At 69.5% G+C, this 115,343-nt stretch carries 94 protein-coding genes and 1 pseudogene (2 of these 95 only partly in view); 44 read left to right on the plus strand and 51 right to left on the minus strand.

The annotated features are described in order from the left end of the window. From IPK71_03725 to IPK71_03750, 6 genes are all read right to left on the minus strand, one after another. On the minus strand, positions 1-941 hold the 5' portion of the coding sequence (locus IPK71_03725) for a hypothetical protein (protein ID MBK8212835.1). It extends 31 nt beyond the left edge of the window; 941 of the gene's 972 nt are visible here — the first part of the coding sequence; it begins with the start codon at positions 939-941; its stop codon lies off the left edge, out of view. Further along, the gene (locus IPK71_03730; protein MBK8212836.1) at positions 934-1,572 is read right to left on the minus strand and encodes a sigma-70 family RNA polymerase sigma factor; all 639 of its coding nucleotides are present in this window, start codon (positions 1,570-1,572) and stop codon (positions 934-936) included. Before IPK71_03730 ends, IPK71_03725 begins: the two co-directional genes overlap by 8 nt. Beyond that, positions 1,569-2,567: a hypothetical protein gene (locus IPK71_03735; GenBank protein MBK8212837.1), complete on the minus strand. Its 999-nt coding sequence runs from the start codon at positions 2,565-2,567 to the stop codon at positions 1,569-1,571. Before IPK71_03735 ends, IPK71_03730 begins: the two co-directional genes overlap by 4 nt. A 29-nt stretch (positions 2,568-2,596) precedes the next feature. Then, positions 2,597-3,316, minus strand: a complete 720-nt coding sequence (locus IPK71_03740) for a BPTI/Kunitz domain-containing protein (GenBank protein MBK8212838.1) — start codon at positions 3,314-3,316, stop codon at positions 2,597-2,599. Positions 3,317-3,427: 111 nt separating this feature from the next. Further along, complete coding sequence (locus IPK71_03745) at positions 3,428-4,453, minus strand: DUF2071 domain-containing protein (GenBank protein ID MBK8212839.1); 1,026 nt, start codon at positions 4,451-4,453, stop codon at positions 3,428-3,430. Further along, positions 4,450-5,058, minus strand: a complete 609-nt coding sequence (locus tag IPK71_03750) for a hypothetical protein (GenBank protein ID MBK8212840.1) — start codon at positions 5,056-5,058, stop codon at positions 4,450-4,452. Before IPK71_03750 ends, IPK71_03745 begins: the two co-directional genes overlap by 4 nt. A gap of 126 nt (positions 5,059-5,184) precedes the next feature. Here IPK71_03750 and IPK71_03755 point away from each other — a divergent pair, with 126 nt between their 5' ends. The 3 genes from IPK71_03755 to ygiD all read left to right on the plus strand — a co-directional run bounded on the left by IPK71_03755 (position 5,185) and on the right by ygiD (position 7,836). After that, positions 5,185-6,234: a hypothetical protein gene (locus IPK71_03755; GenBank protein ID MBK8212841.1), complete on the plus strand. Its 1,050-nt coding sequence runs from the start codon at positions 5,185-5,187 to the stop codon at positions 6,232-6,234. 35 nt (positions 6,235-6,269) lie between these two features. Further along, on the plus strand, positions 6,270-6,785 hold the full coding sequence (locus tag IPK71_03760) for an HIT family protein (protein MBK8212842.1): 516 nt from the start codon (positions 6,270-6,272) through the stop codon (positions 6,783-6,785). 259 nt (positions 6,786-7,044) lie between these two features. Continuing rightward, complete coding sequence (ygiD, locus tag IPK71_03765) at positions 7,045-7,836, plus strand: 4,5-DOPA dioxygenase extradiol (GenBank protein ID MBK8212843.1); 792 nt, start codon at positions 7,045-7,047, stop codon at positions 7,834-7,836. Positions 7,837-8,637: 801 nt separating this feature from the next. On the opposite strand, the pseudogene IPK71_03770 reads toward ygiD, so the two are convergent. Then, a pseudogene (locus IPK71_03770) lies at positions 8,638-9,498 on the minus strand (serine/threonine protein kinase). Positions 9,499-9,604: 106 nt separating this feature from the next. Next, the gene (locus IPK71_03775; GenBank protein MBK8212844.1) at positions 9,605-10,351 is read right to left on the minus strand and encodes a helix-turn-helix domain-containing protein; all 747 of its coding nucleotides are present in this window, start codon (positions 10,349-10,351) and stop codon (positions 9,605-9,607) included. A 334-nt stretch (positions 10,352-10,685) separates the two neighbouring features. Between IPK71_03775 and IPK71_03780 the strand changes: the two genes are divergently transcribed. Continuing rightward, the gene (locus IPK71_03780; protein ID MBK8212845.1) at positions 10,686-11,717 is read left to right on the plus strand and encodes an endonuclease/exonuclease/phosphatase family protein; all 1,032 of its coding nucleotides are present in this window, start codon (positions 10,686-10,688) and stop codon (positions 11,715-11,717) included. Here the strand turns inward: IPK71_03780 and IPK71_03785 are convergent. Next, positions 11,667-13,592 (minus strand): serine/threonine protein kinase, encoded by a 1,926-nt coding sequence (locus tag IPK71_03785; protein MBK8212846.1) that lies wholly within the window; start codon positions 13,590-13,592, stop codon positions 11,667-11,669. The two genes, IPK71_03780 and IPK71_03785, sit on opposite strands and share 51 nt — an antisense overlap. A 128-nt stretch (positions 13,593-13,720) precedes the next feature. On the opposite strand from IPK71_03785, the gene IPK71_03790 reads away from it, so the two are divergent. The 3 genes from IPK71_03790 (at position 13,721) to IPK71_03800 (ending at position 18,454) form a co-directional block, all read left to right on the plus strand. Continuing rightward, complete coding sequence (locus IPK71_03790; protein ID MBK8212847.1) at positions 13,721-14,644, plus strand: serine/threonine protein kinase; 924 nt, start codon at positions 13,721-13,723, stop codon at positions 14,642-14,644. Positions 14,645-14,694: 50 nt separating this feature from the next. Continuing rightward, positions 14,695-16,689 (plus strand): serine/threonine protein kinase, encoded by a 1,995-nt coding sequence (locus tag IPK71_03795; GenBank protein ID MBK8212848.1) that lies wholly within the window; start codon positions 14,695-14,697, stop codon positions 16,687-16,689. Positions 16,690-16,801: 112 nt separating this feature from the next. After that, positions 16,802-18,454, plus strand: coding sequence for a YdiU family protein (locus IPK71_03800; protein MBK8212849.1), 1,653 nt, complete (start codon positions 16,802-16,804; stop codon positions 18,452-18,454). 160 nt (positions 18,455-18,614) lie between these two features. Here IPK71_03800 and IPK71_03805 read toward each other — a convergent pair whose 3' ends face one another. Further along, on the minus strand, positions 18,615-19,289 hold the full coding sequence (locus tag IPK71_03805; GenBank protein MBK8212850.1) for a hypothetical protein: 675 nt from the start codon (positions 19,287-19,289) through the stop codon (positions 18,615-18,617). Positions 19,290-19,702: 413 nt separating this feature from the next. Here IPK71_03805 and IPK71_03810 point away from each other — a divergent pair, with 413 nt between their 5' ends. Further along, a complete protein-coding gene (locus IPK71_03810) occupies positions 19,703-20,863 on the plus strand; it encodes a hypothetical protein (GenBank protein ID MBK8212851.1) in 1,161 nt (386 codons plus the stop codon). Between the two features lie 16 nt (positions 20,864-20,879). Here IPK71_03810 and IPK71_03815 read toward each other — a convergent pair whose 3' ends face one another. Continuing rightward, positions 20,880-21,236 (minus strand): hypothetical protein, encoded by a 357-nt coding sequence (locus IPK71_03815; protein MBK8212852.1) that lies wholly within the window; start codon positions 21,234-21,236, stop codon positions 20,880-20,882. After that, positions 21,233-22,267 carry a hypothetical protein gene (locus IPK71_03820; protein MBK8212853.1) on the minus strand — a complete coding sequence of 345 codons (1,035 nt, stop codon included), beginning with the start codon at positions 22,265-22,267 and terminating at the stop codon, positions 21,233-21,235. Before IPK71_03820 ends, IPK71_03815 begins: the two co-directional genes overlap by 4 nt. Before the next feature lie 100 nt (positions 22,268-22,367). Between IPK71_03820 and IPK71_03825 the strand changes: the two genes are divergently transcribed. Next, complete coding sequence (locus tag IPK71_03825) at positions 22,368-23,414, plus strand: hypothetical protein (GenBank protein MBK8212854.1); 1,047 nt, start codon at positions 22,368-22,370, stop codon at positions 23,412-23,414. 7 nt (positions 23,415-23,421) lie between these two features. Here IPK71_03825 and IPK71_03830 read toward each other — a convergent pair whose 3' ends face one another. Beyond that, complete coding sequence (locus tag IPK71_03830; protein MBK8212855.1) at positions 23,422-24,537, minus strand: hypothetical protein; 1,116 nt, start codon at positions 24,535-24,537, stop codon at positions 23,422-23,424. A gap of 194 nt (positions 24,538-24,731) precedes the next feature. Between IPK71_03830 and IPK71_03835 the strand changes: the two genes are divergently transcribed. Further along, a complete protein-coding gene (locus tag IPK71_03835; GenBank protein MBK8212856.1) occupies positions 24,732-25,367 on the plus strand; it encodes an NAAT family transporter in 636 nt (211 codons plus the stop codon). A gap of 68 nt (positions 25,368-25,435) precedes the next feature. Here the strand turns inward: IPK71_03835 and IPK71_03840 are convergent, their stop codons facing one another. The 5 genes from IPK71_03840 to IPK71_03860 all read right to left on the minus strand — a co-directional run bounded on the left by IPK71_03840 (position 25,436) and on the right by IPK71_03860 (position 33,186). After that, positions 25,436-25,693 (minus strand): hypothetical protein, encoded by a 258-nt coding sequence (locus IPK71_03840; GenBank protein MBK8212857.1) that lies wholly within the window; start codon positions 25,691-25,693, stop codon positions 25,436-25,438. A 5-nt stretch (positions 25,694-25,698) separates the two neighbouring features. Beyond that, positions 25,699-29,193 (minus strand): sigma 54-interacting transcriptional regulator, encoded by a 3,495-nt coding sequence (locus IPK71_03845; GenBank protein ID MBK8212858.1) that lies wholly within the window; start codon positions 29,191-29,193, stop codon positions 25,699-25,701. 155 nt (positions 29,194-29,348) lie between these two features. After that, a complete protein-coding gene (locus IPK71_03850) occupies positions 29,349-30,560 on the minus strand; it encodes a hypothetical protein (GenBank protein ID MBK8212859.1) in 1,212 nt (403 codons plus the stop codon). Next, on the minus strand, positions 30,560-31,582 hold the full coding sequence (locus IPK71_03855) for a hypothetical protein (GenBank protein ID MBK8212860.1): 1,023 nt from the start codon (positions 31,580-31,582) through the stop codon (positions 30,560-30,562). The genes IPK71_03850 and IPK71_03855 overlap by 1 nt, the downstream gene beginning before the upstream one ends. Further along, entirely contained in the window at positions 31,579-33,186 is a 1,608-nt protein-coding gene (locus tag IPK71_03860; GenBank protein ID MBK8212861.1) for a protein kinase, read from the minus strand. The genes IPK71_03855 and IPK71_03860 overlap by 4 nt, the downstream gene beginning before the upstream one ends. Positions 33,187-33,478: 292 nt before the next feature. On the opposite strand from IPK71_03860, the gene IPK71_03865 reads away from it, so the two are divergent. The 5 genes from IPK71_03865 to IPK71_03885 all read left to right on the plus strand — a co-directional run bounded on the left by IPK71_03865 (position 33,479) and on the right by IPK71_03885 (position 38,374). Continuing rightward, positions 33,479-33,907: a hypothetical protein gene (locus IPK71_03865; GenBank protein ID MBK8212862.1), complete on the plus strand. Its 429-nt coding sequence runs from the start codon at positions 33,479-33,481 to the stop codon at positions 33,905-33,907. A gap of 1,015 nt (positions 33,908-34,922) precedes the next feature. Then, positions 34,923-35,435, plus strand: coding sequence for a hypothetical protein (locus IPK71_03870; protein ID MBK8212863.1), 513 nt, complete (start codon positions 34,923-34,925; stop codon positions 35,433-35,435). Positions 35,436-35,884: 449 nt separating this feature from the next. Beyond that, positions 35,885-36,151 (plus strand): hypothetical protein, encoded by a 267-nt coding sequence (locus IPK71_03875; GenBank protein ID MBK8212864.1) that lies wholly within the window; start codon positions 35,885-35,887, stop codon positions 36,149-36,151. Beyond that, the gene (locus IPK71_03880; protein MBK8212865.1) at positions 36,148-36,957 is read left to right on the plus strand and encodes an ATP-binding protein; all 810 of its coding nucleotides are present in this window, start codon (positions 36,148-36,150) and stop codon (positions 36,955-36,957) included. The genes IPK71_03875 and IPK71_03880 overlap by 4 nt, the downstream gene beginning before the upstream one ends. A gap of 874 nt (positions 36,958-37,831) precedes the next feature. Then, complete coding sequence (locus tag IPK71_03885; protein ID MBK8212866.1) at positions 37,832-38,374, plus strand: L,D-transpeptidase family protein; 543 nt, start codon at positions 37,832-37,834, stop codon at positions 38,372-38,374. 125 nt (positions 38,375-38,499) lie between these two features. Here IPK71_03885 and IPK71_03890 read toward each other — a convergent pair whose 3' ends face one another. Next, the gene (locus IPK71_03890) at positions 38,500-39,594 is read right to left on the minus strand and encodes a hypothetical protein (protein MBK8212867.1); all 1,095 of its coding nucleotides are present in this window, start codon (positions 39,592-39,594) and stop codon (positions 38,500-38,502) included. A 914-nt stretch (positions 39,595-40,508) separates the two neighbouring features. On the opposite strand from IPK71_03890, the gene IPK71_03895 reads away from it, so the two are divergent. Continuing rightward, on the plus strand, positions 40,509-41,540 hold the full coding sequence (locus IPK71_03895) for a hypothetical protein (GenBank protein MBK8212868.1): 1,032 nt from the start codon (positions 40,509-40,511) through the stop codon (positions 41,538-41,540). Positions 41,541-42,566: 1,026 nt separating this feature from the next. On the opposite strand, the gene IPK71_03900 is transcribed toward IPK71_03895, so the two are convergent. The 3 genes from IPK71_03900 to IPK71_03910 form a co-directional block, all read right to left on the minus strand. Then, positions 42,567-44,813 carry a hypothetical protein gene (locus tag IPK71_03900; GenBank protein ID MBK8212869.1) on the minus strand — a complete coding sequence of 749 codons (2,247 nt, stop codon included), beginning with the start codon at positions 44,811-44,813 and terminating at the stop codon, positions 42,567-42,569. Between the two features lie 301 nt (positions 44,814-45,114). Next, positions 45,115-45,996: an FkbM family methyltransferase gene (locus IPK71_03905; protein MBK8212870.1), complete on the minus strand. Its 882-nt coding sequence runs from the start codon at positions 45,994-45,996 to the stop codon at positions 45,115-45,117. A gap of 5 nt (positions 45,997-46,001) precedes the next feature. Beyond that, positions 46,002-46,925: a polysaccharide biosynthesis protein gene (locus tag IPK71_03910; GenBank protein ID MBK8212871.1), complete on the minus strand. Its 924-nt coding sequence runs from the start codon at positions 46,923-46,925 to the stop codon at positions 46,002-46,004. Positions 46,926-47,143: 218 nt separating this feature from the next. Between IPK71_03910 and IPK71_03915 the strand changes: the two genes are divergently transcribed. The 4 genes from IPK71_03915 to IPK71_03930 all read left to right on the plus strand — a co-directional run bounded on the left by IPK71_03915 (position 47,144) and on the right by IPK71_03930 (position 51,136). Beyond that, complete coding sequence (locus IPK71_03915) at positions 47,144-48,100, plus strand: polysaccharide biosynthesis protein (GenBank protein MBK8212872.1); 957 nt, start codon at positions 47,144-47,146, stop codon at positions 48,098-48,100. A 14-nt stretch (positions 48,101-48,114) separates the two neighbouring features. Beyond that, positions 48,115-49,347, plus strand: coding sequence for a class I SAM-dependent methyltransferase (locus IPK71_03920; GenBank protein MBK8212873.1), 1,233 nt, complete (start codon positions 48,115-48,117; stop codon positions 49,345-49,347). Between the two features lie 74 nt (positions 49,348-49,421). Beyond that, positions 49,422-50,411: a glycosyltransferase family 2 protein gene (locus IPK71_03925; GenBank protein ID MBK8212874.1), complete on the plus strand. Its 990-nt coding sequence runs from the start codon at positions 49,422-49,424 to the stop codon at positions 50,409-50,411. Between the two features lie 32 nt (positions 50,412-50,443). Further along, on the plus strand, positions 50,444-51,136 hold the full coding sequence (locus IPK71_03930) for an NTP transferase domain-containing protein (GenBank protein ID MBK8212875.1): 693 nt from the start codon (positions 50,444-50,446) through the stop codon (positions 51,134-51,136). Positions 51,137-51,148: 12 nt separating this feature from the next. Here IPK71_03930 and IPK71_03935 read toward each other — a convergent pair whose 3' ends face one another. Next, positions 51,149-51,790, minus strand: a complete 642-nt coding sequence (locus IPK71_03935; GenBank protein MBK8212876.1) for a TetR/AcrR family transcriptional regulator — start codon at positions 51,788-51,790, stop codon at positions 51,149-51,151. Between the two features lie 99 nt (positions 51,791-51,889). On the opposite strand from IPK71_03935, the gene IPK71_03940 reads away from it, so the two are divergent. Both IPK71_03940 and IPK71_03945 read left to right on the plus strand, forming a co-directional pair. Beyond that, entirely contained in the window at positions 51,890-53,392 is a 1,503-nt protein-coding gene (locus IPK71_03940; GenBank protein MBK8212877.1) for an NAD(P)/FAD-dependent oxidoreductase, read from the plus strand. Continuing rightward, positions 53,392-54,255: an SDR family oxidoreductase gene (locus tag IPK71_03945; GenBank protein ID MBK8212878.1), complete on the plus strand. Its 864-nt coding sequence runs from the start codon at positions 53,392-53,394 to the stop codon at positions 54,253-54,255. The genes IPK71_03940 and IPK71_03945 overlap by 1 nt, the downstream gene beginning before the upstream one ends. Position 54,256: 1 nt before the next feature. Here the strand turns inward: IPK71_03945 and IPK71_03950 are convergent, their stop codons facing one another. Then, the gene (locus tag IPK71_03950; GenBank protein ID MBK8212879.1) at positions 54,257-54,850 is read right to left on the minus strand and encodes a hypothetical protein; all 594 of its coding nucleotides are present in this window, start codon (positions 54,848-54,850) and stop codon (positions 54,257-54,259) included. Between the two features lie 136 nt (positions 54,851-54,986). Between IPK71_03950 and IPK71_03955 the strand changes: the two genes are divergently transcribed. Next, positions 54,987-57,086 (plus strand): DUF362 domain-containing protein, encoded by a 2,100-nt coding sequence (locus IPK71_03955; GenBank protein ID MBK8212880.1) that lies wholly within the window; start codon positions 54,987-54,989, stop codon positions 57,084-57,086. 102 nt (positions 57,087-57,188) lie between these two features. Here the strand turns inward: IPK71_03955 and IPK71_03960 are convergent, their stop codons facing one another. The 10 genes from IPK71_03960 to IPK71_04005 form a co-directional block, all read right to left on the minus strand. Then, entirely contained in the window at positions 57,189-59,183 is a 1,995-nt protein-coding gene (locus IPK71_03960; protein MBK8212881.1) for a hypothetical protein, read from the minus strand. A 137-nt stretch (positions 59,184-59,320) separates the two neighbouring features. Next, positions 59,321-60,169 carry a hypothetical protein gene (locus tag IPK71_03965; protein ID MBK8212882.1) on the minus strand — a complete coding sequence of 283 codons (849 nt, stop codon included), beginning with the start codon at positions 60,167-60,169 and terminating at the stop codon, positions 59,321-59,323. Positions 60,170-60,318: 149 nt separating this feature from the next. Then, positions 60,319-61,857, minus strand: a complete 1,539-nt coding sequence (locus IPK71_03970) for a hypothetical protein (protein ID MBK8212883.1) — start codon at positions 61,855-61,857, stop codon at positions 60,319-60,321. A gap of 175 nt (positions 61,858-62,032) precedes the next feature. Then, a complete protein-coding gene (locus tag IPK71_03975) occupies positions 62,033-67,243 on the minus strand; it encodes a CHAT domain-containing protein (GenBank protein MBK8212884.1) in 5,211 nt (1,736 codons plus the stop codon). Positions 67,244-67,311: 68 nt separating this feature from the next. Continuing rightward, positions 67,312-68,586, minus strand: a complete 1,275-nt coding sequence (locus tag IPK71_03980) for a HipA domain-containing protein (GenBank protein MBK8212885.1) — start codon at positions 68,584-68,586, stop codon at positions 67,312-67,314. Further along, a complete protein-coding gene (locus IPK71_03985) occupies positions 68,583-70,265 on the minus strand; it encodes a DUF262 domain-containing protein (GenBank protein MBK8212886.1) in 1,683 nt (560 codons plus the stop codon). Before IPK71_03985 ends, IPK71_03980 begins: the two co-directional genes overlap by 4 nt. A gap of 86 nt (positions 70,266-70,351) precedes the next feature. Further along, positions 70,352-71,053, minus strand: a complete 702-nt coding sequence (locus IPK71_03990) for a hypothetical protein (protein MBK8212887.1) — start codon at positions 71,051-71,053, stop codon at positions 70,352-70,354. Continuing rightward, the gene (locus IPK71_03995; GenBank protein ID MBK8212888.1) at positions 71,050-73,080 is read right to left on the minus strand and encodes an AAA family ATPase; all 2,031 of its coding nucleotides are present in this window, start codon (positions 73,078-73,080) and stop codon (positions 71,050-71,052) included. Before IPK71_03995 ends, IPK71_03990 begins: the two co-directional genes overlap by 4 nt. Before the next feature lie 62 nt (positions 73,081-73,142). Beyond that, positions 73,143-74,012 (minus strand): AAA-like domain-containing protein, encoded by an 870-nt coding sequence (locus tag IPK71_04000; GenBank protein MBK8212889.1) that lies wholly within the window; start codon positions 74,010-74,012, stop codon positions 73,143-73,145. After that, complete coding sequence (locus IPK71_04005) at positions 74,009-75,016, minus strand: AAA-like domain-containing protein (GenBank protein ID MBK8212890.1); 1,008 nt, start codon at positions 75,014-75,016, stop codon at positions 74,009-74,011. The genes IPK71_04000 and IPK71_04005 overlap by 4 nt, the downstream gene beginning before the upstream one ends. Positions 75,017-75,089: 73 nt before the next feature. Here IPK71_04005 and IPK71_04010 point away from each other — a divergent pair, with 73 nt between their 5' ends. From IPK71_04010 to IPK71_04030, 5 genes are all read left to right on the plus strand, one after another. After that, positions 75,090-78,923: a hypothetical protein gene (locus IPK71_04010; protein ID MBK8212891.1), complete on the plus strand. Its 3,834-nt coding sequence runs from the start codon at positions 75,090-75,092 to the stop codon at positions 78,921-78,923. 3 nt (positions 78,924-78,926) lie between these two features. Beyond that, on the plus strand, positions 78,927-81,737 hold the full coding sequence (locus IPK71_04015) for a hypothetical protein (protein MBK8212892.1): 2,811 nt from the start codon (positions 78,927-78,929) through the stop codon (positions 81,735-81,737). Between the two features lie 320 nt (positions 81,738-82,057). Beyond that, complete coding sequence (locus tag IPK71_04020) at positions 82,058-83,809, plus strand: hypothetical protein (GenBank protein MBK8212893.1); 1,752 nt, start codon at positions 82,058-82,060, stop codon at positions 83,807-83,809. Positions 83,810-83,957: 148 nt separating this feature from the next. Next, positions 83,958-84,458, plus strand: a complete 501-nt coding sequence (locus IPK71_04025; protein MBK8212894.1) for an LEA type 2 family protein — start codon at positions 83,958-83,960, stop codon at positions 84,456-84,458. 2 nt (positions 84,459-84,460) lie between these two features. After that, positions 84,461-85,102 (plus strand): ATP-dependent Clp protease adaptor ClpS, encoded by a 642-nt coding sequence (locus IPK71_04030; GenBank protein MBK8212895.1) that lies wholly within the window; start codon positions 84,461-84,463, stop codon positions 85,100-85,102. 10 nt (positions 85,103-85,112) lie between these two features. Here IPK71_04030 and IPK71_04035 read toward each other — a convergent pair whose 3' ends face one another. Both IPK71_04035 and IPK71_04040 read right to left on the minus strand, forming a co-directional pair. Then, positions 85,113-86,834 carry a serine/threonine protein kinase gene (locus tag IPK71_04035; GenBank protein MBK8212896.1) on the minus strand — a complete coding sequence of 574 codons (1,722 nt, stop codon included), beginning with the start codon at positions 86,832-86,834 and terminating at the stop codon, positions 85,113-85,115. Positions 86,835-86,906: 72 nt separating this feature from the next. Further along, positions 86,907-87,740 (minus strand): helix-turn-helix transcriptional regulator, encoded by an 834-nt coding sequence (locus IPK71_04040; GenBank protein ID MBK8212897.1) that lies wholly within the window; start codon positions 87,738-87,740, stop codon positions 86,907-86,909. 87 nt (positions 87,741-87,827) lie between these two features. Here IPK71_04040 and IPK71_04045 point away from each other — a divergent pair, with 87 nt between their 5' ends. Then, positions 87,828-88,136 carry a hypothetical protein gene (locus tag IPK71_04045; GenBank protein ID MBK8212898.1) on the plus strand — a complete coding sequence of 103 codons (309 nt, stop codon included), beginning with the start codon at positions 87,828-87,830 and terminating at the stop codon, positions 88,134-88,136. Beyond that, the gene (locus IPK71_04050; GenBank protein MBK8212899.1) at positions 88,136-88,501 is read left to right on the plus strand and encodes a phosphopantetheine adenylyltransferase; all 366 of its coding nucleotides are present in this window, start codon (positions 88,136-88,138) and stop codon (positions 88,499-88,501) included. The genes IPK71_04045 and IPK71_04050 overlap by 1 nt, the downstream gene beginning before the upstream one ends. A 1-nt stretch (position 88,502) precedes the next feature. Here the strand turns inward: IPK71_04050 and IPK71_04055 are convergent, their stop codons facing one another. Continuing rightward, on the minus strand, positions 88,503-89,627 hold the full coding sequence (locus tag IPK71_04055) for a hypothetical protein (GenBank protein ID MBK8212900.1): 1,125 nt from the start codon (positions 89,625-89,627) through the stop codon (positions 88,503-88,505). A gap of 199 nt (positions 89,628-89,826) precedes the next feature. On the opposite strand from IPK71_04055, the gene IPK71_04060 reads away from it, so the two are divergent. Next, positions 89,827-90,858, plus strand: a complete 1,032-nt coding sequence (locus IPK71_04060) for a DUF2071 domain-containing protein (protein MBK8212901.1) — start codon at positions 89,827-89,829, stop codon at positions 90,856-90,858. An 86-nt stretch (positions 90,859-90,944) separates the two neighbouring features. Here the strand turns inward: IPK71_04060 and IPK71_04065 are convergent, their stop codons facing one another. After that, positions 90,945-91,505: a hypothetical protein gene (locus tag IPK71_04065; GenBank protein ID MBK8212902.1), complete on the minus strand. Its 561-nt coding sequence runs from the start codon at positions 91,503-91,505 to the stop codon at positions 90,945-90,947. A gap of 159 nt (positions 91,506-91,664) precedes the next feature. Next, positions 91,665-92,534, minus strand: coding sequence for a LysR family transcriptional regulator (locus IPK71_04070; protein MBK8212903.1), 870 nt, complete (start codon positions 92,532-92,534; stop codon positions 91,665-91,667). Between the two features lie 92 nt (positions 92,535-92,626). On the opposite strand from IPK71_04070, the gene IPK71_04075 reads away from it, so the two are divergent. From IPK71_04075 to IPK71_04085, 3 genes are all read left to right on the plus strand, one after another. Further along, complete coding sequence (locus IPK71_04075; GenBank protein ID MBK8212904.1) at positions 92,627-93,253, plus strand: hypothetical protein; 627 nt, start codon at positions 92,627-92,629, stop codon at positions 93,251-93,253. Between the two features lie 116 nt (positions 93,254-93,369). After that, the gene (locus tag IPK71_04080; GenBank protein MBK8212905.1) at positions 93,370-93,687 is read left to right on the plus strand and encodes a phosphotyrosine protein phosphatase; all 318 of its coding nucleotides are present in this window, start codon (positions 93,370-93,372) and stop codon (positions 93,685-93,687) included. A gap of 119 nt (positions 93,688-93,806) precedes the next feature. Beyond that, positions 93,807-94,487, plus strand: coding sequence for a hypothetical protein (locus tag IPK71_04085; GenBank protein ID MBK8212906.1), 681 nt, complete (start codon positions 93,807-93,809; stop codon positions 94,485-94,487). Positions 94,488-94,493: 6 nt separating this feature from the next. Here IPK71_04085 and IPK71_04090 read toward each other — a convergent pair whose 3' ends face one another. After that, positions 94,494-95,630 carry a hypothetical protein gene (locus IPK71_04090; protein ID MBK8212907.1) on the minus strand — a complete coding sequence of 379 codons (1,137 nt, stop codon included), beginning with the start codon at positions 95,628-95,630 and terminating at the stop codon, positions 94,494-94,496. 242 nt (positions 95,631-95,872) lie between these two features. Here IPK71_04090 and IPK71_04095 point away from each other — a divergent pair, with 242 nt between their 5' ends. Then, entirely contained in the window at positions 95,873-96,868 is a 996-nt protein-coding gene (locus tag IPK71_04095) for a CDP-alcohol phosphatidyltransferase family protein (protein ID MBK8212908.1), read from the plus strand. Between the two features lie 9 nt (positions 96,869-96,877). On the opposite strand, the gene IPK71_04100 is transcribed toward IPK71_04095, so the two are convergent. Then, the gene (locus IPK71_04100) at positions 96,878-97,213 is read right to left on the minus strand and encodes a nuclear transport factor 2 family protein (protein MBK8212909.1); all 336 of its coding nucleotides are present in this window, start codon (positions 97,211-97,213) and stop codon (positions 96,878-96,880) included. A gap of 46 nt (positions 97,214-97,259) precedes the next feature. Next, positions 97,260-98,099: a methyltransferase domain-containing protein gene (locus IPK71_04105; GenBank protein MBK8212910.1), complete on the minus strand. Its 840-nt coding sequence runs from the start codon at positions 98,097-98,099 to the stop codon at positions 97,260-97,262. A gap of 197 nt (positions 98,100-98,296) precedes the next feature. Here IPK71_04105 and IPK71_04110 point away from each other — a divergent pair, with 197 nt between their 5' ends. Genes IPK71_04110 through IPK71_04125 form a run of 4 tightly spaced genes read left to right on the plus strand, consistent with a single transcriptional unit; the run spans position 98,297 to position 103,325 of the window. Further along, positions 98,297-99,466 (plus strand): hypothetical protein, encoded by a 1,170-nt coding sequence (locus IPK71_04110; protein MBK8212911.1) that lies wholly within the window; start codon positions 98,297-98,299, stop codon positions 99,464-99,466. Between the two features lie 13 nt (positions 99,467-99,479). Further along, complete coding sequence (locus IPK71_04115; GenBank protein MBK8212912.1) at positions 99,480-101,126, plus strand: DUF1592 domain-containing protein; 1,647 nt, start codon at positions 99,480-99,482, stop codon at positions 101,124-101,126. Between the two features lie 7 nt (positions 101,127-101,133). Beyond that, entirely contained in the window at positions 101,134-102,450 is a 1,317-nt protein-coding gene (locus IPK71_04120) for a DUF1552 domain-containing protein (GenBank protein MBK8212913.1), read from the plus strand. A gap of 2 nt (positions 102,451-102,452) precedes the next feature. Then, positions 102,453-103,325, plus strand: coding sequence for a hypothetical protein (locus IPK71_04125; protein ID MBK8212914.1), 873 nt, complete (start codon positions 102,453-102,455; stop codon positions 103,323-103,325). 57 nt (positions 103,326-103,382) lie between these two features. On the opposite strand, the gene IPK71_04130 is transcribed toward IPK71_04125, so the two are convergent. Both IPK71_04130 and IPK71_04135 read right to left on the minus strand, forming a co-directional pair. Next, a complete protein-coding gene (locus IPK71_04130; protein MBK8212915.1) occupies positions 103,383-104,528 on the minus strand; it encodes a hypothetical protein in 1,146 nt (381 codons plus the stop codon). After that, entirely contained in the window at positions 104,525-105,967 is a 1,443-nt protein-coding gene (locus IPK71_04135) for a hypothetical protein (GenBank protein MBK8212916.1), read from the minus strand. The genes IPK71_04130 and IPK71_04135 overlap by 4 nt, the downstream gene beginning before the upstream one ends. Positions 105,968-106,300: 333 nt before the next feature. Here IPK71_04135 and IPK71_04140 point away from each other — a divergent pair, with 333 nt between their 5' ends. The 3 genes from IPK71_04140 to IPK71_04150 are packed head-to-tail and all read left to right on the plus strand — an operon-like array spanning position 106,301 to position 109,559. Further along, on the plus strand, positions 106,301-108,187 hold the full coding sequence (locus tag IPK71_04140) for an alkaline phosphatase D family protein (protein ID MBK8212917.1): 1,887 nt from the start codon (positions 106,301-106,303) through the stop codon (positions 108,185-108,187). A 59-nt stretch (positions 108,188-108,246) separates the two neighbouring features. Further along, the gene (locus tag IPK71_04145) at positions 108,247-108,681 is read left to right on the plus strand and encodes a hypothetical protein (GenBank protein ID MBK8212918.1); all 435 of its coding nucleotides are present in this window, start codon (positions 108,247-108,249) and stop codon (positions 108,679-108,681) included. A gap of 47 nt (positions 108,682-108,728) precedes the next feature. Further along, positions 108,729-109,559, plus strand: coding sequence for an SDR family oxidoreductase (locus IPK71_04150; protein ID MBK8212919.1), 831 nt, complete (start codon positions 108,729-108,731; stop codon positions 109,557-109,559). Positions 109,560-109,568: 9 nt separating this feature from the next. Here IPK71_04150 and IPK71_04155 read toward each other — a convergent pair whose 3' ends face one another. From IPK71_04155 to IPK71_04175, 5 genes are all read right to left on the minus strand, one after another. Further along, positions 109,569-110,708 (minus strand): hypothetical protein, encoded by a 1,140-nt coding sequence (locus IPK71_04155; protein MBK8212920.1) that lies wholly within the window; start codon positions 110,706-110,708, stop codon positions 109,569-109,571. 78 nt (positions 110,709-110,786) lie between these two features. Beyond that, positions 110,787-111,029, minus strand: a complete 243-nt coding sequence (locus tag IPK71_04160; GenBank protein MBK8212921.1) for a hypothetical protein — start codon at positions 111,027-111,029, stop codon at positions 110,787-110,789. Between the two features lie 2 nt (positions 111,030-111,031). Further along, positions 111,032-111,487 carry a nitrous oxide reductase accessory protein NosL gene (locus IPK71_04165; protein MBK8212922.1) on the minus strand — a complete coding sequence of 152 codons (456 nt, stop codon included), beginning with the start codon at positions 111,485-111,487 and terminating at the stop codon, positions 111,032-111,034. Positions 111,488-111,517: 30 nt separating this feature from the next. Further along, a complete protein-coding gene (locus tag IPK71_04170) occupies positions 111,518-112,540 on the minus strand; it encodes a hypothetical protein (GenBank protein MBK8212923.1) in 1,023 nt (340 codons plus the stop codon). Continuing rightward, positions 112,537-113,280 (minus strand): ABC transporter ATP-binding protein, encoded by a 744-nt coding sequence (locus tag IPK71_04175; GenBank protein ID MBK8212924.1) that lies wholly within the window; start codon positions 113,278-113,280, stop codon positions 112,537-112,539. The genes IPK71_04170 and IPK71_04175 overlap by 4 nt, the downstream gene beginning before the upstream one ends. A 181-nt stretch (positions 113,281-113,461) precedes the next feature. Here IPK71_04175 and IPK71_04180 point away from each other — a divergent pair, with 181 nt between their 5' ends. Further along, positions 113,462-113,782 (plus strand): hypothetical protein, encoded by a 321-nt coding sequence (locus IPK71_04180; protein ID MBK8212925.1) that lies wholly within the window; start codon positions 113,462-113,464, stop codon positions 113,780-113,782. 224 nt (positions 113,783-114,006) lie between these two features. Here the strand turns inward: IPK71_04180 and IPK71_04185 are convergent, their stop codons facing one another. Continuing rightward, positions 114,007-114,573, minus strand: a complete 567-nt coding sequence (locus IPK71_04185) for a cyclic nucleotide-binding domain-containing protein (GenBank protein ID MBK8212926.1) — start codon at positions 114,571-114,573, stop codon at positions 114,007-114,009. A 26-nt stretch (positions 114,574-114,599) separates the two neighbouring features. Then, positions 114,600-115,049 carry a GNAT family N-acetyltransferase gene (locus IPK71_04190; GenBank protein MBK8212927.1) on the minus strand — a complete coding sequence of 150 codons (450 nt, stop codon included), beginning with the start codon at positions 115,047-115,049 and terminating at the stop codon, positions 114,600-114,602. 107 nt (positions 115,050-115,156) lie between these two features. Between IPK71_04190 and IPK71_04195 the strand changes: the two genes are divergently transcribed. Next, on the plus strand, positions 115,157-115,343 hold the beginning of the coding sequence (locus IPK71_04195; GenBank protein MBK8212928.1) for a ribulose-phosphate 3-epimerase. It continues 470 nt past the right edge of the window; 187 of the gene's 657 nt are visible here — the first part of the coding sequence; it begins with the start codon at positions 115,157-115,159; the stop codon falls past the right edge of the window.

A 115,343-nucleotide genomic window follows, 5' to 3' on the forward strand; every position in this document is an offset into this window, starting at 1 on the left:
GCGGCGTGCGGCCCCTTGGGGCTTTCGGAGAGCGTGCGCTGCGCGAGAGATCGGGCTTCGTCGATACGCCCGGACGTGACGAGCGCGTCGACCCGCAGCACACGCGCCTCGAGCCCGAGCCCTCCCTTCGGGTGAGCGGCGGCGTACCTGTCGAGGCTGGCGAGGCAGGCGGCGGCGTTCCCTGCGCGCAGGTGCCCACGTGCTTCGTCGAGCAGGTGAAGCTCGTCGCTCAAGGACGACGCCGCGGGCACCGACGGGGCGGGCAGCGCGGAGACAGTAGGCGGTGCGCCGAGCGCCGACGCGGGGCGGTCGCCCGAATGGCCGCTCCCGTGGCCCACGGGCACGTCGCGAGGGAGGTCGCTCGGAGTCCTCGCGCTCGCGGAGAGAGGCGTGGCGGCGAGCGACGACGGAACCAGGGAAGCCGCCGGAGCCGAGGAGGGTACGGCCGGCGCCTGCACGATACCCTCGGGGAGCTCGGCGAGCGCAGGGGCGGACGACGCCGGCTGCACGAGCGCGGCGGACGCTCTCGGCGCGACGGGCGCCGACGAGAGCGCGGCGGGTGGCGCGGGCGGCGCGACCGCGACAGGCTCGCGCGAGGCTGCAACGACCGCCGCGCCGATCGACACGGCCCCGACGACGGCAGCCACGAACACGGCCTTCGCGCCGAAGAGCCCCGCCGTCACCTTCACTCCGGCCGTGCCCGCGAGCGCCTGCGCCCCGCCCGCTGCGCCCGAGGCCGCACCCGACGCCGACGCCGCACCCGCGCCGACGGACGTGCTGGCCGCACCCGACACGACCGCGGCCGCCGCCGCGATGCCGAGCGCACGCGCCGCGCGAGAGCGCCCCTCGCCCCCTGGTCTCTCGGCCGCGCCAGCCACGAGCATGCGCGTCGCGGCGTTTCCCTCGCCGAGCTCGTCGACGAGCCGTTTCGGATCACTCATGGGGAGCCTCGCGGGACTTCGGAAAGGTTTCCTCGACACGGACGTGGAACGACTCGCGCGCGCGCCGAAGACGCGACGCGACCGTACCGGGGGGGATCCCGAGCGTCGCGGCGATCTCGGCCATGGTCATGCCCTCGAGCTCGAAGAGCACGAACACCTCTTGGAGCTCTTCGCCGAGGCTCGCCAAGATCGCGTCGAGGGCCTCGCGGGCCTTGCGCTGATCGAGGAGCTCCTCGAAGCTCGGTTGGTCGGTCGCGGCCAGGGTGGCGCCGAGGTCGTCTTCCGTCGATACGTTCTCGCGCCGCACCTCGGCGCTGCGTCGCACCGTCGACGCGACCTTCAGCGCCGCGCCGCAGAGGAACGCGCGCTCGTTTCCGAACGGGATCTGCGCGAGCTTTCGTGAGGCCACGATGAAGACCTCTTGGGTCGCGTCGTCGGCACGAGGCGCGGAGAGCCCTCGGCGACGGAGCACACGCCAGACGAGATCGTAGTGACGATGGAACATGTCGGCGAGGCGCTCGGGCGCGACGAGCTCGGGCGACGGAGCCGGTCCGTCGCTCGTGGCGCGCGCTCTCACGAAAGGATCGGCCAAGGTTCTCCCCGAGGGCTCCGACATGGCGGGCGCGGTCATGGCACCTTCACCCGCACGCCCACACCTACCTTCGCATAAAGCGCGGGGGCTTCGTACACGGAGGTGTCGGGCTCGGCGTAGAAGCGATCGAACGCGAGCGTACGCCCGACCATGGGGCGCACCTCCAAATCCAAGAATCGCCCGAGCCCGACCGCGAGCGGGGCCGACAGCCCGACGGCCGACCACATGACCACGTCGGACCTCGGCACGGCCACCCGACCGAGAGACTCGACGGCCCCGACGAGCCCGAAGGCGCACACCCGCGCGCCGAGCGCGCCGAAACCGAACGAGAGACCACACCCTTCGAGCTCTCCGTCGGTGAACGTCAAGAGCGCGCGGCGACCTTCTCCCTCGACCGAGGCCGGCAGCGTACGCCCGATCGACGCGCGAAAGGCCGGCGCGTACCACGCTCCACTCCACTCGACCGAGAGCCCGAGACGCGCGCCGACCGAGAGCCCCCCGAGCGAGCCCACCTCCACGAGCGCCGACGGCACGAAGCGCGGCCCCGAGAGGCGTGTCGCGGGAGACGTCGACACCCGAGCCGCCTCGGTCCGCGCCGGCGCGGGGGCCTCGGGCGGAGGGATGGGCCTCACCGGCGCGGCGGGCCTCGGAGGGTCGGGGGGAGTCGCGTCGGGATCGTAGGCGAGCGCGATCACGAACGCGATGGCGCTCACGGCCTCGGCGCAGCTCGACGCCGCGACCTCACGAGGGAGGCCACCCGCGAGCACGAGCCTCGCGGTGTAGGACTCGCGGTCCCGGGAGATCGCCACGTCGACCTCGGGTCGCCCCTCGCCGAACGCGAGGGCCACCTTGCCGCTGCGCTGAGCGACCTGGCGCGCGAGCTCGGGGGCCTCCGGGCAGCCCTCGGGGGCCGAGTACCGGGTGGCGATCGCCGGCTCCGCCCCGCGAGCCGTGGCCGGCACGAAGGCGACGAGCGCGCACGCCGCGACGGCCCACGAGAGCCGCACGCGCGCGCGCGTCGATCGATTCGGCACGGAGCCCATCGTAGCCGTTCGAGCCTCCGTCAGAGGGGCGAGCCCACGCAGCTGCCCGCGCCCGGAATGGTGCTCGGCACGGTGAAGGTGACTTCGAGGGTGCCGAGCTTGGCCTTGTAGGTGCCGGCAGCGATGCTCGCCACGCTGCACGACCCGAAGCCTCCGCCACTGCAGTCCGGAGTACATGCCGGGCCGCCGGTCGACGCGAGGCAGAACTTGCCGTCGAGCGTGATCTCGTTGTTCTCGTTCTTCTGCACGGCGCACGAGGCCTCGACCACCTGGGTGCACGAGGACGAGTGGCACCCAGCAGGGAACACCTGGAACCCCACGTAGCCCCCCTCCACGAGCGAGGCCGTCCCAGGCCCACTCGGAGTTCCGCGCACGCACAGCCGAGCCACCGCCGTGTCCTTGCAGGCCGCGCCGCCGTCCCCCGCGTCGCCGACGTTTGGCGGCGCGCACGCCCGGGCGCACTCCGCGGCGCTCTCGAAGTTGTTCGCGTTCCCTCCGCAGCCGCCGTACGTGAAGGCCTCGCACTGGCCCGTGGCCGCGTTGAACCAGAAGCGCGGCATCGCCGCCTCGCAGGGGCCCACCACCTTGGGGAGCGAGCACGTGCCCGCGTCTCCGACGGCGCCATCGGTGGCTCCGCTATCGGCGGCGCCGGCGTCGCCATCGCCCCCGACCGAGACGTTGCTCACGCTGCACGCGGCCACGACCGAACCGACGACGAAGAAAGAAAGTAAGGATTTCATGGTTCGAAGACCTCCGAGCCCCCCTATGGGAGCACGGGCGAAGATTGATCACGCCCGGCTCACTTTTTTTCACGAAGGCCCGAATTCGGCCGAAAATGTGCCGTTCGCGCGTCACCCGAGCCGCTCTCGGCGGAGCGGCCGCCACCTGTACCGGCACGGGAGGGGGATGTGCAGCGCCGAGTCGAGCCGGGCGCCCGCGAGGGGGCCCCGCTCCATCCACGGCACCGACACCGAGAGCGGGCGCGCGAAGACCTCGCGCCAAGGGTCCCGGTCGATCGTGAGAACGTACACGTACCCACCCGGGTCGACGCCGAACGCGTCGTAACACTCGACGAGCGCGGCCCGCAGGTCGGGCGGAGAGACCCAGGGGCTCGTGGGCGGCGCGACCTGACCGGGAGACACGTCGAGCACGACCCGCGTCTCGGCGAGAGGCCCCTCGGGGGACGACACGAACGTGAGCCGCGAGCCCTCCTTCGAGAGCGACACACGAGCCGCCTCGAAGTCGTGGAATTTGAACTCGACGAGCGCGTTCCCCACCGCGCGCATCACGGCGTGGTCGGTCTCGCTCCGCACGAAGTACCCGCCGCGGCGAACACCATGCTTCCCCGTGTACCGGACGGCCGCGCGGTAGCTCACCTGATGAAAGTCGACCCCGAAGAGCGCCGGCACGCCTTGAGGGCGCATCTCGCGGAGCCGAGAGCACAAGACCTGCACCCAGGCGGAGCCGTGGAAAATCTCGGGCTCGAGCGGCGCCGGCAGGAGCGCGGCGAGGGCCTCGGGCCGAACGGCGTAGTTGAGCGAGAGCGCGTCGTGCCACTCGGTGCGAACGGTGGTGAGCCACGGCACCGAGGGGCACTCCTCCATTCCCGGGGTGCTCGGCGACGGGTCCAGGGCGCGCTCGATCGCTGCGTGCACGCCGAGGAGCTCGGCGCCACCCCGAGGGAGGAGCTCGAGGCCCGAGCCACGGATCGAGAGGCAGCCCCGCGCGACCAGCGCCTCGCACGCCGACAGCGCGTCCTCGGCGCCTACGCCCACGTCCGCCAGGACCGAGACGAGCTCGTTCGCGTCGAGCCCGGACGGCGCGGCGGCGAGCGCACCGAGCACCGCGATCTCCGCGAGCGGCGGCGCCGAGCTCACGACACGCTCCCCTTCTGGAGACGGAGCTTCTGCCGATGCAAGAGCGCCCCGCCCGTTCCCTGCGTGAGGGCCCAGAGCACGGAGAAGATGGCGAACTGCGCCTTCGGGAGGAGCGCGAGCACGATGGCCATCGCCGCCCAGATCGCCGCGGGCACGTACCAGACGCGGCCCATGATCGAGCCCATCGTCGAGAAGGTCATGGCCGCGACGATGCACGCGACCGCCGGCATGAAGAGCATCACCCGAACGCCGAGCAGGTAGTTCACCACCGCCGTGAGCACCATCGCGCCGACGAAGGTGTTCCACACGGCGAAGGTCTGCCGATCGATGAAGGACCTCCCCTTCGCCTCGCTCTTGCCCTTGAGGAGCACGATGAAGGCGCCGTTGAACACGAAGACCACGGCCCAGAGGGCGACGAACGGCCACGGCTCGAGCGCCCCGCCGGGCCGAGAGAGCAAGACGTGGGTGCCCATGAACCCGGCGCCGTTCGTGAAGGCCGAGCAGAGCCAGATGAGGCCCCAGTTCTGGAGCGCCGTGTCGTCCCGGGTCTTCGACGCGAGCTTTCGAAGCACCTCGAGGGCCCCTACGGCCTCTTCACGATCCATCGCGCGAAGGTACAGCGAAACCGGCGTCCGCTCACGCGCCGCGCGGGGGAGGTCCCGACCGTGCTTTCGTGCGCCTCATCGTGTAAGCCAGTTGCGTCCCGAACCTCGGACGGTCACCATGACGGCATGCGAAAGCTCGGGCGGCGCCCCTTCCTCTTGTCCACGCTCGCGCTCGCCGCGTGCGGAGGGAACCTCGCCAAGAGCTCCGACTTCGGAGACAGCGGGCCGCCTCCGCCGCCCGAGCCGATTCGCTGGCCCGACTCCGGCCCCGGCGACTTCGGCCCCCCCGGGAGGTCCGAGCTCGTCGATTGCGCCGACCTGACTCCGACAGGGCCGCTCTCCGCGTTGGTGGGCCTGGCGCACGGCGCCCCTACGCTCCCCCGCCTCTACTCGTACACCACCAAAACCCAGGCCGACGGGCTCCGCGCGGGGGCCCCGATCTTCTCGAAGACCACGACCGACTCCGGCCACCGCGGCTACCTCTTCGACGTGCTCACGAAGCGCGAGAGGATCGGCGATCCCATCGCCAAAGAGCTCGCCTCGGAGAGGTTCGCCGCAGGGCGCTTCGCGTGGCCGTTCCTGGCCGGCACGCGCATCTCCCCCGAGCGCTACGGCGACGAGATCCTCTCCTTCACGTTCAAGCCCGAGACGCTCTTCGTCGCGTTCCAAGCCAAGATGGCGGGGTACCGCTTCTACGACGCCAAGGGCACCGAGGTCCCGAACGCCGTCGCGATGGCGACGCCCGAGCGCATCGCCGCGTTTTTGTTCCTGAACGACGAAGAGACCCGCATGGTGGGTACCACGGGCATCGCCTGCGCGGGCACGATCGACGTGGGCCTCGTGTACCGCGAGTTCTATCTCGGCAACGTAGGCATGCTCGCGGAGTGGAGCCTCGGCACCCAAGCGATCGTCGACCGCATCACCGCCGAGGTGGCCGACCTCCGCGCCCTGGCGAAGGAGCTCGACTGCTCCATGGGCCGCATCGGCCCCTCGTGCGACGCCGTGATCGCCCGGTGGTGGAGGGTCGGCGGCTCACGCATCGAGAGGCTGACGGGCTCGATGGCGTTCGCCACGCCGTTCGGGCGCTCGGGGCTCGGGCCCCAAGACCTGGTCCGACTCGCCGACGATCTCGAGTCTCTGCGCTTCGCGCCGAACCCGCTCGTGGTCACACCGTAGAGGCTCGCGTACACGAACGCACCTCGTCCCCACGCATGCGAACGTTGTCGAAAGACGAGGCCCTCGCGGCCCTCGAAGAGAGCCGGAACAACGTTCCTGCCCGCTACGCCGGCTGTGTGATGTGCGCGCTCGCGGAAGGGGCGCTCTCGCCACGCCTCGTCGTGCACGAGACGCCCCACACCGTGTGCGTCCTCGACGCGTTCGCCGCCCGCCCGGGTCACCTGCTCGTCGTCGCGCGGCGCCACCTCCGCACGCTCCGCGATGTCCCTTGGGAGGTGCACGCGGACATGTCCCGCGTCGCATGGCGTGCGGCGCGCGCGCTCGAAGGCCGAGGGGCGAAGCGCGTCTACGTGGCCCAGCTCGGCTCGCCCGTCGATCTCCCCACGAGCTACGCGCACGCCCACACCCACGTCGTGCCGGTCGACGAGGTCGACGAACGCGCGCGCCCCGCCGCGGTGTTCTCGTGGTCGAGCGGCGTGGTCGTCTACGATCCCGGCGAAGGCGAGGAGCTCGCCCACACGCTCGCGCTCGCGCTCGCCACCGAAGCGTGAAGCAGGCCTCGCGTTCGCCCGATTGTTCCGTGGACGAGACGGTGCATGCAGGCGGCTCCCCCTAATCGACGAGGGCGTTCGGCGGCATGGTGTCGCCATGCCCCGCGACGAGGCCCCCTCACGAACCCCGAGCGGCGAGCACGGTCGGCGCACGTTCCTCCGAGCGGTCGCGGCCCTAGGGGGCGCGGCGGCCCTCGCGTCGGCGGGATGCAGCCGCGCCTCGAAAGAACCCGCCCCCGTCGACACCCAAGGATCCTCCATGGGTACGGCAAGCCACTCGCCTCGGATGCCCGTCGTCTTCGTCGGGCACGGCTCGCCTATGAACGTGCTCGAGAGGAACCGCTTCAGCGAGGGGTTCACCGCGCTCCGTGGGCTCGTCCCCAAGCCTCGCGCGATCCTGGCCATCTCGGCCCACTGGTACGTACGCGGGACGTACCTCACGTCGGCCCCACACCCGAAGACCATCCACGACTTTTCGGGCTTCCCCAAGGCCCTCTACGAGATCGAGTACCACTCACCGGGCAGCGTCGACCTCGCCACCCGCACGCAGGCCTTGCTCGCGCAGTCCGAGCTACGTGCCGACTGGGGCCTCGACCACGGGACGTGGAGCGTTCTCCGCTGGATGTTCCCCGAGGCCGACGTGCCCGTGGTGCAGCTCTCCCTGGATCGAAGGCTCGACGCACGAGGCCACCTCGCGCTCGCGAAGAGCCTCTCCACCCTCCGCGACGACGGCGTGCTCATCCTCGGGAGCGGCAACGTGACCCACAACCTCGGCGACGCGATCGACCGCATGCAGTCGGGCGATACGTCGACCCCCGAGTGGGCGACTCGGTTCGACGAAGCGGCCAAACGCGCCCTCCTCGACCACGACGAGGCGGCGATCGCGGCCCTCCGCGACACGAGAGACGGCCCCCTCGCCCACCCCTCGCCCGACCACCTCCTCCCACTCCTCTACACCTTCGCGGCGACCACGAAGGACGAGCGCGTTCGCTTCACGAGCGAAGCGTTCGACCTCGGCTCGATCTCCATGCGCAACGTGGTGTGGGGATAGCGCGGAGCCGCGGGGTGGCTCTCGGCGCATGGGCGCGCGCGGCTACTTTTTGTGGGGCGCGGGCTTCTTGGGCTTCACGGTGACGTGCGGCGCCGGCGCGGGGTGAGCCACGGGCACGGCCGCCTTCGACGCCGCGTGGTGCGGGGTCGGCTTGGGCTTGTCCTCCGCCGGACCTGCGATCTCGAACGCGACCGAAGCCGACGCCTCTCCGCCTGCCGCGGGCGACGAAGGCACCGAAGGCCGAGGCCCGGAGCTCGCCACCGCGGGCTCGTCGCGAGGTTCCTCCGGCGGCGCACCTCGAGAACCGCCGAACGCCACGATCCCGAGCACCACCACGAGGGCCGCACCCACCGCCGCGAACGCGCGCCACGGCAGGGGCGTCGTGGGCACGACGGGGGGATCCGCTTCGTCGTCGGCGAGCGCGCGGGCGCTCGCGTGCGAGGTCGAGAGGGGCACGGTCTCGCGGTCCTCGGGCTCGGCCGCGCTCACTCTCGTCGGGCCGAGCTCGACGGTCTCCCGCTCGGACTGCGAGGGAGCCGCGGGGCGCACGGTCTTGGGGCTAAGGCTCTCCGGAGCGCGGCTCGCGGGGGGCGAGGCGAACGGGGAAGCCACGGCGACCAGCGTCTCGGCGAAGGCCACGGCGCGAGCGTCCTTCGGCGGCGACACGGTCGGCGGAGACACGGTCGGCGGAGACACGGTCTCTACGTCCGCGCTGGCGAGGCTCTCGGGCTCCGCGGACGGCTCCGGTGCGCTCACGGCCGGAGCCACGAGGAGCTTCGACGAGCCGCGGTACCCGAGCACCTCCCGGGCGGCGCGAACGTCGGCGAGCATGGCGGCGGCCGTGGGATAGCGGTCGGCCTTGGCGAACGCGAGGGCCCGATCCACGATCGCCGCGACCTCGGGCGACACACGCGGGAACACGTCGGCGAGCTTCGGCGCCGGATCACGCTGCATCTTCACGAGCACCTGGATCGCGTTGTCGCCTTCGTGCACACGTCGGCCCGAGAGCACGCGGAAGATCGTGGCCCCGAGCGCGAAGAGATCCGTGCGCCCGTCGATCTCGTCGCCCTTGCCGAGGGCCTGCTCGGGCGACATGTACGCCGGCGTGCCGAGCGCCTTTCCGGCGTTCGTCGCGTGGCCGAGGTCGGAGATGCGCGCCAGCCCGAAATCGAGGATTTTTACGCGTACTTTCCCCTCGTCGCGCGAGAGGAACAGGTTCTCCGGCTTCAAGTCCCGATGAACGACGCCGTTCGTGTGGGCGACCGCGAGCACGTCGAGCACTTGCTCGGCGATCTCGAGCAGCTCGTGCTCCCCGAGAGGTGGGCTCTTTCGCTGACGTTCGTCGAGCGACTCGCCCTCGAGCAGCTCCATCACGAGGTACGCGGTGCCCTCGTCCGGGCCGGACTCGACCACGTCGTCGTCGAGCACGCGCACGGCCCCCTTGTGCTCCACCTTGTTGGCCGCGTACCCCTCGCGCAAGAAGCGCTCACGCACCTCGGGCTCCCGCGCGAGCATCCGATGCAAGAGCTTCACGGCCGCGCGCGCGCCGTTCCGATGACGCGCCTCGTAGACGGCCCCCATCGCCCCCGAGCCGAGGAGCCGTTCGAGTGTCCACTTCTGGTCGAGCACGGAGCCGACCCGCGACTCGTCCGTGCGGCTCATGCGCAAAGGCTAGCGAGGTCTCGGCGTCCAGGCGAACGGATTCGCGACCTCCCACGAGGGGCGAGGACGTCGTACATCGTCTTCTCCTCGCGGCGCGAGGGCACGCTCACCCGGGCACGACGATGCCGCTCGAGAACCGCGCTCGTAGCGTACGCGGAGGGGGCATGCCGTGGATCGCGAGGGCCCGAACGAGGGCCGTCGCCGATGCATAGCCGACCTCGGACGCGACGTCGGCGACGGTGCCGTGCCCATTTCCGACGAGGACCGCGGCGATCTGGACACGCCAGCGGTTTCTGAGGTCCCGCCACGAGCGCGCGTTTTGGTGGTGCTTGCGCATGTACTCGCGGATCCGCCTCTGGAGCTGCCGCTCCGAGAGCCCGACGGCCTCCGCGAGCGTGCGGGCGTCGGCCGCGGTCGCGAGGCTCGCGAGCTGGGCGTCGAGACCGGCTGCGATGCGCACCTCGAGCTCGGTCGGTCCTCCCACGAGCGCTTCGGACGAGAGCCCGTGGTCGACACCCGCCGCAGAAAAGGCTTCGAATGCGTCGTGGAACGTAGCGCGCTGTTCGGAGTGGGGGTCCTCGAGGCGCACGCGGAGCGCGTCCGTGCGCGTCGACGTACCCATCCGCACCGGGCCGGAGAGCGACGACCCGCGATCGATAGGCCACTCGAGCTCGACGAAGCCTGCGTCCTCGAAGCGCCCGCGCGCCATGAGCTCCGGCCGCAGGAGCACGACGTCCCCCGGTAGCGCGACGAGCTCGTCCCACACGATCCGCCCCTCGTTCACGGCGAGCGCTAGGGCGTGGCTCGGCGTCGCGACCCACGGGAACGCGCGCGTGAGGACGCGTTCGTCCACGACGATCCCGGCGTATCGGGTCGCCCGCAGGACGACGTCGGGACGACGCAAGGAGACGACGCGTAGGCGGCAAGACGAGCGACGTGCCTCGAAGCGAAGGTCGGACCGGACGGCGAGGGGCTCCCGTTCCACGCGTCGAGAGTACCGAAAAATCCCGTCGCCTGGCGCGCACCACGTCGAGCGCGTCGTCCCGGCTCGCGAGGGAGACCCACACGCCACCCACCGCACGGTCACGCGTCGCGTCGTTCGAAAGACGCGGCGACACGCTCGCGCGAGGAGTAGGGTTGGGCGAGCGTCGCCCGCGGGGGGCCCGAAACGACACTCGAGGACCGTCTTGCGATCACTTTGCCCCTCGCTCCCACGCACGACGCTCCTCGCTCTCGCGTGGGCCGCCATGGTGAGCCTCGCCTTCGCCGCTTGCGGGGGCACCCCATCCGTCCCGAAGGACGCCGAGGCTCCACGAGAGGACGCGTCCGCGGACGCGCAAGCCCCCGTCCCGGACGAGGACGCCTCCCTCTCCGATGCGGGCGGCGACACGACGGACGACCGCACCCTCCCCGACGCGACGGCCGACTGCGGCACAGAACGGCTCCGTGTCGTCGCCGGAAATCTCTCGGGCACGGGCGCCACGTACGACGATGGCCGAGGCGCGCGCATCTTCAAAGGGCTCTCGCCCGATGTCGCGCTCGTGCAGGAGCTCCGGTACGGCGACGACTCCGCGGCGGCCGAGCGAGCCTTCGTGGACGAGGCCTTCGGACCGACGTTCGCCTTCGTGCGTGGTCGGCTCTCCAATGGCTCGGACATCCCGAACGCCGTCGTCTCCCGCTTCCCCATCCTCGCTTCGGGCGAGTGGACCGACCCCGAGGTCGGGAACCGGACGTTCGTCTGGGCGCAGATCGACGTCCCCGGCCCGCGCGATCTCTACGCGGTGAGCGTGCATCTCCTCACGACGAACGCCACCGCGCGCAACCTCGAAGCGAAGGCGCTCGTCGCGGAGATCGCGAAGCTCCCGCCGGGCAGCCTCGTCGTGCTCGGCGGCGACCTCAACACGACGATCCGCAACGAGACCGCCCTCGGTACCTTCGCGGGGACGCTCGCGACCGACGGCCCGTTTCCGGTCGACCAGGCCGGCAACACGAACACGAACGAGCCCCGCTCCCGCCCCTACGACTGGGTGCTCGCGGCGCCCACGCTCGACGCCTGCCGCACGCCGGTCACGATCGGCGCGCAGACCTTCCCCTCGGGCCTCGTGTTCGACTCACGCGTGTACACGCCGCTCGAGGACGTCACGCCGGTGCGCATGTCGGACAGCGCCTCACCTCTCCAACATATGGCCATCGTTCGGGATTTCGTCCTTCCGAGGTGACTTCTCCGAGGTCGCGCCGCGCAGCGCGTACGCGGCGGAGACCACGGCGAGCACCGCCGACACGTTGAAGACGGCCGTCGGATACTGCGGGAGGAAGCGCACCGCGACGGCGCCGGCCACGAGGAAGGCGACGGCGACGAGCGCTCGCCTCGTCACGAACACCGCGACGCCGAACGCGAACGCGGCCCCGACGAGCAGGTCTCCGGCGACGACGTGAGCGCCCCTGTGCCCCATCGACAGGACCAACGCGCGGTGGGCGACGAGGCCGACCGCTGCGCCCGCACCGACCGCGAGGAGACGCCGGCCGATCGCGTTCCCGAAGAGCGAGCGCCCCACGGTCACGACGGCGAGCGCCGCGAGCACGGTGAGGCCGACGGGAATGGCGAGCGCGTCTCCCATGGCCAGGGTCTCGAACGCGTCCTCCGGGAGGGGCTCGAGACCTCCACCGAAGATCGTCGTCGCGACGGCCAGCGCCGCGACGACCGCGAGCCCCCACGTCCTCGCGCGCGCGCCGACCCCGAGATCCGCGTCCCGACGCGCACGCCGGAGCTCTCTGTCGCTCGCGGCCCGCCCCGAGAGGAGCGCTTCGAGGGCGACGAGGCGCTCTGCAAGGGGAGCGGGCACCTCGTCCATGGCCTCCGCGCACTCCCGGGCGCCGACGAGGTTCTCGCGCGACAGCTCGAGGTCCATCGTGGCGCGCAGCGCGGACGCGAGCCCCTCGCGCGCGACGGGATTTTCGGACCACCTCGCGAGCGCGCTCCGGAAGGCGAACGTCGCCTCCGCGAGCCTCTTCACCCGCTCGCGCGCCGACGCCTCCGAGGTCTCCGCGCTCGAGGACGAGACGAGGCACGCTTCCCCCTCGCGCGCGAGCGCCATCGAGTCCACGTGCTCGAGGAAGTCCGCGAGGGCCGCGCGGAAGGCGAGCGCGCTCGCTGGCCTCTTCGCGGGGTCGAGGGCCGTCGCTTGGTTCGCGAGCCTTCCGAGCTCGTCGGGCACGTCCGCGCCGTAGACGACGGGTTCGGAGCGCGCCGCCCGTTCGAGGGCCTGGCGCACGGTGTCTCCGACGTGACGAGGCCCGCGGGCGAGGATCGTGTGGAGGAGGCCGCCCAAGAGATAGACGTCGGTCCACACCCCGAGCGCCTCGGCGCGCACCACCTCGGGCGCGACGTACGCCGGCGTCCCCGCGAAGGACCGCCCCGACCTCGCCTTCGTGACGTCCTCCGCGATCCCCCAGTCGACGACGTAGACCTCGCCGAGGGAGCCGACGAGCACGTTGTCGGGCTTGAGGTCGAGGTGCAGGACCCCCCGCAGGTGCGCGCCGTGGACGGTCCGCGCCACCTCCATGAGGACGGCGAGATGGGCGCGCAGGCGATCGTGCGGCAGCGTAGGCACGACGGTCCACGGGGCCTCATGCGCGAGGAGATCCGTCCAGCGCTCGCCGACGATGCGCTTCATGACGAGGACCGGCGTCCCGCTCGCCGTCCGTCCGAGGAGGTGAATCGGCGGGACCCCCGGATGATCGAGGTGCCCCGTGATGGCCCCTTCGCGAACGAGCGCGTCCACCTGCTCGACGGCGCGCGGATCCCGAGGGACCTTCACCGCGACCTCGCGGAAGAGAGACCGCTGCTCGGCGAGGAGCACGCGCCCCATCCCCCCTTCGGCGATCACGCCGCGCACGACGAGGTCCTCGCCTCGCGCGGCGGACGGCTCCTCACCGAGCCCGGGAGGGAACGCGACGTCCGCCCTCCCCAGCTCGGCGACCCGCGCCGAAAAGGGAGAGCCAGCGAAAGTCCGAGCGGCCGGCGAGATGGTTTCTCCAGGGGCAGCGGCCGTGGCGGCGAACGCGAGCGCGTCGTCCGGGGCGTCGTTCGACATCCCGAGAGTCTACCCGGACCGCCGCCAGTCGGATGGCCGGCGCGCGACGCGAAGAACGTGGTGGCTCTATCGGTCGACGAGCGCGAGGGCCGGCTCGTGGTAGCCTCGGAGGCATCCGTGGAGGTTTCGTGAGCACTGGAAAAGAGAGCTCTCGCGTGGGCACCAAGGTCGGCGCGTATTCGCTCGAGAGGGCCATCGGGCACGGCGGCATGGCGACCGTCTACGCCGCGCGAGGGCCTGGCGGAGCCACGTTCGCCATGAAGGTGCTGCACCACCCCCTCACGACGGACGAGATCGTCGTGGCCCGCTTCTTCGAGGAGGCCTACCTCGTCAACTCGGTGAAGCACCCGGGCGTGTGCCGCGTCGTGGACGACGGGGTGTCCGAAGATCGCTGCCCGTACCTCGTCATGGAGCTGCTCGACGGCGAGAGCCTCGAGGCGTGCCTCGCCGCCCGCGGGAAGCTCACCGTGGGGGACGCGCTCGACATCGGCATCGACGCGGCCGACACGCTGAAGGCCGTGCACGCGGCGGGCATCGTGCACCGCGATCTCTCGCCGGGGAACGTGTTCCTCACGACGCAAGGCACGGTAAAGATTCTCGATTTCGGCGTAGGTAAGGGCAAAGCCCTCATCGCGAAGACGCTCGAAGGCTCGCTCCTCGGCACCCCCGCGTTCATGTCGCCCGAACAGGCGACAGGCTCCGGGAAAGACGTGGTCGACGGCCGCAGCGACGTGTTCTCGCTCGGGGCCGTGCTCTTTCGCGCGCTCTCGGGCCGCAACGTCCACGACGCCGAGACCACCGTGGCCCAGTGGTTCTCTGCGGCACGAAAAGCGGCCCCGTCCCTCCGCGAGGTCGCACCCGACATGCCCGAAGAGATCGTGCGCACGATCGACGCGGCGCTCGCGTTCGAGCGCGACTCACGGCCCGACGCCGCGGCGTTCCATGCCTCGCTCGTTTCGGCGCGCGCCTTCTTGCGGGGCGACGTGGGCGCCCCCGCGGAGACCTCGTTCGTCGCCATGATCACGGAGCTCCGCGACCTTCAAAAACGCTGAAGCCCTCGCCGGGCAACAGTAACCCGCGAAGTTCGTGCTACCGTGCCACGGTGCCCGGTTCACGTGCCCAAGACTCCATCGACCAGGTAGGCAGCTTCCAGGTCATTCGCACGCTCGCCACGGGGGGCACGAGCGACATCCTCCTCGCGCGGTCCTGCGGGCCGCACGGGTTCGAGCGCACCGTCGTGCTGAAATGCCTCGACGGGCAGCACCGGCCCGAGAGCGACTTCGCCAAGATGTTCATGACGGAGGCCACGGCGTACTCGCGCCTGTCGGACGCCTCGATCGTGAAGCTCTTCGACTTCTTCTCGCACGACGAGCGGCTCGTGATGGTGCTCGAGCACGTCGACGGGCTCACCTTGAGGCGCCTCCGCGCGAGCGCCGAAGAGCTCGGTATCGAGCTCTCCGATCGGGCGGTGCTCTACGTGGCTGGGAGGATCTTCGCCGCGCTCGCGTGCGCCCACGGCTCGACGGACGAGGCCGGCAAGGCGCTCCCGATCGTGCACCGCGACGTGAACCCGTCGAACGTGCTCGTCTCGTGGGACGGCGAGGTCAAGCTCGCCGACTTCGGCGTCGCCCGGGTCACGGGCCTCCACGCGGCCACGGTCGGCGGCGCGATCAAGGGCAGCCTCGGCTACATGGCCCCCGAGCAGGTCCAAGGCGGGACCATCACGCCCGCGACGGATGTGTATGGTGCAGGGATCGTCCTCTGGGAGATGCTCACGAAGCGCCGCGCGTTCGCGCGTGAAGGCGGCAGCGACGTCGACGTGCTCCGCGCCATGTCGGAGCCGAAGATCCCCTCGATCGACGAGCTGCGCCTCGACCTCGACAAGAACGTCCGCGAGCTCGTGACCGCGACCCTCGAGCCGTACGTCGCCACGCGGACCCTCACCGCCGCGCGGATCGCGCAGACGCTCTCCGACCTCGACCCCGAAGGCGCGGGGCGGGTCGAGCTCGTCGAGGTGCTCCGGCGCGTCCGCGAGAAGAAGCCCACCAAGCCCGACAGCGCCCCAAAGGCGACCAAGGTCGCGCCGCCCGCGATCCCGTCGAACGTGCACGTGGCCGAGCCCTCGCCCCCCGTGCCTGCGGCGAAAGCGGCAGAACCGACACCGCCGAAAGCGGCTGGAGCGCCCGCGCCGAATGCAGCAGAAGCGCCCGCGCCACCGAAATCACCGCCCGCTCCGCCCGCCGGGGAGAGCGCCCGCAAGCCTCCCATGAAGCGTCGACCGTCGGGGCTCGGCCCGGGCCTCACGTCGCCCGTGACCGAGCCTGCCGCGGCGAGCGCGTCCCCCACGGTCGATACGGCCACTCCGTCGGCCTCCGCGCGCGCCGCGAGCCCCGCTCCGGCAGCCAAAGCCGAAACGCCCACCCCCGCGGCGAAGGTCGCGAGCCCAAAAGAGGCCGACACGTCGAAGGGCGCGCCGAAAGCCCCCGACGTTGGGGCACCTCCTGCTCCGTTCATGCCCAAGGTACGAGAGCCCGCGCCGCCGCGCCCACCGAGCATCGCGCCTCCTCCCGAGCTCGAGCTCGCCGACAACGGCCTCTACGTGCCCGCGAGCATCGCCGCGCCTGCCTCTGCGTCCGTCGCCGAGGTCGAGTCGATGGAGCTCTTGCAGCGCCGACGGGCCGAACGCGCGAGGGCGGTCGAGCGCGCGAAGGCCGACGGGAGCCACAAACGCGCGATCGCGGCGATGGTGGCGGTGGCCATCGTGGCCGCGGGCACCATCCTGTTCCGCATCTTCTCGACCGAAGCCGAGGCCACCACGCCCTCGCACGGGCAGACGAAGACCACGAGCGCCTCGAGCGAGCCCCCGCAGGTGTTGCCCGAGCGAACGAGCAGCGTCACGACGACTCCGCTGGTCACGCTCTTCGAGGCCACGTCGACCACGCGCCAGCCCATCTTGGTCGAGGGCGTGCTCATCGGCGAGACCCCGCTGCGCGTCGAGGTCCCGTGTGGGACGCGCGCCATTCAGATCGGCAACGACAACCCCGTGCGCACGCTCGATTTGCCCTGCGGCAAGGTGTTCTCGGTCCACGAGAAATGAGCGGCACGCGCGTACGCGGCGCGTGAAGGCCCGGGGCTCGGCACGGTCGAGCTCGATCGATTCGTGTGCCTCTGCGCTCCTCGCGGGCGCCCACTTTTGGTACCTCACGTTCATGCCCGCACCTCGCCACGACGAATTCGAAGCGCGCCTCGGCCTCTCGTTCCGCGACAGGTTCGTGAGGGAGCTCCCCGGAGATCCGTCGATCGAGAACGTCCCCCGGCAGGTGAAGGGCGCGGCGTGGTCGCCCGTGTTGCCCACCAAGGTGGCGGCGCCCAAGGTGCTCCTCCATTCGCGCGAGGTGGCCGAAGAGCTCGGCCTCTCCGAGGGCGTGATGCGCTCACCCGAGATGGCCGAGGTGCTCTCGGGCAACCGCATGCTGCGCGGCATGCGCCCGTACGCCGCCTGTTACGGCGGGCACCAGTTCGGGAGCTGGGCCGGCCAGCTCGGCGACGGGCGCGCGATCACGCTCGGAGAAGTCGCCACGCCGAGCGGTAAAATCCAGGAGATCCAGCTCAAGGGGGCGGGGCCCACGCCCTACTCCCGCAGGGCCGACGGGCGCGCCGTGCTCCGGAGCTCCGTTCGCGAGATGCTCTGCTCCGAGGCCATGCACCACCTCGGCGTGCCCACGACGCGCGCCCTCGCGCTCACGGCCACGGGGGAGAGCGTGGTGCGTGACATGCTCTACGACGGAAACCCCAAGGCCGAGCCGGGGGCGGTCGTCGCGCGCGTCGCGCCGTCGTTCGTGCGCTTCGGCAACTTCGAGCTCCCCACCGCCCGCAAAGACGAAGAGCTCCTCCGCGCGCTCACGGCGCACGTGATGAAGCACCACTACCCCGAGCTCGTGAAGGCCGGGGATCCCACCTCACCCGACAGCGTCGCTGCCTTCTTGATCGAGGTCGCCGAGCGCACGGCGCGCATGATCGCCGAGTGGATGCGCGTGGGCTTCGTCCACGGGGTCATGAACACCGACAACATGTCGATCCTCGGGCTCACGATCGACTACGGCCCCTACGGCTGGCTCGAGGGCTACGACCCGGGCTGGACCCCGAACACGACCGACGCCCAGGGCCGCCGCTACCGCTATGGCGCACAGCCAAGCATCGGCGCGTGGAACGTGGCGCGCCTCGCCGACGCGCTCGCTCCCCTCTTGCCCGAGGGCGCGGGCGATCAAGCCATGAAGGCTTACGGCACCACGTGGGAGGAGCGCGAGCTCCGCATGTACGCCAAAAAGCTCGGGCTCCGCGCCGTGCACCTCCCCGAAGAGGGGGAAAGCGGGCCTTCCGACATGCCGCTCCTCGAGGGGCTCTTTGGCCTCTTCGGCAAAGCCGAGATCGATATGCCGCTCTTCTACCGCGCGCTCGCCGACGTCCCCACGCACGAGCCGCTCGCGCCCGAGGCGTGGGCGAACGTCGCGGGAGAGGTGCTCGGGCACACCTTCTACGACGCCGAGGTCGAGCGCGAGCTCCGCCCCACGGTGGGCGCGTGGCTCTCCACGTACGCGGCGCGCGTCCGCGACGATGGCCGCGATCCCGAGGAGCGCCGGGCCTCCATGCGCCGCGCGAATCCCAAGTACGTGCTCCGCAATTGGCTCGCGCAGAAGGCCATCGACCTCGCCGAGGCCGGCGACACGAGCGAGCTCGAGGCGCTGCTCGACGTGCTCCGAAGGCCCTACGACGACCAACCGGGCCGCGAGGCCTACGCGCAAAAACGCCCCGAGTGGGCCCGCCACAAAGCGGGCTGTTCCATGTTGAGCTGCAGCAGCTGACGTGGCGTGGCGCACGCACGCCGTGCGATCAAGGAAGTACGGCGGGATCAATCCGCGCAGCAGCGGAACCCGATGGTAGCTGGGCACACCATCGGAGCCACACGCCGCGAGGATGGCGCACGCGAGCGAGGCGGCAATCAGAGACCTCACGCGGCGGGTATCATTCGCCAAGGCGAAAATCGACGCGCCCGAGCGTGATTCCGAGCGCGAGAAAAAGCGACGAGTACGCGTACGGCTCCGTCGACTGCAGATAGGTAACCTCGGGGAATACGCCAAATCCCCTTTTGGAGTGAACATCGAGGCCGAACCCCAGGCGGCCGTGCCAGCCGTCGGGCCGCCCCCCACCCGAAACGGGGATGGGAGAGATGCCGATGACGGTCTCTCCGCCTCCAGACGCGTAGGCCTTATGCGACAAGGAAACACCTGCCGTCGCCACCAGGCGAAGCCACGAAGTCGCGTCGTACGAGACGACCGCGGGCGCGTGGAACCAATACCCTTGTCCCGCGCGCCCTCCCGGAATCACCGCAACCGCCCAACGTTCCGACAGGTACGGGGCGATCTTGAAATCCCACCCGAACGTCATGGCATTGAACCGAATGCCAAGATCCGTATGTTTGCTCGTACCGACACGAAGGAGGCCCGTCGCGCTCGGGCCGATGTCCGAGAACTCCTTGCTGCTCAAGAACACGACCGGCTCGAGCGCGACCCCGGCCATGATGCTCCCCGTCTCGACCGGCCGCGCGGAGGTGTAGAGGCCGGGCGAATGGCAGCCCGCCACCACGAGCGCGGCAAGTGCCACGACGGTCGGGTCGAGAAGTCGCCGTTCGGGGTGCAACATTCCACGTCGTGTACGAAGGTTCATCGGTCGTCGCACAACGCCACCGTACCTGAGGCCACGGAATCCGCCACGCCCACGAGGACAGCTGCCCATCTGCCTCGGCCCGCCCCGCGACTGGAGACGCCCGCCGAACGACGGAAAGCGGAAACCTCCGTGGGCTCCCTCTGCGGTTGCGAGCCTCGATCGCGTGGTTCGAGGTCTCCAGGATGTCCTGGTTCGCTCGGGGGAGGCGGCAGCTCGGTGAGGCTTGGGAGGGGGAGAGATGTCGAAGGCTTCGCGTCCGTGTCCGGGAGGGCGCGCGCGCATGGCACGAGCGACCCCCGCGCCCTTTCACCCCGCGTTCACACGCCCCGCTCCGCCTTTTCACCCGCGTGCGGGCCGAGGTTCGCACCCCCGTGCCACCGTGAGGCATGCCCATCCCGACGCCTCCGTGCCTCCACGCGGTGCAGCGCAGCCTCACGGTCCTCTTCATGGTCGGCCTCGGCCTCTCGGCCTGCAAACGCGAGCCCCCTCCCCCGCCTTGGACGGGCATCTCCGAAGATCCCGAGCCGCCATCGTCCGGCCGCATCCGCACCTTGGTCGCGGCGAGCGAGCATGTCTGTGCACTCTACAACGACGGGAGCGTGGCCTGCTGGGGGCAAGGCGCCGAGACCGCCCTCGGGCGCCCTATCCCCGCGAACACGGCCGCGCGCGTCGAAGGGGTCACGGGAGCTCGCCGGCTCGCTGTGGGAGCGTGCAACGCGTGCGCTCTCGACGGCGAAGGCCACGTGACCTGCTGGGGCTTCAGCGGCTACTACTGCGAGGAGTCACGTCAGGGCCACGCGGCGGCGCTCCTCTTCCCCAGGCCGAAGCGAATCGAGGGAATACCAAGAATGCGATTGATCGCCGCCGAGACGCTCGGCGACTCGGTCACCGCCATCGGAGAGGACGGCGCCGTGTGGACGTTCGGGAGCGACTGCTCGTCCTTCACCGATAGCTCCGGCGGGGGTTGCCGGAGCGCGCGCTTCCACACGTTCCGCCACTCGCACGACGCGAGCCCCTACGACGCGTGGGAGCGCGCCGTCGCCACCGATGCGGTCGACCTCGCCCCGAGCCAAATGCCGTGCTCTCGCGACATGAGCGGCCACACACGCTGCTACTCGGGGAACATCACCGGCGGGGACGGGCGGCCCTTCGCCGCGCTGAGCGCGCCCGACGGGACCGTGACCCGCATGAGCGCGTCGTACCGCGAGACGTGCTTCGTCCTCGCGACGGGCGGCGTCGAGTGCCGCTCCACCGAAGGCATCGTCGTCCCCACGTTGCCAGGGCCTGCCCGCACCGCCGCCACCAGCGGGATCCACGGATGCGCGACGGGGCACGATGGCTCCCTCTCGTGCTGGAACGGCCCTTCACTCGCCACCGGCCCGACATCACCGGCCCCCGTGATCACCCCCGAGCCCTTCAGCTACGACCACGCGGCGCACGCGCGTGTCGTCGTCGCCACGGGCTTCGACCTCTGCACCCTCGCGAACGACGACACGGTCACCTGCGGCGTCACGACGGGTCCCAAGCGACGCATCGCGCTGCCGTGAGCCGCGGCGCCGCGTTTCAGACGCTCACGCCGCGCTCCAGCAGCACCTCGTGCGCGAGCTCGATGCACGGGCGGCACAAGCGCACCTCGCCGTAGGTCCGCGTGCTCCGGCGCTCGAGACCGCAGAAGCTGCAGGCCGTAGGCGATCCGTCGCGGTAGGCCACGCCACCACGCCGAGGCAGCGCCGGCTCCTCGGGCACCACGAAGAAGAGCGCGCGCACGCGCTCGAACCAGGGTTTTTCCGCCACGAGCCGCACGACGCAGCGGTCGCAGATGCTCGCACGGGCGGCAACCACGAGGTAGGCCACGCCGGCGCGGGCCGCCCCACACACCGAGCAGCGCCCTTCGTGCGGAGCGTGACCTCCGGCGCTCACCGCCGCGTAGCCTTCATCCCGAGCGCCACGACGAGCGCCACTCCCACCACCACGAAGGGCGCGAGGGTCATCGGCTCGCCCGCGATCGTCGTGCGGAGGAGCGAGACGACCGCCCAAAGCACCGCGACGAGCACCACGAGCGCCACGTACCCCCGGCGGAACGCCCGTTTGCGCGTCTCGGGAGCGAGCCCGTAGAGCGCCGCGTACGAGCCGAGCATGAGGCTGCCGGCCTTGGCCCCGGACGTCCACGTGGCGAGCGCCTCCTGGTGCTCCCCGAGCTTCTCGTGGGCGTCCGTGCGGAGGGCCACGGCCAAGAGCCGAAGGGGACCCGAGAACGCCGAAGCCGCGTCCCCGTGCCCGATCACGTCGAGCACGCCGCGCGGGCCCTCTTCTTCGCGCGCCACGAACGCCTCGGCCACACGCACGTCGGTCACGACCTCGGGCGCGCGCATCTTCGGCGGTACACGCGCGAGCCAGGCCTGCGCGAGCGGCACGGCCTTCGACTGCGCCGCCAGGCGCGCGAGGCGCGCGAGGAGCATCGCGCGGTACTGCGGGATCTCGACCTTTTCGAGCGCGGCTTCGAGCACCGATCGCGCACGCACGAGCTCTTTTTCGCGGAGGGCAGCGCTGCTCAGGCTGCCTGCGAGCCACACGAGACGGTACTCGTGCGTGGCGCGCGCCTCGTCGTCGTCGGGCACCGGCGAGGTCTTCGCCTCCACCCACGCCTTGCGGAGCGCGTCTCGCTTCTCGCGCCCCGTCATGCCAGGCGGAGGCTTCGAGAGATCGAGGGTGAGCGGGAGCTTGCGCCCCGAGGCCCCGCGGTCCTTCCCTCGGTACGCGCTCTCGCCCGAGCCCTCGCCCGAAGGCCGAACGAGCGCGGCCACGGCGTCCTCGCGCCCGCAGTACCCGCACGTGACGTTCACCGTGCCGTCCGGAGAAATGCGCCCCGCGACGGGCTCGTGGCATTGCGCGCACTCCCGGACCGAAACGTCGGGATCGGTGAGATCGAACAGGTCTTCGGCGGCGCCCATCGGCGCAAGAATACGCGGAATCGTAGCCCTGCCTTCCCACGAAGAGCAGATCGGCACGTCGTAGGGATCGAATGGCGCGCTCGTGCGTTCATGGGGGTCCGTGACCCACATCTCGCTTCGCAGCCGGGCTCTTCCGCTCACCTTCACCTTTGCCGTGGCGCTCGTCACCGCGGCGTGCAGCCGATCCCGAGGCCCCTCGCTCGACGTCTCCGCGAGCCCATCGGCCCAGGCGCGATCGACCGCTGCCACTCTACCCTCCGCACCGGCACCCGACGGCTCGTCTCCCGACACCAAACCGAGCTCGCCTCTCGTGCTGACCGAGGTCGGGCCGGGCAGCTTCGAGATCGCGACCACGCGAGAGATCTCGCTCGGCGCGTCCCTCGAGCTCGAGCGGGCCGAGGGCGACGGCTTCGTTCGGCTCGCCGATCTCGACGGCGGCAAGGGCCTCACGCTCACCACGAGCTGCGCTGCACCACTCTCCGGCTGCGTCTCGCTCACACCGGAGAGGCCGCTCGTCCCCGTCGCGTGGAGCGGCCTCCACTGCGCTGCCCAGTGCAACGGCTCGTGCCGCGCCGAGGCGAGCTACACCCCCGGAAAATACCGCGTCTCCGTCGCCACGTGCGAAGGGCGGCGGGCCTCGGAGCTCGCGTTCGTGATGCCCGAGGGCCCCATTGAAGGCCTCGAGCGCGCGTGGGCCGGCGCCAAGCTCGTCTCGGGCGTGGTCGCGAGGCTCGCGCTGCCGAGCGGCAAACCCGGGTGGGACATGACCGAGCCGCGCGCCAAAGGCGAGATGGCCGGCATGCCCGAGCGGACACCCGAGCGCCCCATCGATCCCCGCGCGCTCACAGCGCTCGGCGAAATCCTGCGAAAGAAGGACGGCTACGACGACCGGATCATGAAGCGGTGCCTCATGAGCCGCATCGTCGGCTTCCGGGTCACACGCGAGCTTACGACCACGGGACCCGCGAGGAGCGCCGAGCTCGAGATCGTCATGGACCTCCAGTGCGCCAAGATCTTCGTCGTCCGCGAGGGCGCGGCGGGGAAGAAGCGCGTCGTGCACGCGTCCCACTTCGACCCGCAGCGCGAGGCGGTCGCGGCGCTCGCCCGAGATCTCTTCCCCGAAGCGAAAGACCTCCGAGCGCCGTGAAGTACCTTTATTTGCAGCCCGCGAGCAGCGTGTCGCGGATGGCCTTCACGCCGCCGTCGTACTTGTCCATCTCGTGCCCCACACCCGCGAGCACCTCGTAGCTCACGTTCACGCCGGCGGCGCCGAGCTCGCGGTGGAGCGCGGCGGAGAAGATCGGGTACGCCGCTTCGTCGAGCGCGCCGACCTTGAGGTGCACCGGGAGGCGCCCCATGCGCGGCACGTCGGGCCCCTTCACGGGGCTCTTCGCGAGCAGCGTCGCGAGCCCCGCCGCCCCCGGGCTCGAGCACATCGGGCTCCCACCGAACGACGCGTCGAGCAGCGAGATCACACCGCCGCCCGCCTGCGTCCCCTTGCCGACACAGCCCGGGCACGCCGACCAGAGCGCGCTCGTCTCGGTGACCCACGCCGAGTCCGTCTGGCCCTGGCAGAAGAGATCGAGGCGATGAAACGGCCCCGAGGTGGGCATCGCGAACGCGAGCGACGACGCGAGCCCGTTCCACGCGAGCGCGTACACGAGCTCGGCGCTCCCGCCCGAGTTGCCCGTCGCGCAGAGCGGCACGGAAGGCGCGTGCGTGCGCTTCACGTACCGCGCGAGAGCGGCGTAGCGGCACGCGGCCTCCTGAGGCCCCGCCTTGGCGCCGTCGAACCAGCCGCGGTCCGCCGTCCATCGGCGATCGACGAGGGTGTAGCCCGCGCTCGTGAGGGCGTCCCTCGCAGGGAAGTTGTAGAAGCCCGTGCCACCGCCGCCGCTGCCGAAGACCACGACGCCCTTCTTCGCGACGCCCGCGGGAGGCTCGAAGTACGCCACGTCGACCACGGCTGGCGAGGCCCCGCCGCACACGATCTCGTACGACTCGCAGCGCGTCGCCTGCGGAGCGGCCTTCTCGCACGGCTCCGTGCGGACCCGAACGCTCTCGTCGAACGCACGCCCCGCGTCGTCTGCGCCGCCCTCCGGGCTCGACGTGGGCGCGCTCGCCGTGGGCGCAGGCGCGCTCGCCGTGGGCGCAGGCACGCTCTCCACGGGAGCCACCGAAGGCCCTCCCTCGGTCGACGAGCACGCCACCACGAACGAGGCTGCGCCCACCATCCCCAACGACAACGCCCACACCTTCGACGTGCTCATCGTGACCTCCCGACGGCGTCCTTCGCCGTGACGGTCCGAAAGAGCACGCCCCGTGCCGCCGAAATCGCGAAGGGTTTCGCGGCACGTGGACGAGGTCGGGTGGACACCGACAGTCACCTCCTGGACGTTCCCAAGTCCGGTCCAGGGCTTCCCATCGGAGGGGGTTCGTCGTAAGCGTCTCGGCGAGGTACCGCGTGCTTCCCCCCCTCGTCACGGAGACCGTCGTCGCGTTCGGATCGCTCTTCTCGATCGTCGATCCGTTCTCGGCGTTGCCGGTGTTCGTGGCGCTCACGGGCGAGAAGCCTCGCGAGTACCAGAGCCGCACCGCGCTCCGGGCCTCGCTCACGTGCTTCGTCGTGCTCTCGGTCTTCGCGGCGGCGGGCTCGTTCATCTTCAAGTTCTTCGGCATCACGATCCCGGCCTTCAAGGTCGCGGGGGGCATCCTCCTCTTCGGCGTGGCGCTCGACATGATGCGCGCCCAACACTCCGAGACCCGCACCACGAAGGAAGAAGAGACCGAGAAACACGAGGACGTCGGGCTCATCCCCCTCGGGCTCCCGCTCCTCTCCGGCCCGGGCGCGATCGCCGCCGTGATGGTGCTCGCAGGTCAGGCGGAGAGCACGGCGTCACGCGTCGCCGTGCACGTCGCCATCCTCGGCATCGGCGCCTCGGCGTTCCTCATTTTGCGCTCGGCGGCCGTCGTCGGGAAGCTCCTCGGCACCACGGGCATCCGCGTCATCGGGCGCCTCATGGGCCTCATCCTCGCGGCCATCGCCATCCAGTTCGTGATCGACGGCGCCCACGAGGCGTTCCCGAAGACGTTCTCGTGAGGCTCACACGGAGGGTGCACGCGCGCCCTCCCCACGGAAGAGCGCGATCGACGCTCACGAGCGTAGCTTCAGCGCCCGCCGCCGGGCTTCGGGGCCTCGCCGTGGAAGAGCGGCACGGGCGGGGGCTTCGGATCGGAGGTGCCCGGGTCGCGCGTGTCGTCGTCCCCGTCGTCGGCGGAGGCCACGTCGGTCGCGACCTCGGCGGAGGGCGCGGCGAGCTCGGGCGACACCTTCGGCGCCTCGACACGGAGCGGCTCGGCGGAGCTCCCGAGGACCTCGGGCCCTGCCACGTCGGCGGCACAGCCAGCAACCGAAAGGGTGAGCAAAATCGCTACGATACGTCGCATCCCACTGCCTCCGTCACGTTCGCCGTGAGCCCGTATTGTTTCGCGAGCTGCGAGAGCCGCGGGCGCTTCATGCCGAGGAGCGCCGCCGCCTTGGTGATGTTGCCGTGTGTCTCCGAGAGGGCACGCACGATGCAGTCGCGCTCGATCTGGCGCTTCATGTCGGCGAGCGACACCTCGCCGCGGCGCACCTGCTGGTAGGCGATCTGGGTAGCCTCGGCCTCGTTCGACGAGAGCGGCCCGCCTTCGTCGTCGGGGAGCGCGGCGTCGCGGGACGAGTCGTCGCTGGCGGGAGCGGCCTTGGCCAGCGTCGTGCCGGTCGCCCTCGACGCGAGCCTGAGATCCTCGACGGTGTCGAGCAGGGCGTGCGCGTTCAACCACTCTCCGTCGGCGAAGAGGGTCGCCGCGCGGAGGGCGTTCTCGAGCTCACGCACGTTCCCGGGCCATTTGTGCGCGCGGAGCAGCACCTCGGCGTCGGCCGTGAGCCGCTTCGGGGCCTCGGAGCGTTCGCTCGCGATGCGCCGGAGCAAGGTGTCCGCGATGCGAGGAATGTCCGACGGGCGAGCGCGGAGCGGTGGCACCTCGAGGACGATGCCCCGCAGCCGGTAGTAGAGGTCCTCGCGGAACTCGCCGCGCTCGACCATCGCGCGGAGGTCGCGGTGCGTCGCGCAGACGACTCGCACGTTGGCCCGCACGAGCTCGGCGCCTCCGACGCGCTCGAAGGTCTTCTCTTGGAGCACCCGCAGGAGCGCCACCTGGGTGCGCGGCGACACGTCGCCGATCTCGTCGAGGAAGAGCGTGCCGCCCTCGGCCAGCTCGAAGCGCCCACGGCGGCGAGACGTGGCGCCCGTGAACGCGCCCTTCTCGTGGCCGAAGAGCTCGGAGAGCAGGAGCGTCTCCACGAGCGCAGCGCAGTTCACCGACACGAGCGGCCCGTTCGCGCGATCGCTGGCCTTGTGGATGGCCTCGGCCACGAGCTCTTTGCCGGTGCCGCTCTCGCCCCGCACGAGGATGGTCGAGTCCGAGCGCGCGACCTTGGCGATCGTCGCGAGGAGCGCGCGGATCTTCGGATCGTCGCCCACGAGGGCGCGCTCCGAAGGGCGGTCGAGGGGGGCGCTCGCGGGGGGCTCGGAGCTCGGCGCCTCGGCCTTGCCGCTCGGGCGGAAGACGAGGTGCATGCGCGCGAGGGCCACGCCTTCGGGCCGCGAGAGGAACGACGCGCGAATGTGCGCCGGGAGGCCCTCGGCGACCTTGTCGCGCACGGCCAGCGCTTGCTCGCACGTGGCCCGCGCCTCGCCGATGTCGCCCAGATCGTGCTGCATTTGGCACACGAGGAGGAGCGCCTCGCAGAGGACGTCCTCGTCGCCGGCCGTACGGGCGAGCCGGAGGGCCCGCTTGGCCAGGGAGAGATCGCCTGTCCCCTCGGCGCGCCCCGCCATGGCCTCGAGCAGCTTGGCCTCGGCCCGCGCACGGGGCGTCTTGGCGAGCGGCTCGGCGAACGACACGTGCACTCTACACCCAGCGATGTCGCCCTCCTCGAGGTGCACGCGGGCCGAGAGGCGGTGGGCCTCGCCGAGCAGCTCCACGTCGCCCGAGGCCGACGCCTCCGAGAGCGCGCGTTCCATCTCGGCGCGCGCACCGGGGAGATCTCCCTTCGCGAGCGCGATGCGCGACGCCACCGCCGCGAAGGGCGCCGCGCGCAGGGGACCGAGGCCCGTGCGACGACCGAACGCGATGGTCTGCGCGGCGTTCTCGACGAGCCCGAGCCGGAGCCGCAGATCCGCGAGGCTCGCGACGGTGTGGGCGATCATCGCGCTCGCGCCGAGCTGCCCGAAGAGCCCGAAGGTCCGCTCGAGGCACTCGAGCGCCGTGCCGTAGTCACGCAGCGTCCACGCGACCACCGCCAAATTCGAGAGCGCATACGCGTGGGTGCGTGTCTCACCGCTGGCCTCGGCCGACGCGGAGACGGCGCGCAGCATGTCGGCGGCCTCGTCCACGCGCCCCTTCGACTGCACGGCGATGGCGCGGTTCAGCCTCGCGCGGAGCGCCTCGGGCACGAGACCGAGCCCCTCGGCCACCTGGGCGTCGCTCGCAAAATGAGCCTCGGCTTCGTCCCACGAGCCGGCCGCGAGCAGGAGCTTTCCGAGCAAGTTGCGAGCACGGAGGAGCGTGCGCGGCGCGGCCTCGGACGAGACCACGGCGCGAGCCTTCTGCTCGGCCTCGGTGAGATCGCCCATCGCGTAGGCCACCTCGGCGAGCTCGGCGGAGATCTCTCCGGCGAACGCGCGCGCCACGTCCGTCTTCTTGGCGCGCTCGAGGGCGACACGCGCCCCGACGAGGTCGCCCTTGCCCGAGAGCGCGAGCCCCATGACCACGGCGTGCTCGGCCCCGAGGTCCCGCGCGCCATCGAGCACTGCGAGCGCCTCGTCGAAGCACTCGTCGGCGAGCGCACGGCGCGCGGCAGCGAGCACACGGGGCCCATCTCCTGCGACGAGCGTGGCCCACCTCCTACGCACGTCACGGCGCGCGGCCGGATCGACGAGGCCGGTGAGCGCGTCGGCGTGGAGTGCCTCGGCTTCGTCCCGTGAGTCGGGGTACACGAGCTCGGCCGCACGGGCTTTCGCCCAAGGGTCGGACCCGAGCTCGGCCACGAGGGCGCGCCCGATCGTAGCCCCCGTCGGCATACCCTCGACGGCCGCGCTCACGACGGGCTCGAGCGCGTGCACCCGGCCTTCGCGCACGGCGACGTACCCTTCGTCCGCGAGCGCGGCGACCACGGGCTCGGGGCCTTCGACGAACCGCGCGAGCCCGGAGATCGGCCAAGGATACGCGCTCGCCGACACGACCGCGAGGACGAGCTCACCCTTTTGGTCGAGCGCACGACGCCCGCGCCGCGAGCCCACGCTCACCGCGAGCGCCGCGAGCTCGCGCACCGTGCGAAGATCGCTCCCGCGAACCTCGTGATCGAGCATCGCCTCGAGAAATCGCTGCCTCTCGTCGTCGTCGAGCACGTCGGGGACGTCGACGGTGGAGACCCCGGCGAGGCCCTCTCCACGCGCCGCGACGAGCACGACCAGCGTAGCCAGGGGCAAGCCGAGGAGCTCCCGCGCCACGGAGTGGTCCCACGTCCCCTCCGCGGGGAGCGTGCTCACGAGCGCGACCTTCCGCACCGCGGCCACCGTCGAAAACGCCTCGGCCAACGCACGCGGCGACGTGGTCTCACCGAGGCCGAACCTGCACGCGACCTGATGGAACACGGGCGACGCGCTCGAGCCCTCGACCACGAAGACCTCGAAGCCGCTCGCGGCGACGCGACGTGCCACGTGCGCCAAGAGGGCGGATACGGCGCCTTCGCTCACACGCGCCACGACGACCCCAGGCGCACCCGAGCCCACACGCTCGTCGAGCTCGGCGAACCCACGGACCTGAGGCTCGGGCGACGAGGTCGACCAAGGCTCGGTGCGGGACGGAAGGGCGGTCATCGGGGCAGGCTCCTCGGGGCGCACACGCGCCGCCCTCGAGGGAGAGCATCCCCTATGCCAGGTCAAAATGCGTCACATTACGAGCACTTGCGCGAGGCGTCCGATTCACGCACGGGCCCACCGTCGCGATTTGCACGCCCCCACGGGCTGCTAAGTTACTCGTCCCCTTGAGGCGGGAACGTCCCCTGGTTCTCGGGGATGCCCCCTTCGCCCGCCGGAGTGGAACACGTGACCTGCGGGCACGAGGCGTCCCGGTAGAAGCGCTTGCCGAGCCTCTCCGTGGACGCCGCTTCTACGGCGGTGAAGCCGAAGCCCACGGACACGGCGTCGCAAGGCGCGGACACGTCGACCCCGGCTCCGATACGAATGTCTCGCGCCTTGCACGCGAGATCACGGAAGGCCTGGTCGAAAGGCATGGCGCAGAGGATGACGTCCTCGGTCTCCTGATAGGCCACGACGCGCGCGTTCTTGAAAGCCTCGTCGATGGGCCATTTGCCGGCGACGACACCATTCGTGAGCACGTAGCCACCTCCGTCGCCGCGCTCGACCTTGGCCGACATGACGACGTCCTTCAGCGCGAGCTTGAGCACGTTCCCGTTTCTCTTGCGCTGAATCGGGAGCGCAAAGGGATCGAATCGCGCGTAGAGCACCCCACCGGTGACGTACCCTCGGAAGTCGAAGATGCTGCTCGCGCCGAACGCGTCGCGTGTCGCGAACTCGTCGTCGATGAGCCACTGTTCCGTGCGGTCAAAACGCGGGACGCCTCCGTCGGTGAGGCCGAGAGTCGGCCGGAAGGATACTTTGACGGTCGGATCTTCGGGCTGACCGTTGTACCCCTCGATGTCGAGCAAAAACCCGTACGTCCCCTGCTTGAGGGACTCGGAGACCTGCTCCGGCCGGAACGGGGCATTCGGAATGATCGACGACCTGAAGAACTGGAGGAGCACGTAGGCCGCGTTATCGACGCCACGGTCGGTCTTGTCCCGGGTGTAGTCGTCGAACGCAAGGGTCCCTTGGGCGTTCGCACAGGACTCCTCACCAGGCTTGGTGGTGCATACGCCGTCGAGGTCGTACCCACGTACCGGCGCCGCACCTCCGCCGACCTGCAGCCCAAGATCGAAGTCGTTGAAGACGAAGGTGAGCCGGGTCGTGTCGTCTCCCGAGTCACCGACAGGTCGCTCGGGCGGGCGCTCGGGGTTGCACGTCGGCGCCGCGTCGGGTTGCTCGGTCGCCGTCGCCGTGGGGGCGTCGGCCTGGGCGCTCGCGTCGGGCGAGAACGTGAGCTCCTCGAACCCGAAGAGGCTCGCGCACGCGCTCACCCCTGCCACGGCGAAGAGCGCGCCGAGCGCGAAGAGGCGAGTGCGCATCAAAACGTCCCCCCGAGCTCGAGCCCGAGCGCCCCAGGACCACCCGACGGAACCACCCGAAACGCTTGAGTTTTCCTACCCTTATGGGCATCGGGCGCCCACAGGAAGAGCCCCACGCCCGCGGCCGCGAGCACCCCACCGGCGACCACGAGGACCGTCGAGCCCGTAGCGAGAGAGAAGGCGGTCTCGTTGTCGTTCACGGCGACCGGATCGGAGCACTCCCTCTGGGGCTCGGGGCACGTGCTCCGCGAGTCGTCGTACTTGCCCTTCGCGATGAACCCGAGCGCGACGCCCACGCCCGCGGCCGCGAGCCCGATGCCCGCCGCTGTGACGCCGCCCACGCGCGTCGCGGTCCAGTACGGAGGAGGCCCCTCGACGACGATCTTGGTCGGCCCCGGGCCCTTCGCGACGGGCGCGAGCGCGAGGCTCGGCACGACGATGTCGGGGACTTTGGTCCCCTCGGCCACGGCGACCTTCGTCGACCACGCGACACGCCCGGGCGCGTCCGCCTTCACGACGTGCTCCCCCGGATCGACGGCCATCGCGAGGCCCCACTCGCTCTCGGAGAGCTTGGCGCCGTCGCGCGAGATCACGAGCCCTTCGGCGCGAGCCTCGGCAGGCACGGTCACCGTGAGCCGGACGAGGCGCGGCTCGAGGGCCCGAACACGCTCTTCGGCCTGCGCGGCCCACTCCTCTTTGCCTGCTTTTCGCGCGGCGACGACGGCGCTCGAGAACGCCCCCCACGCGCTCGCGGTCTGCCCGTTGCGCTCGTAGCAGGTGCCGAGGTTGAGGAGCGTGGAGGCCTTGGGATCGACGTCGTAGCTTGCCTTGAACTTGGGGCAGGCGGCCTTGAAGTCTTCGCGTTTCACGTCTGCGAGGGCCGCGTCGAAGAGCTGTTTTCCACGAGCGCGCGCGTCCTCGGTGGCCGTGGCTGGCTGGGCGGGCTCGTCGGCGTGGGCGGCGTGAACGGTAGCGAGGGGCAGGCTCACCGTGACGAGGAGCGCGAAGGTGGTCTTTCTCATTCGCCGTAGGGGACGAAGCCCGGAGGCCCGGAGCTGGCAGGTTTCGTGGTGGGTTTGGCCGACGGCGTAGGGGCCGCGGAAGGTTGCGCGGCGACGCTGGGCGCGGCGCCGGGTTTCACGGCCTTCGCCGAGCCGGGTTTGCTCGGAGCGATCGCCGAGGCGGAGGGCGCAGGGGCAGCGCTCGGCTCCGAAGAGACGGCCACGGCCACGGCCGACGACGACGAGGGCTCGGCTTTGGGAGGCGCAGGAGCGACCGACGGGGCCACCGAAGCCACGCCCGAAGGAGACCCGGCCGAGAGCGCCGCGACCTGAGCCCCTGCGTTCGGGGCCGGACGTGACGTGGCCGCGAGCGCGATGCCCACCCCGAGGCCGACGAGGCCGAGCGCACCGAGCGCGACCACCCACGCGGGCTTGCGCGGCGCCACCGGAGGCACGCCGTTCTGCGTGTTGCCCCACGCGCTCGACGCGCCGACCGGCTCGCTCGTGTCTCGTGCGCGAGGCACCTCGGAGGGCTTGGGGGGCTCGGTCACGGCGGGCGACGAGGGCGCCGAAATCCTCTGCGAAGACGAGAGCTTACCCGAGAGGCTCGGGTCCGAGCGCACGTCGAGCGTGGGGCCGAGCGGGTTGTCGGTCACGCCGGAGATGTCCGAGAACGACGCGTACGCGGCGCGGGCCGAGGGCTGCGCGCGGAGCACCGTCGCGATGGAGGCCGCGAGGCCGCGCACCGCATCCCCACCGAACGGCTCGAGATCGCGCGCGAGCTCGGCCACGTTGGGGTAGCGATCGTCCGGCTTCTTGGCGAGGCACCGCGCGATGATCGCCTCGATGCCCTCGGCGACGTCGGCGCGGTGCGTGCGGATGGGCGTCGGATCTTCCATCGTCACTTGGAAGACGAGGCCTGGGATCGTGTCCGACTCGAACGGGTGGCGGGCCGTCAGGAGCTCGTGCAAGAGCACGCCGATCGACCAGATGTCGCTGCGCTCGTCGACCGACTTGGACGAGCGCATCTGCTCGGGCGACATGTAGAGCGGCGAGCCGAGCAGGCTCTGCGATCGGGTCAGCGCGAACTCGGCGCTCGCCTCTTCGAGGGCCTTCGAGATGCCGAAATCGAGCACCTTCACGAGCGGCTCACCGTTCACGCGGTGGGTGAGGAAGAGGTTCTGCGGCTTGAGATCCCGGTGGATGATCTTGACCGCGTGAGCCTCGGCCACGGCCTCGATCGCCTGCAAAATGAACCGCACCGCCGTGGCGACGGGCAACGGTCCCTCGCTCTTGAGCACCTCCGAGAGATCGCCGCCGTCGAGGTACTCGAGCACCATGTACGGGGCGCCCGTCTCGAGGCGGCCCACGTCGATCACCTTGGCGACGTGCTCACTCTTCAGCTTCGCGGCCGCCCGCCCCTCCCGCAAAAAGCGACGAACGAGGTCGGCGTTCTCGAGCATCGTGGGCAGGAGCAGCTTGATGGCGACCTTCTGGTCGAGGTCCTCGTGGGTGGCCGCCACGACGACGCCCATGCCCCCGGCCCCGAGCACGCGGTCGACGCGGTATTTTCCAGCGAGCACGTCCCCAGGGGAGACGGGCAGCTTGAGGTCGAGGGGGTTCATGCCGTGCCAGCAAAAGCTTCGCGCGTTTACGCCGACTGGGCTAGCTCCTTCGCAGGGTGGCGGAGACGAAGGCGCTCGACGCCACGGGGAACGAACGTTCACTAGCCGCCTCCGACGCACCAACCACGGAGCTTCGACCGTGCAAGAACGAGAGCGAGGCGACGGTGCGTCCGTGCAAGGCCTTGCACGAATGAAATCCCGGCAACTGCAGCGACCATATTGAATTTATTGGCTTTTTCGAGATCGCACGCGCCAGCGCCACCGGCACGGGAGCTGCAAAAGGCTGCGCTCGATGGGTCCGGCCAAGAAGATCATGGGCGCTCGCGCCAACCCTCCGGCGCGGCGCGAAGCTTACGTGCCCGTCAATCGTCGCGCCGCAGCGTCGTTCGTGACCGAGGTCGGCGAGGGCATCACCCACGATCCTCCGAGCGGTGTCCGCCGCGTGGTCCGGAGCGCGGAGGCGATCTCCACCCAGAAGCTCCCCGCGCAGCGCGGCCCCGCCCCCGCGCCTCGGTACACGAAGGCCCTCGGGGTCGACAGCCGTCTCCTCGCGGCGGCCCACCTCGTGACCTGGGTCGAGCGCGAGGCCCTCGACGCCGTCGCGGCGCTCGAAGGGCCCTGCGAAGCCTCGTCGGTCGCGGCCCGTCTCGGTGGTGAGCTCGACGAGACGCGTGCGACGCTCGAGCGGCTCGTGCGGCGCGGCCTCATTGCGCTGCGGTGAGGGCGGAGGGAGAGAGCGAGAGAGGGAGAGAGGGAGAGCGAGAGCAGGGTGCCCCCACCGCCGGGTGCTCGGCCTAACGGCCTGCGCGCCCGGCACCTCCCCCAAAGCTCGTTCTCGGCTTCGCTTTCCCGCGCGCCGTCGCGCTCACTCGCTTGCGCGAAGCCTGCGAGCGAGCAGGGGGAGTTGAAGAGACCGTGGCGCGGCGTGGGCGGCCGGCGTCGTGCCGTGGCCCCCACCGCCGGGTGCTCGGCCTGACGGCCTGCGCGCCCGACACCTCCCCCAAAGCTCGTTCTCGGCTTCGCTTTCCCACGCGCCGTCGCGCACACTCGCTTGCGCGAAGCCTGCGAGCGAGCAGGGGGAGGTGCAGAAGCCGTGGCGCGGCGTGGGGCGGCTCGTGCACTCGAGGGCCCCCACCCGCCCGACGAGAAGAAGCCCCACGGCGCCCAAGGCCCATCGAAGTCGGTGCCGACTCCGGAGAGGAGGGGTGCCCCCACCGCCGGGTGCTCGGCCTGACGGCCTGCGCGCCCGACACCTCCCCCAAAGCTCGTTCTCGGCTTCGCTTTCCCACGCGCCGTCGCGCACACTCGCTTGACGAAGCCTGCGAGCGAGCAGGGGGAGGTGCAGAAGCCGTGGCGCGGCGTGGGGTCCTCGTGCACTCGAGGTAGCGATCGTCCACCCCTGGCCCAACGTGCGCTTTGCTGCCCGTTGATCCGACGTGGGAACCCGGTGCGGGAAATCCGCACGCCGGGTTCTGACCGGGGGGGGCGGCGCGTGGGAAAGCGAAGCCGAGCGCCCTCCGGGAACCGCGCCTCGAAGCGTTTGGTCTGCGAGACCGTCCATCGAGCATGCACCGGATACCAAGCTTTGTTGGTCGCCACCGCATAGTCGGCACCGCCTGCGGCGCGCGCCACCGCCACCCTCAACTTCCTGCATTTCCAGGGACGACCTCGTTGACTTCGGTCTCGTCTGCATGCTTTTACTTGGATGCACGCCGCGGATGGAGAAGGACGGGCGCATGAACGTGGACTTCGAGGACATTGGAGTGCGCCTTGGTGTGCTGGAAGCCCTCCTCGACGCGGGGCACTTCGAAGGCGAACGAGAGAGCCTTGGCGAAGGATTGGACGATCTCGAGCCCGGAGAAGACTTCGGGAGCGTGGTCTCGGCTCGCTTGAAAACCTGGACCATCGACTCGACCAAGCTCGACGAGGTCACCGAGCTCGATATCGACGGCGGAAACGAAGTCTATGCGCTGCACGCGTCGGACCCGGACGCGGGGTGGAGTGGCTGCGATCGCGCCGAGTTCGTGGTGGCGAGCCTCGGCGACCTTCGCCACCTTCCGAACCTCGCCAGTCTCTCGATCGTGGCCTTGCTCGCGCCCGACATCGACCTCGCTCCGCTCGTTGCCGCTCCGGCCTTGAAGAAGGTCTTTCTCGACTTGCACGAGCCGACCCACGAGCAGCGAGTGGTGCTCGAGACGCTCGTGCGTCAAGGTGTCGAGGTCGGCCCGGCGTCCCTTTTTGGCCGCTGACGCTTCACCACGATCAACACGGTTCGACGAGCACTCGGCGCCGATCGACCACACGAGCGGACGACGCAGCCCGAGGCGCTTCTTGTGGAGCGTCGCCCGCCGATGGCGAGCGACACGAACGGCACGGCGTAGCGAGCGACACGCAGAACGAAGCGCGCGTCGACATCGTATGACCGGACACGTAGCATGGCTGTGCGGCCACGAGAGCGAGCATGCCGCAAGAACCACCGCCGCGAACAGGTGCGTGATCGCACACCAGAGGGGAAATCGGGGCCATCGGGGGCCCATTTTCGTGCGAGCGGCGTGCCGCGGCTCGCCTCACGCCGCCGCCGAACCCCCCGGCGGCTGGTGTAGAATGACGCCATTGTCGTCGAGATCATCTGGTCCCTGGTGCGCCAGCCGGAGCGTTCACGAGGTACCGCTATCGCGAGGAGCTCTTCCCCTCCCTCGTGTTCCGTCGCACCTACGATGCGCTCGTCGAGGCGCGGCGCGAGCGCGCCGACGCAGAGTACGTCCGAGTGCTGCACCTTGCCGCGAGCACCATGCAGTCGGACGTGGAGGCCGTCCTCGCCGGCATGCTCGAGCGCGGCGAACGCCCCGAGTTCCTTGCCGTGAAGGCGCTCGTGAAGCCGGAGAAAACAAGCGTTCCGGTGATTGATATCCCCGCCCCAGATCCCGCGATGTACGACCGCCTACTCGTGGGAGGTGAGGCATGAAAGACCTCTCCTCGGAGCAGCACGCTCGCCTTCGAGAGCTCCTCTCGCGCTTCAAGCTCCCCACGTTCGCGGCAGAGGTCGTGCGTCGCTTCGACGGAGCGGGCCACCACGCCGCGCTCGGCACCCTGCTCGAGGTGCTCGAGGCCGAGTCCGACGAGCGCGGGCAGCGTCGCACCGACCGGCTCTTGAAGGCCTCGCGTCTCTTGCCAGGCAAGACCTTCGAGACGCTCGACCGCTCGCGGATCCCGCGCGGCGTCATCACCAAGCTCGACGAGCTCGCGTCGGGAGACTTCCTCGAGCGCGCCGCCAACGTCCTCTGCTTCGGTCTTCCTGGCCGCGGAAAGACCCACGCCGCCTGCGCTCTCGGCCACGCCCTGGTGCGACGCGGGCATTCGGTCCTCTACGCGCCCACCTTCCGCGTCGTGCAGGATCTCCTCGCCGCGAAGCGAGACCTGGCCCTGCCGCGCGCGCTCCAGAAGCTCGACGCGTTCGACGTGCTCATCCTCGACGACATCGGCTACGTCCAGCAGAGCGCCGACGAGGTCGAGGTGCTCTTCACCTTGATGGCCGAGCGCTACGAGCGAAGGTCCCTCGTGATCACGAGCAACCTCGTCTTCGGCGAGTGGGATCGCATCTTCAAGAACCCGATGACGACCGCCGCGGCCATCGACAGGCTCGTGCATCACTCGGTCATCCTCGAGTTCGGCGGAACCTCCAAGCGCGCCGACGAGGCCGAGCTCCGAGCGAAACCGACGAAGCCTGCCAGTCCAGCGACAACTACGGGCGCAACGACAACGACTGCCTGACGAGGGGAAAGAGCGTCAGGCTCGACGACAACTACCCGACGACAACTACCCGACGACAACTACCCGACGAAGATGCCTACGCGACCCACGAACCCCACCCCGAAGAACCTCCGCGCGGTCGCCGCGGCAGGCCTTCGAACCATGGCCGCGACCTGCAAGAATAGTTGACGCCAGTCAACAGGAGCTGGTGCTTCGTCTTCGCGTCTTCTGCCTCCGTGCAGAGCACCCGCCGTGCTCCACAAGGTCGTTGGTCGACCGCGCAGAGCACCGTCCGTGCTTCACGAGGTCGCCGACCAGCCGCGCGGAGCACCCGCCGTGCTCCACGAGGTCGCCGACCAGCCGCGCGGAGCACCCGCCGTGCTCCACGAGGTCGCCGACCAGCCGCGCGGAGCACTCGCCGTGCTCCAAGTCATCGAAATCACGAGCGCACTCCCACGACCGCCCTCGCAACTAAACCAAATCCTTCAGCTTTCGAATGAGGAGAGGGGCGCTCCGGTCCAGAGCATCGCGCCCACTCCCTTGCGCGAAGCCTGCGAGCGAGCAGGGGGAGGTGCAGAAGCCGTGGCGCGGCGTGGAGTCCTCGTGCACTCGAGGGGTGCCCCCACCCGCCCGACGAGAAAAGCCCCACGGCGCCCAAGGCCCATCGCGGGTTCCCTCGTTCGTCGCGTTTCTCGGTGTGAGCTTTTGCTCGCCGGTCGACCTCCCCCAAAGCTCGTTCTCGGCTTCGCTTTCCCACGATGCGTCGCGCTCACTCGCTTGCGCGAAGCCTGCGAGCGAGCAGGGGGAGGTGCAGAGACCGTGGTGCGGCGTGGTCGGCTCGAGCCCCGAGGCGCGGCCGGTGTCACACTTTGGCGGTGAGGAACGACGTCCCGTCATGACCAAGGTTCGCCTCGCCGCTCTCGCCGCCCTCGTCGCGCTCGCCGCCGCCCCGGAGCGGGACGCGAGCGCCGATGGGCCCGTGGTGCGCCTCGTCGTGCACAAGGCTTCGCGCACCCTCGTCGTCGTCAAGGCCGGCGCGCCGCCTCGCAGCCTTCATGTCGCCCTCGGCCAAAGCCCCGTGGGGCCGAAGCGCGAACGAGGCGACGGGAAGACCCCCGAAGGCCGCTACGTCGTCACCCACAAAAACCCGAAGAGCCGCTTTCACCTCTCGCTCGGCCTCTCGTACCCCAACGCCGACGACGCGCGCGTGGGCTTGGCCTCCGGGCGCATCTCGAAGGCCGAGCACGACGCCATCCTCGCCGCCCTCGCTCGAAACGAGATCCCTCCCCAAAACACCGCGCTCGGCGGAGACATCTTCGTCCACGGCGGAGGGACCGACGGCGACTGGACGCGCGGCTGCGTCGCCCTCGACGACACCACGATGGACGACCTCTTCGCCACCGTGCCCGCCGGCACCCCCGTCACCATCGAGCCGTAACGCGCGTCCGATCCGTGAACGAATACGAGTGACATGAGAGCTCCGCGTTGTCCGCGCTGGCCTTACCGGCGCGCAGCCAACGCCGTTCGCGCTGCGACCGATGCGCCTTCCGATGGCCATTCTACCTACAATCCGCTTGGGACATTAGGGGGCCCCATCGGCCGTTGCAGTCGCACGAAACCGGCCCGTCGGGGGTAGCCAGGCTCGCCCGCTTTGATGTCGGATATGTACGACCAGACCGAGTCGTCGTTTGCCCAAGAGGCAAATGTCAATGCCACACTCGGTTCGCTCGGGATACTCCACCCTAATCCATCCGCAAGGCGAACGACACGCATGGTACCGTCGTCCGACGGGCATGCGAAGACTCCTCGATTCGCGACGCCGGCACGAAGGCGTACGCGCGCCACCGCGCGTCGAACCAACTCCGTCTCTCGGGTCGCGTACGGAGAAGCGTACAAAATCCCAGTGGTGGCCGAGTCGTCGAGGTCTCCTTCCAGCCATACCAGGTCCTTCGGGCGCGCAGGCAGCCCGGGCGGATTCTCGTCGAGCATGTAGTACGCGATGCGCTTTCCGGGCATCGGTCGAACGACCACTCGGACATCTCCGCTCTCGTCGACGAACGAGATGGTGGGTGTCGCCCCTGCCATGAGCGCAAAGTACCCCCCGATCGCAGGTCGAGGCAGCTCGCTGGGTCGGATCGGCATCCCGGGCTCGGTGATGTTCGTACCACGAATGGCGGTCGTGAAGACCGAGCCCCCGGCGGTTCGCTCGAGAAGCGCCATCGACGGGCTCCCACCCACCCCTTGGACCAGCGGATACGCACCGAGACGGTTCCATACCTCGAGCACCTGCGGAGCCGACACGCCCCAGGGCGACCGAATCAACCAGGAATTTTCAGGTATGCCGTATCCCTCATGACGCAACTCACTCACGACCGCTACGTATCCCTCGGCGCTTCCCTGGATAAACTGAGCAAGGCACCCACCTGCGCGAGTGACTTCATCTGCTCCGAGGGCCCCAGCCAGAACCACCTTGGCGGCGCCATCCATCGCCTGAACCACCGCGTATTCCCAGCCCGGTCTGTCGGGAGCCGCAACGACCACGTCCGTGTACGAGAAGTAGACGCCGCTGGAATCTTCATACGGCGGTGCAACGATGGTGGGTCGCACGTACCGAAGTAAGCTGTTCCACGGAAACGGATCATTCGGAATCGCCAGCATGCACGGCAATCCGGATGGGCATGCCTTCCAGTTCAGGGCTGGCGCAGCGAGCTCTGGCGTCGTCGAGATGTAGAAATGGCATGTGCTCGAGAGGCCGGCTACCTCCGCCCATCCCCCCGGCCGTGGTGGGGGTCCACGGTCCAGCGCCGCCCCGTCCAACCAAGGGGCCGAGTCCTTTGCGGCGTCACGGAGGCCAATCACGGTCACATCACCCCAACGATCGGCGTCGACTGGCGAACGGGGCTCGATCAAGGATGGCTCATCGCCGCAGGCTAGCGGCGCGACCACCAATGCCGAGACAACCATCCCCGCCAGAACAGCCTTTTTTTGCAAGGCTCATCATGGTCCAAACAGACCTGCGATGCTGGCCACCGTGGCGTCATGATAGGCGACCCCAAACCCGCTCGACTGAAGGAATGGTACGGCCACATCCGTGCCAACCCCCGGCCGCTCAAGCAGGATCCCCTGCGGCGTTACTGCGTGAGGAACCGCCGTCGACGCGCCGAGCAAACGAACACGCATGACGACCATCGTACCATCGCCGTAAGCCTGGTGGGCCGCCGGGCCTATCCATCCTCGGGCACGACGGCGGGGACCTCGGCTTCGCGACCTGCACCGTCGGCGGGGCGTACGAGGCCTCCACCTCACTTTCGACTTCTCTCGGGGCGGGCCGGAAGTCCCTACGGGCCGAAGGCAAGGACGACCCCGGCACGGCTCCGCCCGATGCGCAACGAGGGCTCGATTATTTTGCAGATACGAGAGCTCACCTGCACGACAACCGAACCACCTTGGGGGCAGCCCCCCGTGACCGCCGGCACCCCGGTCACCATCGAGCCGTAACACGCATCCGATCCGTGAACGAATACGAGCACTTGGGAGCCAACGTCCGCGCCTCCGGGCGGCAAGGCGCGTCGATGCGCGAGCCCCAGGCGAGGGTGTCGAGGTGGACCGACACGACGCAGGGCGATGGTACGATGGTCGTCATGCGTGTTCGTTTGCTTGGCGCGTCGACGGCGGTCGCCGTGAGCCTGTGCTGGACCGCTTGCACGTCCTTCGGGGCCGACGGGAGCGAAGGTGACGGCGGCGAGGCCGGCACGTCGGAAGACGGCGGCGCACCCGACGGGACGACCCGCCTGCGTTGCTCGCACGACGCGCCCTTCGGAGCTCCGACGGCGCTCGGAGGTCTCGGCGCGTACAGCGTCGAGGCCGTGCGCTTCGGGACGAACCGGTCGCTGGTCTACCTTTCGCTCTGTCCACCGAACGGCGACAAGCGCGGGTGCGACATGTACCAAGGAACGATCACGACCACCGCGGACACGTACGGGTCCCTCGTCCCGATGAGCGCCGTCAACGCCGCGAGCGCCTACGACTCGTACCCGACCGTCACCGGCGACGCGAAGCACCTCCTCTTCGGCTCGGACCGCAACGGCGCCGTGAAGATCTTTCTCGCGAGCGCCTCGGCGGGAGGCGTGTTCGAGAAGGCGACGGCATTGCCACTCTCGTTCGCCGCGTCGAACGAGCCGTACCTGCTCGCCGACGGGCGCACGTTCTACTTCGCGGCCACGGGCTCGATGACGCCACCGAGGTGGGAGCTGTACCGGGCCGAAGGCGAGGCACCGACGTTCGGCGCGCCGAGCACGGTGCCGGGGTCGTCCGTCAACCAAGCGGGCTCCAACCAGTTCGCGCCGGTGGTCACGGAGGACGAGCTCGAGGTCTTCTTCGCGTCGTCGCGGCCTCCCGGAAACGAAGACAACTTCGACCTATGGGTCGCACGGCGATCGACCAAAACCGAGCCCTTCGGCCCCGCGCAGCGCCTCGACGGTCTCAACGGCGGACAGAACGACTTCCCCACATCCATCTCGCCCGACGCCTGCGAGCTCTATTACATACGAAAGTCGGCGGCTGGCGTCGGCTCCGCGTTCGTCACGCGCCGAACGCGAGGCTGACTCCCCCACGCCGCGCTCCGGTATCGGCCCGAGCTCCTCGACGAAACTAGAGAAGCGAGCCCGAGAAGGCGTCCATGTCCGCGTCGAAGTGCACGGTTTTCACGTCGCCTCCCACATGAGCGAACCACGAGAGGCACTCGTAGTGGTAGCGAATACGCCATACCAAGCGTGAGGTACCGGCTCGATTCGTCGTAATGAAGAGGCGAACGGGTGGCTCCGAGTCCGTCGAGACGTACGGAGCGATATCCTGAAATCGGCGCAGGGCTTCCTCGGCAGAGAACGCCGGAGGGGCGGAGAGGTACGGCTCGTCCAGCGGTAAGTCGTTGTGAATCTGATACCCCGTGGGAGTATCGTACGACATCAGGCAGCCCATTCCGTAGCTCTCCGAGCCCGAGATCCATCCGTCCGAAACGGCACCATTGGGGTACTCGAGGTGAATGCGCCCGACCCATGGTTGCATGACGCGTACCCGCCGGTCGGCGCGAATTCCGAAGAGGTCGCGATGGCGGTCGACGAACCCTCGAAAATCACGTCCCCACGGAGCCGGGGCATCGATGGGTCCGCTGGCAGAGACGACGCGCGCACCCGTCCTCTCGTGCCCTCCAGAGCCCCGGGTCGCCGCAGGGGACAAGGGTTCGAGCTCCAGCTTGAAGCCGGGGAGCGCTCGCTCGAAAGCCGGATGGCGAGGCATGGGCGATCGGGCCCGCGCGATCACCTCCCTCTCGTGTTCGAGGAAGAGCTGCCGGTCACGGAACTCGCTGACCGCCGCGATCGCCTCGGCCTGACGCGGGCCCTCGGCTCGCTCGAAGAGCGCGCGGGCGGGAAGATCGGGCATACCCATCCGTGGGCATGACGGCGGGGACCTCGGCTTCGCGACCTGCACCGTCGGCGCGTCCTGCGAGGCTTCCACCCGGGCCGGAGGTTCGGCCGCGTGGGCCCCCTCGACCTGCGTGAGGACCATCGCCGCACCGAGGAAGCCCAAGAGCACGCGAGCGAGCGATGCGGCGCGGGGGCGTGCGGGCGTGCTCATTCGGCCGGGGAAAAACATGTGAGCGCCTTGTCCGAGGTCATGATCGCAGGGTTGCCGATGAATCCACCTTGAGGGCGGCACGTCTTGCCCGTGGGGCACGGCGGCGGAGCGCCCGCGATCGCGCCTCCTTGGCAGCGTACCGCGGCGTACGGCGAAAGCTCGTCGCAATACACGCCATCGCGTCGACCGGCGCAGGAGATGGGCGCGGCGAGGGTGCACGCTTTGCCCGTGAAGCGTTGCGTCGTTCCCGAGCGGAGCACACCCACGGCCTCCCACGCGCATCCCACGGCGTTCGCCGTGTCGGGGGAGACCGCGCGTGCCATCGCGAGCTGACGGTCGGCGAGGTCGAGCATGGTGGGCGGCATCAATGCGCGGAGCTCTCCCGCCAAAGGAGCCCTCACGAGCATCGCCAACCACAGGGGTTGCGCCGTCTCCCAGCCGATGGGGTTCCGGACGACGACCTTGGAGGTCGCGTTTTGGCCCCCGAACGTCATGAGATAGAAGGCGTGACCTACGATCGACGACGCCTCGTAGAAACAGCGCTCTCGCTCCGCCCTCGACCTCACTTTCGCGAGGTCGATTTGGGGCTGACCCCGCCGATCGAGCACGGCTCCGCCTTGCCTATCGGCGAGCATGCACCATCGATGGGTCCAGTGGTTCGCCTGCAACGACGGGTCGCCTGCCTCGCGGTTCGCTTGGCCGACCTCGGGCTGTGCGAGGTTCCGCAGGCCGTGCGTGCGCACGAAGGAATTCTCTCCGAGGCGGTCGGGTCGGGTCGGCTCGCCGAGAGGCTGGAAGACCGAGTGCTCCAGAAGCTGTCCGACGACGTCTCCGAGCCCCTCTTCGATCGCCTGGCCCTCGACGGCGAGGTTGCGGGTGTCGAGCCACATATGGGTCATCTCGTGACCCACCACATCGAGTGAGAGCACGACGGGCCGCACATCCGTCGGGTTGTCGCTCAGCGTTGCGTACCCGTCTCCGAAGAGGAGCGTGGTACTCCCCGTAACGTGGCAGGAGTTGTTGAAGAACTGACCTGTCTTGTCGTCCGAGTCGTAATAGTTGGCATGGACGACGACCTGGATCGGCTCGTTGGTGACTAAGGGAAGACCGTTGACGACCTTCATCCGCCGCGCCGGACTGGCGAGAAGAAACTTCTGAAAGAACTCGTCGGCACGGTTCGCTTCGACCATGGCGTCCACGCCGACGCCGGACCACAACGGCATCTTTTTGCCCAGGAAATACGCGGGAGTCTCGAGGTCGAGCTTGGAGACGTTCTCCGCGGTGAGCGGCTGGTGCGTGATGGTCGTGCTCTTGGCGTCGTTCCCCTTTTTCAGGAAGCCCGTCATGTAGCCGACCTCGATGCGGGACTTCTCGGGCGACCAGAATGTCGCTGCCTGCGCCGCACGCTGAAGCACTACCGTCCTCCCCGCCGCCTGCTCGTAGTCGACACGGCGGACCTTCGTCGCGTCCGGGTAGGGGAAGTGAGAGTAGTAGCGCCAACTGCTCGACTCGCCTTGCAGACCCGAACGCGCCGGCAAGACGTCCGTGACCTCTCCCGAGAGCGCATCGACCCAGACGACATTGTCTTCGACGACTACCGAGTAGAGCAGGCGGCGGGCGTCGTTCGGTCCGTCCGCGCTGTAGACCAACCGGGCCTCCGGAGCCGCGCTCTTGGCGACAGGGTCGTCGTCTCCCGTGCCGCTGGAAGATACGGGCTCCGGAGACTCCGGGAGAGCACGAAGGGCCGTGGCGATCGCCGCCTCGGAGGTAATCTTCGGGACGAGGGTCGCCGAAGCGTTCGCGTAGGACGTCAAGCCGACGAGGCGACCATCACCGTCGAGCAGAACGTCGACGGCGTAGCCCGAGGACGCGACGCTCGCCGGAACGTTGGTCGCGAGCACGACGTGGAACCCTCCTCCTGGAACACGGGCCTGCCCCGCGACGGAGATCACGTCCGCCGCGATTCCGAAGGACGAGGAATAGAGCTGCACCCAGTCTCGGATGCGGTCCCCCACGGTGCTCTCGTCGGGCGGAGCAACCACGCGGGTCGGCGCTTGAGGAGCGAGGAACGCGCGCTCCCCGTCGAGCTCGAGGAAGACCGGCGACTCCAGGTCGGCCGCGAGGCGTTGCTCGAGGTCGCTCGACTCCGGGAAGGGGGCCGGGGCCGACGCGTCCGAGCAGCCGAGCCCGAGGAGCGGAAGGAGGAGAGCGAGGTACCAACGCCGAGAGTGCCGAGTGTTCATGCACGCTCGTCGGCTCGAACCTGACGTTCGTTGCGTCCCCTTCGATTTTTTTGGGGCGCCCCGCGGGCTGCCGAACAAAAACGAACACTTGCCCGCGAGAGCAGCGTCCAGGAGTCCAACGCCAGCTGCGCTCGTCGACCTGCCCCGCTGCTCCGACATCGTCGAAGCGAGGTAGCCGCACGCGCATTAGGCCTTCGGGGACGCCACGCCGCAGCTCTACGGCGAAGGCACGGCACACCGCACCTTCGCCCAAGGGCGCGGCGTAGCGTATTTTCGAACAGTTACGAGCGCTTGCGCGCCCTCACTTCGGGCGACAGACCACGTCGAAGTGCTGGCCGTCGAAGTTGTCCTTCGAGGAGAGGCGGGCGTCGGTCTCGGCGTGGCGGAGCTCGTACCCGAGCTCTTCGACGAACGCGAGCACCTCGGACGGCGACGTGCCGGCGCCGCGGAGGGTCTCGTCGCTGATCTCGATGAAGAGGATCGGCTTCCAGCGCTCGAGCGTCTTCTTTCCGCCCTTGAGCGCGCGGAGCTCGAAGCCCTCGACGTCGATCTTGACCACGTCGACGCGCTCGATGCCCTTCTCGGCGACGAGGGTGTCGAGCGGGACGACGCGCACCTCGACGAAGTCACCCACCGGGTTCTCGAGGATGCGGTTGCCGCCGCGGTTGTGCGGCGACGGCGACGAGAGCTTCAGCGTGGCCTCGGCGTCGCCCACGCCGAGCGGCATGACCTCGATGTTCGTGAAGCGGTTCAGCGCGATGTTGCGCTCGAGCTTCGCGCGGACGGGCGGGTTCGGCTCGAAGCAGTACACCTTGCCGGCAGGGCCGACGCGGCGCGAGAAGCGGAGCGTGGTCTCGCCGACGTTGGCGCCGATGTCGAGCACGGTGTCGCCGGGGCGCGCGAGGTTCGCGAGCTTGCCGCGGGGCTCGGTGGCGATGCCGTAGTAGATGACCCACTCGACGAAGTCGCTGATGTCGAGCTCGAACTCGAGGCCGTCGCGCTGCACGCGCCGGATCGAGGGGCGCGGGTAGAGCAGGTTGCTCGGCGGGATGCGCGCGAGGATGCTCTCGGGGTGCTGGCCTTGCGTGGCCCGCGAGAGCACGCCGTCGACGGCCTTGTGGGTGAGGGGCGTACGGAAGACGTTGAGGAACCGCGTCTTCAGCGAGAGCTTCTGGTCGTCCATCGCGATCACGCTCCGGCCGCCACGATGGCCGAGAGCTCGGCGCCCGAGAGCGCGTCGGCGTTGGCCGCGTCGAGCATGCCGGCGATGGGCGGGCTCGCCTTCGCGTTGAAGGAGATCACGAAGTGAGGCGCGCCGCCGAGGACCGTCTCGCGCGTGTAGGGCACCTCGAGATCGCCCACGAGGATCTCGATCGAGCGCCCGGTGAGGCGCGCTTCGGCCTTCTGCACCGTGCCGCCGTTCGCCTTCACGAAGGCGTCGAGCACGTCTTGGATGCGGGCCTGCTTGGACTTGCGGACGAGCACCTTGCCGGCGACCTCGTCGATGTTGTCGATCGCGATTTGCACCGTCTCGACGGCCTCTTCGAGGCGGCAGAAGAACCGGTGATCGTCGGGCCCGGTGGTGGTGACGACGCCGCCCTTCGCGAGCATCTCTTTCCACGCGGGGAGCACCGAGCCCGTGGACCACGGGATGTTGCCGAGGCGCACGGTAGTAAACTTGGTTTCCGTCTTGCCGTTGAGCGAGCAGAACGTGCGCTCGAGGATCGCCTTCGCGAGCCCGTACACGCTCACCTGCGGCGGCGTGGCGGCGGTGCTCGACAGGCCGACGACCATCGGGACGCCGGTCTCCATGGCGACGCGCGCGATGCTCTCGGTGCCCGTGATGTTCACGTCGACGCAGTGGAACGGGTCTTTTTCGCTGAGGTCGACGTACTTGTTCGCCGCGGCGTGCACGACGATGTCGGGCTTGACCTCGCCGAAGACCTTACGGACCGCATCGACGTTCGCGACGTCGAGCTGCACGAACGTACAGCCCGCAACCTCGGTCGGGACGACGTCGCCTAGGACCACGGAGTAGCGCGACGAAAGCGTCGCCCCGAGGCGCCTCCCAAGAAACCCGGCCCCGCCCGTGATCAGTACGCGCATCCCCATGTTCGTTTCCTCGCTCGGCTCCCGCATTCACACGACGTTCACTCGGATTTTTCCGAGGTGTCCGCGTGTTCTTTGCCTTGCGGGAAAGGCCTCGGGGCTAGTACTACGCGACAGAACCCCTCGCAACCGTTCTTCGCTTGCGGGGGCCCTTCGCCCGACTAAGACTGCGAGGCCTCGTCGCTCGCGCTCGACACGCGGGCCCTCCCTGGAGAGCAACTTTGAAACCGACGGTCCTCATCACTGGTGGGTCAGGCTTTCTCGGACGGCGCCTCGGCAAGGCGCTCCGCGACCGCTACAAGGTCTTCCTCTGCGCGCGTAACCAGCACCAGAACACGCTCGCCGAGAAGTTCAGCGGCTGCCCGTCGCTCCCGGTCGACGTGGCCCGTTACGAGTCGATCCGCGACGCCGTGATCGAGACGCGTCCCGACATCCTCGTGCACGCAGCCGCCACCAAGTACGTCGACCTCGGCGAGAAGTACCCGCTCGAGTGCATCGACGTGAACGTGCTCGGCTCGCAGAACGTCGCCAAGGTCGCGATCGAGCGTAAAATCCCGGTCGTCGTCGGCATCTCGACCGACAAGGCGACCCCGCCGATCCGCAACACGTACGGCATGACCAAGGCCGTCATGGAGCGCCTCTTCCTCGGCCTCGACGGGCAGACGAGCACCAAGTTCCTCTGCACGCGCTTCGGCAACATCGCGTGGTCGGTGGGCTCGGTGTTCCCCGTGTGGCAGCGCATGCAGGAGGACACGGGCGTCATCGGCACGACCGGCCCCGAGATGCGCCGCTTCTTCTTCACGGTGGCCGAGGCCGTCAACGTGGTCGAGAACGCCATCGAGAACGCCGACGAGCTCCACGGCTCGATCCTCGGGCGCCGCATGAAGAGCGCCATGGTGAAGGACATCCTCGACCAGTGGGTCATCCACCGCGGCGGCACCTGGAAGCACATCGAGGGCCGCCCGGGCGAGCGCCAGGACGAGTACCTCATCGGCGACCTCGAGCTGCCGTTCACCCGCGCGGTCACCTTCAAGGGCGTGCCGCACTACGCGATCTCGTTCCGCGAGCGTCAGGCGAACCCGCCCACCGTGGCCCTCACGTCCGAGAACGCGGATCGCCTCACGACCGAAGAAATCGTCGACATGATCACGCGCTCGGCCGAGATCGAGCGCAGCTGAAGAGGGGTATCGTGATGCAAGCTTACAAGTGCCGAATCTGCAGCTCCGAACGGCATTCGGTCATCCTCGACTACGGCCCCGTCGCGCTCGCCGGCGGCCTCCTCGCGAGCCTCGAAGAGGCCAAGACCGAGCAGAAGTACCAGCTCACGCTCGTCTTCTGCGAAGACTGCCGCCACGTGCAAATCAAGGAGATCGTCGATCCGTCGCTGCTCTTCGTGAACTACGCGTGGGAGACCGGCGTCAGCACCACCGTGCACAAGTACTGCGAAGAGTTCGCGGCGCACGTGACCGAGAAGTGCCAGACCCCGAAGGACGGCTTCGTCATCGAGATGGCCTCGAACGACGGCACGCTCCTCGGTGAGTTCCAGAAGCTCGGCCGCCGCGTGCTCGGCATCGACCCGGCGAAGCGCATCGCCGAGAAGGCCACGGCCAAGGGCATCCCCACGTGGGGCACGTTCTTCAACCTCGAGTCGGCCAAGAAGGCGCTCGCGGAGCACGGCCAGGCGAACCTCATGGTGGGCCGCAACGTGCTCGCCCACGTGGCCGATCTCCACGGCCTCGTCGGCGGCGTGAAGCTCCTGCTCGCCCCGGGTGGCACCGCCATCCTCGAGTTCCCGGCGCTCATCCCCATGTTCGACGAGCTCCAGTACGACCAGGTCTACCACGAGCACATCGGCTACCACGGCATCGACAGCGTGCGCCGCCTCGCCGAGATCCACGATCTCAAGCTCATCGACGGCGAGATGAGCTCGCTCCACGGCGGCTCGGTCCGCGCCTACCTCGCCCACAAGGACGACCCGCGCGCCCTCGGCGAGGGCGGCAAGGCGATGCTGGCCGAAGAAGAGAAGAAGGGCGTCCTCGAGACCAAGGCGTGGGCGGCGTTCGGCGATCGCGTCCGCGAGCAGAAGCGCCTCATGCGCAAAGAGCTCGAAGAGGCCCGCGCGCGCGGCGAGATCGTGGTCGGCTACGGCGCCTCGGGCAAGGGCCAGGCGCTCATCCAGTTCTGCGAGCTCGGCCCCGAGCACATCAACTACATCGTCGACAAGGCGCCGATCAAACACGGCAAATTCACGCCCGGGTCGCACATCCCCATCCACGATCCTTCGAAGATGAAGGAGACCGGCGCGAACATCCTCGTGCTCTTCTCCTGGAACCTCACGAAGGAGATCGTGGCCCAAGAGCAGGAGATGGCGAAGAGGGGCATGAAGTTCCTCCACCCCATCCCCGTTCCGCACTACGTCGGCTGAGAAGAAGCCCTCCCATCGGCCCCGTTCGGTTCTCCCGCACGGGGTCGACCTCTTTTTACCCGGGTAAAACTCGAATGCCTCGCGTCTCCGTCCTCGTCGTCTCGTACAACCACAAGCCCTACGTCGCCCAGGCGATCGACAGCGTGCTCGCGCAGACGTACGACGACTTCGAGGTCATCGTGCTCGACAACGGCTCGACCGACGGGTCGCGCGAGCTGCTCCGCGAGCGCTTCGGCGAGAACCCGAAGGTGCGCCTCGTCTTGAACGACGAGAACAAGTCGCTCACGACGCGCTTCAACCAGGGCATCGCGCTCGCGCAAGGCGAGTACATCGGGTTCCTTTACTCGGACGATCTCTACCTGCCCATGAAGCTCGAGCTCCAGGTCGCGGCCTTCGAGAAGCTCGACGCGAGCTTCGGCGTGGTCACCGCGAGCGCGCTCAAGTTCGACGATCGCACGAAGGAGCAGTGGCCCGTCCCGCCCACGCGCGGCCACGGCATGATCTTGGGCCAGCTCCTCCGCGAGGGTGGGCCCTCGGACATGCTCTCGCCGCTCGTGCGCAAGGCGTGCTTCGCGCGCTACCCCTTCTACGAGGACATCTTCGCCGAGACCGAGAGCGCCTACCAAAAGCTCGCCATGACGTACGCGTTCTCGTGGATCCCGGAGCCCGTGGTGCTGCTCCGCGAGCACGGCTCGAACCGCGGGCGCGCCGTGAAGAGCAACGTGGAGATGGGCCTCGTCTTCCTCGACAGGCTCGCGCAACACCCGGATTTCCCTAAAGAAAATATGCCGGACCTCGTGTTCGCGCGGCGCTCGCTCCTGCGCACGGCGGGCTGGAGCGTGGTGCGCCTCGACGGCGACAGCGCCTGGGCGCGCAAGTGCTTCCGCGAGGCCATCGAGCTCGACTGGCGCGAGGCCGTAAACCCCCGCACCGTGGCAGGGTATGCTCTCTCGTACGTCCCCGAGAAGGCGCGCGCGGCCCTGAACGCGCTCGGCCACCGCATCACCCAGCAAGAAGGCACGAAGAACCTGGTGGCCGACTACGGCGGCACCGAGAAGCGTTGAAAGGCCGCCCGAGGGCGCGCAACGAACCCACCATGACGACCAAACGAGTCAGCCACGCCGTGATCATGGCCGCCGGCCGCGGGAGGCGCATGGCCCCCCTCACCGACGCCCTCCCGAAGCCGATGGCGCCGTACCTGGATTCGACGCTCATCGCGCACGGCATCGCCAAGGTGCGAAAGTTCGTGCCGAACATCCACGTGACCGTCGGGTACAAGGGCGCCATGCTCGCGCACCACTTGGTCGAGATCGGCGTCGCGTCGATCTTCACGACCGAGGGCCACTCGAACGCGTGGTGGATCGCCAACACGCTGCTCGCGCACCTCGACGAGCCCGTGTTCGTGCTCACGAGCGACAACGTGACCGACCTCGACTTCGACGAGCTCGCCGAAGACTACTTCGCGCAGGGCGCGCCCATCGGCATGCTCGTGCCCGTGAAGCCCGTCGAGGGCCTCGACGGCGACTTCATCATCCACGAGAAGGGCCGCGTCACGAGCCTCGACCGCAACACGCCGTCCGACATTTACTGCTCGGGCATCCAGATCTTGAACCCGGCGCGCGTGAACGCCATCGCGAAGCTCCAAGAGACGGACGACTTCTACGCGGTGTGGAACGCGATGATGGCGCGCGGCGAGCTGCGCGTGTCGAACGTGCTCCCGAAGAAGTGGTTCTCGGTCGACACCTTGGTCGACCTGGCCCGCGTCCGCGAAGAGCACGAGAAGGGCTGACCGGCCCGCACGTCACGAGCCCGCGCGTGGCCTCGCCTTGGCCGCCGCGGGCTTCTTGTTGGCTTGGGTCGTGCCGACGAGCGCCCGCACGACGTCGCCGAGGGGGCGCACCGAGACGTTCGGGTCGAGCGCGCGCTGCACGCCGAGCCCGAGCCCGAGCGACAAGATGGCCACCGCGACGTGCTCGGCGCCGAACGGGAGCGTGATGCCCGCGCTCTCCGCCTCGGCCACGACGAGCGCCGTGACCGCGGCGCGGATGGCCTCGTGGCGCACACAGAGGGCCTCCGCGAGCTCGGGGACGCGGCTCGCGTGCACGGCGAAGGCGACCTCGAGGGCCGTCCACGCGCGGTCGCCGAGGTGCTCTTCGGCCCACACCTCGAGCGCCGCGATGCGCGTCGACAAGGTCCGCTTGCCGGCCATGGCGCGCCCGAGGGCCTCGGCGCGGTCGGCGCGGATGGCGTCGATGACGGCGAGGCATAGCTCGTCTTTGTTGCGAAAGTTCGAGTAGACGGCGCCCTTCGAGTACCCGGCGGCGAGGGCGATGCCGTCGAGCGAGGTCTCGGCGTACCCGTCCCTGAGGAAACACTCGCGGGCCGTCTCGAGCAGGGCGGCGCGGGTCTTGGCTTGGCTCTCGGCGCGCGTGAGGCGGGGCATCGGAGCCGAGAGCGTACCAAGAATCTCGCCTTGCACGGCATCCAGATTCCGCTAGGTTTCAAAAACCAACGGTATCCCAAACCCTCATGGAGGCCCCTCGTGAGCTCCTCGCAGCGTCGTCATTTCTCGGTCGTGGTCGTGGGCGCGGGCCCCTCGGGGCTCGGCGCGGCCAAGGTGCTCCGCGACGAGGGCATCGATTTCGTGGTGCTCGAGAAGGCCTCGCGCCTCGGGGGGACCTGGCGTGACAACACCTACCCCGGCTGCGCGTGCGACGTACCCTCGGCGCTCTATTCGTACAGCTTCGCCCAGAGCCCAGCCTGGTCGCGCGCGTTCGCGGGCCAGGCCGAGATCCTAGCCTACCTGGAGCACGTGGCCGAGCGCTTCGACCTCGTGCGCCACGTGCGCTTCGATACGGCCCTCTTCGAGGCGAGGTACTCCCCGCGGGACCGGCGCTGGCACCTCGACACCTCCCGAGGGCCCATGTCGGCCGACGTGCTCGTCACGGCCGCGGGCCCCTGGCACGAGCCGCTCGTCCCAACGGTCGAGGGCCGAGAGACGTTCTCCGGCGAGGCGTTCCACTCCGCGCGCTGGCGCCACGACGTCGACCTCACCGGGAAGCGGGTGGCGGTGGTCGGCTCCGGCGCCTCGGCCGTGCAGTTCGTGCCCGAGATCGCCAAGACGGCGGCGCGTCTCCACCTCTACCAGCGCACCGCCCAGTGGGTGCTCCCGAAGCCCGACGCGCCCGTGCCCGCGCCGATGCAGCGCGTGCTCCGGGCCTTCCCCAAGGCGCGCGAGGCCCTCCGCGGCGCCGAGTACGCCGCGATGGAGGCGTTCGGCCTCGGCTTTCGCCACCCGTGGCTCATGGAGCAGGTGCAGCGCATCGGCGAGGCCCACCTGCGGCGCTCGGTCACGGACCCCACCCTCCGAAAAAAGCTCACTCCCGACTACACCCTCGGGTGCAAACGCCTCTTGATGTCGAATACCTATTATCCGTCGCTCACGCGGCCGAACGTCGAGGTGCACGCGGCCGAGGTCACCCGAATCGACGGGCCCCGCGTGCGCGCGAGCGACGGCACGACGTCCGAGGTCGACGTGATCGTGTACGGCACGGGGTTCCGCATCCTCGACATGCCCATCGCCCACCACCTGAAAGACGCCGAGGGCGCGACGCTCGCCTCGCGTTGGAAGGGCAGCCCGCGGGCCTACCTCGGCACCACCGTCGCGGGCTTCCCGAACCTCTTCGTGCTCCTCGGGCCGAGCCTCGGCACGGGTCACTCGTCCGCGTTCACCATCCTCGAGGCGCAGCTCGGGTACATGACGACGGCGCTCCGAACGATGCGGAGAGGCCGGCTCGCGACGATCGAGGTGCGACGCGAGGTCATGGACCGCTACTTCGACGAGGTGCAGAGGGCCGTACGCCGCACCGTGTACGTGCAAGGCGGGTGCGGCAGCTACTACCTCGACGAGAACGGCAAAAATACCTTCTCGTGGCCTTGGTCCACGCCGGCCCTCGAGGCGCGGCTCGCGCGCTTCGACCTCGACGACTACCGCACCGAGCGCGAGACGACCCGCGCCGCCTACGCCACCGGGAGCCATGCATGATGCACCTCTTTCGAAGACACGAGCCCATCTCCGTCGCGGGAGCGCGTGTGCTCGTCACGGGCGCCGGGCGCGGCATCGGCCTCGCCACGGCGAAGCGCCTCGTCGCCTCGGGGGCACGCGTGGGCCTCGGCGAACTCGACGCCGACACGGCGCACGCGGCGGCCAAGGGCCTCGGCGATCGGGCCTTCTCGGCGCACCTCGACGTGCGTGATCCGGCGTCGTTCGCGGCCTTCGTGGCCGAGGGCGAGGCGCGCATGGGCGCGGTCGACGTGCTCGTGGCGAACGCGGGCGTGATGCCGCTCGGGCCGTTCGTGGACGAGCGAGACGAGGTGTCGCGCCTCACGCTCGACGTGAACGTGTGGGGCCTCGTCGTGGGGCTAAGGGCCGTGCTGCCCGGCATGCTCGCGCGCGGGCACGGCCACGTGGTGAACGTCGCCTCGATGGCCGGCAAGGTGCCGCTCCCGGGCATGGCAGTGTACAATGCATCCAAATTCGCCGCCGTGGGGCTGTCCGAGGCGGTGCGCCGCGAGGTCGCGGGCTCGGGTGTCACGGTGTCGTGTGTGATGCCGTCGGCCGTGCGCACCGAGCTCGCGTCGGGGGTGCCGCTCGATCGAGGCATGCCCACCGTCGAGCCCGGAGAGGTCGCCGAGGCGATCGTCGGCACGTTCCGCACGCGGGCGCCCGAGGTGGCGGTCCCTCGTGTGCTCGCGGGGTGGGACATGCTGAACGCCGTCGTGCCACGCGCCCTCGTCGACGCGGCCCTCCGCGCCCTCGGGGACCGCCGCGCGATCGAGGAGCTCGACCCCGAAGGCCGCCGCGCCTACGCCTCGCGCCTCGCCCGGCAGGCCGCGCTCACACGCTGACTCAGAATCGACCGCCCAAGGGCAACATGAAGCCTTCGCCATGCGCGGGGATCGTCGGCGTGGAGAGGCTCGCCCATTCGGGCGCACGCAGCGTAGGCGCGCCACCCTCGGCCTTGAACGAGGGCAGCTTGCCGTCGTTCGCCTTCACCAGAATGACGAGCCCGATCGCCGCCACGGTGAGGCCGATACCCGTGGTCACGCCGCCGGCGACGAGGAGCTCGGTGTTCTTTCCGCCTTGTTTTCCCGTCGGTTTGAGGCCCGCACCCAGGAGGAGCATGGTCGTGCCCGTGAGGGTGACCACACCACCGGAGACGAGCAGCACCCACCCGAGGGTCTTGTCGCCTCGGCCGTCGCTCGGGGAAGAGCGCGTGCCCCCCTCGTAGCGCACGGGGGTGGGCTCACTGCCCTCTTTCTTCGTCGAGCCCGCGGAGCCGCCCTTCTTCTTCGGGGGCGGGGGCAGGTCCGTTCCACCCGAGGCCGAGCCGCCCCCGTTCGACTTGGGCGGCGGCGGCGGGAGATCGGGCGTGCTCTTCTTGGGGGGTGGGGGCGGCAGCGAAACGTCGGCGAACGCGACACGAGGCACGAGCGTCGACACGAAGGCCCCGAGCACCAGAATCGAGACGGCCCGCCGAGCGTTCTCGCCTCGAGCCGCCACAGGCTCTCTCGAGGGGGCGGCCGTGACGCAACCTCGGGGACGAGGAGCCAGTGAAGCGAGTACGTTCGGGGTCAGCATGAAGGTAGGTCTTTTCAGGGTAGCGCGACCACGCGCGGAGCGGCAGGCGATCGTCGCATCCTCCTTCGCGCTGACGCTCGCGCTCGGTCTCTCGGGCTGCCGCGACGAAAAGCCGAAACCCACCGACATTTCCCCACCCGCGACCGGAGCGCAGCCTACGGGGGCGGCCCCGAGCGATGCGCAGGCTGCCCCGAGCAGCGACGTCACGACGGCCGCCTCGCCCACCTGGTCCGAGGGCCCGAAGGTCGTCACCGGGGGTACGGTCGACGCCGAAGCGCTCCGCAAGCGCTCGCACGCCCGCATCGAAGGCGACACGTCCGCCGTTCACGTGCTCGAGGGAGGCACCCCGTTCGAGCTCGGAAAACGCGCCTGCGAGGCGAGCGTGCCCAAGGTCCCGAAGGAGACCAAGATCCTCGTCAAGCCGAACCTCGGCGGCTTCGAGTGGTTCAAAGATCCCGCACAAAACGGCGGGGACGACGGCCTCCGCGGGCGCATCACGGATCCCGAGTTCTCCCGCGGCATCGTGCGGTGCCTCAAGGAACGCGGGCACACGAGGATCACCCTCGCCGAGGGGTGGGGCGCCAAACACGCCGACTGGGAGCGCCTCGTGCGCGTGTCGGGCTACGAGGCCATGGCCCGCGAAGAGCACGTGCCGCTCGTGGCGATGGACGACGACGGCGTCTTCGACGTCGAGGGAGACATGCCCGGCAAGCCACTCGCGCTGAAGGGCATGGAGAAGACCCACGTCCCCACGTTGCTCATTCCCAAGATTCTGGCCGAGCACCTCGAGTCGGGGCTCTTCATTTCGGCCCCCAAGATCAAGGCCCACAGGTTCGGCGTGTTCTCGGCGGCCATCAAGGGCATGCAGGGCACCGTGATGCTCTCGGACAAGTCGCCGGCGTTCAATCAGAAGTTCCGAATGCACAAGGAGCTCGGCGCCGCGCTCGCCAAAGAGAAGGCCAAGGAGCCTGGCGCCCGCGAGGCCTACGTCGCCGCGCTCGACACGTTCGCCGAGCGCATCGCCGACGTGCTCGAGGTGTCGGCCCCGCACGTGGTGATCGCCGAGGGCGCGCCCGCCATGGGCGGCGATGGGTTCTCTCGTCAATGGCCCACGAAGGAGTCGGTCGCGATCGCCGGCACGAACCCCATTCGGGTCGATCGTGTGATTGCCCAGTATCTCGGCTTCTGGAAGAACGAGGCGCTCGGGAAAGAGCTCTTGGGGAACACCACCTCGCCCCTCCTCACGAAGGCGGCCAAACGTTTTCGGGTCGACATCGAGAGCTCCACGCTCGCGGGCAACGGCGCGTCGCTCCTCGCCGAAAAGAGGCCCGCGCACCTCCTCGGTATGGCCGGGTTCGTCATCCACGAGGGCGCGGGCGTCGAGGTCAAACCCGGCTCGGCGGCGCCCACGCCAAAAGCTCCCCCAGCCCCCGAGAGCGACGCGGGCGCACCCACCGAAGGCCCGGGAGAGGGCGACGTGCACGCGGCGCGAATCTCCGACGCCGATGCCCCCAAGCTGGATGGCGCGCTCGAGGCCACGTGGAACAAGGCGAAGCCGGTACGGTTCGACACGGACTGGTCGGGCAAGGCCACGGGCACGTTCACCGAGGCGCGCTTTTTGTGGAGTCCGAAGGGCCTCTACGTGGCGTGGGAGCTCGAGGGCGCGGGCCTCCACACGGACACCTCGCGCCCGACGGACGTCGAGCGGGAGCGGCTCTACCAAGAAGACTGCGTGGAGATCTTCTTGGTGCCCGACCCCGCGCGAAAGAAGCGCTACTTCGAAGTCGAGGTGGGCCCGTTCGGCCACTATTTCGATATCGACGTCGACCGCGAGAAGAGGAAAGAAGACATCGCCTGGCAGAGCGGCGTCAAGGTGGGCACGGCTCGTGACGCCGCGCGAAAGAGGGCCACGATCGAGATGGCCATGACCTCACCCGACGTGATCGCCGCGCTCGGCGCGGGAAAGCGCCTCCCCTTGGGGCTCTACCGCATGGAGGGCAAAGAGAAGAGGCTCTACTTGGCCTTCCGCCCGACCCGCACCCCGAAGCCGAATTTCCACGTCCCCGAGGCGTTTGGTCTCCTCGTGCTCGACCCGTGAGCACGAGGGCGTCGCCGCGACCGAGCGCAGAGACGACGTGGAACGAGTCGGCTCGAGGCATCGCCGGCGATGCTTCGAGGCATCGCCGGCGATGCTTTGGGATCACCCGTCGGCGCGGCGCAGGCGTGAGCCAGGGCGACGGAGGCGGAACCCCACGAGCGCCACGGCGAGCCCGATCGCCGCGAAGCCCGCCGCGCCCTCGCCGTTCACGCGAGCCCCCGAGAGGCCGCAGCCCCCTCCCTCGAGGGTCGTGTCGCCGTCGACCGCTGGGCTCGGCGCGCTCGGCGAGGGCTGCGCACCCGAGGGCGCTGGCGTGACCGGGCCCGTGCTCGGCGGCGCGGTCGGCGACGTCGTGGGCGGTGTCGTGGGGGTCGGCGGAGGCTCGGGCGGCACGGGGCCACACCCGTCGGTCTTCGCGCTCGCGCCGTATCCGAGCTTCACGAAAGTGCCACTCCCAGTGGTGAGGTGCCGCACCGGGACGACGCGGTACGTGTACGCCTTGTCCCCGTCGGCGGACGTGTCGACGAACGAGGAGATCGTGGACGCACCGGAGACCCGCGTCTCGGGCGCCGTGCTCGCTTGCCCGACCTCGCGGCGAAAGACACGATAGCCGACGTTCGCGTCGGGCGAGCTCCCCCACGAGACGGTGGGGCGCCCGCGTTCGCAGCGCGCCGACACGGCCGAAGGAGGGCTCACCGGGTCCATGCGGAGCGTCGGATCGCCCAAGAGGAGGAACCCGAGGCTCGTCGTCGTGGTGTCGAGCGCGAGATCGCCGAACGTCCCGAGCGCGCCGAGGCGATGCGCCACGAGCGCCGGACGCGAGAACCACCCGGTGCCGACCACGGCGTTCGGGCCGAACAGCGCCGCGCGCATTAGGTTGTTCGAAAACGAGTAGTCTCCGAAATACGAGCCGAAGAGGCCGAGAAAACCCGCGTTCACGGGAGACGTCGCGAAGAGGGCCGACGTCGCGACACCCGAGGCCGACGAGGGCCCACCTGCCCCGGAGCCGAACGCGAGCGCGTACCCCGCGGGGTCGGCGAGCCCACCGAAGAAGTCCGCGCCGACCTGGGGGCCAGCTCCATAGAGGCTCCGCGAGGCGTGCACCGTCGGCGGCTCGACCTCGTACGACCCGACCGTCCCTCCGAAGGTGTTCGTTCGCCACGCGCGACGCGCGAGCTTCACTTGACCCGCGCGGTACGCGTGGTTTTTCTCGAGGTACCGGCGGAGGAGATCGGTCGACGTGAGCGGCGCGAAGACCGGCATCTCCTCGGCGTCGACGCGCCCCACGGCGAGCTCGAGGGCGCTCGGAGGCCGAATCTGATCGAACATGCCGTCCCCGGGCACGTTGTAGTGACGGTTCGCGGGAGCACCGTAGGTCATGGTGTCGGTCCACGTGCCGTCGAGATCGGCGTAGTACGTGTCCGTCGGCCAGCCGCCGGTCGTGTCGGAGTGCCCGTCGTACCCGCCGTTGCCCGAGAACACCCGCGGGACCTTGCCGAGGAGGAGCGCGTACTTGAAGCTCGGCCCGAGCGTGGCGCGGCGAGCAGCGAGCGCGCTCCGCAACGTCGTGTGGGTGGTCGTCGCAGGGTCGAACACCTCACGAACGACGCCGTAGCCCTCGGCGATCATGTCGGCCTCGAGCCGATCGAGCTCCGGCGCGAGCGCGGCCGCGTTCGGCGCGTCGACGACGATCGCGACGATGCCACGGTCCTCCGCATCCTCGGCGCGGAGCCCGACCGAGATCGTCGTGCTCGGCTGGATTTGAACGTTGCCGTCCATCATCCAACATCGAACCGAGTACTCGCGCGAGAACCCGAGCGCGACTCCCGTCTCCGTGTAGGTCAGCGGGGCAGTCTCGAGACGTACGCTCGGGCCCCACTCGGGTGTGCCATTGACGAGCGTTCCGATGCGTGGGGCGATGGTGCAGGCGATCGAGCGCGGGTCGAAGGTGATCGACACCGACGGAGGAGCCTCGGACACCGCCACGGTGGCGCACACGGAGCGCGCGCACTCTTGGGCGTGGGCGGCTCCCTCGGCCGCGAGCAGCACGGCAGGGACGAGCAAGCTACGGAGGGAGGCGAGTCTCGCGGGTCGCATGGGCCGTCTACGATGCACGACGAGGCGAGGCCATTCAGCCGCCCAAGGACCTCACGAAACAGCGCTTCGAGCGCCGACGGGCGTCACGACCTGCGATCTTCGCGAGGGCGCGCACGCAGTCTCCGCTACGCGATGGCTCACGGCAACGACGTCGCGTTCAGATCGTCGACTGTGACCGACGAGGCTTGAACTGCTGCCGGAGTGGTCACTCTCGTCGCGTCGAGCCCCACCTGGAATGTCACTTGCGCGAAGGGAGCGGCCGAGACAATGGGCAAGTCGTAGGGAACGCCGTCGATGGAGAGCTCGGCCTTCGTGCCACCAAGACGCATCACCCAGTGGTGCGGGCGGTCGGGGTTGGAAATCGCGAACGGCTTGACGCTCGAAGGGCCGCCCACGGCGAGGAACGTCCCCAAGGACGAGAAGGCGACGCGGGCCGTGACCCCGCCCACCGTCACACGCATGACGTCGACCTCGGCCCCCATGACGGTCGGGGACGTGGCCGTGAGCATCACCTTTCCTTCGACGCAGACCGCTTGTGTGCCGGCGCGGAGAGCCGCGGCGGCGGAGAGCATGCTTTGCGAGGCCATCCCCGCCGGAAGGCGAAAGGTCACCGTGTTGCCGTCGAACCCGAGACTCGGACCGAACTGGGGCACGATCGTACCTGCGTTCGTGAAGGGGGCAGGCGGAAAAGATGCCCCCTCGAAGTTGGTGGCGAAGAGCAGGTTGCCCGTGCACGAGCGAGCGGTCGCAGCGTCCGGCGCGTCGGCGTCACGCGTCGGCGGAGTGGCCACGTCGCCTGGCGCGAGACCATCGGGGAGGTCGGCGTCCGGCAGGCCGGGAGGGCTCGTGGGGAGCGCCGTGGCCGTGGGCTGCGGGGGCGAGGCGTCGGGGGCCTCGCTGGGCTCGGCACCGAACGAGGTGCACGCGAGCGGAACGAGCGCGGCGAACGCGGCCGAATACAGCGCGCGGCGGGCAAAGCGAAGCATACGACCAGGCTACCACCTGATTTCTCGGGTGCCACCCGCCGTGCACGCGCTCGCCTAGAGCTCGCAGCGAGAAGTCGCTCTCGCCTCGAGCGCTCGAGGCATCGCCGGCGATGGTTCGAGGCATCGCCGGCGATGCTCGTGGAATCCATTCAGGGGAGCGGGACCGCACGAAGGCCCGCGAGGCCCGTACCTAGGTACACGGTGCGACCCACGACCACGTGTGCCCCGACGTCGCTCGCGATGAGCTTCGAGGCAGCCGGCGCGTCGAGGTCGATCTTCGTCACGGTGGACGGAGGCGAGGGCTGGCCGGACACCCGCGCCCCGCTCGCGAACACCACGAAGGCGTTCGTCCCCGGGAGCGGCGAGACGCGCCCCACGTTCGTTCCGAGCGCGATCTCCGAGCCACCCGCGACGGCACGAGCGCGGAGCTCGTCGTTCGTGACGCCCTCGGGCTCGACGCTGTAGAGCACGTATTTCCCCGACTCGGTGAAGCCTCGGGGGCTCGCGATGGGCGTCGCGACGAGGGTGGTGGTCGTGAAGGGGGCCTCGAGAGAGACGAGCGAGAGGGCGTAGCTCGTGCGCTTCTCGAAGCCGCTGTAGCGGCTCACCGAGTCCGTCGCGACGATCGCGTGGCGACCATCGGGAGCGATGGCGAGCACCTCTTTCACGCCGGAAGGAACGAGCACCTCGGTGGTCGCAGGGTCCGACGTCGACGCTCGCACGAGCGACTCGCCGCGTGTGGTCGCGAGGAGGAACACGCCGTCGGGTGCGAGGCGAGCCGAGACGACGTCGCTCGGGAGCGCCTTCTCCGTAGCGGTGGTCATGTCGACGAGCGTGCCTCCCCCTTGAACCTTCACGGTCAGCGCGTGCTCGCCGCGGGCGCTCGTGTCGATGCCGGGGCGCACGTCGGCGTGGGTGAACACGGCTTTGCCCGAAGCGTCGATCCCGCGCGCCGTCGCCACCTGATCGGCGGCACCGCAGCTCGAGGTGAAGAGGCGCGCCCCGACGTAGCGCAGGTCCATCGCGCAGCCCGTCGATACGGCGGGCTCGATCTCCTCGGGGGCATTCGCGGCCGTCGCGGGAGTGGCGCTCACGATGCGCCCGAGCGTGGAGGGCGCGGTGGACTTCGCCATGAAGGCGACCCGTGAGCCATCCTCGGTCGCCGAGAAGACGAACGGGAGCGAGCCACCGCCGGGGACGGTCACGCGCCCGTGTGCGGCGGACCAGAAGTGGAGCGTGCCGTGACCGAAGGGCGAGCGCGTCGCCGACCAGTGAGCGACCGTCCCTCGCGAGGCCATGACGTAGTCCGAGTTGGCCGTCGAAGCGGCGAGCACCTGCGTCGTCTTCTTCGTGGTGTCGTACACCTCGAGCGACTTCGTCGGAGTGACTCCCTTGTAGTAGGCCACGAAGCCGTCGGTCGTGGCGCCGAGCAGCCGCACGTCGCCGGGAACGACGAGCTCGCCGGGGCCTTGGGGTGTCGGAGGTGTCGAAGGTGCGGGGGGCGTCGTGGCGGGGGGCCACACCGTGGGAGCAGGGCGGTCCGTGGTCGCCGTGGACCTGGGTGGAACGTCGTCGAACGCGTCGTCGTTCGACCCGCTGTCGCACCCGACCGCGAGGGCCGAGACGAAGGGGACCACGAGGAGAAGAGGGGCGCGGCGACGGAGCGTGGAGCGGGCTTCGGAGAGCATGCGCGCCCTTCAGCAACCGCCATGCCATCGAGGTTGAGTGGTTGAACCACTCGGATTTCGGGGTGCGCGCGAGGGTGCGCGAACGCGAGTTCACGCGGGGCGCGTGGGGTGTGGCCTCCGGGGCGAGGCATCGCCGGCGATGGTTCGAGGCATCGCCGGCGATGCTTTTCGTGAGCTACGTGACACTGCTGGGCAGCACGCGGATGGCTTCCCGAAGGAAGCTTTCCATGCGTCTCGCTCGGTCGGGTGGCGGGTCCCCGAGCGCACGCAGGAGCCCCGACAGATGGTCTCCCGCGACGCTCGCCCAAAGGATCGCAGCCCTCCCCATGAGGGCGCTCGCATACGTGGCGGCCACATCTTCCGGCGTCGCGGCCACCCCCGCCGGCGTCAGCTCGAGGACCGCCTCGACCAACACCGCGTCGGAGACCATCCACCTCTCGAAGGCATTCGACCGCATGGACCGATAGGGACCGAGCCGGGCGACCTCGAGCAGAACGGCCGCCGCACGCGCTCGGTCGACGTCTCTGCCAAGCACCAGATCGATGAGGATTCTGTCGAGCTCGTCGCGGAGCATCTCTCGCTTCACCTTCGAAGCGGGCGCGCGCGAGCTCTCCGCCACACTCTGCAGGTTCACCGCTCGCACGCCGTCGCCGAGCGCCAGCACGGCGTCCGAATCCGATGCGACCCGCTTCGGCTTCTTCTCGCCGAGGCTTTTGAGCTTGAGCACAGCGTCGTCTAGATCTCCCCTACGGATCGCGAGCCACGTCATCCTCCGTCGGAACGCCTCCCAGCTGTCGAGCGAAGGTCCGCCAAGGTAGCTCGTCCACGCCCTCGCTCCATCAGGCAACGAGGATGACCGAGCGAGCCGAGCTTCGGTGTCCCTCCACCACAGGAGCACGTCGCGTGGACAGTCGTCTTTCTCGAGCGCCTTGCCGAACTGCGCCAAGGCCTCCTCCATCCAACCCACGTCGCGAAGGAGAATGCCGGCGCGCCGATGCCCGACGGCAGTGATCGCCTCCGCCGCACCCAGCGCCTGGAGCGTCGCGGCGCCTATCCTTTGGCGAGCGGAGGGGTCCAAGATTCGAGCGTCCCCATGAAGGCAGACCAGGTAGTCGACGAGCTCTTCGGCCGATCGAGGTCGAGCTCCGTCACCGAGGCGACGCTCGGGTCTGCCTTCGGGGAACAGGATCGTGCTGGGCTCGCCGTAGCACTGGTAGGCCGCCCACGTGTCGTCGCCCGGGTGCCCGAGCCGCGCACGCCTCCTCGCGCGACGAACCGCGCGGCCGAAAGTCTCCCCGCGCAGCAGCTCGTCGTAGAAGGTCTTCGCGAACGTCGCTGCCGCAGCGTCGCCGACCGCCCACCCCGTCACGACGACCACACGCACCCCCGCCCGCAGGAACGCCTGAGCGACGCTCGACGCCACGCGGGTGCCCTCCGCGAGAGAACGGCCCGAGAAACACGCGTTGAGAAAGGCGAGCTGCGGGACCTCCGTCATGCGTTCGACGAGACGCGGACCGTCCCAGAAGTTATCGCCGAGGTACAGCTCGCCGACACCGGCCTCGTTCACACGGCCGTGGGTCGCGAAGTGAACGACACGGTACGCCTTGCTGACCTCGCTCAGCGCCGAGAGGGGACCTTTGCCCACGAGGTGCGTGACTCCCCATGTGGGCCCGGGAGCCCGGGCGAACGCCGACGCGACCTCATTCGCTTCGGCCGCCGCGCCCGGAAGGTCGGGCAGATCGCCGACTTGTGGGTTCCCCACGACGAGCGCGAGCGGCGAAGCGCACGCTACCACGGCGTCGTTCACGACGCGTTCGGTGAGGACGCGCACCACCTCGTCCCGCGGCGACGCGACGCCGTCGACCACGTCGGGCAGTAGGAGCTCCCATGGAATCGCTGCTGCCCGCGCATCGACGTCGAGCACGAGCCCTTGACCGTCGTCGATCGCGAGACGGAGGCGACGGTTCGTGATCGCAGCGTACAGGTCTTCCGCAGCAGTCGCGCGGTCAAGCGACTCGTCGGCCAAGGCTTCCGCGGAGGCGAGCACCGAGAGAGGAACGTCGATGAGACTGCGGCACCGCGCCGCCGTCCCTTGCCCCGTCACCACGGTCAGTCGCAACGACGTCGCGCGGACGCGACCGTCGATCTGTATGCGAGACCACGTCTCCCAAGCCCCTTCGGAGGCGGTGCGGTAGCCGTAGAACCCCTCCGTCGTGCGCATCGGCTCGATCGCGTCGACCTCGCCCCGATCGACCTCGAACGAGAACCACTGCACGACGTTCCGCAGCGAGGCCGCAAACCGGTTGGCGAGATCCCGGTACGGCTCACACACCTCCACGCACGCGATGCGCCTGCCCTTCCCGGCAGACGCCACCGCGCGGTTCGTGAGCACCGAAGCCTCGATGAGCGCGACGAACGCCTCCTCCGGTCCGAGAGCGCTCTGCCCTTCTACGCTCGGGACCTCGAACGACAGGGTGACATCGACGGCCCCACCGGAACCGCACGACCAGGAGGTCAATGCACGACGCACGGCCCCTCGAAGCCCTCGCTTCGTGAGGCGGCTCCGCAGCCCCACGTGGACGAGCAACATGGCCGGCGCTCCCTCGGCCGGGTCCTCCGGAAGGAGCGTGTACGCGCCGGCACAGGTGGGCCACGCTGCCGTGCCGCGAAGGGCGCCGAGTCGATTCCGATAGATACGGTCGAGCGCCGAGCCGGACTCGGACAAAGGCTCTCCAGAAAAGACCGGCAAGACCAGGACACCCTGCCCGGTGTAGAGCGCCCCATGGACGATCCGAGGCCTGAGCGGGATCGAGGGGATCGAGGGGTCTGCGGGATGTGCATCTTCGGTCAACGCCTTGAACGTCGATGGCCGAGCGCCCGAAGAGAACGCCCCCGGTAGGGGGACGCTGCCGAACGCAGCCGCCAAGAGACTCTCGTCGAGCGGCGCGGCCGAGGGACGCTCCTTCCGCAACGGAACCTTCGCCGCTTCGGAGACGCTCGAGGAGCGCCAGGCTCGCCCCGCCAGCATGTCCAGGATGGCCCTGGGCTCGATCCTGTACGGCATCGCACCGTGCTCGGCGTCGGCGTAGTGGTACTGCACCGATGGTATGCCCGCGGCCGACGACCATGGCACGGTGCCATCTCCCGAAGGTGTCGTCGAGAGGTCGAGGTCCGAAGGAGAAGCCCCGAGCACACCGTCGGGAGTCCGGTCGGCCTTCCCGAACACGTAGTGCGTCGTGATCCCGAACGGGTCCTCGGCGAGCCACGCGTCGCGTTTCTGCCAGAACACCTCCGCCGCGCTCTTCGCGTCGGGGTCTACGCGGCATAGGTCGAGCGCCAGGCGCGCGTTGTGCGACCTCGGGTCGAGGAGCTCGACGAGCCCCGGAAACGAACGCACGATCGCGCGCGCGTCGTGGAGCGGACCATCGAACGCGTCGAGCATCGCGAGGAGCCGATGACGCCCCGAAAGCACGAGGAGCGGCTCGATGGCCCCACGAAGTGGCGTACCGAGCATCACGAACCGGGAGTCACGCTCTTGAAGCCGCTTCTTCAGCTCGGGCGCCAGGTTGAGCATCGCCGTGACCACGAGCCCGCCCATCGAGTGAGCAACGAAGTGCACGGGGCCGAGCGTCTGGGCGAGGCGCGTCTCGACCGCGGTCTTCAGCGCTTCTGCCGATTCGAGGATGCTCTTCCGCCAGTCGTACTCCCAGGGGATGCTGGTGTACGACTCGGAGAGCGCGTCGTGGAGCGAGCCGTAGTAGGGCGCGAGCACGGAGAGGGCGCCGACCTTCGAGTCACCAAGTCCGTCTTTGGCCAGGTCCAGATCGTCGAATCGGCCGCGACGAAGCTTCCACACGTTGATCCAAATCGGATCGGCGGCGTTTGTGCCAAGCGTGCTCCCCATGATGCCTGGCAGGAGGAAGACCGTCTCCTTCGCATCACCGTCGTCCGGCCCCTGCTCCACGAGCACGGTCGCGGTGCCCACCGCGTTGGCCACGAGCTTGGGCACGACGCCGCGCCTCGTGTCGTCGTCCAGCAGCGCGCGTGCCGCTTCGGGATGGGTGAAGTAGCCGAAGTGGTGGGAGCTCGAATCGGCGATCGCGACGACCCGCTCACGCACGGCATCGGCAGACTCGGAGGGGGGCGCCAGCCACATCGACGCCGTGGGAACCACCAGGTCGTTCGGCTCCCCGTAGAAATAGTCCACGGCCAACATGCCCGCTCGGGCGAGCAGTCCGGTCGGGCGAAAGGTACCGGCGACGGCCAACGTGCGGGTGGCAGAGGCCGGGCCGCGGCGTTGCAGCGCGCCAACCAGCGCGCCCTGGGGATCCATGGCCACGAGCCCCGGCACAGTCCGCGGGTCGTTCGTGCGCCGCAAGATCTCGAGCACCACGCGCTTCGCGAGCCCGAGGGCCAGCGACGGCCCGGGGACGAGCGCCGAGGCCGCCTCGAGCACGATCGACAGGTACGTGTTGAGCCGCTTCCCGGCGAGCGGCGTGCCCCCCACGGGCGAGCCGACACGAACGTGTCGACGTACGCGGATGTGCTTCGCCTCGAGGGTGGCGCGGAGCTTCGAGAGCGCAGCGCATTCCGCCTGGTAGGCCTCTCTTCGGCGCTCGACCTGCGCGCGGTCGACCGTCGCCTCCACGCGTTTCATCCATCTCTCGAACCGGCCTCCTTCTTCCGAGAGAGAGAGGTCTTGAGGCGGCCAAGCGAGGAGCTCCCCGATGAGGCCACCGCGGGAGTAGCTGAGGATGTCGAGCTGCGCTCCGGGGGCCAATTGTTCGACGAGCGTGAGCGCGTTGGTGATCGGGCTCTCGCTCATCGTCGCCGACGCGAACGCGAACACCCGATCGGGATAGCGGGAGACGATCTCGGTCCACATCGGAGAGGAGCCGAGGTGCCGAAAGCTGTGCTCGGGCAACGAGAACGCGCCGTGCAAGAGGAGGAGCGCGGGGGCCTCACCCTCGATGCCCTTGCGCGTCCAGCGCTCGGGGGCCTGAAACGCCGACGCCTCTGGGGACACCTGGAAGAGCCCGAACCGGCTCGAGACAGCCTGCTCGACGGCCTTCACGGCCGCGTCGACCCCTTGGCCCACGATCTCGTCGAGCCCGGCGAGGGCGAGGTGCTCGATGACGAGGTCCGAAGCGCCAGAGCTCCGTCGGCCCCGTCGAAGCAGCTGCGCCGTCGCGTCGAGGTCCGCGACGCGGCAGTACAGCGCGCCTCCACCGACGACGTCGGCGACACGCAGGAGCTCGTCGCTCCCAAGCTCCTTCGCCGCGGCGAGGGGGCTACTGCCTCGCTTCGCACCCGTGAGGGGTGTCGTGCGCAGCGTCCCAAGCCCTTCCCCAAGCTCCTCGACCCGCTCGCCACGTGAGCGCGACATAGCCATCCCACCACCTCCGATCCCTCGAGGCTATGGGCGAACGACTTAGGACGGAACGAATTTCTCGATCATCGCCGCAAGTCGCCGAGCTTCGCGAGGAGCGGCGTGCTCGCCCAGTGCTCGACGAGGCCCTCGTGCATCGGCGCCGGTACGACCGAACCGACGCTTGCGTAGGCCGAGCGGGCGCGAGTGATGCCCTCGAGCAGCTCGTCACGGAACCAGGAGGCGCGGGCAGCCTTCGCGGCGTGGGCGACGGCCTCGTCGTCCAGAAGGCGGAAGCGATGGGTGCTCCCGAACGCGAGGGGGAGCGTCGGCCCACCTGCCAAGGCCCAACCGAAGTGCTCCCTCCACGCGACTGTGGCGACCTGGTCGTAGCACGGGGAGAGCTTGGGTCGGGGGGCGCCAGCGGGCCAAACGAACGCCCAGTTCTTGAGGTGCGCGTCGTTGTTTCCCGACGCGAGGACGAAGCCGAGGCGACGTGTCGCTTCGCGCGCTTCCTCGTCCCCCGCTTGGTCTGCGACGAAGGCGACGAGGCTCCCAGCACCGAACGTCCCGCGCTCGAGCACGCCGTATTTGTGCCTCGGCGCGAGGCCCAACGCCTGGCAGAGATCCTCCACGTGAAGCTTCGTGCCCGAGGGCGAGCGATCGAACCGTTCGATGGCGAACGCCGTGCCGTCCTCTGGCACCCACCCCGGGTCGATGCCGCTGAGGAGCTTGGTGGACACGATCTCGTGCGCGGGCACCTCCAGCCCGGAGGCACGCGTCCACGCCATCGTCGCGCGCTCGACCTCCACGAGGCTCGCCTCGCCTCCCGAGCCGGAGAACGCTCCGGGGAGCTTCACGAGGTACTGCCGTGCCCCCTTCGTGGCTCCGAGGACGAAGCCGCTCCGAACGAGCGACATCGAGAATTTGAGCTGCATGCCGGCCACGGAGGAGAACCGGAGGCGATCGTCCGTCGCGGACGGAGCCTCGAGCTCGGGGCCGGAGTCGCTCGTGTCGACGGGGCGAGCTTCGACGCCGCCGGGGAGATCGTGGCCGAGGGCAGCCAGAAGGCGGAACGACTGGGTCTCCCGAATGCCGAGCCGCGCACAGAGGTACTGCCTGAGCTTCTTCGGCGCGTGAGGATCGTACTCCGGGAGCAGGTTCTCGAACCATGCCGGCATGGTGCCGCCGGCCTCGACGAGCGTGCTCCGCAGCGGAACGTGGGCCGACAACCGGGGAACGTTCTCCTTCGCCCAGGCCTCGTCGGGCGTCCAAACCACGCGGCCGTCCCGGTGATGCTCGAGGTGCCCGACCGTCCTCCCGGGGAGCGTCACGCGCAGTCGCGTCACGCGCGCGCTCACGTGGCGAGCTCCACGTAGTGCTCGATGGGTCGCCAAACCGGCTCGTCGTACCCCGCGCGCGCGTTCAGGAACGAGGCGACATCGGCGCGGAGGCGCGCTCCACGGTGACGGAGTAGCGCCTGATAGTCCTTCTCCTTGAGCATCTGGAGCGCGACCTCGTCGAGCAGGTGGCTCTCCAGCATGGCGCGATCCCGTGACCACCTTAGTTTGCGCAGGACTCCACCGAGACCGGAGTGGCGCCAGTCCAGCAGAACGCGATTTGCTGCCGTTTTCGCGAGGGCTCGCGCGTCGGGATCGAGGCGATCCCACTCGGAGCTCCGGACGATCTCGCGGGCCACCCTCTCACCCAACCCGATCAAGCTGCGGAGATGCACCGGCCCATCGTGATCACGAGGCCCCTTCTCGAGGAGCACGAGCAGCTCGACACGGCTCGCCGCGCTGCGCGCGTGAAATGGCCGGAGCTCCCAGCTCGCCTCGCGCCGCTCCCCGACCTTGGCCACGAGGGCGTCGAGCGAATCGCGTTCGTCGTCTCCGATGGCCTGCACCTGCCACCGGAGCAGGCTCACCGCGGCCCGCTCGTGTGTGCCGGTCACGATACCTCGCCATACCCACTGCGCCAGGCGCGCGCGCGTGGCCGGAGCCGGCTCGGGGAAGCGGTGGAAGAACTTCGCGAGGATGACGAACACCACCGGATAGGGGAGCACGGCGTACGCCGGAATGCCGGGCCCCGGCTCGGGGTCGTCCGGGCGGGCCTGGAGGAAGGCTACGGTCCGGCGAAGCGCGGGAACGGCATCGGCCTCGGAGACGAGCCGGCGCGCCGCCTCCTCGCCCAGGCGTTCGAGACGCTGCGTCGGATCGTGCCCGCTCATGGCGAGCAACGCCTTCAACGCCTCGGGCCGCGGCGGCTCACCGAACCCGTCGACGTCGCACGCGGATTGGAGGCGAGCGAGGAGCGACGGTGCCCGAGCTCCCACGTCGAGCTCGGGCCCGGCGGGGGAGCCAAGCAACGCGTCAAACACCTCGTCGGCGCGCATGGGTGCCCCGGAGCTGTTGAGGCGCGCAAACACCCCACGGAGCGGTCGAGGGTCGTCCGTCTCCATGACGTACGCGGGGAGGGAGTAGTCCAAGATGCGCTGCTGCACCTGCTCGACGTGCTCTTGCTGATCCTCGCTCAAGGCGCATCCACGGAACCAACGCCCGAGGCGGCGGAGGTCCCCGAGCACCGCCGCAGGCACGGCGAACCCGGCGCGCGGCGGGACCTTCTTGTCCGCTTGGAACTCGCGCGAGTCGGGCCAGTAGCTCACGGCCCACCGAGGGTCACCGCCGTGATCCAGCTCGGAGAGACTCGCTGCGAGGGCCACCGTGCGCTGCTGACCGTCGACGATGTAGAAGCCGTCGTTCTGCGCGGGGACGTCGAGGTTCGCGGCCCCGATGCGCACGGCCCCTGCGGGGAGGTTCTGCTGCTTCCAGAAGAGGAGCGCGCCCACGGGATAGCCGCGAAGGAGGCTGTCGAAGAGCTTCACCACGTCGTCCACGCCCCAGCGGAGAGGACGCTGGAAGCTCGGCACCCGCACGCGGCCCGCCACGACCCGCGCGACGAGGTCGCGGACGGTGAGCGTCGTCGCAGCGGGGGGCCGCTCGAGAGGCTCGTGCAGAGAGCGCGGCGACGTGGCTGCCATGCCGAGGATCCTACCCCCTGTGGCGCCCCGGAGGAACCGGCCGAAGCATCGCCGGCGATGCTTCGAGGCATCGCCGGCGATGCTTTTCAAACTTCGCGGAGCAGCTTCGCCAACGCGCGAAAGCCTGCTCGCGGCAAGAACCGCAAGGCAAAGCCACACGGTTGCCCCGGCTTGGTCGCGACCGCGCGCACCTCGACGTCGAACCCGGCGGCGGCCATTCCCTTCTCGAGCTTCTCGGCCGTCGCGCGCTCCTCGGGCGTCGTCGTCTTCCCCATGGGCCGCTTCGTTTGCGCTTTGGGTTGCGCCTTGGCGCGAATGGCCTTTGCGGCCTCTTCGACCTTGCGCGCAGAGGCCCCCTTGCCGAGCTTCACGGCGCCCTTCGTCAGCCCCTTGCGCAGGAGCTCGGTCGGGGTGTCGTCCTCCGGCGTGGCTTTGGCGAGGTCGAGAAACGCGATGGCGCGGCGCTGCGACCCGAGCTCGAGCGCCGCCTCCCGCGAGAGCTCCGTCGCGACGCGGATCGCCCCCATGACGAACGCCTCCGAGAGCCCACACTCTTTGGTGCACAGCGCCGCGAACGAGGTGTACCCGAGCGCCGCTTCGGCCTTCATCGCCCGAAGCTCCGAGAGGTCGCGCCCCAGGTCCCAGTAAGCACCCGCGAGAGTGCGCTTGCGATCTCGGATGGAGATGAGCAACGCGGTAGCGCGGTCACGCTTGCGAGCCAAAGCGGTGGAAGCGGCCTTCTTCGCGTTGGCCGCGAGCTTGGACGGGAGCTTGGAGGTGGTGATCATGGGTCGTTGGATCCGGGCTTAGGGGGGGAAGGAGAGGCTGCGTCGGGGGCCGGGGGGGCTGCGTCGGGTACGGGGGCGGCTGCCTCGGGAACGGCTGTGTTGGACGTGGTGGGGCTCGCCACAACGGTCGTGACGGTAAGGGGCCTGAGCGCCTTCAGGACGCTGGACACCGTGGACCTCACCTCCGCGCTGCCTCCGTCCTGATGCACACGCTCCTGACATTCCAGCGCCCTGACGACGGCGTCGAGGCGAAGTTTCTCGGAAACCCCGCCATCCAGCTGGGTTTCCATAGCGCTGATGCACCCTTGGTGCCCCTGCTTGCGGGCTTCAAGGGCTTCCTTCGCGCGGTTCTGCGCCTGCTGCATGGCGTTCAACGCGGCCATGGCGGCCTTCTCGACAGCTTCGGCGGATTCCACCTTGGCCCTTGCCGCCGCAAGCGCCTCCTCGTGCTCTTTTTTGCTCTTGGTCGCGTCACGTTCAACCCGCTTGAGCTCGGCCTTGGCACGATCGAGATCCGAGGTCGCCGCTCCGAGCCTTCCGCTGAGCTCCGCCTCCGCCTCCGCCGCCTCCGCCTCCGCCTTCGCCTTCGCCTTCTCCGCCTCCGCCTCCGCCTCCGCCGCCTTCGCCTCCGCCTCCGCCGCCTTCGCCTCCGCCTCCGCCGCCTTCGCCTTCTCCGCCTTCGCCGCCTCCGCCTCCGCCTCCGCCGCCGCCAGCTTCGTCCCCACCACAGCCCCAACACCAACCAGCACGAAGAATGCCGCCATCAAACCAACCCCCCAGCGCCCCCGGCGGGCCCGTTGAAGCTCCTTCGAAAGCACCCGACGAAACGCGGCCTCGGCGATCGACAACTTCGCCGAGCGGCCCTCCAGCCACTGCGCGACCCGCTCTCCGAGCTCACCCGCCGGCAACACGCCCGCTGTGCCCCACTCGTAGACGAGCTGCAGATGCGGACGATGCTCGACCAACTTGCCCCACTCGACGGAGCGCCACGCGGCCCTCCTCCTCGACGGGAGGGCCGCTTTTCCTCCGAACACGTAGTCCAGGATCGGGTTTCGGCCCTCCAGCTTCCACGCGCCGTCGGCGTCGCGCGCGCGAAGTGTCGCTGGCGACGCCACCAAACCATGCTCCACGAGGGCGAGCACGGGCGGGGAGTCCTCGGCCACGAGCCCGGGCACCCGAGCTTGGAGAGCCTCGGCTTGGCCGTTCATCAACGCGCGGTACACGATCAGCGCATCCACACGGTCTCTCACGGGCCGGTGCTCGAAATCCTTGTGCACGACCTCGACAAGCTGCGAGGGCGTGCCTTGGTAGCCTACGCTCGCGGACGCCGCGAAGAAAATGAGGTCGGCCGCCCGCTCGACCGAGAGCACCTCCTCGCTCCCAACGTGGCCGCCCTCGTGAGCGAGGAGGAGACACATCGTGAGGTAGGGGTGCCCCTGGGTGAGCTGGAAGACCTGGCGCACGTACGCGTCGCCGAACCGAGCCGACAGCCCGGCCAGGTCGGCGAGCGAGAAATCTGGCAGATCGAACGGCCGGGCACCCGCGAAGCGCGCATCGTACCCGGGAGCATCACGAAGCGGGTGGCGCGTGCCCGTGAGAACGAGCGTGAAGCCGGTCTCGCGCTGCACCGCGTCCAGCGTGTCGAGTACCTCGCGCGCGTCCTCCACCTCCGCGATGTCCTCGATATCGTCGAGCAGAAGGACCGCCGGCCCACCGGGCGCATTCGAGGCAAAGGCCCGGAGCTCGGCGCCAAAGAAATCCAGCACCGACCCCTCGGATGGCATCGTTCCCACCGCCCCCCGGCTCAACTTGGCCTCGCGGTGCAACGCCGCCACGAACCGGCGCACGAACTCGCGGGTGCTCGCGACCTTGGCGGTCTTCAGAACGAAAAGAGCGACGCGCCGCTCCTGCTCCAGGAGCGTGGCCTTCGCGCGGAGCAGCAAGCTCGTCTTCCCGAGCCGAGGGGGCCCGACAAAGATCACCACGCCCCCGGTCTCGAGACGCGCGAGGAAGGCTTTGTCCTGCAAGTCCCGGGGTATGGCAAGGTCCAACCGTGCGTTCACGGCGCCACCGGTTGGGATTTTGGGACTCACCGTAGCCGCCCGATCCAATCCGCTACAGCACCGTAGGGGACGGGCGGGCTGCCAGGCCGCACGATGCCGCCCACCTCGAGCGCGAACGTGGCCCGGTTCGCCGGCCGTTGCTCGAGCTCGACCGCCTCCTTAGCGGCGCGAAGAAGCTCGGGCTCCTGCAGCCACTCCCAAGCCGCCCGAAAAAACGGAGCCAGCGGGCCGTCGTCGTCCGACGACGTGCAGATCGCCCGTTCGAGCGAGCTCCCCTGTTCAACGGCCGCAAAGAGAAGCTTCGTGAGGTACGGATGGCCGCCCACTCGGTCACGCAGCGCCTCGAGCTCGCCGTGCGCAAAGTCGACGCCCCATAGCCTCCCGAACGCACGAGTCCCCTCCGCGGACAGATCGCCGATCGTGCACTCTGGGAGCCGCATGGCCCAATACGCCTCCGAACCGAGCTCCACGAACGGGATGTGGCTCGTCACCACGAGCCTGACGTGGGCTCGCACCTCGGGCTCGTCGAACGCACCGAGCAGCTGACCAAGCACCTCACCGCGGGCACGGGCGCCATCCTCCCCCGACTCAAAGGGGCTCATCGCCTGACCATCCGTCACGTGGAGCACGACCGGTCGCTCTGACGAGCCCCTGCGGGCGGCGTGGCGAACGGCCTCTCCCACCGACGCGAGCTCGGCCCCGCCAAGCTCGTACAGCCGAGCCGGATCCCGCAGCGAAACCGGCGCGACGCTCACGCCGAGCCGGCCGAGCAGGGCCGACTTGCCGAAGAACCGCGGACCCGAGAGGAAGACGAGGCGCCCCCTCTCCAGAAAGCCCCGCGCCCGCTCCTCCACGGCACGCACGAGCCATCGGGGAGCGTTGATCTTCGGGCTCATCGTAGCCGCCGGATCCAATCCGCTACGGCACCGTAGGGGACGGGCGGGCTGCCAGGACGGACGATGCCGCCCACCGCGAGCGCGAAGGTGGCGAGCGTCGTCGGCCGTTGCGCGAGCTCGACCGCCTCCTTGGCGGCGCGAAGAAGCTCGGGCTCCCGCAGCCACTCCCAAGCCGCCCGAAAAAACGGAGCCAGCGGGCCGTCGTCGTCCGACGACGTGGCGATCGCCCGTTCGAGCGAGTGCCCCTGCGCAACGGCCGCAAAGAGAAGCTTCGTGAGGTACGGATGGCCGCCCACTCGGTCACGCAGCGCCTCGAGCTCGCCGACCGCGAAGTCGACTCCCCATAGCCTCCCGAACGCACGGGTCTCCTCCGCGGACAAATCGCCGATCGTGCACTCTGGGAGCCGCATGGCCCAATACGCCTCCGAACCGAGCTCCACGAACGGGATGTGGCTCGTCACCACGAGCCTGACGTGGGCTCGCACCTCGGGCTCGTCGAACGCACCGAGCAGCTGACCAAGCACCTCACCGCGTGCACGGGCGCCATCCTCCCCCGACTCGAAGGGGCTCATCGCCTGACCATCCGTCACGTGGAATACGACCGGTCGCTCTGACGAGCCCCTGCGGGCGGCGTGGCGAACGGCCTCTCCCACCGACGCGAGCTCGGCCCCGCCAAGCTCGTACAGCAGCCGAGCTGGATCTCGCAGCGAAACCGGCGCGACGCTCACGCCCAGCCGGCCGAGCAGGGCCGATTTGCCGAAGAACCGCGGACCCGAGAGGAAGACGACGCGCCCGTTCTCCAGAAAGCCCCGAGCCCGCTCCTCCACGGCACGCACGAGCCACGGCTCGCCATAGCCGGAAAGGGGAGCCTCTTCTTCGACCTCCATACATGGGAGACTAACAGAATCCCGGCCGCGTTGATGGCTGCTGCCGCGCCACGAGAATGACGCGACGCTTCTGGCGCCAGCTTCGACGGCCCAACCTCCAGCGACCAGCGTCACCACAGGTGGGGTCCCATGACCGATTTTCGTGGCCGTCACCTCCGACGCTCGCTTACGCTCGAAGCTAGGGGTACCCATGAGCAACACCCGGACGAGGGACGAGGCCGACCTGGTGGCCTACGAGAGGTTGACCGGCCCGCAGCAGGAGGTCGTCCGCGATGTGCTCGAGCTGCTGGCTGAGCTCGCGAGCCACGCCTCAAGCTCCCGAACGCGCAAAGGCCCACGACCGCTCTTCGTCGAGCGACGACGCAACTCCGCGATCCTCATCGATGGCCGGCGCGGCGACGGCAAGACGACGGCACTCTTCTGGGTTCTTGGCTTCTTGCACGCCCGTCTCGACCGCTGCCACCACGGCGCTCTAGGCGGCGCGGACCTCAAGCCTCGGCTAGGCACGACTCCGGGCGGCTCTCCCTTCGACGACAACCACTTCATCGTGCCACTCCCCTTCCTCGACCTCTACCCGCTCTCGGATGACACCAACATTCTCCTGCTGCTCCTCCTTTGCATTCACAACGAGGTCAAAAAGCACCTGAAGACCGAGCATGCCGATCTCGACGCAAAGTGGCATGCCGATCTCGACGCAAAGTGGCAGTCGGCGACCCGTTCTGCAGTAGCCCGTGCCCAAAGCTCGACGTCACGTGCGACCGGGGATCTGGATCTCGATGCATGGCGCATCGAAGACTCGCTGAGCACGAGCCTCCAGGCATCCGCGAGCGTGGGCGACTTTGTCGACGCTGCCGCCGAAATCCTACGAACCACGCTTCGGCTCGCGACCAGGCCCCTCTTCCTGCTCACGGTCGACGACGCCGACATGCAGCCTCAGGTGGCGAGCACGCTACTCCGCGTCTTGCGCGGCTTCTACCACCCGAACGTCGCCTTCCTTCTCACGGGCGACAGCGAGCTCTTCAAGTCGGTCCAGACGGCTCGATTCCTCGAGTGGATGTGGATGGACTCCAAACTACCCGGAGACTACCGCTACGTCGACGCGGCGGCCCCTGAGCGCGCGGCCGTGCAGCTCGCGACCGAGCTCTACGAGCGAACCATTCCCCCCACGCACCGCAGGCGCATCAAGCACCTTGGCCCGAGCGCGAGACTCGTTCAAGAGCTCGATCGCACTCCGGGGGCGGACACCACAAGTGCGCCCGTGCCGTCCGAAACGGGTGCGTTCGTCTCGCTTCAGGAAGTCCTCAAGGGCTTCTCGTTCCCTCCTGAACCTCAGCGGAAGCGCTCGCTCCTCGACCTTTTCATCTTGAGAACGGGTCCAGAGCAAGAGCACATACGGCTCGTGGAGGTGATCCCGGATCGTCCGCGCAGCATCACCGATCTCATCAAAGGGCTGCGCGAGCTCGCGAAGCCCGTCAGCCCCAGCCTCACCGAAACGGCACGCCTCCACCTCGCCGCGAACATCATTTTCCGCGCATGCGTCGAGCGATCCTACGAACCTCGAAGCATACAGAAGCGCCTGCTCGACGGCCTCACCGAGCCCGGCTGGTCCGACTCGATCTTTCGGCACCGCCGAACTTCGGTCGGATGGAGTGCCATCCACGTACCGCTCTGGGACCAGCGCATCAGCGACGGTCCCTTTCCGTGTTGGCTCCGATCCGCGGCACCGACCGAGTGGCGAGCTACGTACCAAGGCGCGGCGAGCCAGGACGTGCACTTCATGGAGGAGGACGACGACAAACCGACCATCCGCCGTGCACTCCCACCGGCCCTTCGAGACGGGCTCGTCATGATGGCGGACGTATCGGCGCTGCTGGGTGACCCCGTCGACCCTTCACCCGTCTGCCTTAGACAACCTCTGGTCTGGACGGAGCATCTGGGGGACATGGACCCCAAGCGTCCCGGCACCAAGCCGGGCGCCGCGGGAGTCCCCGGTGGGATGCTGAGGGTCCGTTGGCCGCTGCCAGAATGGGAAACGTTCTACGAGCACGAGCTCTTCTCGACGACCTGGCGCGCAGCCATCCATCGGTGGAGAACTGAGCCGAACCGGCAGCCTATGGACGAAAGGGTGTTTGCGCTAATCTACATATTCAGCGCGCTCAGCGTAGGCGTCGCTCTCGACGAACGCGGTCCGACTGCCGAGAAGCTTCGTGCACTCGACGTCGTCGATCTTACGGAGAAGACCCTCACGGACCCGGAGCCGACACCTCTGCCGCTGTTCGATATCATTACCAAGCGGCTCGTCACCCCCAAGCGCGGGAGCCGTGATCCAATTCGTACCTGGGTGGACTTCATTCGCTTCTTCGGATCCCCCGAAAGCGGCGTCTTCAAACTGGACAAGCTCTTCACCTCGCTCGCCTCGCTGCTCGAGCCTGCGGGCGAAGCCTCGGCCGCCACGGACGTGGTAGCGCCCTTTTCGACCAACTCCGACTACGGAAGCCGGCGGCGGCGGTGGCTTCGAATGCAACTCGAATACACATGGGTCAACCGTTCCATCCCCGAGGGGATCACCGAAGAGACATTGCTTACCTACTTCTCCGTCGCGGCGGTGAACCCGGCGAGCCCGCGGCCGGAGGCAAGCGAGCCCGGTCTCAGCGACCTGTTCGGAAGGGTGAGCCTCCCTGACTCCGCCTGCGCCGACTTCCCCTACAAGAGCGGCGAGAGGCCTCATGTCGGCATCCTCTTCGGAACTGCGCGTCGCCAACTACTGCTCGCGAGGTTGCAGACCAAAGAAGGCTTCCTGGTTGCGCGGAAGGCGCTCGAAGACATCGCCCGAAACGATGGCCGCGATGCGGCGGCCCTCCATAATGCGCTGGTCAACTACCTCCAAGCGCGTGGGACCGAGAGCTTGGCCGATATCCGAAGAACGCTCGTAGCGATTTCGCGGCCAGCACCGAACCTGTCCCGCATATTCGCCAGCCCAGAAGAGCTCATGAGCGCTCCGGACCGTCCACACCTGGAGATCGGCCCGCTTGAGCTCGCTCACCGCCTACAGTGGGATCTTGAAGTATTGGTGGGAGGTGGGAGCGGTTTGCCATCGGGCACGGTAGGTCCCCTCTGGCCTGCGTTTCGGATCTACTTGCGTCCTGATTGGGTGACCATGTGGCCGACTCCCGATCTCACGTCTCTATTCGACGTCGAGGCACTCTCGGACGCTTGGACCCGCCTCGAGCCGCGAGCCCAAGGCACGACGACGGGAACCCTCGCGATGCGATTCTACGCGAGAGTTGACCAGATCCTCGAACGAAGGTTCACGCCAAATGAAGATTCATGGGAGGCCATTCTCAAGCATCACGCGCAGCCCCGCGGTCGGGAGGCTCAAGGAGAAGGCTACGTCGGACCGCGGTGGGAGGCCTACAAAGATTGGCGTCGGGAGGTCATTCTCCTCGCTGCCCCCGAGTCCGAGCTGAGCCCTGATGACGCAGAGTCCATCCTCACCGTCTTCGAGAAAAGCCCATCTCCAACCAACGCCGACTTCGAGTGGCTCGAGGAACGAAGGGTCCAACGTCTGGTCGAGGGAACGAAGCGCGCCCTCGGCGCCACCCGTTCCCCCGACGACGCGCGCTCACTCCTGCGCGATCTCGATCGAAGCGTTCCCGATCACCCGTGGGTGAAGAGGCAGAAGTCACGTGGTGATGCAAAACCCCATGGCGGAGGCGGTGACGGTGGCGGCGGCGATGGGCACGGGAGCGGTGACGGAAGCGGCCTCGGTAGTGGCGGCCGTCCTGGAGGCGCTCCGCCACCCCAGAGGACCCGCACGGGTGCCCTGGTCGCACTGTTCGACCGGCAATCTTCAGATGACACTGATATCACCCCACGCCCTCCCGTGAAGCGCCCGCCAACCACCGAACGCGACCACGACAAAGGCGGCGTCACGAACCGCCGTTCGCCCGCGAAGGTGGCCGCCGGGAAGTCTTCACCGAAGAAGCCGCGACCCACGGCGCGACCGAAGGCCAAGAAGAAGTAACCCATGGCCGATCGGAGCCCGCTCCTGCTCGCGCACGCCATGGCGTGGCCGCTCGGGTCGACCGCGGCGTACGACGCCCGCTTGACGAGGGTCGACCGGGACGATCTGCCCCGAGGTGGGGGGACAGGACGGGTGGCCGAAGGGCTCGAGGCGTACCTCCGCCCGCGTTCGCGCGGGGACTCGCTCGAGCGCATTCAGCGCGTTCGCGACGTGGCTTGGTTCCGCACGGGCCCCGAGACCGAGGTCGTGGTTCCGCTGCACGCCCTGCTCGACAGAATCGGCGACCACTTCCTACGGTCGACGGGCAGCGGCTTCGAGCTCAAGGGCGACGAGAACGGGTGCGGCGACAGCGGGATGAACGCGAGGGAGGACACCTCGGGCCGGATCGTCGCGTGGCGTTGGTTCTCCCTCCTCTTCCCGTCCGACTACGTGGTGGCCGCGGCGGCAGCGCGCGCGGGCGGCGCGGCGTACCTTCGTTCGGACCGAGTCGTGCTCGTCACCCCTCGGTTATCGGCCCTCTTGCGCGAGCGCGGCGGAGCCGCCGAGACCCACATGCACCTCGGCGCCGGCATGGACTTCGGGACGCTCTGGTCGACGGCCATGGCCAATATCTCGGCGCTGCCGCTTCGCCCCATCGACGCGTCGGCGCTGAAGGACGACACCGACCGCATCGACTTCGACGCGTACAGCGTCGCCGGCCCGGGAAAGGGCCGTACCCTCGGGCTCTCGCGCCTGCTCGTGGTCGCTGCCTGGGCGCGCCTCGTCCTCGCCGACCACGTGAGCCGCCCACGAAAGACCTGGAGAGACTCCGTCGACGAGGCCGTGCGCACCGGCGCGGTCCCGTTCGGTGCGCGCCGCCCGATCGCGGCGGCCATCGAGAATGTGTCTCCCGTTCAGGGCGTCCCACTGACGGTCGTGCAAGACGCCCTCGCGCGCACCGTCGCGCAGCGGCGCGTACGGGCCGGTCTCGCGCCACTCACCGACCAAGACCCACTCGATCTGGTCCTCCCCCCCGAAAGCCTCACACGCTCCGAGACGTTGCTCGCGCGTGACGTCCTCCTCCATTTGGCTTCGACGCCGCCCGGCAAGGAGCACGACGCCGTCGCGCTCGCGTTCTGGCAGTACGTACGCATCAGGTGCGCCGCGTTCCGACTCGTCGTTCAAGAGCCCGGCACGGGTGGCCTCGATTGGTTCACGCGCCACACCCGACGCATCAGGTACCTCCGGACGTACGTCAACCCAAGGACCGAGCGCCCTGGCTCGCCAGCGCTCCAACGGCAAGCCTGGCTCGATGCACGAGTCCTTCAAGAGGCCTTCACGAACCAGCGAGGCGGGCTCGACCTCCACTCCATGGAGGTCCGCAAGGAGCTCACGACCGACCCGCGAGCGTACCTGCGGGACGCCTACGCCGTGGCGACCCGCGACCTCCCCGTCCGCGACGGCGCGCTCCCTACCGAGGTGGGCATCGTTTACCACATCAAAAAGCGAGGCGACTCGTGGGACGACGGACCGAAAAAACGGGGGAGGCGCCCGACCTCGGCACGAAATAGCGGCTTTCGGTACCGTGACTTCTTCGAAGCCGCCAGCAAGGCCACACGTGCCCTCGAGGACGCCCTCCGGCTGTGCCCGGCGATCGTGCTCGCGATCCGCGGCGTCGACGTGTGCAGCGAAGAGCTCGCCCTCCCCACCTGGATCACGGCGCCATTCCTTCGAACCGCACGTCAGGCCAGCACGCGAGCCGTCGCCAAGGTCGCGTGGCAGCTCGAGCGGCGAGCCACCACCTTCGAGGACGCGACGGACCGTCGCAAAGAGAGAGACGCGCGCGCGCTCCGCATCGCGCCCGATCGCTTGCGTCCTTTTGGCCTCACCTACCACGCAGGGGAAGACTTCCGAACGCCGATCGAAGGCCTTCGTCGAATCTCCGAGCTCGACGAGTGCGGGCTCTTGCGGCCAGGGGATCGCCTCGGCCACGCGGTCGCGCTCGGCACCGACATCGACGCCTGGCTGGGCCGAAACCCACGCCTCTATCTCCCGCTTTCGGAGAGGCTCGACAACATCCTCTGGGAGCTCGATCAGTACCGAGGGACCTTCGCCGTGGAGCCACCACCGGGCCGCGTCGAACGACTGCTCCACATCGCCGAGGGCGTGATCGGCGAGGTCTGCCCCGGCTCCACGGTCGCCGACTTTCTCGCCGGTCGACGGATGCGTCACCAGCACAACATCGTCGACCGTCTGAGAGCCATCGGCTTCCCCGGGAAGCCGTCCCCCACCCTGAACGCGCTCGACGGGACGATGCGAGCGCTATCCCGAACGGTCGTGCGAGAGCCTCGAGACCCGCTCGACGAGACGGTGGACATCGTCGTCACGGACCAAGACGTCGCCGCGGCCAAGACGCTCCAGAGAGCCCTGCGAAAACGGCTCGCCCGAATGGAGATCACGGTCGAATCGAACCCGACGAGCAACCTGCTCATCGGCGATCTCGACACCTTCGACCAGCACCCGGCGTTCGTTCTGCAGCCCTTGGGCAACCAAGTCGACGAGAGATCGCTCGAGGTGAGCATCAACACGGACGACCCGGTGAACTTCGCGACGCGCCTGGCCGACGAGTACGCCTACGTGTACCACGCGCTCGTTCGCCGAGGAGCGTCCACCACCGACGCGCTCGGGTGGCTCGAGCGATCGCGGTCGGCGTCGGTCGCGTCGAGGTTCACGCTCGATATCAGCACGAACCGCGCGGTGATGAGGTTCCTGTCCGAGCAGCTTCTCGCGGCCATGCCCGAGCTGAACGTCGACCCTCCGCGAGCTCCTCGCTAAGCGAGCCCTCGGGAGTCTCTCCCGCTCCCCTACGGGTCCACCTCGTGGATCCGTGTCTCTCCAAAAGCATCGCCGGCGATGCTTCGAGGCATCGCCGGCGATGCTTCTAGTCGTCGATTCCCTCGGCAATTTGCTTGCCGACGGCCCCGAGCGCGCCCGCGGCGGCGCCAAGCGTGGCCGGGGAAGGAGCAGCGACCGGGCGTTTCCCCCCCACGCCCTTTGGGCATGCCTCGGTGCTCACCGCACGGCAAGAGATGCTTCGTAAACGAACCGTGCGGACACAACCCGACGGCCGACCGGAATCACGCTACCCTCTCCCCATGCACGAAGCCCACGAGCGGCACTTGAGGGCGGCGCTCGTGGCCGACGGGCTCGTGAGCCGCGAGGCGCTGCGCCACGGGTGCCTCGTGCAGGCCGCGCTCTCGGGCCCGCTCGGCACGCCCAGCCTCGGCGCCGTGCTGGTCGACCTCGGGTACCTCGAGGAGCGCGCGCTCGTCTCGCGCGTCGCGTCGATCGTGCGTGCCCCCGTGTGGGACGGGCGGCCCCCCACGGCGGCACCGCACGTGGCCGACGAGGCCAAGCTCGGGTTCGTCGTGCTGCTCTCGCGCGACGGCGATTGCGTGCATTTTGCAACGATCACCCCCGAGGACGACGACGAGATCGAGGCCGTGCGCTTCGCCACCCGCGCGCGACGGGTGCAGCCGCACGTGGCCACCCGCGACGCCATCTGGAGGGCGAGGCGCGCGCGCGACGGCGCGGCCCCCCTGCCCGAGGCCCCGAGGGATCTCTCGGAGCTCGACCCGACCGACGACGATGGCCCCCTAGCCCGCTTCGCGAACACGTTCCTCGTCGACACGGCCCTCCACGGGGTCACGCGCTTCGTGGCCTCGGCCGGGGGCCTCGAGGTGCGCGAAGGGCGCCCTCCGCACGAGCGGCTGCTCCCACCGTGGCTCGGCCCACCCCTGCGCGCGCGGCTGCTTCGTATGGCCGCCCGCGTCGACGAGGACCTCCCACGCGAGCGCGGCGGCGTCCGGGTGAAGCTCGCGAAGGGCCACCTCGTCGACTTTCAACTGCATGCGTCACGCACCGAGCGCGGGTTCTCCCTCTTGCTCGAGCGCAGGGCGCCCGCCCTCCCCGAGGATCCGCCCGAGCTCGCGCCCCTCGCGCGCGAAGCCGACGCGGCGCGCAGGCCCCGAGACCGTGTGCACGCCCTTCGCCGTCGCGTCGCGGCCGCCGAGACCATGGGGGATCGCGGCGCGCTCTCGGCCATCGCGGCGCGCCTCGACCTCGCCCATACACTGCTCGGCGAGGACGCCCTCGAAGACGCAGCCCAGGTCGCGCGCGAGGCCCTCGCCGCCTGCGACGAGAGCGCCCCCTCCGTTCGCCCGGAGGTGGAGCTGTTCCTCGTGCCGACCTTGCCTCGCGAGACCCGGGGCCGCACATACGTGCATCTTGCACATACACTCGCCACCCCCAAGACGGCGCGGCATACGCCCTCCGAGACGGCGGCCGCGTCGCCCCTCTTCGTGGCCGATGTGCTCGAAACCGGCATCGCTTCGCTCGACTCGGCCGACCTCGCCGAGGTCACCCGCGTCGCCGAGGCCCTGTGCGCCGCCGAGCTCGAGGGCCTCGGGGCGCGCGCCTTCGGCGTCGTCGTGGCCCGGGCCGCGCTCGCCGAGTCGCTCGCCCTCGTGGGCGACGAGCGCGTCGAAGCGATCGTGCGCGACGTCTCTGCGCTCTTCGCTTCGCTCTACTCCCGACCGGGAGAGGCCGATCTTCGGCTCGGAGAGTCGGCGCGCTTCGTCTCGGCCGTGCGGCGAGCCCAAGGCCGAAACGACGAGGCCGTCGTGCACGCGCGCGAGGCCCTCAGCGCGTTCGCCCGCCTCGGAGACGAGCCGCGTCGGTGGGCTTCTGCGCTCGACGTGGCGCGCGCCCTCCCCCCGACGAAGCGCCTCGAGGCTCGCGATCTCGTCGAAGGCGCCCTCGCGAGCGGCACCCTCTCGACGGACGATCGCGAGGCGGCTCACGCCCTCCTCGCCGGGCTCACCGCCCCGCAGGGGCCGTACCGCTGAATGGGCTCGATTCTCGGGAGCTCCGCGATCTCCCGAGCACAGCCGGCGGTGCTTCGAGGCACAGCCGGCGGTGCTTCGAGGCACAGCCGGTGGTGCTTCGAGGCACAGCCGGCGGTGCTTCACGAGGCCCTTCTGATACCGTGTGCGCATGCAGCGCCGCGCCTTCCTCTTCGCACTCGCCGCCGTCCCGCTGGTCCTCGCGTGCGAGAAACCGAAACCTCCCACGCTCGTCGTCGTGAAGGCGCAGGTCACCGGTGTCGACGCACGAGGCATGACGCTCTCCGTGCAGGTCCAGGCCACGAACCCGAACGACTTCGACCTCGTCGTGTCGTCGTTCGCGGGGGCGCTCACGCTCGAAGGGAAGCCTGCCGGCAACCTCGCCCTCGTGCGCCCCATCACGCTCACTCCCGGCGCCGCCCGCCCGCTCGAGGTGCCCCTCTCCCTCACGTGGAACGATGCCGGCGCGATCGCGCTCCTCGCCATCTCCGGCAAAGACCTCGCGTACACGTTCGACGGCCTCGCCACCGTCGGTGGGTCCAAGATCACGCTCCCGATCCCGATCGCGGCCAAAGGCACGATCCCCAACAAGGACATCGCGAAGGCCGCACAAAAGTCGCTCCCCGCGCTCCCCTTCGCGCTCCCCAAGTGACCATGGCACACGAGTACGCCCCCGAGACCATCGCCGTCACCGCCGCAGCCGCGGCGCTGTCCGTCGGCCTCGAGCGCCCCTCGGTGAGCCCCGAGGTGCTCCTGCTCGCCCTCGCCCAAGACTGCCGCGTCCGCGCGCTCTGGCCTCGTGGCACGACGCTCGACGCCGAGCTCTCGGCCTACGAGCGCACCCAGCCCCCCGAGCCCGCCCAGGAGAAAGACGGCGGGTGGTCACCTCGGTGCATGAAGGTCATCGAGGCCACGTTCGAGCGTGCGCGGCGCCGCGGGCGGTTCGCTTCCCGCGGTGATCTCTTCGCGGGGCTCGTGCAGGCGGGAGGCCTCGCGGCCACGATCGCGGCGCAGCTCCCCTTCTCGTACGCGCGCCTCGACGACGAGGGGTACCCTTCGCCGTCGGGCCGCAGCGTCGTGCTCTACGACGACTCCACGACGACGATGGAGCTAGTGGTGGGCGTGCTCCGCGACGTGCTCGACCAGACCGACTACCGCGCCACGTTCCTCACGTACCGCACGCACTACCTCGGCAAGGCCGAGATCGGCCCCTTCACGGACGCCGAAGAGCGCGCCGAGCGGGTGCGCTCCATGGCCCGCGACGCCGGATTCCCCCTGCGCGTCGAGGTCGCCTGATCGGCGCGCCTCAAGGGCCGCTCGCCTTCGGAGGAGGGCCCGAGCGCCACCGGTAGCCCGCGCTCGTGAACATGTACGAGGCCCCGCCGTCGTTGTCGGCCTGGCCCGTCGCGTCGGGGATCGAGAACGTCGCGAACATGCGCTCGATGCACGCGACCATCGCGGCAGACTCGGCCGCAGGCTCTTGCCCCGCCCCGTTTTTGACGGGGACCACGCGCACCACGCGACCCCCGCCCTTCGGCCAAAAAATGCGGTTGTACGTGCTCCAAGCGACGTCGTCCGTCGGCGCGGGGTAGCAGCTCTGCAGCTTGGGGAGGCTCTCGTTCACGGCCTTGACGAGCCTCGGGCTCTCCGAGCCCATGCCGTTGAAGTTGCCAATGCCGGCGTCGAACACCGCGTGGCGCTGCGGCTTCTCGGGAGTGGGCGCCGGCGGCGGCTGGGAAGGCTTCTTCGGAGTGGGGGCAGCCGACGGGACCTCGGAGGGACCGAGAGCGCTCGAGCCCGTGGCCACCGCGCTCGCCGCGCCCTGTGGTGGGTCGAACGAGGCGATCGGCGACACCGAAGGACGCGGCGCAGGCGCTGACGGGGCAGACGACGCGGACCCGGCTCCCATCCCGAGCCCCGCGCGGAGCTCGTCTCCGAAGACGATGGCCAGCGCCGCACCGCCACCGCCGAGGACGAGGACGAGCAGCCCCACGGCTCCGAGGACGAGCGCGCGACCACCCCCCGCGGCTCGCGGCGCGGTCGTGGGAGGCGGGGACGAGTGCGTCGCCCCCGTGCCTCCCGGGACGAAGAGCGCCGTGCTCGCGTACGGCGAGACCCCGGGAGGTGGCGCCGTGGTCGGTGGGGCGAGAGGAAGCCCCGCGGGCGCCGACCCGGGAGACGCGAGCACGGAAGCGACCGTCGCGAGGCTCGGGCGGGCGGCGCGATCACGCGAGAGCATCGCCGCGACGACCCTCGAGAGAGCCTCGGGCACCCCGGGCACGATCGCGCCGACCGGAGGAAAATCCGCGGTGGTGATGCGCTTCATCACCTGACCGAAGCCGTCGCCGTGGGTGGGCAAGACGCCCGTGAGCGCCTCGTACAGCATGAGGCCGAAGGCCCACACGTCGGCACGCGCGTCGATGTCGCGCTCGCCGAAGATCTGCTCGGGCGCCATGTAGTGCGGAGTCCCCACCATGACGCCCGTCGACGTGAGCGAGGGAGGGATCGTCTCGCCTCCGGGCCCCGCGACGACCTCCTTCGCGATGCCGAAATCGAGCACCATGGCGTGCTCGCCGCGGACGTGCACGTTCTCGGGCTTGAGGTCGCGGTGCACGATGCCCGCCGCGTGCACCGCGGAGAGCCCCGACGCGATCCCCGTGAAGAGCCGCACGCACTCGGGCCACGGGAGGGCACCCCGACGCGCGAAGAGCGCCCGGAGAGACTCGCCCTCGAGCAGCGGCATCACGAGGCACGGGAGGCCCGCGGCGGTCGCCACGACGGCGAGCACGGGCACCACGTTCGGGTGCCGCACGAGGCTCGCAGCGCGGGCTTCTCGCACGAGCCGCTCGACGTGCTTCGCGTCCCCCGGCTTGTCCGTGCGCGCCACCTTGAGGGCCACGAGGCCTCCCCGCGCGTCGCGCGCCGCCCACACGGCGCCCATGCCTCCCTGCCCGATCGGACGCTCGAGGCGGTACTGCCCTGCGATCACGGTCCCTGGGGTGAGCGACTCCTCGACGACCTCGAGCATGCGTCCGAGAGAACGATGCCCGAAACAAGGGCGTTTGGCGAACTTTGCCGCGCGACGGACCGATCCGAGAGGCTACGCGATCCCCGCTGCGAGGCTCTTCACGAGCCGCGCGGTCGCGTCGTCGGCGGGGAAGTAGGTCTCGATGCGGAGGTCCTCGGCCGTGGCGTCGATGGCGGTGCCGATGGTGGCGATGGTGGTGAAGAGGCGCGCCTCGAGCGGCCCCCGCTTGAGATGCACCGTGACGAACGGCCCTTGCGTGATCGGGACACTCGGGCGCGGCAGATCGGGGATCGCGGCGATCCGGTCCATGACGAGCCGTACGGCCTCGTCGCCCCCCGCGCGTGCGGCCTCGCGGCGCGTCCGGTCGAGCGTGAGCGCCGCGACCTCGTCGAAATTGACGATGTGAGGGCGCAGACCGAGCGGGTGCAGCGTAGCGACGAGGACGTTGGAGACCACCTCGGGAGGGGCCGTCGAGAGATCGACGAACGCCGCGAAGAGCCGCGCCGCGCCCTGGTTCATCTGCAGCACGTTGAAGACCCGATCGCACGCGACGGCCCCGTTCGGCTCGACGCCCGAGAGCACGAGGTCCACGGCGCGGCGAAGGGACGCCGCCTCGGGCGCGTCGAGCGGCTCGTCCCGGTAGGCGGCCACGAAGCCGGCGGCCTCGAGCAACGCGTTTCGCTCGCGGAGCCCGAGCTCGAGCGCCGAGCCGAGCACGAGCACCATCTGGCGGCTCGGCTTGGCGCGCCCCGTCTCGAGGCAGCTCAGGTGCCGTGTCGAGATCTCCGCGTCGTTCGCGAGGCGCTCCTGGCTCATCCCGTGGCCCGTTCGGTGTTTTCGAAGGAGGGCACCGAAGGACGCGGGCTCGACCTCGTGGCGGGACTGGCGATGGGCAGTGGTGCTCACGTCTCTCTTCGTACCCGAGGTGCGCGCGTTTCGACATGACCTCCGAGGTCATGGCCTTCGTGACCTCGGGCCACCAAGACAAGGCCCATGAAGAAGCTCCTCCCCCTCCTCGTCCTCGTCCCCTTCACGCTCTTCAGCCTCGAGGTGACGTACCACCACGGCTATTTCGGCTTTCTCACGCTCGCGGGCCGTGAGCCGTGGGCCCTGCAGATGCTCCTCGATCTGGTGATCGCGTTCTTCCTGATCGGAACGTGGATACGGAAGGACGCGAAGGAGCGCGGGATCCCCTCGTTTCCCTACCTCGTCGCCATTTTCTTCCTGGGGTCCATCGGCGCGCTCGCCTACTTCGTGCACCGCGCGTTCGCCGGCTCGCGAGCCCCCGAGCACGCCACCTGATGCGCGACGCGTCCCGTGCAGTATACATACTCGTGGGGCTCGTGAACCTCGCCCCGATCACCGGCGTGGCTTCGGCGCGCGCGCTCGACAGGCTCTACGGCACGGAGCTCGAACAAGAGCACCTCGTCACGGTCCTCTTGCGCCATCGTGCCGTGCTCTTGGGGCTCGTCGGGGTGGGCCTCGTCGCGGCTGCGCTCCGCCCCGAGCTCGCCCTCGCCGCGTCCTCTGCGGGCCTCGTGAGCATGCTCTCGTTCGTGGTCGTCGCCGCGCGGCGAAGGGAGCGCGAAGTGCGGCGTATCGTCGGGATCGACGCGATGGCATCCCTCGCGCTCGTCGCCGCGACGGTGTTCGGCGAGGTCGGGTAGATCAGCAGCGGCAGCCGTACGAGCGGACCTCGAGGCGCTCCACCGCGGAGCCGTCGGGAGCGGCGTGCGCCTCGGGGAAGACGAGCTCGACCCCGCCTTCACGCTCGACGAGGGCTTCGAGCTCCGAAGAGAAACCGTCGAGGGTGCGCACGAGCTCGAGCGCGCCATCGTCGCCCTCGCGGAAGAGCGCCGAGAGCTCCGCGCCGAAGTCGCCACAGCCCCCGTCGGTCACGCCGGCGGAGACCCACACGTAGCGCACGCCGGCGACACGAACCTCGTGCACGTTCGCGTCCGACTCGCCGTGACGATCCCACGTGGGTGCCGTCACCGTAGACTCCATCTCCTTGGCCCACGCGAGGTAGTCGGCCGCGTGCTTCGTGTACTCGGGGAGCGCGCGAAAGGCCGCGAGCGCTCGCGTGGTGGTGGTGTCGTCGGCCGGGGCCACGGCGCTCCCCACGCGCGACGTCGACGGCATGGCATAGGTCGCGGCGTCGCACCTCCCCTCGGGCCTGAGCGGCATCGCGAGCACGATCGCCCCCTCGGCCATCGTCCAGAGCTCCTCGGCCATCGCGGCGCGGGAGGGCGCGGGGATGGGCCTGTCGTTGTCGTCTCGGCCTTCGCCCCGAAAACGCGCGTCGTCGCTGCCATCGGGGCTCACGCGGCCGAGCAGCACCGGGGCCTCGGCGAAGGCGTCGCAAACCCCGAGCCCCTTTGCAGCGAGGTGGAGGCGTTGCCCCTGGAGCGACTTCGCCGACGCCGGCACCTTGTCGGCGAGGGCCGCCCGGGTCACGGCATAGACACCGTCGTCACGGCTCGACACGACCTCGGGTTTGCCGTCCGCCGCGTCGAGGGAGGGCTGCGCGTCGAGCACGAGGTAGTGCTGCTTGCCCACGTGCACGACGAGGCCCGCCTCGAAGGTGCCGCGCTTCACGGGAGGCGTCTCCTCGGGCGCGAGCTCCGGCGCCTCGACCTCTTCCGCCGAAGGTGCGACCACGGGAGCAACCTCCGAGGAGGCGGCGGCCGGCACGTCGTCCGGCGTGCCCTCTCCGGGAGACGCGCTGCACGCGAGTGCGAGAGCTGCCCACACGACGCCGACGCTCAGCCCGTATCCGAAGGTGCGCTTCATACCGAACCCGTAGAGCAAGCCCGGGGCCAGGGCCACATTTCGGCAAAGCCATCGTAGTTTCGAGCACTTACAGCCAACCACGGTCGCCCCGCGGAGGGCCACGGGACACGCCCTCGCGTCCCCCGGAACACGCGGGCGAGGCCGCCCGTGTCCGGGGTGGTTTGAGCCTTGGGGCCGAGACGGTTAGAGTCGGGCTCGGATGAGGTTCTTCGACCGCGCGCTCGGCTTCGCGCCCCTCGGGGTCCTCGTCGGGGTCGTGGCCCTCGGCGCGACGCATCGAGCCCAGGTCTTTCCCATCGCCGCGCTCGGCGCGCTCGTGTTCCTCGGTGTCGCCGCGCTGGCCGAGGTGAGGCTGCGGCGCCTCATGCCGGAGAGCACCCACGGTCGTATGGCGCCATGGCGGCACCCGTCGGGCTCGGTGCTCGCGCGCCCGCTCGACTTCGTCGCGAGCTCCCGAGTGATCTCCTCGTGGCTCGAGCCGCTCCCGATCGCCGTCATGGAGAGCGACATCGAGGACGTCGTCTACGTAAACTACCTCCTCGAGGCCGAGAAGCTCGAGCCGTTCGTGCCGTACGGCCTCGCGCTCGATCGGATCGGCCCGGGCGGGAAGTACGCGCTCTTCTCGTTCCTCACCTACCGGCACGGGCACTTCGGGTTTCGATTCTTGGGGCCGCTGCGCAAGCTCATGCCCTCGCCGATCCAGACGAACTGGCGAATCCACGTGAAGGACCCGCGCACGGGCACGGCGGGTATCTACTTCGTCACGAACGCGATCGACTACGCCATGCCGGCCCTCGCGGCGCGCCTCTTCACCGAGGGCATGCCCATGCACGTGTTCGCGCGGTCGTCGATCGTACGGGACCCCACCACCGGGCGAATCGTGCTCGATTTCGACCCCGGGGCGGGCACCGCACCCGACGCGAAGGCTTCACTCGTCCCGTGCGAGGCCCCCGAGCTCGCAGGCCGGTGGCAAGAGACGTTCGGCGACTACCGAGGATTCTTGGAGTACACGATCCCCCAAAACCGCGCCATGTCGGGCCAGCCGTGGCACGAGCGTGTGACGAGGCACGAGATCGAGCTCCCGGTCGACCTCGACAAGGTCGAGCCCCTCTCCGGAGAAGTCGAGTCGCGGGCAGGCGCGGCGATCGTGGGGAGTGAACGCCCCGCGTGTTTTCGTGTCGCGGGGCTCCACTTCGTGTTCTCGGCCGAGCTGCACGATCCGGTGCGCTGAAATAGGCAGAAGCTCCCCCCAATCGCAGGCGCCGGGCACGGGCACGGGCACGAGAGAGAGAGGAGATCGCGCCGGATCAGGTCGGGCTACTTCGAGGCCTCGAGCGTGACCTCTCCCTGATCGACCTGGATCCCGGTGAAGGTGTTCGTCTGTTTGCAGCCGGCGCCGGTGAAGCCCGTGCACGCCCCCGAGCAGCTCGTCTTCGTGTCGGTCTCGAGCGTGCCCGTGGCCGTGCGGCCGTCGACCGTCATGCTCACCGAGAGGGTGGTGGTGACCGTGACCGTGCGCTTCTCGGCGCCGACCGGGGTCACCTCGACGTTCGTGGTGGTGCCCGAGAACGTGTACGAAGAGCCCGATTTCGAGCCCGAGATGACCTGACTGCCCGTGTCGAGAGAGTAGGTGTCGGCCCCGTCTCTCACGAGGAGCACGGTGCTCGGAGTGAGCATGGTGCTCGTGTCGTCTTTGATGTTCTCGGGGATTTGGCCATTGTGATAGCAGGCGGCCTCGAGCTTCGCCTTGGGGCTGTAGAGTCGATAGAAGGTGTGATCTCCCGCACCCCCCGAGCAGTGCATCGCGAACGTAGAGAGCATGGCCGTGGCCGCGAGCACGACGAAGGAACGAGACCCGAATAGGAGAGAAGAAGGCATGGCGCGGCCCCGAGCACGTGACGTGCCATTTGCGAAATCGGCATTCTCCGCCCTCGATCGGCCAAAAGTCGGCATTTTCAGGGTTCGCAGCGCCCCACGGGAGCGCGAGCGTGCACCCGGGTTCTCACGGGGGAGGACGAAACTTCACTCGGAGGGCTGTTACGCGAGCTCGGCCCCCACGTTCGCGACGAGGTGCGCGCGCAGCGCCTCGACACGCGCGGGGAGCGGGCGCTCTCGGCGCGTCACGAGGTAGAGGGGCGCGCCGCGGAGCACGAGCTCCGGAAAGAGGCGGACGAGCGCGCCCTCCCGCACGTAAGGCTTCGCGAGGTGCGCGGGGAGCACGACCACACCGCCGCCTGCGCGACCGATCTCGAGCACCACGGCGAAATCGTCGCACGCGATCGAAGGAGGGGGTGGCTCGTGACCGCCGCCGAAGCTCGCCTTCTTCGTTCCGTAGGGCCACGCCGTCTCGTGGCCGCGGAGCTCTTTCGGCTCCTTGGGTGTGCCGCGCGCCGCGAGGTACCTCGGAGAGGCGAAGAACCCCGCCTCGAGCTCGCCGAGCTTTCGCACGCGGACCTCTCGCTCCGTCTCCACGCCCACGCGGAGGGCCATGTCGAGCGAAGGGTCGGAGAGGCTCTCGATCTCCGGGCCGACCCGTAGGCGCACGGACACCTCGGGGAAACGAGCACGAAACGCGGGGAGCAGCGGCGCCACGAGCACGCGAGCCAAGTCCGGTGTCGTCGTCAGCGTGACGATGCCCGAGGGCGCCTTCGTGCGATCGGCGATGGTGGTGCCCGCACGAGAGAGGGCATCGAGTGGGGCCCGAACGATGGCGAGGAGCCCTTCCCCCGCCGGCGTGAGCCTCACCGTTCGTGTGGTCCGCGTGACGAGCACCACGCCGAGCTCGTCTTCGAGCGCGCGCACGACACGGCTCACGTGGGCCTTGTCGGCCCCGAGGCGCTTGGCCGCCCCGGTGAAGCTCTCTTCTTCCGCGACCGCCCGAAAGACGGCCAGGTGGTTCAGGTTCATCGTAGACGATTCTACAACATCACATTGACTTCATTCCCATTGTTGACGATGACGCTACGACTCATGCTCCTCCCATGAAAAGGAGCTCACGCATGAATCGCCCCGCCATTTCCGCATCGATCGCCGCCCTCACCGCCTCGATCGCCCTCTTCGCCGGGTGCGCCGGCCCCACGAAGGGCGCGCTCCCCCCTCGCGAGGGCGCCCCCCCTCCCTCCGACGTGACGCTCGTGTGGGTCGGCTACGGAGAGTCCGAGCGCCTCGAAGGCGGCGCGTGGAAGCGTCATCCCGAATTCGACTACGAGTTCACCGTCGAGCAGCGGCGGTACCCCGACCACTGGGAGTCGGTGAAACACATGCGACGGCGCCACCCGGCGTACGACGGGAGCGCCGGCCCGCGTGAGCTCACCTACCACTTCCGTCTCGACCTCGAGGGGCTCGGCAAGGACAACCACGTCCCCCTTCGGATCACGTCGACCCTCGGTCCCGGCGAAGGCCACGCGGACCGCGAGTTTCGCTCGGCGAGCCTCGTCTTCCATCCTGACATCAGCTCGTTCGCGCCGTTCGACACGTACCGCATCGCGCAGACCTACGCGTACGAGCGCGGCGCCCTCGAGGAGACCGTGAGCCTCGACAAGGGCGACAAGCCCTGGGTCCGCAACCTCGAGAAGGCGACGCTCTTCGCGGCGCACACGTTCGCCGAGCCGCCGACGAAGCGTTGACGGCGCGCACACCTCGGGGAACACTCGATCGTGTGCGGCGAACGAAGCGGCGACACGAGAGCGACGAGCTCGAAGGCCACGACGAGGGCTCGTCCACACCGAGGAACGTCCTCTTCGTGTGCAGCAAGAACCAGTGGCGGAGCCCGACGGCGGAGCGTGTATGGCGCAAGCACCCCGCGCTCCAGGTCCGCTCGGCGGGCACGAGCCCGAGCGCGCGACGCGTGCTGGGACGCGCCGATCTCGCCTGGGCCGACGTCGTGCTCGTGATGGAAGAGGCGCACCGTCGCAGGATCGCCGAGGCCTTCCCCGGGGTGGCGGCCGAGGTCGTGGTGCTCGACATCCCCGACCGGTACGTCTTCATGGATCCCGAGCTCGTCACGGAGCTCGAAGAGGCCGTGGGCGCCGTGCTCGGGCTAAGGCCACCTCGGCGATGACGGCGGCGCGACTTCACACGTGTGCAGCGCGGTGCACGCGGGCCCGGCAAATGGGCTGATTTCGCCGCCGACGCGCGCGGCACGTGCGGTGCAAAGGGGCACTCCCAAGGAGACTCATCATGCACCGTACTCTCGCTTGTCTCACGCTCGTCGTGTCGTCGCTCGGGCTCTCGTCGCTCGCCCACGCCGACGAGCTCCCCCCACCCTCTGAGCCGACGCCGGGGCCGGCGAGCGCCCCTGCCTCCGCGAGCCCCGCGCCCGAAGGAGCCGCAAAGGTAGCCACGGAGACGCCGAAGCCTTCACCGCGGCCGAGCCCGCCTCGTGCATCGGCCGTGTCCACCACCTCCGCCGAAGCCCCGGCGTCCAGCCCCGACGAGTACCAACCTCCCAAAGTGGTCGATTACTACGGAGGGCGTATCCCTCGAGACTCCGTGATCGAGACTCGGCCGCGGTATGCGCTGCTCGCGACGGGCATCGCGATGACGAGCAGCGCCTACTTCATCTCGCTCACGTATGCACTCTCCACGTGCGGCGCCAAGATGGAGTGCCGATCGGGGAGCGAGTGGCTCTATGCGCCGATCATCGGCCCCTTCATGGCCGCCGCGAAGGCGCCGACCACGGGTGGCATGGCGCTCGCGACGTTCGACGGCTTCGTGCAGGTCGGCGGGGTCGCGCTCGTAGCGGCGAGCCTCCTCTCGCAGAAGAAGGTCGTCGTCACGTACGGAAAGCCGAGCATCGAGGTCACTCCCATGGCCGTGGCCGGCGGCTCCGGCATCGGGATCACGCTCACCCACATGTGAGGCAAGTCACTCGAAGGTGGCGATGTCGATCGTCGAGAAGGTCTTTCCGGCGCCGTTGATTCCACCGACCGAGTACATGCGCCCCGCGAAGAACGGCGTCTGGTGAACGTGCCCACGCGCCGCCTGGATCTTCGCGGGGAGGGCCTCGAACGTGATCTTTCCCGCGCCGTCGAAGCGTCCGCGGAGCACGTCGTTGCGGAAGGTCGTGCTGCCCTCGAGACCTCCCACGACGTAGAGCTCGTCGCCCACGAGCTCGGCGGCCGTCACGCTGCGCGGGAGCGCCAGGGCCCCCGCGGGCTCCCACGCGAGCTTCCCATCGGTCGTGGGCTTCGCGCGGAGCACGTCGGCGAGCGACTCGTGCTTGCCGGCAGGGTCACCGCGAAGGCCCCCGAAGAGGTAAATGAAGCCACCGCGCTCGAAGACCATGCCGTGGCTCCGGTCGGCCGGGAGCGGGTCGAGCGCCTCCATGGGGCCGGTCGTGCCGTCCGGGAGGATGCGCATGCGCGAGACCTCGGCGACGCTCACGCCGCCCTTCTGGCCCCGACCACCTGCGATATACACATAATCGCCGACCGCGACGGCGTGCGTGTGCATCACGCCCACGGGGAGGTTCGGCCCCTTGGTCCACCCTTCGATGCGCCCGTCGGCGCCGAGCTTCGTCGTGTAGGTCGCGGCGCTGATCGAGGCGCCCGTCGTCCCGCCGACGAGGACGAGCACGTCACCCACGCGCACGAGCGAGTGCCCGGCGATCTTGAGGGGCAGCGAGCCTGCCTCCTCGAACGCCTCCAGCCCGCCATCGTCGCGGATCTTCGCGCGCACGACGTCCGAGAACTCGCCCTTCCACCCCGTGGTCCCCCCGGTCACGTAGAGGTACGGAGCTCCCCCGACGACGAAGACGTGTGTCGTGTGGTGGTCCCTCTGCGAGCCGAGGTCCACGTCGGAGCGCGCGAAGCCCACGAGCGATGCCGTACACACCGCGCCCTCGCGCCGAAGCCCCTTCGCGCACCCGGACGGAGCCGCACCGTCGCCCGCGTCGGCTCCGGAGACCGGTCCTTCCACGCCCGGAGATGGAGTCGCCGACGAGCACGCGGCAGAGAGCACGAGCGAGAGCCCAAGGAACGTCGACCGAAGCGAGGTGCGCATGCGCCGCGCGATAGCGAGCCGCGTGCCACACGCATCCTCATGAATTCTCGGCACTTTTGGAGAGTGTTCGTGCCCTCGGTGAGCGCACGCACACCTTCCCCGACAAGATCCTGACGGCACCGTGAGCCGCGCTGGCGCGCCACGAGAAGCGGGGTTCGCGCGGACGAGAAGCATCTTTCGCGCTGAAAAAAGCCCGGGACTTCGCGGAAGGGTCGGCCGGGCTCGGGTGTCGTCGCCACAAGATGCCCGTCGAATACTCCGTCGAGGATCGCTCGATCCTCCTGCCCTGGTACAAGAAGGCCGTGGTCGACCCGGTGGTTCGCAGGCTGCCGGCGACCCTCCACCCGAACACGATCACGCACGCAGGACACCTCCTGAACCTGCTCGGGCTCGCCGCCGTGATCGCCGTTCATCCGCGCGGGCCGAGCGCCGTGTACCTGATCCCGGCGATCACGCTCCACCTCTACAACCTCTGCGACAACGCCGACGGCGCTCACGCGCGGCGCACCAAGCAGACCTCACCGCTCGGTGAGCTGCTCGATCACGGGCTCGATCTCCTCAACGTGGCCTACATCGCCGCGCTCTCGGCGCTCGCCATCGGCGCGAGCCCGCTCGGGAGCGTCGCGATGGTCGCCGCCGTGACGGGCGCGGCGGCCGCGGTGTACTGGGAGCAGGCCGAGACCGGCGTCTTCCAGCTCGGCCTCTTGAACCAAGTCGAGGCCACGTTCGTGCTCTCGGGTGTGCTCGTCACCGCCGCGATCGTCGGGCCCGAGGCCATCGGCGCGGTGCACGTCGGCCCGATCGCGCTCCGCGACGGGGTGGCCTTCACCGTCGTGGTCGGAGCGATCGCCGGCGTCCTTCATGGGGGGCTGCGCGTGCACCGGCGACGCGGAAACCTCGCACCGTTCGTGACGCTCGTCGCCTTCGGGCTCACCGCGGTCCTGGCCGTGGCGACCTCGACGTTGGGGTGGCCAATCGGCGCCGCGCTGGCCGCGACGGGCTACGTCTTCTTGGGGATCCGAAGCCTCACGCTGCGCATGCGCGGGCGAAAGCCGCTCCGCGAGACCGGGGTGCTCGTGCTCGTCGCCGTGCTCGGCGCGTGCATCGTGTGGGGCAAAACGGGGGCCGACGTCGCCCGAGTCGCGTCCGTGGCGAGCGTCGCCGGGGCCCTCGCGCTGCTCGCCCTCTCCCTCGTCCACGCACGACGAGGCCTCGCCGCCGCCACCGGGCGGAGCTGACGGGCTAGCTCACTTCACGAAGTCGACGCGCCGAATCTTTCCGTCCGAAATCGTGTAGATCGCAGCGACCTCGAACGGGGTCGCGGACGGGCTCCGGGAGACGCGCTCGTGGTCGATGACCACGTTCCCGATCGTGATCCGGTTCACGAGCACCGCTTTGTTCTCGGGGAACTCGGCGAAGACTTTGGCGTAGCGCGCGCGGTAGGCCTCGATCCCCTCGATCGTCACCGCGCCGTTCAAGTCGGCCACCCTCACGTCGTCGCCGAAGTACGCAACGTGAGCGTCGAGGTCTTGGGCGTTGTAGGCGTCGAGCTGGGCTTGGGCGACTTCGGTCGGGGTCTTCATCACGCCATCCTCGCACGGCCGAGCGAGGAGGGCGTGCAAACGCCGCTCAGGCCACCTCGGCGGCCATGGCGTGGTACACGAGCCCGTAGAGAAAATCCCCCGTGGCGCTCGCGCTCTCGAGCTCCGAGACGATCGCGAGAGCGCGCCCCGCGTCGATCCTCCCGGCAGCGAGGGCCTCGTCGGCCGCGCGCGAGATCAAGTCCCGTAGGTATGGCCCGAACACGGTCGATTGCCAAAGATGTGACCGCACGGGAAGTGGCCGATATCCGGCCTCGCGCATGAGCCTGCGGAGACGTAGCGGCACGAACGCGAGCGAACGCTCCCCCGTTCGCACGAAGAGCTCGCGCACCTCGGAGTACCTCTCGTGGTGCAGGCTCACGGTCTGGAGATCTTGCTCCACGAAGAGGAGCCTCCCCCGCGGAGCGAGCACGGCGCGCAGCTTCGTGAGCAGGGAGAGGAGCGTCGCGTCGTCGAGGTAGGGCACCATGACGGACGACACGACGAGGTCGTGCGGGCCCTCCACCCCAGCGGGAATCGCCTCTTCGACGGCCCACCGAGCGAACGTGAGCCGCTCTCGACCCGGCGCGAGGGCAGCCAGCCGCTCCGCCACACGGAGCATCACGTCGCTCTTGTCGGTCGCGACCACACGCGTGCCGTCCCGCGCCGCGACGATGCGACGGGCGAGCGCGCCCGGCCCCGCCCCGAGCTCGAGCACGGACCGCGGGGAGGGCTCGAGGTAGGGGGCCACGAGCGCCTCGAAGAGCCCTTGGGAAGCCGGCTCGAGCGCGCGCGCCTCCATACGTGCCGCGGCCCGCTCGCCCTCCCCGGAGGCGTCGAGCCGAGCGTAGTCGTACGTGCCGCTCACCTTCTCGATCGTTCCGTGCATGCGGCCGAGGTAGGGCCACGGTCGGTGTACGGCCAGCGGCAAACGTCGTGGGCCCCGCATACATTCACCGACAAATGCCAAAATACCCGCGACGGAGACCGGGACGTCATCCCAACCTTGGCGCGCACGTCCCCCGCCAGCGCAACGCGTCAATTCTGGACATTGGCGCTCCCCGGAGACCGCGCTACGGTCCGCTCATGACCTCGCAGGGAGGAGTGTCGTGGCGCACATGGCGCGCGGGTGCGCTCGCGCTCGCGCTCGTCGCGTGCAGCTCCAAAGGCACGGAGACGCCCGACCCGAGCGACGCGGGCGGCCCGCCGCAGATGGCCGTCCCCAAGGGCTCCTGGCTCGATTTCCCGGTCGAGGGGGAGGGCCCGTACAACGTCGGTCATCGCACCGTCGAGATCACGTACACCCCGCCGGGCGGCGCGCCCCCGCGAACGATTCCCATCGAGCTCTGGTACCCCACGCTCGACACCGAGGGGGAGACGTCGACCTACGGCGGGCTGCTCAAGGACGCGACGTCGTTCGAAGGCGCGAGCACGGCGGCTCCGCTCGACGGAAAGGCCTTCCCCGTCCACGTGTACTCGCACGGCTCTTCGGGGTTCGCGGGTACGGCGTGGCGCACGTCGCGCACGTTCGCCTCTCACGGATGGGTCGTCGCCGCCCCGAACCACGTGGGCAATCTCCTGCGCGACGGCACGGGGAAGAGGCCTCTCGCCATCTCGTACCTTCGCTCGACCGACGTGAGCGCCACGCTCGACGCCCTCGAGAAGCTCCCGAGCGAGGACCCTCTCGCGGGCAAGCTGCGCACGTCGCGTGTGCTGCTCTCCGGGCACAGCTTCGGGGCGTTCACCGCGCTCGCCTCGGTCGGTGTGACGTTCGACGCGAAGGTGCTCGAGGCCCGCTGCGCCTCGGGGGAGTTCTCGGTGCCCTGCAAGCCCGAGGAGATCGCCGTGTTCACGAAAGGCCTCGGTGATCCACGCGTCGCGGCCGCCGTCCCCATGGCGGGGACCCCGAGCGACTCGGTCTCCGACTACGGCGCCGCCAAGGCCCCCGTGATGCTCATGAGCGGCACGCTCGACGTGAGCTCGGGGCCCATTTTCGAGCGCGCGAACGGCGTCGACGTGACCTGGCTCGAGCTCACCGGCGGGTGCCACGAGGTGTTCGCCCTCGGGGGCTGCAAGGAGCTCGACGAGACGCGCGGGTACCGCATCGTCGCCACGTACCTCCTCGCGTTCGGGCGCAGGCTCGTGCTCGGAGACGCGAGTGAAAACACCCAATCCATCGTCACGGGTCAAAAACCCGTCGACGCGGTCGTTCGGTATCACCACAAGGGCCCCACGTCGCCTCCGGGCGGGCCATAACCGAGGTTTGCTCGTGCGCGCGAAAACCATCTCCACGTCGTCCCTGGCGCTGGTGCTCACCGCGGCCCTCGGGCTCGGGTCCTGCAAGAGCGACACCCCCGAGGCGCCCCCGGCTCCGCTCGAGACGGGCCCTGCCGGCCCGGCCACCCCCTTCCCCGGGGGAGCGCAGCGCCTCACGAGGCTCCACTACCAAAATGCCATTCGGGACATCTTCGGTCCCGAGATCGTCGTGCCCACCGCGCTCGAGCCCGATCTCGCCGTCGAGGGGTTCGAGTCGGTCGGGGCGACCGGGAGCACGGTGTCCGCGCGGGGGATCGAGCAATACGAGGCCGCCGCCCAAGCGATCGCCAAACAGGTGACGGGAGATCCGAAGCTCTTCGCTCGCGTGGCGACGTGCGCTCCGAAGGGCCCCGACGACGTCGCCTGCGCGCGCGCCATGCTCGCGAGGCTCGGAGAGAGAGCCTACCGGCGGCCCCTCACGGAGCCCGAGCTCGTCAAGCTCATCGGCGCGGTGGGCTCGGCGGCCAAGACGCTCGGCTCGTTCGAAAAGGGCGCGTTCTACGGCATTTCGGCCATTCTCCAGTCGCCTTACTTTCTATACAGGCCTGTTGTGGGCGAGCCGGATCCCGAGAACCCCGGCAAGCTCCGCTACACGCCGTTCGAGCTCGCGAGCCGGCTCTCGTTCTTCTTGTGGAACACCATCCCCGACGATGCGCTCCTCGAGGCCGCCAAGACGGGCAAGCTCTCGACCCACGACGACGTGGCGATTCAGGTCACCCGCATGCTGGCCTCGCCCAAGGCGCGCGAAGGCCTTCGGAGCTTCGTCCGTGAGTGGCTGAGGCTCGGTGACCTCGACCTCCTCCAGAAGGACACCAAAATCTTCACCACGTACTCGTCGGACCTCGGCGCCATGGCGCGCGAGGAGACGCTGCGCATGTTCGAGGACATCGCGTTCGATCGCGACACCGACGCGCGCGACATCATGACGACGCGGCGCACGTTCGTCACCCCGAAGCTCGCGTCGATGTACCAAGTGCCGGCTCCCTCGGCGACGGGCTTCGCTCCCGTGGAGCTGCCCGAAAAACCGGCGCGGCGCGGGCTTCTCGGCCAAATCTCCTTTCTTTCGCTCTATTCGCATCCGACGTCGACGAGCGCCACGCTGCGCGGCAAGTTCGTCCGCGAGAAGCTCCTCTGCGCCATCATCCCGCCGCCCCCGGTCAACCTGAATACGGCCCTCCCCGAGCCCACCGAGTCGGCCAAGACGCTGCGGGAGCGCGTGAAGATCCACTTCGCCGAGCCGAGCTGCGCGGCGTGCCACTCGGCCATGGACCCCATCGGCCTCGGGCTCGAGCAGTTCGACGGCATCGGGAAGTTTCGCACCAAAGAGAACGGCGTCGTCATCGATCCGAGCGGCGAGCTCGACGGAAAGGCCTTCGCGGACGCGGCCTCCCTCGGCCAAGCCATCCACGACGATCCGGCCTTCCCCGCGTGCATCACGCGGAAGATGTTCGTGTACGCGACCGGCTCGAGCCCGAGCCCCGACCTCGTCCCCACGACGGACGCCCTGAACGAGCGGTTCGTGGCCTCGGGCTACAAGCTCAAGGTGCTCATGGCCACCATCGCCCAGAGCCGCGCCTTCCGCGCGTTCGTGCCCCACTGAGGATCCCATGAAGAAGCGATTCGACCGACGTACCGTGCTTCGTGGCGTAGTGGCCGGGGGCCTCGTCACCCTGGGGCTCCCCTTCCTCGAGATCTTCCGCGGAGAGCGCGAGGCCAAGGCCGCCCCCGACGCCCTCCCCAAGCGCTTCGGCATGTTCTTCTGGGGCAACGGGGTGTTGCCCGACCTGTGGGTGCCCAAGGCGACAGGTGCGAACTACACACTTTCGCCCACCCTCGAGGCGCTCGCGCCGCACAAGGCCAAGCTGTCCGTCGTGTCGGGCATGAAGGTGCCTATCGTGAACGCCGTACCGCACCTCTCGGGACCGGTGGGCTTCTTCACGGGCTCTCCGGGCGCCAAACACGATCCTGGCGCCTTCGCGGCGCCCACCATCGATCAGGTGATCGCCAACGTCGTCGGGCAAGATTCCCGATTTCGTTCACTCGAGGTGGCCGTGCAACCCGGCACGACGGGCCTCTCGCACAACGGACCGAACAGCCCGAACCCGGCCGAGAGCTCGCCGGCGGCGCTCTTTCAACGTGTGTTCGGCCCCGAGTTCGTGAAGCCGGGGAGCAACGCGGCGCCGAGCCCGACGCTCGCGCTCCGCAAGAGCGTGCTCGACGCCGTGACCGACGACACGAAGCGCCTCCGGGAGACGTTGGGCGCGACCGACAAGGCCCGCCTCGAGCGGCACCTCGACGGTGTCCGCTCCCTCGAGCTCCGCATTCGCAAGCTCCAAGAGTCGCCGCCGAACCTCGCCGCGTGCAACGTACCCACGGCCCCCAAAGACGACTACCCGAGCGAGGCGGGGCGCGTGCCCATGTCCGAGATCTCCCGCGCGATGGTCGACACGCTGGCCATGGCCCTCGCGTGCGATCAGACCCGGGTCTTTAGCTTTTGGTTTTCGCACCCGGTGAACAACACGCTCTTCCCCGGGGCCCCGTCGGGCCACCACCAGCTCACCCACGACGAGCCCGGGGCTCAACCGGAAGTCGCGAAAATCCTTCAACAAATCATGGGTGAGCTCGCCTACATGCTCAAGGCCTTCGACGCCATCCCGGAGGGCGACGGCACGCTGCTCGACCACGTCGCCCTGCTCGCCACCTCGGACTGCAACTACGGGCGCCAGCACACGCTCGACGACTACCCGATCCTCTTGGCGGGCTCGTGCAACGGGGCGCTCAAGACGGGCGCGCACCACCGCGCGGCAGGCGACAGCACGAGCAAGCTCGCCCTCACGCTCTGCCGGGCCATGGGCCTCGACCTCGGCGCGTTCGGGACGGGAGAGGGCCAAGCGACCGTAGGCTTCTCTCCCGTCGAGGCATGACGATGAAGCTCTCTTCGTGGCTCGCCCCCTTGGCCCTCGGCGCCGCGCTCGTGACTGCGGCGCCCGGCTGCACGACGTCCGACGGCGACGATGCCTCCTGCGCCCCGGGCCCGACACAGACGTACGTGATTACGGCCTTGGGCTTCACGCGCGAGGGCCCGAAAGGGGTAGTCGCGGGCTTCGATCTCGACGGCCGCGTGAGCCCCGTCGACGAGCAGGCCTCGTGCGGAAAGGCCGATTTGACCGCGCCCGACGGCACCCCCGGGATCGACAATCAGCTCGCGCTGCTCGTCCCCGACATCGAGAAGCTCGTGGGCAACGCCATCGACGGCATCATTCAAGGTGCCATCAACGACGGCCGCCTGCTCATCGCGTTCGACCTCAAGAACGTGAATGATACACGCGACGATCGCTGCGTCGACATGGAGGTGAAGCTCCTCGACGGCAAACCCAGCCTCGGGACCGACGGGGTCGTCGAGGCCTACCAGACGTTCGACGCGCGAAAACAAGGCCAGATCTTGTCGCCCGCGGCGGGCGGAGCCATCACGAATGGCACCTTCAAGATCGGCCCTTTCCCGCTACGTATCCCGATCGCCATCTTCGACGTGGCCTTCACCATCTACCTCCGCGACGCCTTCGTCCGTTTCACCATCGACGACGAAGGCAACGCCGAAGGGGTGCTCGGAGGCGGGGTGTCGATCGAAGAGATCGCCGAGGGTGTGCGGACGGGTGCCGGCGTGGAGCGCCTCATCCCGCAAATTCGGCTCGTCGGGCGCGCGGCCGCCGACCTCGCGCGCGACGAGGAGGGCACGTGCCAGCTCGTCTCCGCCGCGCTCTCGTTCAAGGCAAGGCCCGCCTTCGTGCGGAATCCCTGAGGGTCCCACGCCGGCCCCACCTCTCCGCGCGGTCGGAGAGGCGGGGGCATCGCGTCACTACGCTCCGCGGAGGACGTGGGGTTTCACGAGGTACCCGAAGCCCGCGTTCGAGAGGCGCTTGGCGAGCTCGACCTTCGTCGTCCCGAGGGACGCGGCCGCGCGGTCGAGGTTCCACTCGGCGTCCGCGAGCTTCGAGAGCAAGTACGCGCGTCGAACCTGCGCCCCCGAGAGACGAAACGTCTTCATGTATTCGACGGTTCCGTCGTCCCGCAGGATGCGCTCGCCGATGTGGCACTCCTCGTTCGGATCGAAATCCGGGTAAAATCGCCGGAGCTCGAAGCGCCCCGCGTCCCTCACGCGCTCCTCGCGGACGGCGCGCGAGAAGAGCCCGTCGGCCAAAAGCTCGGTCGTCGAGACGAGCTCGGCTCGAACCCGATCGACCTCGCGGGCGAGGTGATCGAGGTCGGTGATGCTCCCCGGATCGATCCCCCCTTCGAGGGAGAGCGCCTCGGGGTAGAGGAGCGCGTACGTCGCCACGAGGTCACCGAAGAAGTCTTCGAGGAGCGAGAGGTGGAGCGCGCGGTAGTCGTCCGGGTGAGAGACGACGAACACCGTCGCGAGCGTGTCGGCCACGAAGACGAGCACGCCTACCTGCTGCTCGTGGATCTCGAAGATCCGGAGCGCCTCTTCGAGGCCCGAGATCCACGCGCCGCGCGTCGATCGCTCGATGCGCGGGTCGAGGCCGCGGCGCACGGCTTCGTCGGAGTACTCCTTCCAGAGGATCTCCGGGCCGCGGAAATGAAGGGCCAAGAAGCCCTCCATCGCGAGGTGGAGGGGCAACATGCGGAAGCGCTTCTCGCCTCCCTCACCGGGCTCGAGGCCCTTCACCATGCGGTGATGGAGCATAACGGAGCGCGGCTTCGTTTGGCCGAGGCTCGTGCCGAAGCTCGCCTGGGTTCCATCTTCGGTATGCGACACCACGAGCCCGTGGGGGATGTACGACATGTAGTGGAGCCCCGACGAACCCGGCGTCCCCTCGAGGCGCACGGCCCCGTAGGCGTCGTAGGTCGTCTTGGCGATGCGGAGATCCCCGGGGGCAGAGTCGCGCAGCACGGGCACGAGGCGAAACGCCCCCATCGTCTGGGGTGCGCCGAGGCGGAGGCCGCGGAGAGAAGCGGGATCGGAGTGGACCATCGAGCTCATATCGAGCCTCCCAAGAACACGTTCACACGAAGATCGAGCTCGTGCTCGAGCGCGACGAAGGAGCCGCCGACGGCCGCGAAGCGACCGAGCGCGACGAGGGTGGGTACGTCCTCGGCGTCGCGGAGGCCGAGCGTGGGCAAGGCCTTCGAGAGCACTTTGGGAGCATACGTCTCGCTGTCGTAGACGGGATTCAGGTGGAGCACGAAACACTCCGGGAGGAGGCGCGCTCCCGCCTCGGCGACCTGGCCCGCGAGACCTTGTGGGTCGTTGTCGTACCCGTCCGAGACGACCACGAGCATGTCGGGGCGGAGGCGCAACGCCGCGAGGATCGGCGTCGTCAGATCGGTGGTCCCGCGCGGCGCGAGGTGGAGCTCCTCGTCGGCCGAGAGGCCACGGAGAGGCGCCGAGGTCCAGAGCGCCGTGTACTCGCGCGACGTCGCGCGGAGAAACCGCGAGACCCCGAGGGCCGCGGCGAGCGGGCGGTTACGCTTCTCGCGGCTCCCCGAGCTCGAGAAGCTACGGTCGAGCACGGCGACCACACGGCCGTACGAGGCCGCCGTGCGTCGTGCCGCGCGGGCCGCCGACAGCGCGAAGGCGCGCGACATCTCCGCCTCTCGCGCCGCGCGTTCGACCGGCGAGAGCGAGAGCAGGTAGCTCGCGATCCGCACGAGAGGCTGGCGCGACCAGTCGACGTCGGCCTCGAGCCCCGCGGCCTCACGCGTCTCGGCGAGGCGCATACGCTCGTGCGCCGTGAGCATCGGGGCGATGCGCGCGAGGAAGACGTCGCGCCGCACTCCCCGCTTCTGCGCGAGCCCTTCGGCCACCGTGTAGGGGAGGCCATAGAGGGCCGCGTCGGCGTAGTGGGCCTGGCGATAGGTCTCGAAGAGCGGGGTCGTGAAGCGGCGCTCCTTCCACCCACGCAAGAGGAACGGCTTTAGCTCGCCCGCGAAGGGGACGTGCGCGTGCACGGCGGCGCGACGAAACGATCGGCGGTACTTCACGGCCAAAAAGTCCCGCGTTTCGGGGCGCTCGAGGTAGGCCTTGGTGAGCGCGCGCGTGCGACGGTTGTTCACGCCGCGCTTCGCGAGGTCTTCGAGGAGGTGCATCGCCCGGTGCGTCGGGAGCGTGTGGAGCGCGCGCGTGACGAGGGCGTTCTCTCGAGCGCGGCTCTCGGCGCGCACGTCGCGGCCGGTCGCGAGCAGGTTGCGGACGATCATGGCCTGGTTCGCGTGGTTCACGCCGAGCGCGAGCACCTCGGCGTAGAGGTCGCGGTAGTTCGCGACGACGTAGCGGTGGAGGAAGTCGAGCGAGATGGACTGGCCGTGACCGTCTCCATAGAACTCGCGCTGCCCCGTGCAGGCGAAACACGCGTTCACGAAGAGCAAGAGATCTTCACGCGCGACACGGTCCTTCGCGCTCGGGACGGGGTGCAGGCTCATGGGAGGAGCTGCCCGGGGAGAAGAAGCGCGACGGGCTAGGACAGCACAGAAGCTGGGTTCGGAAGTCGCGCCGAAGTCCCACGGGCAGCTACGACGAGGGATTGCAAACCCGGCGCCAGGACCGGAGCCGCAAAAACCCGAACAAAAACGGGCTCCTCCCCGGAGCGATGCGTATCCTGTAGTATAGATCGTATACGATAGGATAGGCACGGTGGGGCTTGGGGGCCGCATGGTCCGCGGCCGCGCGGCCGCACACGACAGGCCTCACCACGAGAAGTCGCGGCCCGTTCTCGCTTCGTGCTCTGGCAGAAGGTCTGCATACTGAGAGGTCGCATGCGCGCTTCCCTTCGGCCCCTCCTCGCCCTCGCCACGCTCGTCTCCACGCTCGGCACCGCGGCCTCCGCGTGTGGCTCGACGGACGACGTCCCGGATCCCGACGCGGGCTCCGCGCCCGACGCGAGCGAAGGAGACACGTCGACGACACCTCCGCGGCCCGACGCGAGCGCCGACACCTCGGTCCCACCCGACGCGAGCCCGACGGGTCTCGTGCCCGTACCTGCGCCTCCCAAGCCGACCTTCCCGGCGACCATCGGCACGCTCTCGGTCACGCTGCGCACGGCGACGGCCGCGGCCTCCGACACGAACGACCCGCTCGAGGTGTGCCTGAACGAGACGCGCTGTTTTCAGCTGAACTTGCGCGACGTCGACGACTTTCGCCTCGGCGGAGCCGACACGTACCACTTCGAGGGCGTGAACTTGCCGCGGTCCGAGGTGGACCGCGTCGTCTTGCGGACTCGGTCGCCCGCGGGCGCCAACAACGACCGCTATACGCCGGCGTGCCTCGATCTCCGCTTCGACGGTGAACCTGTATACTGCAACGATCAGCTCGGCGGCGTGCACATCGGCACGGGCTCCACCGCCGGCGAGACGATGTCGTACCGCGACCCCGTGGGTCTCCGGAACGTGTGCACGACGTGCCTTCCCTCGAAGCTGCCGGCCGGCCCCGTGCTCGGCGCGCCCGGAGACACCTCGACGCGTGTGTGGGTGCGCACGGACGCGACGCGCCAGGTGGGGCTCTTCGTCTCGGAGAGCCCTGACGGCTCGGGCGCCGTACCGATGGCCTGGGCCGCGCCCGCACCCGAGAACGACTTCACGGCCATCCTCGAGCCCAAGGGGCTCACGCCCGGCCGCACCTACGCCTACCGTGTCTCGGTCGACGGGGCGACGACCGAGCCCTTTCGTCCTCTCAAGACCGCGCCCCCATCGGCGAGCAAGGTGCGCCTCGGCATGGGCTCGTGCGCGCGAGACGAGGCGCAGCCCATCTACCAGGCGATCGCGGGCCAAAACCTCGATCTTTTCCTCTTCCTCGGGGACAACCACTACGGAAATACGCCGTACGTCGAGGCGCATCGCTGGCAGTACCGAAAGCTCGACGCCCTCACCGCCCGCAGGGGCCTCCTGTCGCTCGTGCCCTCCCTCTCCACGTGGGACGATCACGACTTCGTCGCCAACAACTCCGACGGCGCGTGCGGCGGGCGCGAGGACGCGCTTCGCGCCTTCAAAGAGGCTTGGCCCAACCCTTCGTTCGGGCTCCCTCAGACGCCCGGGGTCTTCACGCGCTCGCGCTTCGGCCCCGTCGAGGTCGTGCTCGCAGACTGCCGCTACCACAGGCCGCGCATCGACGATCCGGAGCGGCGCTGCACGCTCGACGGCGCATCCCCTTCGACCGACACGGCCTCCGGCCTCCTCGGCGCCGCGCAGTTCTCGTGGCTCACCGACTCGCTCGCGGCCTCCACGGCGCCCTTCAAGATCGTCGCGTGCGGCAGCCTCTTCACCGGAAACTCGGTCGACTCGTGGGCGAGCTTCCCCGCGGCGCGGGATCGCCTCTTCGCCGAGCTCGCCGCGAAGAAGATCCCGGGCGTCGTGCTCGCGAGCGGCGACATCCACAGGAGCGAGATTCGTGTCACGCCGCGGGCGAGCGGCTACCCTCTGACCGAGCTCGTGTCCTCACCCATGGCCCAATACCCGATGGCCTCCGAGCCCGGGCGCACCGTGTGCAACGGCACCGACGCGCGACGGCGCTTCTGCTACCCGTGGGACTCGTTCATCACCGTCGAGGCCGACGGCTCGCTCCCCGACCCGACGCTCGTCGCGATCGTTCGTGACGAGAACGGCGTCGAGAAGTACCGCCACACGCTGCGCCGCTCCGAGCTCCAGTAGGGCGCGTCATCCGTTCGGGGGAGGGTCGTGCGGCGCGAGCCTGCTACGTTCGTAGGCTCATGAAGAGCCTTCTTTTCCCGATTGCCGCGCTCGTCTCGCTCTCCGTCGCGTGCGGAGGCGCTCCCCCCTCGCCTCCTGCCACCGCCACGTCGGCCCCACCGGCCGGGCCCGACACGACGGCTCCACTAGGAGCCTCGCAGGGCGCGCCCGAGGCCCACGTGGACACGAGCGCCCCGCCCGTCGCCCCGCCCAAAGAGCCCGAGATCACCTCGGTTCGTGTCGTCGTGTCGAACGGGTGCGACACCAAGGTCGACTACTGCGTCGAAGACGGCGCCTCCACCCTGAACACGTCGCTCACCCAACGAACGACGACGACCCACAGCGTGAAACCCGGCGCCAAGCTCCGCCTCAAGAAGGGCGGCTCGTGCGGGGACACGGTCTTCACGGTGCCGGCCGAGAAGGGCGAGGTCAAAGCCTCGATCTGCTCGAAGTAGCGACAATCTCGGCGAAGTCGGCGCACATCTCGTACCTTTCGTCTCGAATGGCAAGAACGTCCTCCGAGCGTCGCGCCGTGGTCGTCACGGGCGGAACGAAAGGCATCGGTCGCGCGATGGTCGAGGCGTTGCTCGCGCGTGGGGCGGACGTCGGGCTCTGCGGCCGTGACACGCGCGCCGTCGACGAGGCAAAGGACGCCCTCGTTTCGCGCTACGGCGAGGGCCGCGTCGTCGCGCAGATCTGCGACGTCACACGCGAAGAGGACCTCGAGGGCCTCTTCTCTGCCACGAAAGAGGCGTTCGGACGCGTGGACGTGTGGGTGAACAACGCCGGCACCAGCAGCCCGCAGGTGAGCTTCCTCGAGCAGGACGCGAGCACCGTGAGGAGCGTCGTCGAGACGAACCTGCTCGGCACCATGCTCGGCTCGCGCGTCGCGCTCCGAGGAATGAAGGCCCAAGGATTCGGCGCGCTCTACAACATGGAAGGGTTCGGCAGCGACGGGGCCCGGCAGCTCGGCATGAGCACCTACGGAGCGACGAAATGTGGAGTGCGCTACTTCACCCGATCGCTGGCCGAAGAGCTCCGCAGCACTCCCCTCCTCGTGTGCACGTTGAGCCCGGGGGTCGTCGTGACCGACCTCCTCGTGGACGTGTACCGGAAGGGAGATCCGAAGGTGCACGCGCGCGCCCAGCGCCTCTTTCAGTTCATCGCGGACACCCCCGACGTCGTCGGGGATTTCCTCGCGAAGGCCGTGCTCGAGAACCGGAGGACGGACGTGCGCCTCGCGTGGATGACCGTCCCCAAGGCGATCCTCCGGTTTTTTCAGCCGAAGTACCACACGCGCAAGATCTTCCCGGGGCCCGGAGATCCGAGGTGAGCTCGCCTATCAGCGCGTGATCTTGAGCCGATAGAGGGAGTTCTGCCGACCGCCCGAGACGAACGGGGACACCATGAAGAAGGCGTTGTCCCCTTCGATCGCGCCGGCCTCGACGGGCCCCGGGATCTCGCACGCGACCTTGCGCGCCGATCCTCCGCCGACAGGCAACGCCAACATCGGCTGTTTCTGCGCGCGGAACGCGACGAGGACCTCCGTACCGAACACCCCGAGCGCCCAGGGCGCTTGCGCGTTCTGGTAGTCGAGCGCGTTGACGAGCTTGAGCGGATTGGCGAAGGCAAGATCGTACTTGGAGAGCGCAAGCGCCTCGCCGCAGTAGAACGCGTCGGACGTGATGGTGAGCCCGCCCCCGAAACACGTGCGGTCGGTGACCTTCGTCGGAGCGACCCCGGTCGCGTCCACGGGGACCCGGTAGAGCGCGCCGGCGCCCTGCGTGGCGTAGAAGTACACGAACCCACCGAAGAGCTGCGCTTGCCCGAACTGGAGGCTCGGGAGCGAGGTCATCACGGTCGACGCCCCACTAGCCTTGTCGACACGCACGATATCGAACTCGCCGTCCTTGCCCGGCGTGACGACGTACACCGATGCCGCGTCGGCGCCCGCGACGTACGAGACCACACCGTCGAACGTACCCGTGCCGATCGGGGTGGCGGCGGCGTCGTTCAGGCCTCTCCGATAGAGCTTTCCGGCCTTGGACGCCTCGGCGTATGCAAACTCGAAGAAGTAGACGTCGTTCTGAACGACACGCCACGCCCCGAGGCCCACGGTGGGAGCGGGCGTGTGGAAGGCCACGGGCGCGCCGCCCGCCTTGGGAATGCGTAGGAGCGCGCCCGTCTTCGGAAAGAAGCTGTTGCCCGTGTCGGCGCCGCTCGTCGGGCTGCCGACGACGATCGCGTCGGACGTGAGGCCCATGCCGAGCCCTGGGCCGACGGGGAGCTCGGCGAGCAGCGCCTTCTCGGGCAGCCCCACGCAGTCGTTTGCGCCACCGTCGGGAAGCGTCCCCCCCTCGGAGACGACGGCGCCGTCGGGGGCCGAGGCGTCGGGGCTACCCCCTCCACCCCCTTCGCTCGAGCAGGCGAAGACCACCGGGACGATTGCAAGAGCTACGAAAAGAGCTTTCTTTTCCGTCATGTGGAGAGCGTAGCCGCGATCGGCTCGAGCGCACGTCGTCCGTTCGGGCGACGCTCGCGCGCGACTCCGTTCCTCACCTCAGTCTTCGAGCACTCCGAAGGTCCAGCTCTCGCCGGGCTCGCGCACGACCACGACCTGCGACTCGACCCTTCGGAGCAAGTCGGGCGCGAAGGTGCCGGCCATGGGGCGCACCCCGACCGCGACCGATTTCTCCCACTCCCACACACGCGCTTCGGCCACACCCTCGATGGCGTAGACCACCTCGAGGATGCGGCGGAGGCGGGGCGGGAGGCGCTCTTTCGTCTCGGCGGCGTCGGTCATGTTCACTTCAAGCCGTCGAGGATGGCCTGGGTGACCTGCGCGGCCTCGTAGGTCTTCTCGCCTTCGTGGTCTTGCGTGAACTTGGTGACACGCGCGGGGTCGACGGGCACGAGATCGGGGCCCATTGGACCGATGACCGAGCTGCCCGCCACGAAGCGGAGCTCGGACGCGTCGTGCCACTTCTTGTCGTAGTAGTCCTGCATGCGGAGCTTCCCCTTCTTGCCGCCGAGGCTCGCCGCGAAGGCGCAGCGGGGGGCGTCGAAGGTGAGCTTCTGACCATCGTCGGAGACGATCTCGGCGAGCCAGGGGCTCTCGGGCTTGAGCTTCATGCCGCAGTGCGAGCACCGGCCCGCAGCCTGCGGCGGCGGGGGCGCGCCCGGATCTTTTTTGCAGGCCGACACGACGAAGAGGGCGGCCGGGAGGGCGAAAAAGGAGCGGCGGGAGAGGGAATTTCGCATACGAGACGTTCCGTGAAGGGAGCCTGCCCGTCAGGGGAAGAGCGGGGTGAAGCCCGAGACGACCGCGTAGCGCAAGACGGGCGCGACCGCGAGCCCGAGCGCGACGGCCCAGGCGATTCGAGAGCGACGAAGTGCGGCACGCGCGAACGGGGCGAGGGCCTCGCGGGCCGTCTCCCCCGACGAGACCAGGCTCCCGAGCGCCGCGCCGCCACCCCAAAGGGTCGCCAAGAAGACGGCCCCGAAGAGCGGATACCCGAGGCCGAGCACGTCGGGCTTCAAGAGGCAGAACGGGCACACGTGCTGCGGCACCTCGAACGCGTGCGGAGCGACCTCGAGCATGACCGCGGCCACGGCGAAGGGGAACGCCGCGAGGGAGAGGGCTCCCGCGAGCACCACACGAGGCCGCTCGGGGCGGCGCGCTGCGAGGGCGCCCACGAGCATCGCGGCGACGATCGCGACGATCGCCGCGATCGTGGTGGGGACGCGCGGCCCGAACGCGGCGCCCTCGACGACACCGGCGCCCGCGTCGAGCGTGACCGAGCAGCACGAGGCGACCACCGTGAGATCGAGATCGAGGAAAAAGAGGCACGAGAGCGCGAAGCTCGCGAGCGACAAGGGCCCGAGCACGAGCATGGCCGCGGCGAGAGGGCGCGCGAGATCGAACGTGCGCACCTTCGCGTCGAACGCGACGAGCTGCGCCAAGAGGCCCGCGACGAGCGCCACGCCCACGTCGGCCATGAGCGAGCGGAACCCCCACGGGCTCGCCTGAAAGACGCCGTAGCCGCACATCGCCCCACGGATGCCGTGGCTCAGGCGCTCGGCGGCGAGCGCCGTGAACGCGACGCACCCGATCTGGACGGCCACCCCGACGCGCACGAACGTGGCCGACAGATCGAGCCGCCGCTCGAGGAGGAGCTGCCCCTCGGTGGCCCGCGCGAGGCGAAAATGCTTGAGCACGAGGAGCCCCGTGTAGGACGCACGCAAGAGGAGCCACGTGGACACGAGGCCGGCCACGAGGCGGAGCGCCACCCACGGCTCGAGGAGGTTCCTCATGCGCGGGCCTCGGCGACAGGGGACGGACCGCCCACGACGCGGCCATCTTCGAGGGTGATCACACGCGCGCCGGGGAGCCCCACGATGCGGGCGTCGTGGCTCGCGACGAGCACCGCGCGTCCCTCGCCGACGATGGCCGCGAGCTCCGTTGCGAGGGCGTGGGTGCGCGCGTCGTCGAGGTGGGCGGTGGGCTCGTCCATGACGACGAGCGGAGGGTCGAAGAGCAGCGCACGCGCGAGCGCCACCCGTTGACGCTCGCCGCCCGACAGGCTCCGCACGGGCGTGTGGGCCGACCGCTCGACGCCGAAGCGCGTGAGGAGGGTCATGGCGCGGGCTTCGTCCTCGCGACGGACCCCCTCGGGCACACGCGGGAGGAGCACGTTGTCGATCGCGGTCATCGCGTCGAGGAGCTGAAGGTCTTGGAAGACGAAGCCGACCTTCTTGCGGCGTACGTCGGCCCTGTGGGCCTCACGGAGGCGCGAGGTGGCCTCGCCGTCGAGGTACACCTCGCCGCTCGTGGGCGAGAGCATGCCCCCGACGATGGCGAGCAAGGTGGACTTGCCGCTCCCGCTCGGGCCGCGGAGCACCACGAGCTCCCCCCGCGCGACCTCGAACGACACGTCGCTGAGCACCGCGCGCCGACCCTCGCCGTCGCGGACCCGCTTCGACACGCCCACCGCGCGCACGGCAGGGGCGCTCGCGGACTCGGGGGAGCTCGATGCAGGGACCTCGTCGGGCACGCTTCGAGCTTAGCAGACATTCGCGTCGCCATTGCGTGCCAGGGTGAGCCATCAGGTGTGCCGCGGCCGCTGTTCAGTGCTCGAAATCACTTGGGTTTTCGACATTCTGGGATGGAACGAAGCGTGCTTCATTCGGAAGGAGGCGCGCCTCGTTTCGGGCGCGCTAGACTGGGTGGGCTCGATGAACGCACGCACTTCCCTTCTTCCGATTCTCTCGCTCGCTGCCGGCTTCGGCCTCGTCGGGGCGGTCGCGTGCACGCTGAATCCGCAGCCGCTGCCCCCGGACGACGACGACCGGGTGAACGCCGTGCCCACGTCGCCAGGCGGCTCGGCCTTCTCGGATTCGGGTCAGAACGCGCCACCGGACGCGCGGAAGGATGCTGGCAAGCTCGTGGACTCGGGCCCGGTGGTCGACGGGGCGCCGAGCTTCGACGCGGGCGTGGACGCGCAGGTCGACGGGGGCGACGCGGGCACGACGTCACTCGACGCGACCCCCGACTGAGGTGGGGGCCGACCGGGTGGGGGCCGACCGACGCGTGGGGGCCGACCTGGGGCCGACCGACGTTCGCGCTAACTCTTTGATCTCTGGTCAACGCCGGCGGCTGCCTACGCCACGACAGATCTCACCACGCCACGAGAGATCCCACCGACGTTCGCGCTAACCCTTTGATCCTTGGTCGCGCCGGACCTGGAGATCCGACCGACGTTCGCGCCAACCCCTCGATATTACTTGGATTGGGGTTTCCCGCCCACATACTCCTCGACGAGCGTCGAGGTGAAGTCGGCAAGCAGCCCATCCGTGACCCGGAGCCGCCGCGACATCTCCCGGGCGATGTTCAGCACGATGAGCGTGTAGGCCTTGAGGTCGTGCCGGTAGAGGGCGTCCATGTCCTCGCTGGACACCCGGAGGAGGCGGGCCGGGCCGAGCGCCCGCACCGTGGCCGACCGGGGCTGCATGTCGATGATCGACATCTCCCCGAACGCGTCGCACGGGCCGAAGATGGCGACCCGCGTGTCGCGACCGCGCCGGCTCTTCTTCGTGACCTCCATCTCGCCCTCGAGCACCACGAAGAGCTCGCGGCCAGCGTCCCCCTCGCGGAAGATCGCGTCCCCCGGGGCGGCCCGCACCGTCTTCAAGGTCTCGCAGAGGTGCTCGAGGATGTCGTCCGGGAGGGCCCCGAAGAGGCCTATCTCGCGGAGCTGCGCGGGGGTCACCGGCGGCTCGGAGCGCGTGAGGCTCCGGCCGGACGGGCGGTCGGACGGGAGGGACCGAGTCGAGGGGCGGTCGTTCATGCGAGCCTCTTCAATGGGGGTGGCGTCTACGCCGTCGGGACCAGGTCGTTCACGAACACGACGCGCTTGCGCTTGCGGCCCGCGTAGTTGTCGACCTCGGAGATCGTCCAACCGACGGCCGCGTGGAACTTCTGCGAGCCTTCGTTGCCCGGCGTGGTGATGGCCTTCATGCGCACGCAGCCCGCCGCGCGGCAGCTCTCGGTGAACTGCGCATAGAGCACGCGCCCTACGCCCTTGCGGCGATGCTCGGGGTGGATGCCCACGAGGTGCACGTAGCCGGTCTTCACCGGGTGGTGCGCGATGAAGCCGAGCAAGAACCCGATCATCACGCCGTCGGACTCGACGATGAGCGCCTTGTCTCCGAGCTCGTAGAAGAAGATCGGGTGAGCGAACGTGCTCATGGGCCCGTCCCACCAGCGATCGATGACCTCGACGATTTCGTCGAAATCCTCCTTCGTGATCTCGCGCGTCTGCATGGTTTCCCGAAGGTTTCACCTTCGCCCGCACGACGCAAGCCCGAGCGACACGAACGGCCCCACGCGGAGCTTGACGCCGGGGCCCCGGGCTGCGAACGAGAGCCCCGATGCCCCCCGTGATCATCGCCCCGTCCATCCTCTCCGCCGATTTTGCCCGCCTGGGAGAGGAGGTACGCGCCCTCGAGACGGCGAAGGCCGATTGGGTGCACGTCGACGTCATGGACGGCCGGTTCGTGCCCAACATCACCCTCGGGCCGCCCATCGTCGCCTCGCTCCGCAAGGTCACCAAGCTCC

It is taken from the genome of Myxococcales bacterium, from assembly GCA_016712525.1.
In the GTDB taxonomy this organism is placed as follows: domain Bacteria; phylum Myxococcota_A; class Polyangia; order Polyangiales; family Polyangiaceae; genus JAAFHV01.

Bases quoted from the DNA above. Each gene is read 5' to 3' on its own strand.
- IPK71_03850 (MBK8212859.1), bottom strand. From the start codon at position 30,560: ATGCGCACTCGCCTCTTCGCGCTCGGCGCGCTCTTCGCCGTGGCAGGG.
- IPK71_04125 (MBK8212914.1), top strand. From the start codon at position 102,453: ATGAAGCTCTCTTCGTGGCTCGCCCCCTTGGCCCTCGGCGCCGCGCTC.
- IPK71_03845 (MBK8212858.1), bottom strand. From the start codon at position 29,193: ATGACCGCCCTTCCGTCCCGCACCGAGCCTTGGTCGACCTCGTCGCCC.
- IPK71_04165 (MBK8212922.1), bottom strand. From the start codon at position 111,487: ATGCGAAATTCCCTCTCCCGCCGCTCCTTTTTCGCCCTCCCGGCCGCC.
- IPK71_03865 (MBK8212862.1), top strand. From the start codon at position 33,479: ATGGGTCCGGCCAAGAAGATCATGGGCGCTCGCGCCAACCCTCCGGCG.
- IPK71_04025 (MBK8212894.1), top strand. From the start codon at position 83,958: ATGCAGCGCCGCGCCTTCCTCTTCGCACTCGCCGCCGTCCCGCTGGTC.
- IPK71_03830 (MBK8212855.1), bottom strand. From the start codon at position 24,537: ATGAGCACGTCGAAGGTGTGGGCGTTGTCGTTGGGGATGGTGGGCGCA.
- IPK71_04060 (MBK8212901.1), top strand. From the start codon at position 89,827: ATGAGGTTCTTCGACCGCGCGCTCGGCTTCGCGCCCCTCGGGGTCCTC.
- IPK71_03990 (MBK8212887.1), bottom strand. From the start codon at position 71,053: ATGATCACCACCTCCAAGCTCCCGTCCAAGCTCGCGGCCAACGCGAAG.
- IPK71_04100 (MBK8212909.1), bottom strand. From the start codon at position 97,213: ATGAAGACCCCGACCGAAGTCGCCCAAGCCCAGCTCGACGCCTACAAC.
- IPK71_03885 (MBK8212866.1), top strand. From the start codon at position 37,832: ATGACCAAGGTTCGCCTCGCCGCTCTCGCCGCCCTCGTCGCGCTCGCC.
- IPK71_03860 (MBK8212861.1), bottom strand. From the start codon at position 33,186: ATGAACCCCCTCGACCTCAAGCTGCCCGTCTCCCCTGGGGACGTGCTC.
- IPK71_03970 (MBK8212883.1), bottom strand. From the start codon at position 61,857: ATGCTCTCCGAAGCCCGCTCCACGCTCCGTCGCCGCGCCCCTCTTCTC.
- IPK71_04170 (MBK8212923.1), bottom strand. From the start codon at position 112,540: ATGAGGAACCTCCTCGAGCCGTGGGTGGCGCTCCGCCTCGTGGCCGGC.
- IPK71_03750 (MBK8212840.1), bottom strand. From the start codon at position 5,058: ATGGATCGTGAAGAGGCCGTAGGGGCCCTCGAGGTGCTTCGAAAGCTC.
- IPK71_04090 (MBK8212907.1), bottom strand. From the start codon at position 95,630: ATGCGCACCTCGCTTCGGTCGACGTTCCTTGGGCTCTCGCTCGTGCTC.
- IPK71_04155 (MBK8212920.1), bottom strand. From the start codon at position 110,708: ATGACGGAAAAGAAAGCTCTTTTCGTAGCTCTTGCAATCGTCCCGGTG.
- IPK71_04185 (MBK8212926.1), bottom strand. From the start codon at position 114,573: ATGAACGACCGCCCCTCGACTCGGTCCCTCCCGTCCGACCGCCCGTCC.
- IPK71_03820 (MBK8212853.1), bottom strand. From the start codon at position 22,267: ATGGGCGCCGCCGAAGACCTGTTCGATCTCACCGATCCCGACGTTTCG.
- IPK71_03975 (MBK8212884.1), bottom strand. From the start codon at position 67,243: ATGTCGCGCTCACGTGGCGAGCGGGTCGAGGAGCTTGGGGAAGGGCTT.
- IPK71_04160 (MBK8212921.1), bottom strand. From the start codon at position 111,029: ATGACCGACGCCGCCGAGACGAAAGAGCGCCTCCCGCCCCGCCTCCGC.
- IPK71_03740 (MBK8212838.1), bottom strand. From the start codon at position 3,316: ATGAAATCCTTACTTTCTTTCTTCGTCGTCGGTTCGGTCGTGGCCGCG.
- IPK71_03920 (MBK8212873.1), top strand. From the start codon at position 48,115: ATGCAAGCTTACAAGTGCCGAATCTGCAGCTCCGAACGGCATTCGGTC.
- IPK71_03760 (MBK8212842.1), top strand. From the start codon at position 6,270: ATGCGAACGTTGTCGAAAGACGAGGCCCTCGCGGCCCTCGAAGAGAGC.
- ygiD (MBK8212843.1), top strand. From the start codon at position 7,045: ATGGGTACGGCAAGCCACTCGCCTCGGATGCCCGTCGTCTTCGTCGGG.
- IPK71_04190 (MBK8212927.1), bottom strand. From the start codon at position 115,049: ATGCAGACGCGCGAGATCACGAAGGAGGATTTCGACGAAATCGTCGAG.
- IPK71_04030 (MBK8212895.1), top strand. From the start codon at position 84,461: ATGGCACACGAGTACGCCCCCGAGACCATCGCCGTCACCGCCGCAGCC.
- IPK71_03905 (MBK8212870.1), bottom strand. From the start codon at position 45,996: ATGGACGACCAGAAGCTCTCGCTGAAGACGCGGTTCCTCAACGTCTTC.
- IPK71_04135 (MBK8212916.1), bottom strand. From the start codon at position 105,967: ATGAGCCTGCACCCCGTCCCGAGCGCGAAGGACCGTGTCGCGCGTGAA.
- IPK71_03930 (MBK8212875.1), top strand. From the start codon at position 50,444: ATGACGACCAAACGAGTCAGCCACGCCGTGATCATGGCCGCCGGCCGC.
- IPK71_03785 (MBK8212846.1), bottom strand. From the start codon at position 13,592: ATGTCGAACGACGCCCCGGACGACGCGCTCGCGTTCGCCGCCACGGCC.
- IPK71_03900 (MBK8212869.1), bottom strand. From the start codon at position 44,813: ATGAACACTCGGCACTCTCGGCGTTGGTACCTCGCTCTCCTCCTTCCG.
- IPK71_04035 (MBK8212896.1), bottom strand. From the start codon at position 86,834: ATGCTCGAGGTCGTCGAGGAGTCGCTCACCCCAGGGACCGTGATCGCA.
- IPK71_04105 (MBK8212910.1), bottom strand. From the start codon at position 98,099: ATGCACGGAACGATCGAGAAGGTGAGCGGCACGTACGACTACGCTCGG.
- IPK71_04110 (MBK8212911.1), top strand. From the start codon at position 98,297: ATGACCTCGCAGGGAGGAGTGTCGTGGCGCACATGGCGCGCGGGTGCG.
- IPK71_03880 (MBK8212865.1), top strand. From the start codon at position 36,148: ATGAAAGACCTCTCCTCGGAGCAGCACGCTCGCCTTCGAGAGCTCCTC.
- IPK71_04095 (MBK8212908.1), top strand. From the start codon at position 95,873: ATGCCCGTCGAATACTCCGTCGAGGATCGCTCGATCCTCCTGCCCTGG.
- IPK71_04065 (MBK8212902.1), bottom strand. From the start codon at position 91,505: ATGCCTTCTTCTCTCCTATTCGGGTCTCGTTCCTTCGTCGTGCTCGCG.
- IPK71_03960 (MBK8212881.1), bottom strand. From the start codon at position 59,183: ATGCGACCCGCGAGACTCGCCTCCCTCCGTAGCTTGCTCGTCCCTGCC.
- IPK71_03890 (MBK8212867.1), bottom strand. From the start codon at position 39,594: ATGCTGGCGATTCCGAATGATCCGTTTCCGTGGAACAGCTTACTTCGG.
- IPK71_03945 (MBK8212878.1), top strand. From the start codon at position 53,392: ATGCACCTCTTTCGAAGACACGAGCCCATCTCCGTCGCGGGAGCGCGT.
- IPK71_03965 (MBK8212882.1), bottom strand. From the start codon at position 60,169: ATGCTTCGCTTTGCCCGCCGCGCGCTGTATTCGGCCGCGTTCGCCGCG.
- IPK71_03730 (MBK8212836.1), bottom strand. From the start codon at position 1,572: ATGACCGCGCCCGCCATGTCGGAGCCCTCGGGGAGAACCTTGGCCGAT.
- IPK71_03895 (MBK8212868.1), top strand. From the start codon at position 40,509: ATGCGCGAGCCCCAGGCGAGGGTGTCGAGGTGGACCGACACGACGCAG.
- IPK71_04070 (MBK8212903.1), bottom strand. From the start codon at position 92,534: ATGAACCTGAACCACCTGGCCGTCTTTCGGGCGGTCGCGGAAGAAGAG.
- IPK71_04010 (MBK8212891.1), top strand. From the start codon at position 75,090: ATGAGCAACACCCGGACGAGGGACGAGGCCGACCTGGTGGCCTACGAG.
- IPK71_03870 (MBK8212863.1), top strand. From the start codon at position 34,923: ATGAACGTGGACTTCGAGGACATTGGAGTGCGCCTTGGTGTGCTGGAA.
- IPK71_04145 (MBK8212918.1), top strand. From the start codon at position 108,247: ATGAAGAGCCTTCTTTTCCCGATTGCCGCGCTCGTCTCGCTCTCCGTC.
- IPK71_04150 (MBK8212919.1), top strand. From the start codon at position 108,729: ATGGCAAGAACGTCCTCCGAGCGTCGCGCCGTGGTCGTCACGGGCGGA.
- IPK71_03800 (MBK8212849.1), top strand. From the start codon at position 16,802: ATGCCCGCACCTCGCCACGACGAATTCGAAGCGCGCCTCGGCCTCTCG.
- IPK71_04020 (MBK8212893.1), top strand. From the start codon at position 82,058: ATGCACGAAGCCCACGAGCGGCACTTGAGGGCGGCGCTCGTGGCCGAC.
- IPK71_03855 (MBK8212860.1), bottom strand. From the start codon at position 31,582: ATGAGAAAGACCACCTTCGCGCTCCTCGTCACGGTGAGCCTGCCCCTC.
- IPK71_04055 (MBK8212900.1), bottom strand. From the start codon at position 89,627: ATGAAGCGCACCTTCGGATACGGGCTGAGCGTCGGCGTCGTGTGGGCA.
- IPK71_04050 (MBK8212899.1), top strand. From the start codon at position 88,136: ATGCGCGACGCGTCCCGTGCAGTATACATACTCGTGGGGCTCGTGAAC.
- IPK71_03955 (MBK8212880.1), top strand. From the start codon at position 54,987: ATGAAGGTAGGTCTTTTCAGGGTAGCGCGACCACGCGCGGAGCGGCAG.
- IPK71_04180 (MBK8212925.1), top strand. From the start codon at position 113,462: ATGAACGCACGCACTTCCCTTCTTCCGATTCTCTCGCTCGCTGCCGGC.
- IPK71_04120 (MBK8212913.1), top strand. From the start codon at position 101,134: ATGAAGAAGCGATTCGACCGACGTACCGTGCTTCGTGGCGTAGTGGCC.
- IPK71_03910 (MBK8212871.1), bottom strand. From the start codon at position 46,925: ATGGGGATGCGCGTACTGATCACGGGCGGGGCCGGGTTTCTTGGGAGG.
- IPK71_04000 (MBK8212889.1), bottom strand. From the start codon at position 74,012: ATGAGCCCGAAGATCAACGCTCCCCGATGGCTCGTGCGTGCCGTGGAG.
- IPK71_04045 (MBK8212898.1), top strand. From the start codon at position 87,828: ATGAAGAAGCTCCTCCCCCTCCTCGTCCTCGTCCCCTTCACGCTCTTC.
- IPK71_03985 (MBK8212886.1), bottom strand. From the start codon at position 70,265: ATGGCAGCCACGTCGCCGCGCTCTCTGCACGAGCCTCTCGAGCGGCCC.
- IPK71_03935 (MBK8212876.1), bottom strand. From the start codon at position 51,790: ATGCCCCGCCTCACGCGCGCCGAGAGCCAAGCCAAGACCCGCGCCGCC.
- IPK71_04140 (MBK8212917.1), top strand. From the start codon at position 106,301: ATGCGCGCTTCCCTTCGGCCCCTCCTCGCCCTCGCCACGCTCGTCTCC.
- IPK71_03755 (MBK8212841.1), top strand. From the start codon at position 5,185: ATGCGAAAGCTCGGGCGGCGCCCCTTCCTCTTGTCCACGCTCGCGCTC.
- IPK71_03925 (MBK8212874.1), top strand. From the start codon at position 49,422: ATGCCTCGCGTCTCCGTCCTCGTCGTCTCGTACAACCACAAGCCCTAC.
- IPK71_04085 (MBK8212906.1), top strand. From the start codon at position 93,807: ATGCACCGTACTCTCGCTTGTCTCACGCTCGTCGTGTCGTCGCTCGGG.
- IPK71_03810 (MBK8212851.1), top strand. From the start codon at position 19,703: ATGCCCATCCCGACGCCTCCGTGCCTCCACGCGGTGCAGCGCAGCCTC.
- IPK71_04015 (MBK8212892.1), top strand. From the start codon at position 78,927: ATGGCCGATCGGAGCCCGCTCCTGCTCGCGCACGCCATGGCGTGGCCG.
- IPK71_04075 (MBK8212904.1), top strand. From the start codon at position 92,627: ATGAATCGCCCCGCCATTTCCGCATCGATCGCCGCCCTCACCGCCTCG.
- IPK71_04130 (MBK8212915.1), bottom strand. From the start codon at position 104,528: ATGAGCTCGATGGTCCACTCCGATCCCGCTTCTCTCCGCGGCCTCCGC.